Genomic DNA, 113,878 nt, shown 5'->3' on the forward strand with positions numbered 1-113,878 from the left:
CAGACCAATACCACCCTTTTGACGTTCCAAGTGACTCCAAGCGCGCACTAGCCTTGACATGCGATAGCGCACATTGGCCAACTCCACCTGAGTCTTACCCAAATGACTCTTCGCGCGTTGGGCAAAAATATCCAGAATCAACCCCGTGCGATCGATCACATGTTTACCGAGATGCCGCTCAAGATTACGTTGCTGGGTTGGGGAAATCGCGTGATTGACGATCGCGAGTTCAGCATCGTGCTCCTTCATGGCCCGCAGCAATTCATTGGCCTTACCGGAACGGATGAATAAGGATGGATCCACACTGCCGCGGCGACCAATCACCGAGGCACTTGGAATGGAGCCCGCACTCTCTGCCAAGAGTGCAAGCTCAGCCATGCTTTCTGGGAAATCGTCTTTGCCGGTATCAATCCCAACCAATACCGCGCGGACCTCCTCGACTCCGGTGTTATGCAGCTGGAGCGTCCTCATCGTCTGCCCTAAAGCTCACAGCTCGGGCGGGTACCACGGTCGATATCGCATGCTTGTAGACCATTTGCGTGACAGTATTGCGCAACAGAATCACGTATTGATCAAATGACTCAACGTTACCTTGCAACTTAATTCCGTTTACCAAGTAGATGGATACCGGAATATGCTCTTTACGCAAGGCATTGAGAAAAGGGTCCTGCAGCAACTGGACTTGTTTGGTATTCATACTGCTCCTTAATCGTTATTTAAGTTAGGGAGTCTTGCTTTTGTATACAACACTGATGTTTTCTATAAGGATATTAACCCTAATTAATGGATTTCTGTATTTGTGTGACAAATCCTACTTACGGCGTGGTTTTTCATCCTTGACATAAGGGTTTGCCGCAGTCCGAAACTCAATCCGCAAGGGGGTGCCGCGCAGCTCAAAGATCTCCCGAAAGCGCCCTTCGAGATAGCGTTTGTAGCTATCGGTAATCCCATGCAGTGCACTCCCATGAATAATCACGATTGGGGGGTTCATACCACCCTGATGGGCATAGCGAAGTTTGGGTCGACCCTTGGCCACCCGCTTGGGCTGCTGGTGTGCTACTGCATCGATCATGGCGCGGGTCAGTTTGGGCGTGGAGAGTTTCGCCATCGCAGCTTGATAGGCCTTATCCACATCCTTAAACAGCTCTTTGATCCCAAATCCTTTTTTAGCTGAGATGGGATGCACATTGGCAAAGTCTAGAAAGCGAAGCTTTTGGGCAATCTCAACCCGAGCACGTTCTTTCACGTAGGCATCAATGCCATCCCATTTATTCACAGCTACTACTAATGCGCGCCCTGCTTCCACAATATAGCCAGCAATGTGTGCGTCTTGCTCCGAGATATCCTGTTGGGCATCGAGCATCAAGATCACCACATTGGCATCGTTAATTGCTTGCAGAGTTTTGACCACCGAGAACTTTTCGATCGCTTCAAACACCTTGCCACGCCGGCGCAGCCCTGCCGTATCAATTAAGACATAGGATTTGCCATTGCGCTCAAACTCGACTTCAATGGCATCGCGCGTGGTGCCGGGTAGATCAAAAGCAATCACCCGATCTTCGCCAAGCAAAGTATTAATGAAGGTGGACTTGCCGACATTGGGTCGACCGACCACCGCAATCTTCATGGGTCGCGTGCCATCGGCAACGGCAGCATCATCGGGCTCAGGTTCGGGGATCTGCAGCTGATCAAGAGCCTCTTCAATTAAAGCCCGCACTCCATCGCCGTGCGCAGAGGAAATGGGCTCGGGTTGACCAAGACCCAGTTCATGAAAATCAGCGGTGACCACGCTAGCTGACATACCCTCGGTCTTATTCACTGCCAAGATCACCGGGCGTCCGGTCTTGCGCAAGAAATCCGCAATCACGCGATCCTGCGGTGCAAGTCCGAGTCGGCCATCGACTAAAAAGATCACCAGATCCGATTCAGCGACCGCTTGCTTGGTTTGCTTGGCCATCTGGGCCATGATGCCGGTCTTGGCAACGGGCTCAAAGCCGCCCGTATCAATGCAAATAAATTCACGATCCCCCACTCGACCGTTGCCATAGTGGCGATCGCGCGTGAGTCCAGGAAAATCCGCCACCAAGGCATCACGGGATTTGGTTAAGCGATTGAATAAGGTGGATTTGCCGACATTGGGTCGGCCCACGATGGCAATAACGGGTTTCATGAGTAATGGGTCTTAACGCGGGCGATACGCCGCAATCTTGCCACCTTGAGAAGCAATGATGATCACGCCCCCGGCTGCAATCGGTGCTGCTGTGACCGGTGAGCTGTCGTGACGAATACGCGAGACCATCTGACCACTATTTTGATTCAGAAGATGCACATAGCCTTGTTTATCACCCATCATCACCACGCGTCCAATCGCCAGTGGCTCACCAACATCACGCCAGGTTAACTGGGTGTTCTCCCAAACTTGCACACCATCGCTTGCACGGTAGGCATACACATGGGATTTTTCATTGGCAGCAAACACAAACTCGGTACTTTGGGTGGTACCGGTATAGCTTGAGAAGTCCTTCGACCACACTAAATTACCGCTACGCAGTTCTGCGCAACCGATCTTGCCCTGATACGAGACTACGCAAAGACGCCCTTCTTCTAAGCTGGGTCGACTGGTAACATCATTTAAGCGCTCAATCTCAGAGAAGCCCTTGGGGAAGGAGACGGCCGATTCCCAGATGAGACCGCCGTTGGAGAGCGCAAGTGCTCCAAAGCGACCGCCCCCAAATCCAGTCACCACTGCATCATTACCCACCAGGAGCATGCCGTAGCCGACACGCAACGACAAAGGAGTCTGTTGTCGCTGATAGATCCAACGCCGCTTACCCGTCGTTGCATCCAGACCAATAAAGCGATGGTCCAGGGTACGTATCACTACCACCCCCGCCCCCACAATCGGATCGGAGAGCACCTCGCTACCAATCGGGGTCTTCCAAATATTTTTGCCCGACTCATCGTAACCGTAGGCATTGCCTTCCGCGCTCACCACAACCGTGGTCTTACCATCCGATCCCGGACCAATCGAGAGTTTCTCAGGAACACTAACTTCCCACACCACGCGTCCATTCTGAATATTTAATTTACTAAGGGTGCCACGCGCAGATGCCGCAAATACATGATCGCCAGCAACCACGGGGCGGAAGTTCGCGGGTATCGAACTGCCTACATTGGTTGACCAAACCTCAGCAAGCTCGACTTGATTACTAACATTGACGAGCTCAGCGGGTTTGCGAACTTTAGACGAGCCAGAACAAGCAATCAATGCAAGTGAAAGTGATGCAATGAGTCCCCAGCGCAAAACTTGCACTACATACCCCCTACGGCATCAATCTTCACTTTCAACAAACCACGTGCGTCCTCTGGAAAGGCTTTATCACTTTGCATCGCCTTCATCGCCTTGAGGTACTCGGTGCGGGCCTCCGGAATCTTCTTTTGCACCAAATACCAATCGCCACGGCGCTCAATCCATAAAGGCTCAAATCCTTTGACGGCTTTTTCTTTGAGGAGTTGATCGGCCTCTTTCAGGCTGGCTTCCGTTCCTTGATCAATCAGAAGTCCTAAGAGACGCAATTGGGCCAGCGCCCGAAACGAATCATCACTCGCTTTATTGGCGGTCCACTTCAAATACGCTTGTGCTTTCGCAGCGTCATTGCTATCCATCGCAATCTTGGCAGCCACGAGGTTGCCCATGGCAGCATAGGTGGTACCGCCGTATTTCTTTTGCAGATCATCGGCGGCGAGATAGGTTTTATCTTTCTCGTTCTTCGTGACTGCATTAATCAGGGTCTCGTACAACTTACCCGCATCGGCTGCTTGGCTGCGCTGATACCAGCCCCAAAGATTGAAAGCGGCATAGGCGAGCAATGCCACGGTAATAACACCGATGATGTAATTGCCATAGCGGGCCCAAAACGATTTGAGGTTCGCTAGGTTCTCTTGTTCTTCGAGGTCAAGTGCCATTCCAATACTGCTTTCTTCAATTGTTCAAACGCTTATTTTATGCTTTATGGCTAAGAATCCACTAAAGCATCCACCACGGCCACCAATAAGCCAGAGAGTGGCACGGCATGTTGCTCACCGGTGCCGCGCAGATTTTTTAACTGCGCCTCATCACGGGCAAGCTCATCAGGACCAATAATCAGAGCCAATTGCGCACCGCTGGCATCCGCTTTCTTCATTTGAGATTTAAAGCTTGCACTCTGCCCATCGGGTGGGCAATGCAAAATCACATCAATTCCGGCACTACGCAGCGCCTCTGCGGCAATCATGGCTTGCACCAGAGTTTCGCCGCCTTGATGCAAGACATACACATCGCATACGGGTTCACTAGCGGGAGTACTTTCCGAGATCGCCATCAGATCGAGTACGCGCTCCATACCCATCGCCCAACCGCAGGCTGGGGCACTTTTACCACCCATCCGCTCCATCAAGGGGTCGTAGCGACCACCGCCGGCGATCGTACCCTGGGCACCCAATGCCTCGGTGGTCCACTCAAACACGGTCAGGTTGTAATAGTCTAAGCCGCGCACCAGTCGTGGGTTGATCTTAAATGGAATGTTGTTAGCCTTTAGGAGCGTTTGTACTGCTTCAAAGTGAGCTAAGGACTCTGAACCCAAAAACTCCAAGAGTTTGGGGGCGCCCTCAATGAGAGCCTGCATTGCTGGATTCTTCGAATCCAAAATCCGCAGTGGATTGGTTTGTAAACGTCGCTGCGAGTCCTCATCCAATTGTGCGTGGTGTTGCGTAAAGTAATCAACGAGTGCTTGGCGATGCGCAGCGCGTTCGGGCGCCTCGCCCAGGGAATTGAGCTCCAAACGCACGCCTTGCAAACCCAGTTCATCCCACAGGCGTTGGCCCATCAAGATGATCTCGGCATCAATGTCTGGTCCTGCAAATCCCAGTGCCTCAATCCCAAATTGATGAAACTGGCGATAGCGTCCACGCTGTGGGCGCTCATGCCGAAACATGGGTCCTGTGTACCAAAGCCGTTTGGGGCCGTCATAAATTAGATTGTGTTCAATCGTAGCGCGCACGACTGCTGCGGTTCCCTCGGGGCGCAGTGTGAGTTGCTCTCCATTGAGTCGATCTTCAAAGGAGTACATCTCCTTCTCGACAATATCAGTCACCTCACCGATACCGCGTTGGAATAGTGCGGTGGATTCCACAATGGGTGTCCGAATCTGTTCATAGCCGTAGGCTCGAGTCAGATCCGCTAAGGTGCGCTCGAGATAAGACCAAGCTGCTGCATCCTTAGGCAGCAGATCGTTCATGCCGCGGATGGCATTAATTTTTTGCATGGTAATTGGCTTTAACGTACTCGTCGACGATTAGTTGAAATTCTTCGGCGATCCCCTCACCGCGTAAAGTTTTAACCTTCACACCATCGACAAACACTGGGGCTGCGGGGCTCTCACCAGTGCCTGGTAGAGAGATACCGATATTGGCATGCTTACTCTCGCCTGGGCCATTGACGATACAACCCATCACTGCCACGTTCATATTCTCCACGCCTGGATGGGTTTTCTTCCACACTGGCATTTGTTGACGTAGATACGATTGAATCTTGGCTGCCAGTTCTTGGAAGGTGGTGCTCGTAGTGCGACCGCATCCAGGACAAGCAATTACCATCGGCGTGAAATTGCGCAATCCCATGGTTTGCAAGATCTCTTGCCCGACAATCACCTCATTCTCACGCGGCGCACCAGGATCAGGTGTTAAGGAGATACGAATGGTGTCACCAATTCCTTCTTGTAAGAGCACTGCAAGTGCTGCAGTGGATGCCACGATACCTTTGCTACCCATGCCAGCTTCGGTGAGCCCGAGATGCAAGGAGTAATCGCAACGTCTAGCGAGATCGCGATAGACTGCAATTAAATCTTGTACACCACTCACTTTGCACGAGAGCGTAATCTGATCAGGGTTCATGCCGAGCTCAACCGCTTTACTGGCCGATTGAAGTGCCGACTGAATCAAGGCTTCAATCATCACCTCTTGAGAGGTTTTGGGAGTGGGCAGCTTTGCGTTCTCATCCATGATCTGCGCGAGCAACTCTTGATCAAGACTGCCCCAGTTCACACCAATGCGGATTGGTTTGTCGTAATGGCAAGCCGCCTCGATCATTTGCGCAAATTGTGGGTCGCGCTTGGCGCCCTTGCCCACATTACCGGGATTAATACGGTACTTCGATAAGGTCTTGGCACAATCGGGATACTCTTTGAGTAAGGTGTGGCCGTTGTAATGAAAGTCGCCAATCAATGGCACCTTCACATCCATCTTATCGAGTTGCTCGCGAATATAGGGCACTTGTGCAGCGGCTTCTGGGGTGTTCACGGTAATGCGCACCAGTTCCGATCCGGCACGTGCCAACTCCTTTACCTGAATGGCAGTTGCAATCGCATCCTCGGTATCGGTATTGGTCATTGATTGCACTCGCACCGGAGCATCTCCACCAACTGTGACGCGGTTATCGCCCCACGCCACCACCGACTGGCGCGATAGACGGCGCGGTAATGGTCCGAGAGGTAATGGTGGCAAACAGCCTGGCTCGATCTTATTCATCATGGCATCCAATTGCGTTCATTATCGTCCCTGAAACTGAATCACCTGCTCATTGAGTGCTTGCATACGCTCAGCACGGCGGGTTCGATCAATCACATCGCCTGCCAACTGACCGCAGGCAGCTGCGATATCGTCACCGCGGGTCTTACGTACCGTGGTCACCAGATCAGCGTCTTGCAAAATTTGGGCAAACTGTTTGACGCGCTCTGCGGGTGAACGCTTGAGGCCCGAGGCTGGAAATGGATTAAAGGGAATGAGATTTAATTTGCAACGCAAGCCCTTTAAGAGTTTGATTAACTCTTTGGCATGCTGGTCTTGATCGTTTACATCATCGAGCATGCAGTACTCAAAGGTAATGAAGTCGCGCGGTGCAAATGGTAAGTAGCGATCGCACGCGGCAATCAGTTCTTTTAAGGGGTATTTTTGATTCAGTGGCACGAGCTCATCGCGCAGAGCGTCGTTCGGTGCGTGCAAGGATACAGCGAGAGCCACTGGGCAATCCTGGGCCAAGCGATCCATCATGGGCACCACACCCGAGGTTGAGACAGTCACGCGACGGCGCGAGAGTCCATAGGCGTGATCGTCGAGCATCAAACGCAATGCCACGAGCACCGCATCGTAGTTGAGCAAAGGCTCGCCCATGCCCATCATCACCACATTCGTAATCACACGACCCTGTGCTTGCTCCGCACAATCCTCATCCAGCCTGCGAATCGCAAGCGGATCCTCGCGCAAATGATGCTCGGCAAACCAGAGTTGTCCAATAATCTCGGCCGGGGTCAGATTACGAGCAAAGCCTTGGTGACCAGTGGAACAAAATCGGCAATTGACTGCACAACCCGCTTGGGAGGAAATACACAATGTGCCGCGATCATCCTCGGGGATGTACACCATCTCAACGGCATTACCAGCCCCCACATCCAGTAACCACTTGCGGGTACCGTCACCAGCCTTCATATCCCCAATGACTGGCAGACTAATGACTTCTGCTTCTTCTGCGAGTTGATGACGAAAGGATTTAGCCAGATCGGTCATCAGCGCCACGTCACTGACGCCACGCTGATGAACCCACTGCAAGAGTTGCTTCGCCCGAAAGGGCTTCTCATTTAGTCCCGCAACGTACTCTGCCATCTTGGCAGCATCAAAATTGAGTAAGTTCGTGCGGCTTGAATTCAATGGTGAATTAACGTGCGTAGATGTTCATGCCGGGAAAGAAAAAGGCGACTTCCACTGCAGCGGTCTCTGGTGCATCCGAACCATGCACGGCATTAGCATCAATGCTATCTGCAAAGTCAGCGCGGATTGTGCCCTTGTCGGCTTTCTTGGGATCGGTCGCACCCATCAGCTCACGATTTTTGGCAATCGCGTTCTCACCCTCAAGTACCTGAATCATGACCGGACCCGAGATCATGAAGCTCACGAGGTCTTTGAAGAAAGGACGCTCTTTATGCACGGCATAGAACTGCTCAGCTTCATTTTTTGAGAGGTGCGCCATTTTGGCGGCGACGATCTTCAAACCAGCCTGCTCAAAACGAGCATAGATTTGGCCAATCACGTTCTTCGCGACTGCGTCAGGTTTGATGATGGATAAGGTGCGCTGAATTGCCATGCAAAAACTCCAGTGAGGTTGTGTGAAACGGTTTTTCGGTTTTATTGAATCATTTGTCAGCAATACTCGGTATTGCGATGCGAAATTATACGTTGTTTTTAGGGTTTTATCCCCGATTCCGACCCCTAAGCCATTGAATTTCTTAGGTATATCACCAAAAGACCCTAATGCCAGCGACCTTCCTGTCACAAAGGTCTTGATTTTTATATGTTTTGTCTATACTTGGTGACTATCAAGTCCATGTTGGACTTACTTTAAGGAGCTACTCAATGAGTGATCTCAATTCGTATGGTTTTGGTCGTGGTGCTGCGGTTGCAACTGCCCAATCCCGTAACCGTGTCCTAAGAAACACCTACGCCCTCTTGGCACTCTCCATGGTGCCTACCGTAATTGGTGCGTGGCTGGGTGTGGCCATGGGCTTTACCTTCTTTGAAGGTAGTCCATTTATGGGCGCAATTTTGTTCTTGGCCGTTGCCTTTGGTTTCTTCTGGGCAATTGAGAAGAACAAAGACACCGGTATGGGCGTCGTGCTCTTGCTGGCGTTTACCTTCTTTATGGGTGTGATGCTCTCGCGCTTGATTGGCATGACCCTGGGTAGCTACAGCAATGGTGCTGCTCTCATCATGGGCGCCTTTGGTGGCACAGCTGCAATCTTCACCGTGATGGCGTCGATTGCCACGGTCTCCAAGAAAGACTTCTCGGGCATGGGCAAGTTCCTGTTCGTAGGCGTCATTCTGTTGATCTTGGCTTCCTTGGCCAACATCTGGTTGCAGATCCCTGCCCTGATGCTCACCTTGATGGTTGTAGCGATTGCCATCTTCTCCGCGTTCATCCTGGTGGATGTGCAGCGTGTGGTTAATGGTGGTGAGACCAACTACATCATTGCAACTTTAGGCATCTACCTAAGCATTTACAACATTTTCTCCAACCTCTTGGCTCTTCTGGGCATCTTTGGTGGAGACCGCGACTAATAGCAACATCGTCACGCGGTAATTTAGGGCGCTTCGGCGCCCTTTTTATTTCTTGCTCTTCAAATAATCCAATACCCAAGTAGGATCACTATCACTTGGGAAGATTGGGTAATGTACTGCCTCAATATGCCCATCATTGGTAATCAGGGTCACGCGTTTGAGTAAGGTTATCCCTGCCGCCACAAAGGTTGGCAAGTTGAGCGCCTGCTGGAACTGATACTGCTCATCACTGAGCACCTGAAATGGCAAATGCAAACGGGTAGCCATCTCGCGTTGGTAATCCGTACTCTGCACACTGAGGCCATACACATTGGCATTTAAGGCTTGGAGTTCTTGATAGTGATCACGATAAGCACAGCTTTGGGGTGTGCAGCCACGCGCGCCTGGGATTTGATCCCACCCTTCGGGCAATGACACATTAGGCTGCCCGGTCATGGGGTAGCAATAAATGACTGTGCGCCCGGGTAGTTGTGAGAGGTTCACCATCGATCCATCGGTTGCTAATAAAGCAACATTCGGCAAAGCCATGCCGACCAAATGATTGCACGCCCCATCGTCTTTGGGAACGGGTAAATCAGTCGGTAGTTGGTTGAGGTTGGTCATGGGGAATCTAATCGATGAACCCCATCAGAATACCTAACTTTTATCCCAGTCGATCAAACACCGCAATCGATTCAATGTGCGAGGTGTGAGGGAACATATTGATGATCCCTGCTTTACTCAGGGTGTAATTTAGTTCGTGCGTCAGAATCGCTGCATCACGTGCCAGTGTTTTGGGATTGCATGACACATAGACAATGCGTTTCGGTAGCGCTGTTGTTGGTAAATCCTGCATCGCCTTGCAAATCTCCATAGCACCCTCTCGCGGTGGGTCAATCAGCCATTTATCGGCCCTGCCCCAGACATTGAGATCAGTGGCCGTGATCTCAAAGAGGTTACTCTGACTAAATTGGGTTTTGTGTTCGAGTTGGTTATGCCGAGCATTTTGCAAGGCACGCTGAGTTAGGGTCTTACTACCCTCAATGCCAAGCACTTCCATGGCTAGGGTTGCAATGGGCAGTGTGAAGTTCCCAATGCCACAGAAGAGATCAATCACACGATCACTTACTTGAATATCTAATAGAGAAATGGCCTTACTGATGAGGACTTGATTGACTGCGTGATTGACTTGGGTGAAGTCCGTCGGCAGAAACGGCAATGTCACCCCAAACTCTGGCAAGGTGTAACTCAGCGACTGCTCGCTGGGGTAAAACGGTTTGGCGCTCTCAGGCCCTTGGGGCTGTAACCAAATACCAACTTGATGATGTTTGGCAAATGACTCCAGATTCTTGAGATCGGCGGGGGTCAGCGGCAACAAGTGACGAATCACTAAGGCAATTTGAGTGACGCCCGGTTGGTTTATATCTTCTCCAACAGCAAACTCGATTTGCGGTACGCGATCCCGGATACTCAGTGAGCCCACCAGTTCCCGCATCGGTACCAAGAGATCGGAGATGCGTTTGGGGATGACTTCGCAGGTCAGCATATCCGCCACATAACTACTGTTGTGTTCATGAAAACCCACCAAGATTGTGCCCTTCTTGATCGAGCGATCGATCACACTTAAACGTCCTCGATGGCGATAGTGCCAAGCGGATCCTGCAATCGGTCGTAAGATCTCTTGAGGCTTAATCCGTCCGATGTGCCACAAATCATCCTCTAAGACCCGTTGCTTGATTGCAATCTGCGCAGCAAAATCCAGATGCTGCATGCTACATCCTCCGCAGGTCCCAAAATAGGTGCAGCGAGGTGTGGTGCGATAGACCGCGGGTTTAATCAGTTCGTGGAGTTTGGCTTTGGCAAAACGCGCTTTCTCCCGCGTGATAGTGTAGGTCACGCGCTCGGTCGGCAACGCTCCCCGAATAAAGAGTACTTTACCGCCCTCTTCATTCGATTGCCGCGCAACGCCTTGTGCATCGAGATCCAAAGAGTCAATCGTGACGATCGGAGATGCTTTTGGCATCGGTGCTTCCGTACTCATTCTGAACGTGATGGATGCTAGTGACTAAAGCCGGCTAAGTACTCGGGCCAGGGTGCTTTACCCTGCTTGGCATCCTGCTCGAGTTGCTGCTTCACATAAGCGAGTTCTTCGTCGTACTCATCAGCAGTAAAGCCGCCACGCATTTGTTGAAAGCGGCAGTAGACCAAATAGGTGTTCACCACATCGGTCTCGCAATACTGTCGGATTTGTTCAATCTCTCCGCGTTGATAGGCAGGCCATACTTGCGAGCCATCCATCCCCAGTTTTCCAGGAAAGCCACACAGCTTCGCTAGCGCATCGAGCGGTGCGTTGGCACGGGCATTGTGTTTGGCTAGAATATCCATGAGATCAATGTGACGCATGTGATAGCGGTTAATGTAGTTGTTCCACTTAAAGTCTTTACTATCGCTATCCATGCTCTCACCCATCTCCCAATAGCGCGGTGCGGCCACTTGGTTTAACAGCGCCCGGTAGTGCAAGACCGGTAGATCAAAGCCGCTTCCATTCCACGACACCAACTGGGGGGTGTATTTTTCAATGAGTTCATAAAAAGCTTGTACGAGAGTTTTCTCATCATCGGCTGCGGTTCCGAGACTACCAACCTTAAATTGCGGTAAGCCCTCTTTGGTGGTTCTGCGGATCACGCACGAGATCGCAATGATCTTTTGCAGGTAAAGGGGTAAAAATTCATGGCCAGTTTGGGCAGCACGCTCATCCATCGCGGCCTTTGCGACCTCAGCATCGCTCATCGAGTCTGGATAGGCATTGAGTACCCGAAGACCCGCAACATCCGGAACGGTCTCAATATCAAATACCAGTACGCTGGGGATCGATTTAGCCAAACGGGTGATTACAGTTATTGCAAATATTGCATTGGGTTAACGGGCTTACCGTTCATACGCACCTCAAAGTGCAACTTCACCATATTGGCATCGGAGTCGCCCATCTCAGCAATCCGTTGACCTTTGCGCACGTTCTCACCCTCTTTCACTAAAAGAGTGCGGTTATGGGCATAGGCCGTGAGATAGGTGTTGTCATGCTTGACGATGACCAGGTTGCCATACCCTCGCAGACTGTTACCGGCATAGACGACTTTGCCATCGGCTGCCGCTTGAATGGGCTCACCCATCTTGCCGGCAATATCAATACCCTTGTTCTTGGCCTCATTGAACTCCTCGACCACTTTGCCCTTTGCAGGCCATGAGAGCTTAATGGGTGGATCAATTGCATTCGCTTTGGGCTCAGCAACTACTACCTCTTTCTCTTCCGCTTTCTTAGCAGCCACTTTGCTATCAGCAGGCGCTTTACTATCAGCGGGTTTGATCGGCTCAATCGGCTTGCTTGTTACCCGAGCCGTGCTTGGCGGTGGCTTCACCCGCAAGACCTGATCAACCTCAATCAAATTAGGGTCGGTGATGTTGTTCCAAGAGGCAATATCGCGATAAGACTGCCCGTTATCGAGCGCAATCCGAATCAAGGTATCGCCGCGTTTGACCCGATAGAACCCCGGAGGAACTGGCTCTTGAGCAGGTGCGCTGGCTACCGGTGCGCTGCGATCCGTAATGGTGGCTGGCTTGGTTCTGGGTGGTGTTGAGCATGCTGCAAGCCCAAAAGCGATAACCGCTACGAGAGCGGTCTGGCCGAAGCGAATCGCGTATCGGGATTGTGGGCTGGCATGCAATGGGCTCATATCACCCCTGATTGTAAGGGCACAAAAAAGACCTCATCAAGTGCGGTCCTTTGATAGCGGTGGGAACTCACCCGCTCAATGAGTAAGAGCTGTTGCTCGGTCTCGCTTTTAGAGACCGGCGCAATTAAGCGCCCCCCAATCGCCAGTTGATCCAATAAAGGGTCGGGCACCCCCAACCCCGCCGCTGCCAGGATGATTCCGTCAAAAGGTGCTGCTTGCGCTAGCCCGCGGATTCCGTCGCCATAGATGAGGCGCAAATTGGCGATACGAAAGGGTCGTAATTTGGTGCGAGCCAGATCATGCAAAGCACGAACTCGCTCAATCGAGTAGACCTCTTGCGCCAACAAACTCAGCACCGCTGCTTGGTAGCCACATCCTGTACCAATCTCTAGCACCTTCCCCAAGGGTTGTTTGTTCTTGTGCAAGAGCTCAATCATGCGTGCCACCACCGAGGGCTTCGAGATGGTTTGCTGATGACCAATCGGTAATGCCGAGTCTTCATAGGCTTGCGCGTGCAATCCAGCATCCACAAATGAGTGGCGCGGTACGGTGGCTATGGCTTGTAAGACCTGTGGGTTCTTCACCCCGGCCTCATGCACCTTGCGTGCGAGGTCTTGGCGATGCCCGGCAAAGCGCTCGGCCGCTTTCATCCGCGGTCCCAGCCAGAAGCACGCATACTCGCTTGGCGCGCATGGTGCGTGAGATCGAGTTGCATCGGCGTAATTGAGATACATCCTTCATTGATCGCATGAAAATCCGTCCCGGGGGAGATATCACGCGCTTCGCCTGCGGGACCAATCCAATAAATGTTCTCACCACGAGGATTTTGTTGCACGATCACGGGTTGCGAGTGATGACGTGTTCCTAAGCGCGTCACCCGCCAGCGTTTGAGTTGCTCATAATGGCCATTGGGAATATTGACGTTTAGTAAGGTGGCGATGCCATCGACCCGCTCCATCGGCTCTTGCAGAGCCTGGGTCACGATGTCACGCGCTGCCTTTGCAGCATCCTCAATTTGAGCCCAACCACGGTCCACTTGTGAGAACGCAATGCCTGGCACCCCAAACATCACACCTTCAATCGCAGCGGCAACGGTACCTGAGTACAGGACATCTTCGCCCATATTCTCGCCTTGATTAATTCCTGAGACCACCAAATCAGGTTTACTCTCCAAAAATCCGGTCATGGCCATGTGCACACAGTCGGTGGGCGTGCCATTTACAAATAGAAATCCATCGCGCTCACCACCGGCGACCCGATGAATACTCAAGGGTCGTGAGAGCGTGAGCGAGTTCGATGCGCCACTGTGGTTTTGCTCCGGTGCCACAATCGTTAACTTGCCTAAGGGGCGTAGTGCATTAACCAAAGCGAGTAAGCCAGGAGCTAAATAGCCATCGTCATTACTCACTAAGATGTGTGGGACTTTACTCATAGATGCTTTCGTTGATTGTTTTAGCTGATGGAGCGGCGATCGAGTAAGGCGCGTGCTAAGGTGCCAGCATCCACATACTCCAACTCGCCACCCACCGGAATGCCGCGGGCAATGCGGGTTGCTTTGATGCCTTTGATCTTTAAGACCTCGCCAATGTAATGCGCGGTGGCCTCACCCTCGCTCGTGAAGTTGGTAGCCAGCACCACTTCACGTACGGGTCCACCAAACTCTGGTTTCTCGATCCGATCGAGGAGGCGATCAAAATGAATCTCATTGGGGCCCATACCATCCAGTGGTGAGATACGCCCCATCAGAACGAAGTACTGACCCTTAAAGCTCATGGTTTGCTCAACCATCACTTGGTCTGCCGGGGTCTCCACCACGCACAATAAGGCGGGGTCGCGACGTGAATCGCTGCAGGTCATACAAAGCTCGAGTTCAGTAAAGGTATTGCAACGCTGACAATGGCCGATGGACTCGACTGCCTCACCCAATGACTGAGCTAAGACAGCCGCGCCATTACGATCATGTTGCAGCAGATAATACGCCATGCGTTGCGCTGATTTGGGGCCAACGCCAGGCAAGACCCGCAGAGCCTCCACCAAACGACTAAGTGCGTCTTGAGGCTCGTTTGGCGCTTTGGTCCGGCTCATCCGACTTTAGAACGGTAACTTAAATCCGGGAGGCATGGGCATACCAGCGGTCGCTCCCGACATGAGCGCTTGGCTAGCTGCTTCAGCCTGCTTGAATGCATCGGTATACGCAGTGACCACCAGATCTTCGAGCATCTCGCGATCATCCATTGCTGCCGGATCAATTTGCACCCGCTTCATCTCATACTTGCCAGTAATCGTGACCTTCACCATGCCGCCAGCGGCTTGGCCCGTGAGCTCCAAGGCATTGAGCTCCTCTTGGGCGCGCTTCATCTTCTCTTGCATTTGCTGGGCTTGCTTCATTAAACCCGCAATTTGACCTTTCATCATGGTGTGCTTCTCCGCTATTGAAATTAATTAATGGGACGAACTGAGCCCGAGACCACTTTGGCTCCGAACTCACGCTCCAGCTCTTTTAGGAATGGGTCTTCAGCAATTTGCTCTTCGGCATTGAGTTTATTCTCTTCGTAAATTTGGGCATCTACTTTAGCAATCGTGTGATTAGCCTTACCCTCACCCAATTGCAGCTTCACAGGTTTACCGTACTGCGCCCGGAGGGTCTCCCCAAAACGGGCTAACGCATCATCAGTCGCCAGTTGGGGCATCGCAGTCGTCAGAGTAATAAAGAGTGTCGTTGGGGTGTCGCGCCACTCCACCAGTTCGGTTTGGTGAGCGAGTTGTTGCAAGAGTCCTCGCAATGGCAAATTACGTACCATCGCATGCCAATCGGGTTTGATCTCACTATTGAGGTTCGGCGTATGGGTTGCGGTTTCGGGTGCAGTATTTGTAACAGTACTCGCAACAGTCTTTGCAACCGGCTTTGCTTCTACTGACTTGTTTGCGGGAGCGGTTGATTTAGGAGTAGCTTGCGTAGCAGGCTTTGGTATGCTGTTCGCTGTTACTGAAGTACTACCACTGCCACCGGGTTTGAAGGCTAACATTCGTAGAAGCGCCATCGCAAATCCAGCTTGCTCGTCGGGAGCCAATGACAAATCGGCCCGGCTGGTAATAGCGATCTGATAAAAGAGTTGGGTCTCTTCGGGAGTAAACGCTTTAGCAAGCCTACGAATCTCATTCGCTTCTGGCCAATCCTCCAATACAGAGTCAGGCACGATCTGGGCTGTGGCTATTTTGTGTAAGAGACTGGCTAGATCTTGCAGTGCTAAAGAGAAGGACATGCTGCGCAAGCCCATCTCTTCCGTGATGTCGTTTAGAGTTTTGCCGTCTTTATTCTGCAAGGCATCCAAGATCTTGATGAGATAGGTCTCATCAATCGTGCCCAACATGGTGCGGACTGCGGCCTCTGTGACCGGCCCTGCGGCATAGGCAATTGCTTGGTCGGTAAGCGATAGTGCATCGCGCATGGATCCCTGGGCCGCTTTTGCAATCACACGCAAGGCATTCGGTTCAGCAGTCACTGACTCCGAACCCAGAATCTGCTGCAAGTGCTCTACGATCAAAGGGACTGGCATTTGCTTAAGATTGAACTGCAAGCAGCGAGAGAGCACGGTGACCGGTACCTTTTGGGGATCGGTGGTTGCCAAGATGAACTTCACATGCGGCGGTGGCTCTTCCAAGGTCTTGAGCATGGCATTAAAGGCATGCGTGGAGAGCATATGCACCTCGTCGATCATGTAGACCTTAAAGCGAGCACTGCTGGGTGCATAACCGGCTTTCTCTAATAATGAGACCATCTCATCCACACCACGATTACTCGCCGCATCCATCTCAATGTAATCAACAAAGCGTCCAGCATCAATCTCGGTACAGGCTTGGCATTGGCCACAAGGTTCTGAGGTCATTTGCCCTTTGCCATCTACTCCGGTGCAATTGAGGGCTTTAGCCATAATGCGAGAGATGGTGGTCTTACCAACTCCACGGGTACCCGTGAATAACCATGCGTGGTGTAAGCGGCCTTGATCTAAGGCATGGGTTAAGGCTTTCACTACGTGATCCTGACCCACCAGTTCAGTGAAGGTTTTGGGGCGCCATTTACGAGCCAGTGCAAGTGCAGTCATGGGCTCAATTCTAACAAGGCTACAATAAGAATGGACGGGCCTCCTCGCATGGTGGCTTGGCAACCTGGTCAGGTCGGGAACGAAGCAGCCATACCCAAATACTATCAGTGCCGAGGGTCGGGCTCGTCCTTATTTCCTAGTGATGCAAATGAATCGATCGTTTAGCTATTTGCTGAATAATCCTAGAAATACCCCAAGTAAACTTTTGAAGGTCAAATAGGCAATTCCTAGGATTGTGATTGCCATGAGCAAGCGAGAGCCAAACTCAATACGGAATATTTTGGCTCGATTATGAGTAAGTTCGATTAAAAACACCATTTTGAATACGTAACCTTTTGGATTTAATAATCACTAGATTATTTGTATGCATTTGGTTTGTGAAGAAGGTTGGGCCTAAACGTTTGTAATCACAACGGAAGTAGTACGTATGTATTACTTGATTAATTATTGAACTTTTGCAAAGCGCTTAAGGTCTGCATACTCCTCAGGAAATATCTCCCCGATTTCACGGTAGATCACTTTGTTGTTCTTATCCAAAATGATAAGAATTGGTATGCCTTTGACCTTCCCCATTGATTTTTGCAGTTCTGGGGTCATCATGGCTGCCGGGAATGTGTACTTATTGTTTTCCATATATTGCTTGGCAAGCAATGGGTTCTTATCAATGGAGATGGTGATGACATTGAGTGAATTAGGCGGCAGCTCTTTGTAGAGTTTTTCTAAATAAGCATTTTGCTTCTTACAAAATGGGCACCAGGTGGCCCAAACCTGGATTAAGGTGTTCTTGGTGTTGTTAGCCGGTATGACATACGGAGTGCTGTTGAGTGTTTGCAGTTGCCCCAACTCAATGGTTTGGCCAACTGTCAGTGCAAGAACCATGCCCGGGATGAGCATAAGGCACACGAATAGAAGTCTGATGATTTTCATACCCTAATCCTAACTGAAGTGCTTGGGGGCTGGTATTGGTTTCGCGTCATTGACTTACCTTGATCTGGCTCATATAGTGAGCCTTTTATGGCCCATGCTGTTGCCTATTTTGTTATGGGAGATTGCTTATGAGCGATATGGAGCGCTTGCACAAGATTAAGTACATGATCCAGAGTCGGGGCTGCGTGCCGATTGAGGATTTCTTAAGTGGCTTAGAAATCTCGCGCGCAACCTTCAAACGCGATCTTGACTATCTGCGTGATCGTATGAACGCACCAATTGTCTACGACCGCGCCATGGGCGGTTATCGCTTTGATAAGCCCAATGCCGGCGATAAGTTTGAGTTACCCGGCTTGTGGTTCTCAGAAAAAGAGGCGACTGCCCTCGTTCTCATGCAACACCTCTTATCCAATCTAGATACCAATGGCTTACTAAGCCCTCATATTGCGCCCCTCATGAACATCATTGATGGTATCTTGGGTCAGTCTGAGATCTCTGCAAAAGAGTTACGAAAACGCATTAAGGTCTTTGGTGTTTCAGCCCGCAAGAATGTGCTCGAGAACTTTGAAGAAGTCGGTATCTCACTCCTAAAACGCCAGCGCTTACACCTGTCCTATTACTCCAAGGGTAAGGATGAATCAACCGAGCGTGATGTATCACCGCAGCGCTTAATTTTCTATCGAGATAACTGGTACCTCGATGCGTATTGCCATCTCCGCAAAGGCCTGCGTAGTTTTGCCATGGATGGCATTCAAACAGCGCATGTTTTGGATGAAAAAGCCATTGATGTCTCTGAAAAAGAATTACAAGAGAACTTTGCTGAGAGTTATGGCATCTTCTCTGGCAAAGCTACACAACGCGCCAAATTACGCTTTACCCCTGAGAAAGCCCGCTGGGTTGCTGCAGAGACCTGGCATGGCCAGCAAGTAAGTAGCTTCGATAAGGAAGGCAATTACTTCCTTGAGTTTGATTACAACCAAGATCCGGAACTCATCATGGAGATCATGAAGTATGGGGATAGTGTTGAGGTATTGGCACCTGCCAGTTTACGTAAACGTGTTGCCGAGGAACTTCTAAAGGCCGCCAAGCGCTATCAATCATTGTGATGCGCGCCATCTCACCATACAATGAATTATCCGAACGAGGTGAATATGATCACAGTCATTAAACGAATCATTCTGAGCTGCTTATTATTAAATCTTGGTCTTGCCCATGCCCATCACGGCTGGTCTGAATATGATCAGACCAAGACCGTTAAGCTCACTGGCACGATTACTCAAAGTAGCTATGAGCATCCGCATGGAGTAATTAAACTAAATGCCGATGGTAAGTCGTGGACCATCGTACTTGCTCCACCCTTTCGGATGGAAAACCGGGGCTTGAGCAAGAGTGATATTGCTAACGGTTCGCAAGTCACGGTTGAGGGGTATATCAATCGCAGCCAACCCGATGAGCTGCGCGCTGAGCGCATCACTGCTGGCGCTAAAACCGTTGAATTGCGTTAATGACTAGCCCCATCATGGCCTTAGAGGGCTTATGGCTAGCCCAGGCCATGAAGTACTCGACGTGGCTCTACCCTACGGTTGAGACCATGCACATCTGGGGCATCGGCATGCTCTTTGGAAGTGTGGTCATCATGGATTTACGAGTCTTGGGATTTGGCACCAAACTCAGCATGTCGGATCTATCTCGTTTGGGGATCTCAGTGGCATTCGTCGGGTTTGGCCTAGCGGTTCTCACTGGATCGCTCCTGTTTATTACTCAAGCCTCTGAGCTCATTGGTTCACGCTTATTTATTCTGAAGATGTGCCTTATCTTCTTATTACTCGCCAATGCCATGATTCTGCGCATGCGCACAGTAACAAATGGCATCAGTAAATTACAAGCCCTTCTCTCACTCACCGGTTGGGCGAGTGTCATTGGGATGGGGCGTTGGTTGGCTTATATCTAAAGCTTGCTAGGTCGAGAGCTTCTGACGATTGGCCTCTAGGCGGCGATCCACCAGCGCTACCTGAGCATCAATTGCTGGATGATTCATGCCCTTTGATCTAGCAATGAGTTGCACCAACTTATCAGCGCGCTCAATATAAGGGGCACCATTCTGTAAAGCACGCGCTGCAGATGCAGGCCTTGAGAGTGACTGGGCTGCAGCGGCATACTTCTCAAAGGGGACCAAGTCAGCTGGGTTGGAACCTAATTTGATACACAAATCGACCACAAAGTTATAGACCGATTTGGATTCATCAAGGTTGGCGTGAACAGCATCCTGAGTATTGCGCATGCCATCGGCAGTCACGCAACGGTAATTACCTGCTAACAACATCGCCCACTTCGCTAAGGGCACAAATAAAGAATCATGTACCTTCAATTTAACAGGTAGTTCAATGGGTCCCTCTGGTGTTGCAAAGCGAGCATTGGCTACATCAGTTTCCAACTGGCGCAAGATTTGATTGTACGCATCATTACTAAAGGTGGCGCATTTGAAGTTCGTTGGTAAGGTCACCTGCAGAACATTGGCTGGTTCGCCTGGTGGGCGGATCGCCTGAGGATCGGGGCTATTTAATGTAACGTTGTTTGGATCAAAGGTATCCCACACACGTGCGTCGGTATAAGCAGCCTCTAGCGCCTGGTAATCCAGTCCAGGAATACGCTTCATGTATGGCAATGGCGGCATGTTCATAATCGACATACACGGTATTCCAGAACGACCGATCGCTGCCATCAGCTCACGCACACCGGGTGAGCGATATTGAGGCTCTTGCATACACAGTCCCACCAAATCGTATTGGCTAACATCGACTGTTTCTGCGGGTCCGGCACTCACTGAGCCTGGCAATTGTTGTGAGTTCAATAAAACCGGTTCAGCACGCCCCCGAATGGGTAGGCGAACCTTAAATCCTTCCGCATTGATGAGCTTTGCCTCTTCGGGCAAACACACCAAGTGAATGTGATGACCACCATAGAGTAATTTAGATGCTAAGAGAGAGCCATAAGAGGCTCCTAGTAATAAGATTTTGTAAGGCATAGTTTCTTAGTTAAGAATTGCTTTTAGTCGTGCTTCTTTGAGTCGCGGATCCACTAAATGACCTTTACGGGCACGGTTACCAGCAAAGCCCTTCAATGTTTTAGCGTCAAGCAGTGTATCAGTGGGTTTACCAGCGCGTCCTGACCCGCTGTAACTTATCCCTGCTGAGCCAAAGGTAATTGCGCAACGCAAATGCTCTTTAGCATCCAGCCCCATCAAGATCACACCCTTGCCGCCAGTCGGTAAGCGTTTGAGCTCATCCAGGGGGAACACTAAGAGTCGGCCGTTCTCCGATAAGCAAGCAACCTGGCGCATCCCCTCACTCACCTTCGCAGCACCCAGCGGCGCATCCCCGGGCAACTTCTTATCGAGCCCCACAAAGGATTTACCTGCTTTATTGCGAGTAATCATATCTGCCACATTCGCCAAGAATCCATTGCCACCTTTAGTAGAGATCAATACCAGATCATCGGCGTGACCTGCATAGTAGGCGACCATTTGCGAGCCTGGCGCGAGATTGACGTAACTCGTAAGTGGCGAGCCATCGCCTCGTGCGCCGGGTAATTCACTCACGGCAACCGTATAGACACGACCATCACTACCAAAGCCAAGCATTTGATCGACAGTGCGGCACTCAAAGGTATCGTAGAGCGCATCACCGGCTTTGAATGTGAACTGTTGGGGATCATGCTCATGACCCTGACGGACTCGGACCCAACCCTTTTGGGATACGATCACAGTCACCGGCTCATCAATCACCTTCACTTCAGCCACTGCCCGCTCATCTTCTTTCATGAGGGTGCGACGCGCATCACCAAACTCTTTAGCATCGCTCTCAATTTCTTTGATGATGTGTTTGCGCAATGCCGACTCATTACTGAGTAACTCATCAAGCTCCGCCTTTTGCCCTTTGAGCTCTTTGAGTTCCTGCTCAATCTTGATTCCTTCAAGACGGGCCAGCTGGCGCAAACGAATCTCTAGGATATCTTCAGCTTGACGCTCGGTGAGCTTAAAGGCCTTCATCAAATCGGGTTTTGGCTCATCGCTATTGCGAATCAGCTTAATGACCTTATCAATGTTTAGAAAGACAATCTTGCGCCCTTCCAGAATATGCATCCGGTCTTTGACCTTCCCCAAGCGATGCTGGGTACGACGAGTGACGGTCTGCACGCGAAACTCGATCCACTCGGTGAGGATCTCTTTTAATCCCTTTTGACGGGGTCGGCCGTCATTACCAATCATCACCAAATTAATCGAAGCATTCGACTCGAGTGAGGTATGCGCAAGAAGCAAGGTGATGAACTCATTTGGTTCTACGTTCTTGCTCTTGGGCTCAAACACCAGGCGTACCGGGGACTCACGACTCGACTCATCGCGCACACTATCTAAGACGTTCAGAATGGTTTGCTTGAGATTGTTTTGCTCGGTGGTCAGTGATTTCTTGCCCATCTTCACCTTTGGATTGGTGAGCTCCTCGATCTCTTGCAAGACCCGTTGTGCTGAGGTCGCTGGTGGCAACTCATTGACCACCACCTGCCATTGCCCACGTGCAAGTTCTTCAATGGTCCAGCGTGCGCGCACCTTGACCGAGCCGCGTCCACCCTCATAGATCTGGGCGATCTCACTGGCTGGTGAAATAATTTGCCCACCCCCCGGAAAATCCGGACCAGGGATGTGTTTGAGTAAATCATCCAAACTGGTCTTGGGGGACTTCATGAGCGCTACTGCGGCACTCGCCACCTCGCGCAGATTGTGCGATGGGATCTCGGTCGCCATACCCACGGCAATACCCGAGGCGCCATTGAGCAAGACAAATGGCAGACGTGCTGGGAGTAGTTTTGGTTCTTTAAAGGAGCCGTCGTAGTTGGGCACAAAATCAATCGTGCCCTCATCGATTTCAGCGAGGAGCAGGCTCGCAATCTTAGTCAAGCGTGCTTCCGTGTAGCGCATCGCCGCGGCTCCATCACCATCGCGCGAGCCAAAGTTACCTTGGCCATCGATTAATGGGTAGCGTAAGGAGAAATCCTGTGCCAAGCGCACCAGGGCATCGTAGGCCGATTGATCACCATGGGGATGGAACTTACCCAAGACATCGCCGACCACGCGCGCACTCTTAACTGGCTTCGCATCGGCACGCAAGCCCATCTCGTTCATCGCAAACAAAATACGACGTTGTACTGGCTTTTGCCCATCGGCGACTTCGGGTAATGCCCGCCCTTTGACCACACTAATCGCATAATCAAGGTACGCACGCTCAGCGTAGATGCCTAAGGATAAGAACTCCTCTGGGTTAGCCGTATTTGCTTTGGGCCGCTCTTGAGTAAAGAGATCCCCCTGCTCAGGAGTTGCTTTCTTATTTTTAGTCGCCATGCTGTGTCCTAAATGTCGGCTTCTACTTCATTACCGCGCTCTTCTAACCAATCGCGGCGCGCGCCAGATTCTGCTTTGCCCATCAACATATCCATGGTCTTAATGGTCTCGCTCTCGCTCATCTCGCCCAAGGTCACCGGCAAGAGACGTCGGGTATCAGGATTCAAGGTGGTATCCCACAGTTGCTCAGCACTCATCTCACCTAAGCCCTTAAAGCGCGAGATTTGCCAGGCGCCCTCGCGCACACCGTCTTTGCGCAGCTTATCTTCAATGGCAGTTAGTTCGCCCTCATCGAGTGCGTAGATCTTCTGTGCGGGCTTCTTGCCACGCGCAGGTGCATCAACGCGATACAGTGGTGGTCGCGCAACATACACATGACCGTTCTCGACCAAGCGTGGGAAATGTTTATAAAAGAGTGTGAGCAGCAGCACCTGAATATGCGAGCCATCCACATCGGCATCCGACAGTATGCAAATCTTGCCGTAGCGTAAGTTCCCCAAGTTGGGTTCATCATTAGGCCCGTGGGGATCAACTCCAATCGCTACTGCGATATCGTGTACTTCGTTATTGGCAAAGAGCCGATCGCGCTCGGTCTCCCAAGTATTGAGGACCTTACCCCGCAAAGGCAAAATCGCTTGATATTCTTTATTGCGCCCCATCTTGGCAGAACCACCGGCGGAGTCGCCCTCCACCAAGAAGATCTCATTTAAAAGAATGTCTTCACTCTCGCAATCGGTGAGCTTGCCAGGCAGTACCGCGACACCCGAGGATTTTTTCTTTTCCACCTTTTGACCAGCGCGGGTGCGCGCTTGTGCTTGTTTAATGACGAGCTCTGCAAGTGCTTTGCCGTAATCAACGTGTTGATTGAGCCACAACTCAAGAGCGGACTTCACAAAGCCAGAGACCAAGCGCACGGCATCGCGGGAGTTCAGGCGCTCTTTAATCTGTCCTTGGAACTGGGGATCCAACACTTTGGCAGACAAAATAAATGAGGCCCTGGCAAATACGTCCTCAGGCATGAGCTTCACTCCCTTGGGTTGCAAGGCATGGATCTCAACAAAACTTTTGACCGCATTAAAGAGTCCTTCGCGCAAACCACTCTCATGCGTACCACCCGCTGGGGTTGGGATGAGGTTCACATAACTCTCGCGCACCGGTGCCCCCTCTTCGGTCCAACTCACGACCCAAGCGGCACCCTCACCTTCGGCAAAGGCTTCTTCATCGCCTGCGCCACTGGCGTAATGCTCACCCTCAAATGCAGGAATTACTGGGGCACTATGGCCACCTTGTGCCAAGGCTTCATCGAGGTAACCTTTTAGTCCTTGGGTGTAGAGCCAGGATTGGCTTTGCCCGTTTTTTTCTTGAACCAGCGTGACCTTGACGCCGGGTAAGAGCACTGCCTTGGAGCGCAAGAGGCGCTCGAGATCAGCCATGGGAATGGTGGCACTATCAAAGTATTTTGGATTCGGCCAAACGCGCACTTTGGTGCCATGCGCTTTATCGCCTTTGGTTGCTGCTTTGGATTTAAGTTTCTCGATCACATCGCCATCGGCAAAGGTGATGTTGGAGACCTGTTGCTCACGCCACACGGTCACCTCTAAACGTTTAGCGAGCGCGTTCGTAACCGACACACCCACACCATGTAAGCCTCCTGAGAATGCATAAGCACCGCCACTACCCTTCTCAAACTTGCCACCGGCATGCAATTGGGTAAAGACGATTTCAACGACGGGTTTTTTCTCTTGGGGATGCATACCCACTGGAATGCCGCGGCCATCGTCTTCCACACTCACACTACCGTCGGTGTGTAAGGTCACGACCACTTCTTTACCGTAACCACCGAGTGCTTCGTCTGAGGCGTTATCTAAGACCTCCTGAATGATATGCAGGGGATTATCGGTGCGGGTGTACATACCCGGGCGCTGACGCACTGGCTCCAAGCCCTTTAAGACTTTGATGGAGGATTCGCTGTATTGGGATGGTTTACGGGTTGCCATGCGCAGAAATTGTAGTCATATCCCAAAGGCGTGTGACAAAAGCATGGGAAAATAAGCCTATGGGAGCTTTAAGTCATATTCGCGTATTAGATCTGAGCCGGGTATTAGCGGGTCCGTGGTGTGCTCAAAACTTAGCTGATTTGGGTGCTCAGGTGATTAAAGTGGAGCGCCCGGGCGCAGGTGACGATACCCGCCATTGGGGCCCTCCCTTTGCTAAAGACCCAAATGGTCAGGACACCACCGAGTCAGCGTATTACATCTCGATTAATCGTAATAAGAAATCCATCACGCTCGATATCAGTACCTCTGAGGGTCAAGCGATTGTGCGTGATTTGGTCAAGACCTCCGATGTGGTGATCGAGAACTACAAGGTGGGTCAGCTAGCGAAGTACGGTCTTGACTATCAATCCTTATGTGCGATCAAGCCCAATCTCATTTATTGCTCGATCACTGGCTTTGGTCAAACCGGTCCCTATCAACATCGCCCTGGCTATGACTTTATCTTGCAAGGCATGGGTGGCTTTATGAGCATTACCGGTGAAGCGGATCATTTACCCGGTGGTGGTCCTCAAAAGGCTGGGGTTGCGATCGTGGATTTATTTACAGGGATGTATGCCAGCTCCGCCATCCTTGCGGCGGTGATTCATCGCGATCGCACCGGTGAGGGTCAATACATTGATATGGCTCTCCTCGATACTCAGGTAGCAATGCTTGCAAATATTTCTAGTAATTATTTATGCAGCGGGGTCTCACCGCATCGCTGGGGTAATGCTCACCCCAATGTAGTGCCCTATCAAACCTTTCAGACATCGGATAGCTGGATCATTGTGGCAGTTGGTAACGATAGCCAGTTTCGTAACTTCGTGAAGGTCGGCAATCGCGAGGCTCTTGCTGACGACGTGCGCTTTGCAACAAACCCAGCGCGCATTGAGCACCGCACTGCATTAATCCCACTGTTAGCCGAGATGGTGAAGGAGAAGACCAAGGCGCAGTGGATTTCTTTATTGGAGACGGCAGGTGTGCCTTGCGGGCCCATTAATAATTTGCAAGAGGTGTTTGAGAACGAGCAAGTCATCTCGCGTGGCATTGAGATGCGCGTGCCCCACCCAACCGCCGGCACCATGAAATTGGTTGCGAGTCCGATGCGTCTCTCCAAAACCCCGGTGGAGGTGCGCATGCCACCGCCGCTGTTGGGACAACACACCGATGAGGTCTTACGCGAACTGGGTATGAGTGAAGAGCAAATTAGCGAGTTGCATCAGAAAGGAATTGTGTGACCCAGCGCACGCCCAGCCTATCGATGCTTCAAGTGCTGATCTTTGGCAGTCTGATGGTCACCCTTTCCATGGGTATTCGTCATGGCTTTGGTCTCTTCAATATGCCGATTACCTCGGCTAACGGCTGGGGGCGTGAGACCTTCGCATTAGCGATTGCGCTCCAGAACCTGATTTGGGGATTTGCCCAACCCGTCGCTGGCGCGCTTGCCGATCGCTATGGGCCATTCAAGATCATGATTCTGGGTGGATTCTTGTATGCCGTGGGTCTAATTGGGATGGCACTGACCAATGATCCCTTGTTATTCCATTTGGCGGGCGGTCTATCCATTGGTATTGGTCTAGCGGCGACAACCTACAGTGTGGTGTACGGCATTATTGGTCGCAATGTATCGCCCCAAAAACGCGTATGGGCGATGGGGGTTACTGCAGCGGCAGGCTCCTTCGGTCAGTTTTTGATGATGCCATTAGAGCAAGGCTTGATTAGCAACTTTGGAGCCAACGAAGCACTCATCTATTTAGGACTCATGGCCTCACTCATGATCCCCATTGCATTTTTCTTACGCGAGACCGGTTTTGCGCCCAATCAAGCTGGTGGCCAAACCATCCGACAGGCTCTTAACGAAGCCATTGGTAATCGCAACTTTCGTTTCTTGATGATGGGTTACTTTGTATGCGGCTTTCAGGTAATCTTTATTACGGTTCACCTCGCCCCGTATCTCAAGGATATGTCGGCGATCTATCCCGGTATCAACGGTGCTACCGTTGCTACTACTGCCTTGGCCTTGATTGGTTTATTTAATGTGATTGGCACCTACTACGCTGGGGTCTTGGGCGAGCGCTTTCCTAAACGATTTTTACTCTCGGGTATTTACTTCACCCGCTCACTAGCGATTGCTCTCTTTTTATTGTTGCCCCTCTCGTCGATGAGCACTTATGCGTTTGCTGCTGTGATGGGAGTACTCTGGCTCTCAACCATTCCGCTCACGAATGCGATCGTCGCTCAGATCTTTGGGGTCAAATACCTCACCATGCTCTCGGGGGTGGTGTTCTTCTCCCATCAATTAGGGAGCTTCTGTGGTGCCTACTTCGGTGGCTACCTCTATGATCTCACTGGTTCCTATCAGATCGTGTGGGGCATTGCCATGGCCCTGGGGGTCTTCGCTGGTCTGATTAATTTACCGATCCGTGAAGAGCCCTTGCAGCGCCCGGCAAGCGCATGAGGACGTAGCTATTCTGTGGCGATGACCATCTGCTTTCGGTAGAATGAGTGAATGAGTCAATCGCTATCAATTACTTCAACTCTGACCAGAAAGAAGATCGCTCTCTATGCAGTCGTTGTGTTCCTTTTGATGCTGGTCTTTGCGCTCTACTTCATCCCTGAGGTTGTAATTGGTTTGGCTGAGCAAGCATGGGCCCTGTGTGGCTGGTAATCCCCTCCCGCTGTAGCACAATGGATAGTGCAATCGCCTCCTAAGCGATAGATCCAGGTTCGACTCCTGGCAGGGGGACCAAATTTATTCATGACGCATTGATTGTTAAATTAGGAAAACTACTAATCTTGTTTGATGTGAACGTGTCTTTTATTTGTTACGCTTTTTAATTGATGTACGATGGATTGGTGATGAAGTTATCCACAGCATGTGTGGACAAATCGTTCAAAGTTTTCCTAAGTGCTGATTTTTAAACGAGTGAGCTAGCATGCTCAAAAATTAAGCATGATCAATATAGTTCGCTTACACTTGACTCATGTCAATAATCCCTGTAAGCACACTCGCCGCTCTCGAAGAAATGTTGCAAAACGCGAGTTGTCATTTACCTCATGCGTGCTTGCCCATTGTGTTGGGTGATCGCACCGTCGGTCACCTCGTCCCTGAATTCACCCCTTTCGTGATCGAGAGTTTGCAAAGCGATCCGATTGCCCATCTGAATGTGAGTGGGCGGGGTTTGGTATTTGCAGTAGTTCCTCCTGCCCACCTCAGCGCCAGTTTGCGTGTCTTGGCGATGAGGATGCGTGACGCTGGATTGATACCAGCGTGGCGCAATGAAGAGTTTGCATTCTATGGTGCTGATGGTCATGAGTACTTTCGGGTCGAGCGCGCGGCGTTTCGAAGTCTCGGGGTGCAAAGTCAGGCAGCGCACATCAATGGTATGACTGCCAATGGCCAACTTTGGGTAGGACGGCGCAGCGAGAGTAAGCAGATTGATCCCGGCAAACTCGATAACCTCGCCGCTGGCGGCATTAGCGCCTCCGAGACCGTGGTGAATTGCGCGATACGAGAGCTATGGGAAGAGGCCGGCGTTCCCGAGCCCATCGCGAGCGCCATTACTCCAGCAGGCAAGTTATTAATTAGTCGCCCTAACCCACCCCATGGCATCCACCACGAGAGCCTTTTCATCTTTGATCTTGTCTTACCCTTGCAATTGGTTCCCATCAATCACGATGGCGAGGTGAGTGGCTTTATTCAACTGGATCTCGCGGAGGCTGCCGCCCGCATCCTGGCGGATGAGTTCACGACTGATGCAGCCTTGGTCACTGCCGACTTGATATTGCGCCGCAACCGGATGGCTTGATGAAGCTCAAGGATGGGCTTTGGGGATTCGTGGTTAAATAGGGTCACAAGGATGAAACAGGGGTGCCCCCACTGCGGTGGTGCTGAGAAAGACCCTCGAACCCGATCCAGGTAATGCTGGCGTGGGGAGTTCCATCAGACCGGCACACGGTTTCGTCCACTCTATGAATATTGCGAGGAGATGGACATGAGCGTTAGCACCGAGAATCAAAAGAAGGCGAAACCTGAGATCCCAAGTCTGAAGAGTTTGGAGCGTGACTTTGGACAAAAGTTTGCCTATCCGGCTTCCACCAAAACCTATTTGCAAGGATCGCGGCCTGACGTGAAGGCACCGATTCGGGTGATTGAGCAGTTACCGACCAAAACTGGTGAAACCGAGACTGCCAATCCGCCGATTCCGGTGTATGACACCTCGGGTCCCTACAGCGATCCTGATATCGTCATCAATTTAGAAAAGGGTCTACCCAAATTACGTAGTCAATGGATTGCTGAGCGCGGCGATACCGAGCAATTGGCTGGCCCCTCCTCCGAATACGGAGTGGCTCGTGCGCATGATCCAGCCACAGCGCATTTACGCTTCTCACACATCGCTGCACCTCGGGTTGCCAAGTCCGGTGCGAACGTGAGTCAAATGCATTACGCCCGCAAAGGCATCATTACCCCTGAAATGGAATACGTTGCGCTGCGCGAGTCCATGGGCCTTGAGAAACTTCGCCAAGATCCACGCTATCAACAGATCCTCAAGCAGCACCCTGGCAAATCCTTTGGTGCGAATATTCCGGATGTGATTACTCCGGAGTTTGTACGCTCGGAGATTGCCGCAGGCCGTGCCATTATCCCCGCCAATATTAATCACCCAGAGCTCGAGCCCATGATCATTGGCCGCAACTTCCGTGTGAAGATTAATGGCAATTTGGGTAACTCCGCCGTGACCTCCTCGATTAATGAAGAGGTCGAGAAAATGGTCTGGGCGATCCGTTGGGGTGCCGACACCATCATGGATCTCTCCACCGGTAAGCATATTCATGAAACGCGTGAGTGGATTATTCGGAACTCGCCTGTACCCATTGGTACGGTGCCGATTTATCAAGCACTCGATAAGACCGGCGGTATTGCCGAAGATCTCACCTGGGAAATGTTCCGTGACACCTTGGTGGAGCAAGCCGAGCAAGGCGTGGATTACTTTACGATCCATGCGGGCGTATTGCTGCGTTATGTACCGCTCACTGCCGATCGCATCACCGGCATCGTCTCACGCGGTGGCTCGATCATGGCCAAGTGGTGCTTAGCGCATCACAAAGAGAACTTCCTCTACACCCACTTTGATGAGATCTGCGAGATCATGAAAGCCTATGACGTGTCATTTAGTCTTGGCGATGGTTTGCGTCCAGGTTGCATCGCGGACTCCAATGACGCTGCTCAGTTTGGTGAGTTGCATACCTTAGGTGAACTTACCGCTAAGGCCTGGAAACACGATGTACAAGTGATGATTGAAGGCCCTGGTCACGTTCCAATGCAACGCATTGAAGAGAACATGACCGAAGAACTCAAGCATTGCCTTGAGGCCCCCTTCTACACCCTAGGACCCTTGATTACTGATATTGCTCCTGGCTACGATCACATCACCAGTGGTGTGGGCGCTGCGCAGATTGGTTGGTACGGCACGGCGATGCTGTGCTATGTAACTCCCAAAGAACATTTGGGTCTTCCCGATAAAGAGGACGTGCGCGAGGGCATCATTACCTACAAGATCGCTGCCCATGGCGCTGACCTTGCGAAGGGCTTTCCGGGTGCGCAATTGCGCGATAACGCCCTCTCCAAAGCACGTTTTGAGTTCCGCTGGGAAGATCAGTTCAATCTAGGCTTGGATCCCGAGCGTGCGCGTGAGTACCACGATGCCACCCTACCAGCCGAGGGTGCCAAGATTGCGCACTTCTGTTCAATGTGCGGTCCCAAGTTCTGCTCCATGAAGATCACCCAAGATGTGCGTGATTACGCCGCGAGCCTCAAAGAAGGTGTTGATCCTGCCAAGGGTATGGAAGAGAAATCCATCGAGTTCCGCAAACGCGGCAGTGAGATCTATCAGTAGGTCTTGAAATGAGTATGTCATACGCCATCGTTGGTGCCGGCCTCATGGGTCGGATGATGGCGTATGCCCTCACCAAATCGGGCTCAAAGGTGGAACTGTTTGAGCGCAGTGGCCCCGATGCAGAGCACTCCGCTGCACGGGTTGCCGCTTCGATGTTAGCCCCTCTTGCCGAATCAGCGATTACCGAAGCACCGGTGGTGCGCATGGGGCTGTATGGGCTTGATCGCTGGAAGCAGCTCATTACGGAGTTGAACGCGCAAGTATCGCAACAGACCTACTTTCAGCAAGACGGCACCCTCGTTCTGTGGCATCGTCTTGATGCACCCGAGGCGCAACGCTTTGCTGAACATCTTGAGCGTAATGTGCGCATGAACCCAGCTCTGGCGACACCCTGGCATCTTGATAGCAAGGCACTCACCGAGCTTGAGCCTGCCCTAGCGGAGCGCTTTACCCAAGGTCTCTTTTTGCCTCGCGAGGGCCAGCTCGATAATCGTCAACTCTTAACTGGCTTACTTGAGTTCTTAACGAAAGCACAAGTGCCCATGCATTGGCATCGTGCGATGGAGCCCCATGAGCTGCGTGGACATGGCTTTGACTGGGTGATTGACTGCCGTGGCTTAGGTGCCAAAGCCAGTTGGGCCGATACCCGCAATCCCCTGCGTGGGGTTCGGGGGGAAGTGATTCGGGTGCATGCCCCAGAGGTCAAGCTCAAGCGTCCTACACGCTTGATCCACCCCCGCTATCCCATCTACATTGCACCCAAAGAGAATGATCTCTATGTAATTGGGGCCACTGAAATTGAATCCGATGACCTCTCGCCCGTGAGCGTGCGCTCTTCCATGGAATTACTCTCAGCGGCCTACTCGGTGCACTCCGGCTTTGCCGAGGCACGGATTGTGGAAGCGGCTACGCAATGTCGTCCAACGCTTAAAAATAATTTGCCGGAGATATGCATCCCTGAACCTGGGCTCATGCAAATCAATGGGCTCTATCGCCATGGTTATTTAATTGCGCCAGCAATGATGGATGCAGCAATACAACTTCTACGTGGTGAGAACCAAACGCTTGCCAAGCGCTTTGATTTGAAAATCCAGCAAGCTAGCTTGAGTGGATCCCTCGTATGATGCGCGTGCTCGTCAACCAACAGGTCCATGAGCTTCCCCCTGCGAGCAAGGTTAGCGATCTCTTAACAGTGCTCGATGCCAAGCCACCGTATGCCGTGGCGGTTAATTTGCAGTTCGTTCCCAAATCACAGCATGCGGAGTATGTATTGCATGACAACGACTCCATTGAAATTATTTCACCGGTGACCGGTGGTTAAACTATCCGTATACGCACCATGACCGCTCCTTTACCAACCCACCTCAACGATCCCCTCATTCTGTATGGGGAGTCATTTGCGAGTCGCTTACTATTGGGTACCTCACGCTATCCCTCGCCTCAGGTACTAGAGACCGCCGTGCAACGTGCACGCCCAGCGATGATTACAGCAAGCTTGCGACGTCAAGGCTCCGCTGCAACCGAAGCGCACAGTGGCTTTTGGGAGCTCCTCAAGAAAATGGCAGTACCGGTATTACCGAATACCGCTGGTTGCCACAGCCCACAAGAGGTAATTACCACCGCGCAGATGGCACGCGAGGTGTTTGAGACCAATTGGATTAAGTTAGAACTGATTGGAGATGATTACACCCTGCAACCGGATACCTTGCGCCTGGTGCAAACCGCCGAGCATCTCATCAAAGATGGGTTCAAGGTTCTGCCATATTGCACCGAGGATCTCATTTTGTGTCAGCGCTTAGTCGATGTTGGTTGCCAAGCGGTCATGCCCTGGGCTGCACCGATTGGCACCGGTCAAGGGCCGCTTAATCCTTATGCGATGCGCTTGCTGCGCGAGCGCTTGTCGGTTCCCTTACTTGTCGATGCGGGCTTAGGTCTACCGTCCCATGCCTGTACGGTGATGGAATGGGGCTTTGATGGTGTGCTACTGAATACGGCCGTAGCACTTGCCCAAGATCCTGTTGCGATGGCTCAAGCCTTCGCCAGCGCCGTTCATGCAGGTCGTCAGGCATTTTTATCGGGGGCGATGCAACCCCAGGATTCAGCGCAGGCGAGTACCCCATTGGTAGGCACTCCGTTTTGGCATCACGAATAGGAATCTAGTGTGAGTCATATTCGGGAGATGGCGAAGCAAATTGTGGCAGCGCATTGCCATCATGAGTTGTGCTTACCCTTGCCAACCTTTAGTCCCGATCAACCACCGCCAACCATTAAGACCGAGACCAGCCAAGATCAATACGAACTTGCTGGTACGATTGCGGCGATTGAGATGGGTTTTATTGAGAGCGATGCGCGCGTGTTAGGCAAAGCATGGTCACGTATGATTAAAGACGTAGGTGACTTTAATCCCAAGCTCTGGCCCTCACGCCCAGAGTATTTTGAGATGTTGCCCTACTCGCGCAATTCGAATCCAAGGGCTTTTAAAGAGTGTCCGAAGCGTTTAGGACTCTATGGGGTGTTCCCCGATGCGGATTGGATTAAGCGCATGGTCGATGCTGAGCTCCCTACCGCACAGTTGCGATTTAAATCCGATGATGTAACCCAAATACGTTCACAAATCCGTGAGGCGGTTGCGGCAGTTAAAGGTAGCAAGACCCTCTTGTTTATCAATGACCATTGGGAAGAAGCGATTGCAGCTGGCGCCTATGGAGTGCACTTGGGTCAGGAAGATTTAGTAAGCGCCAATTTGGATGCGATTCGTGAGGCAGGCCTGCGTTTGGGGCTGAGTACCCATGGCTACGCTGAGTTGGTGATTGCGGATCGCTATTGCCCAAGCTACATTGCCATGGGTGCGGTGTTCCCGACCAATCTAAAGAAGATGCCCACCGCACCTCAAGGCTTAGGTCGCTTATATGCCTATGCCAAGCTCATGCAGCACTACCCGCTTGTCGCCATCGGCGGCATTGACGAGGGCAGTATTCATGCGGTGGCACAAAGTGGTGTGGGATCGGTCGCAGTAGTACGCGCGATTGTGGCCAGCGATGATCCCAAAGCGGCGGTCAAGCGCTTACAAGAGCTCATGAAAACCAACTAAGCAAGCTATTGTTGGTCAGGTAGTTGGGTGGGATAGAAGTCGTGCATATGCCACAGCGGCCCGGGACCCTTACCAATTTCTAAACGCTGCCCTGCTTCAATTGCTGCACTCACAAATGATATTGCTTTCGCTACCGAGTGACTGAGATCATGCTTGTCAGCCAAGTAGGTTGCAATAGCACTTGAGAGTGAGCAGCCTGTGCCATGGGTGTTCACCGTCGGTATGCGTGGATGCTTAAACTCTTTATGAAACACGACCGGCACATCGTCTTTGCGATCATGCCAGATTAAATAGTCGACTAGCTCATTGGGCTCACCTTCCAGGTGTCCACCTTTGATCAAGACCGCGCGTGGGCCAAGGGCTAATAGTTCTTCAGCAGCTGTCTTGAATTGATCAACCGCCACAATCGGACGTCCCAATAAGATCGAAGCTTCATGTAAATTGGGGGTGATGATGGTCGCAAGGGGAAAGAGTTCGGTCACCATGGTGCGCGCTGTATCGTCACTACCCAAACTGGCTCCTGAGGTAGCCCGCAAGACCGGATCCAATACGATTTTACGAATACCGTGTTTCTTGAGTGTAGCGGCCACTGTTTTTACAATGGCGGGGCTCGCCAGCATGCCGATCTTGACCACATCCACACCAATATCCGTCACTACTGCATCAATTTGCGCTTCAATCACATCAAGGTCAACATCTTGGATACGGGTCACACCCATCGTGTTTTGTGCAGTAATTGCCGTAATGGCGGTCATTCCAAAGCCACCTAAGGCAGTAATGACCTTCAGATCCGCCTGAATCCCTGCGCCACCACCACTATCAGATCCCGCAATGCTTAATACCTTGGGGATGAAGATGGGGTTGGGTTTAGTGAGTTTCATGAAAAAGAGGTCCTCGGAATCTATTCGTTATAATAGCGTCTATTCCCTGATAGCTCAGTCGGTAGAGCGACGGACTGTTAATCCGCAGGTCCCTGGTTCGAGTCCAGGTCGGGGAGCCAAATTCAGTAAGGCTTACAGCTTAATTGGCTTGTAAGCCTTTTTCTTTACTCTGACTACTTATAAAACTGTTGGTTAGCACTCTCAATCAGTTGATCGACCGTACCACTGGCAACTGCTTTTTTGATCCCCTCAGTAAAGCCCTTTTCTAATTGGGAGTAACACTTCGATTTTTTAGAGAAGGCAATATACATATCTGCTGTTAACACGCTCTTGGGCAAGAAAACCACCTTTGAGTCCAGATTTAACTTCTTAGCCTCTAATTTGCCTGGGTAGCTTCCAATAATTAAATAGTCGGCCTGTTTATTGAGCAACTGAGTAAATGCCTGATCAACGCCATTGGATCGAACAACATTCAAATCAGTTTTGATATAGGCATCAAATTGACTGCCATAACTCTCTCCTTGGTTGGTCACGCCACGATGCCCTTTTAAATCAGACCATTGAGTGAACTTAAAGTTGTCACCCTTACGAATCACGATCGATACTGGATCGAGCATGTAAGGTGGCTCTATGTAATGCATATATTCGGCCCGAGCTGGGTTCTTATAGATGCCAAAGATGATGTCTGCGCGACCATCACGTATGGCTTGTTGCGCCTTCTCCCATGAACCAAAATCCATCGAGGTAACTTTCTCAACCCCAAGACCTTTGGCAATATTGCTGACTAAAGTAACCGATGACCCTTGCAGTTTTCCGTCGGCTGCCCAAGCAACTGGCGGATATGCTGGATGGCCAGTGATAACCAATGCCTTACATTGCTGCGCTTGAGCGATATGAGTTAGGGATAAAGTAATTAGGATTGTTGGTAAATAACGGCGCATCATCAAGAGCCTTTCGTTTAGAAGCTTCATCATACTTGACCTTATTGGGCTGATTTAATACTAACCCCAAGGTAGGCTCCAAAGCCTTTAGCACTGGTTGGTGTTGTGGTCACCATATAGGTTGGTCCCAACTGAAATGAGACGTGATAGTCCAGCAATTTGACCGTTTTGCCACCACTCAAGGTGAGCTGATTAGTAGCATTGCGCGCGGTGTAATTGAAGTTCATTTGACTCGATAAGTTGTAAGTCCACGCATGATCGCTCGTATAGGACAGTGTTGGTTGCACATTCAGAATGTTGGCTGAGCCACCTGATAGGTCATTGCCAATCCCCCAAGAATTAAACATGGTCGCGCCAATGGTCCAATTATCTGGTGCATATAGAGCCCCAGCCGATATACCAACACCCGTTTGCCTTGACCCATTATTGGCATTACTGGCTGGGGTCTGAACGTAGGGACCGATTCCGGCAAACCATCGTTTATCGAGAATGACAGTGAAATAACTTGGGAACTGAATTGGTTGTTGCTGATTAGTGACCTGCTGATTGCTGATATTGCGGTTGTAGGTTAATGTCGGGTTCAGAATCAAATGAATGTTTGATCCAAGATGCAGTGGAATGACTGGAGCAACCATATACTCATCTTGCTTAATATTACTGTTGGCACCTAACTTTTGATTAGCGTTATAGGCGACTAAGACATGCGATTTAGGGTACAGCGGATTTTGCATTTGCTGCCCCGATTTGGCAGTATGGCTCATAGTACTCGTTGGGGATTGGGCCAGTGTCACCCCTGAAAGCAAGGGAATGGTCAAGCAAATGAATTTAATTAAATTAATCAACAGTAGCATGTTATTCGTAGTACGATCAATCAATTGGCTTAATGTACAGCATCCTTCCAACTTAACTACGGAGAATGAAATGATTCGATTACGCATGAGTCAACCTATATTAACAATTAGTACTGTTCTAATGATCTGGGTGAGCCCTGGAATGGCTCAAGATACCAGCAATGAACAACGCATGATTGACCATTGCCGCCAACGCCATCCTGAGATGAGTGTTGACCAGTGTCGCTCGATGTATCAAAACATGAAGAACATGACCCCTGAACAACGAGTTGAGCGTTGTAAGCGCAATCATCCCGAGCTATCCGCCGAGGCCTGCCAGAAAAAATACGGCGGCTCGACCTAGCGCTGCGCCAGGATTTGCCTGGCAATAGTTTCTGCGATGAGCATGACTGGCGCATTGGTGTTACCGGAGGTAATACAGGGCATCGCTGAGGCATCGATGACTCGTAAGCGTGCTACTCCGCGTACCCGACACTCAGAATCCAATACGGTATTTGGATTATCAGTTTGACCTTGGGCGTCGACCTTCCCCATAGCGCAGGTACTCACTGGATGAAAAATCGTTGTTCCTAAATCACGTGCCGCGTGCTCAAGGTCTTGCTCGCTTTGTAATTGAGTACCAGGTAATACCTCTTTGGGGGCGTAAGGCTTTAGGGCATCGCTTCCCATAATTTGGCGTGTGATTCGAAGGCTATCGACTGCCACCTTTAGATCGTCTGGGGTGGATAAATAATTGCACCGGATTTCTGGATGCATCTGGGTATCGGCTGATTTAGCCCTCACCCAGCCGCGTGAGCTGGGTCGCAAATTGCATACACTCGGTGTAATCGCATTAAAGGGATGTAGCGGTTCCCCAAATTTAGGTAAGGAGAGTGGCTGAACATGCCATTCAATATTCGCTGTAGGCTGCGATGGATCGCTTTTGGTAAATGCACCCAAGGTCGATGGTGGCATCGTTAGTGGTCCAGTACGTTTGATGAGATATTCAAGGCCCATTCCCATTCGGGTCAACCAGTTTTTATAGAGTGTATTGACGGTCTTGCAGTTCTCAACCTGATACACCGTGCGGATCTGTAAGTGATCTTGCAAGTTCTCGCCTACGCCCGGAAGGTCTATCCTAGTTTCGACCCCGATGGAATTGAGGTGATGGTGCGCACCGATTCCTGAGACTTGCAATAGTTGGGGGGATCCAATCGAACCGGCTGACAGAATCACTTGGTCCTTGGCATGGGCAGTGACGCGTGATCCGGCGTGTAATAGATCTAGACCACGCACTTCCCAGGCTGCGCCATACCAGGCATTCATCTGTTGTGTTGGATTATTTTGGGTTTGGGGTTGCGTCGGTATTAAATTGAGTTGCAATACCTGTGCTTTAGTCAGAATCGTTAAGTTCTTTCGATGACGAATTGGGTGGAGATACGCATCGGCCATCGACCAACGCACTCCTTTCTTTTGGGTCATCTGAAAATATGCACAACCCTCGTTATCGCCTCGGTTGAACTCCTCGATCGAGGGAATGCCCTGCTCCTGCGCGGCTTTGCGCCAAGCGTCCAAGATTTGCCATTGGACACGGGCTTGCTCAACCCGCATCTCCCCTTGATCTCCGTGCCAGGCATTGGCTCCAGCAAAATAGTTTTCTAGGGATTTATATGTCTCTAGGGTGTGATCCCACCTCCAGATAGGATCGCCGGTTAACTCGGCCCAACGGGCATAGTCACTCGCCTGACCACGCATATAGATCATGGCATTAATCGATGAGGATCCGCCAATCACACGCCCTCTTGCATAATGGATCGAACGTTGATTGAGGCCAGGGTCAGGATTGGTTTTAAAGCACCAGTCAGTTCTGGGGTTGGCAATCGTATAGAGGTAGCCGACAGGAATCTTGATCCAAAACCAATCGTCTTCTCCTCCGGCTTCGAGTAATAAGACTCGATGGTTTGGGTCTGCGGAGAGACGGTTTGCTAAGAGGCAACCCGCACTACCAGCGCCCACAATAATAGTGTCAAACTCAAGCGCTGCTGGGGTGCTCACTTCTGTGTCTCACCAAACTAGAAATTATTTCTTCTGACGGCGCTCTTGAATGGCTTTTAAGACCGCTGGGGTATTGAGCTGCTGATCAACCATATATAAAGCGCCGCCATAATTGGCTTGCAAATCGTAGCCCGAGATGCCCACGGTGTAGAAGGTCACATTCGGATTAAACGAGCGGATCGTACTGCTTGAGCCGGCCGAGAAGTTCGCCTCGACATCAAGGCCTAACTGCTGACCATCAACGGTAGTCAGAATAAATTGTTCGATGGCATCTTGGGTCTTAAAGATAATAATTTGATATTGCTCTTGGTATCCTGCACCGAGGCCCTCACCGGTCTTCATATCACGCATGAATACGGGTTGGTCTTTGTAACGCTTATCGAACAAAACCCCCTCGCCGCGAGCCACCACCACCAAGATGACGTTCACATTCGTGGTATTGAATATGGCATAGCCTGCTGCGCTCTCAATATCTTTACGAACCTTGGGGTCTTGCTTCAATAGAAGATTTAAGCCCGTCTCTGCCATTTTGATGGTTGCTTGGCGCTTTTCCGTAATCTCGGCTGGGGTCAATGGTTTGCCATCTTTGCCCGTCGATTGACATGCGATCAAAAGCAGTGGGCAAAGAAGAGTTAAAAAGATAGCAGTCCAGCGATTGGAAATACGCATTGATGGGTCCTGTTGATAAGAATCGATTAAAACGTCATAAATGACTAAGCCCACATATTTTATAGACCATTCATGAAATGGGATTAATTTCTAGGTAGTATGTTGGGTTGATCAACAGTTATTTCCTTTAAAGAGCCAGCGATGATCATTATTCCTTTTTTATTAATTGGGGCTTTATCCCTCACAAGCGGACATGCTCTGGCTCAAGCCAAACATGGCCATGCGCATGAGCATGGTAAGGGCAAACTTGAGCTCACAATTGAGTCTGGTAGGGCAATTGGCAACATGAAGCTTCCACTGGAGGCGCTCGTTGGGTTTGAGCGCGCCCCCAAGACAGAGGCGGAGACCAATGCCATTAATACTATGAACCAGAAACTGCAGAATCCTGGCGCATTCTTTGTGGCAAATAATGACGCAGAGTGCTCCCCCAAATTAATTAGCAGTACCATCGTGCGCGATCAAGCAGGTAAGCATGCCGATCTGGACTATCAGTTTGACCTGAACTGTGCCAAACTCGGTTCACTCAAACAACTTCGCATTGGCCTCTTTTCGGAATACAAACGTCTCAAAGAGATTCGGGTAGAGTCAGTTGGTCCTTGGGGTCAAAAATCAGCGACCGCCAAACGCGATTCCAGTACGGTTAACTTTTAAGTGAGACGCTCGCCCCACTCCCTCGCGATTGAGGTTAAGCATTTGGAGTTTGCTTGGCCAACTCAGGCGCCACTCTTTACCAATCTATCGTTCTCGGTGGCCCCTGGGAAGAGTCTCTTCATCTCAGGGCCATCGGGGTGTGGCAAAAGTACTTTATTAAATCTGCTCGCCGGGGTGATGCCACCCAAGCGTGGTGAGATTTGGATCCATGGCGAACGTTTACAGGACTTAAGTCGGAGTGCGATAGATCGCTTACGCGGCGAGGAAATGGGTTTTATCTTTCAACAATTTAACTTGATCTCTTACCTTAATGTTGCCGATAACATCTTGTTGCCTACCCATCTGTATCCCAAGCGACGTCAAGCTGCCATTGCGGAGTTTGGTTCCCTAGACTCCGCACTGTCGCATTTAATAGAACGCCTAGGTCTCGCTCCAGCTCTCCTCACCCAACCCGCACATCGGCTCTCGATTGGTCAACAGCAACGCGTTGCAGCGGCACGTGCCTTTATTGGTCGGCCATCGATTGTGATTGCAGATGAACCTACCTCAGCCTTAGATTGGCAGAATCAGACCCAACTCATGGATTTATTTTTGAGTCTTGCGCAAGAGCAACGCACTGCCTTGGTGATGGTCAGTCACGATGAGCGCTTGAGCGAGCAATTTGATGAGCGCATCGGCTTTGCCCAGAAAGTGGCTGCCTAATGGTTTGGTTACGCATTGCACTTTTGAGCGCCTTAGCTCGCAAAGGCGGCTTATTGATTATGGTCTTATCGACCGCTATCTCGGTGGCGATACTGCTTGGGGTCTTTAAGATCCGCGATGACACCAAGACCAGTTTCTCGAATGCCATTAGTGGTGTCGATTTAGTAGTAGGTGCCAAGGGAAGTCCCACCGAACTCATTTTGTATAGCGTCTTTCATATTGGTCGAGCGACCAACACCATTGCCGCCTCTTATGAAAAATCCCTCATGAGTATGAAGCCTGTGGCCTGGGTGGTACCTGTGCAATTGGGCGATAGCTTCCGGGGCTATCCAGTGGTGGGAACGAGCATTGAGTTCTTTACTCATATCAAGGCACAAGGTCGTCATCTGGAATTATCCGAAGGCAAGGTACTGACCGATCCCACACTCTTTGAGGTCGTGCTGGGTGCTAACGTGGCTAAGAACACCCAACTGAAACTAGGTGAACAAATTGCCATTACCCATGGCTCAGGTACCGGCCCCAAGCAAGACCACAGCAACTCGCCCTTTCGGGTGGTGGGCATCCTAAAGCCTAATGGCACCCCCATCGATAACGCGGTGTTCATTTCCACCAATGCCTTTGATGCGCTCCATGACATTGAGGAAGGCGGAATTCAGTTTGCCAAGCTCAATCCGGATTCTCAGGTGAGTGCGTTCTATGTCGGGCTCAAGGATCGCGGCAGCGTGTTCTCAGCACGGCGCCAAATCGACGCCCTGCCCAATGCAGGGCTTATGGGTGTGATGCCCGGGGTTGCCTTAGATGACTTATGGTCCACCATGGAGGTGGCTGAGAACGCGCTCTTAATTATTTCTTTAGGGGTGTTGATCACGACCATCCTAGGAATCACGGCCACCCTATTGGTCTCACTGGAGAACCGACGTCGTGAGTTGGCCATCTTTCGGGCGATTGGAGCCAAGCCCTATCAACTGTTACGCCTTGTACTTTTTGAAGCGCTCTTGATTAGTCTAATTGGTATTGCACTAGGCTGGCTGATGTTACAGATCGCGATCCTCTTATCAGCCGATTACTTCCGCACCTCTTGGGGCGTGGTCACCAGCATTGGGCTTCCAACTACCCATGATCTACTTTCCTTACTCGCCTTGGTGATTGTGGTGCTCCTCTGCGCCTGCATTCCGGCCATCAAAGCCTATAGAATGGCACTCAACGAAGAGTTAAATCCCCCATCCACATGAGACGATCCTTTTTACGCTTATCGAGTGTCAGCTTACTGGGCCTCATGCTAGGGGTGTATCCACTTCGCAGTGAGGCTACGACCTATAAAGAGATCGAGTGGGATGATCTGATGCCTGAGGGCTGGCGTAAGAAAATGATCTTGGAGGTCACTCGCATGCGCCGCTATGGCAGCTTAATGGATGGTGATCCTAAAGCTGATGAGGCTTATGCTCGTTTAAAGAAAGCCTGGGACTCAGCGCCGCCGTCCAAGGTTTATATCGGTAAAGCAATACGTATTCCTGGTTATGTGGTGCCACTTGACGCGGAACGCATGCAAAGTAGCGAATTTTTATTAGTCCCCTACTTTGGTGCCTGCATTCATTCGCCACCACCTCCGGCTAATCAAATTATTTTGGTCAAGCCCCCAAAGGGCTCGAAGGTGCGCACCATGGATGCCATCTGGGTGGAAGGCATTCTGAGCGAGGGTCGAACTTATTCTGAGATTGGCAGTAGCGCCTACGTTCTCAACGCCGACAAGATTACGCCCTATCGTTGATGGATCGACTTACTCGCCTTACAAAACAACATTACCATCACGAGGGCAGCAATCAGTTCAGCGCTGACAAAGCCCAACACATCGGCAGGCGCAATGCCCACAAAGGTATTTGTGAGGCTTCTAGCCACAGCGACCGCAGGATTGGCAAAAAAAGTGGATGAGGTAAACCAGTAACCCGCAGTGACAGTAAGCGCCACCAACATTGGCACCTTATCTTTTGCCGCTTGATCCCCAATCCGAATCACCGAGAGAAGTACCAGCGTTGAAATCAACTCACTAGCCCAAATACCAAGACCAGTTCGCACCTTGGTTGACTCTTGCAAGATTGCTAGACCAAACATCAGATGTGTTACCCATATTCCAGTAATCGCACCACTGAACTGACATGCCCAATAGGCAAGTAGCTTGTTGAGATTGAGATGCCCCAGCTTCCAAAACATCAGGCTCACCACTGGATTAAAGTGTGCGCCGGAGATCGGGCCTAAGAGCACGATTAAGACATAGAGCCCTGCTCCGGTGGCGATGCTATTACCAAGCAAGGCTACAGCTGCATTACCATTCGAGAGGGTCTCACCCATGATGCCGCTACCCGCCACAATCGCAAGCAGCAACGCGGTGCCAAAGAACTCGGCCGCGTAGGACTTCATGAGGCTTTGTGGTGAATATCTTTCAGAGCCATCGAGTCGAGTTTATCGAGCGGCATGCTGGCTAACAAATCAATGCGTTTTTTGAGACCGTTCATCACTTCGATAAATGCAAGACGCTTCTCTACATCTGTACCACTAACTTGCGATGGATCGCGAAATCCCCAGTGTGCGGTAGCAGGATTGCCTGGCCAGACGGGGCATACCTCACCCGCCGCGTTATCGCAGACCGTAATAATGAAATCCATCTTGGGGGCATTGGGTAAACCAAACTCATCCCAGCTCTTACTGCGTAATTTGGATTCGTCATAGCCCATCTCCAACGCTAACTCCTTGGCAAAGGGATTGACTTGGGTGCCGGGGGTTGAGCCTGCAGAATAGCCCACGAAGAGACCACTGGGATGGGTGGAGGCCAGTGCCTCCCCCAGAACAGACCGGGCGGAGTTATGGGTGCACAAGAAGAGTACGTTGTATTTTTTCATGGGCATGCGACTTTTTTCTTCGATTTAGGAGTACTACAGGACTGACCCTGGCAGCAGTTATCCAATAAAAATTCACTGAGATCCTCAATCACATTGGGATTAGGGCGATAGATCAAGTTGCGGCTTTGGCGCTCTACCAATAACAGCTTGGCATTGACTAGCTCTTTCAGATGAAAGCTCAAGGTTGCATTGGGAATGCCTAACTTCTCAATCAATTGACTCGGGGTCAAGCCAATATCTCCGCGTTGCACGATTAGACGGAAGATATTGAGTCGAGTCTCCTGCCCTAAGGCTAAAAGGACTTGGATGGCATCAATATTTTTCATATTTCCAATTATATAGAAATATATGACAGCTTTGTGACATAGGCTGAAAGATTAAATGCTTACCTCGGAATTACTTTTGTGGAATCTAGATGGGTCTTCATAAACTGAGGTGATGTAACCCCCATCGACACATAGATGCTGGTTAGTTCTTCCATACCAATCTCGGCAGGGCTTACCCAGTCAACTGGCACATAGAGCAAGCCCCCTCCAATCGGTACTGGTGCGGTTGGCACGATTACTGCATAGCAGGCCTGATCTTTGACCATTACCGCTTGGGGGGATGAGAGCAAAGCCAGCGCTGACACTCCACCCGCTCCACCAAAATGCACCCATACCGGGCGCATCGTTTTCAACTCCTCATCATCCCGCTTGGCAACCAGACTCACAAAGCTATGAATGGTGTCATAGACCGTTCGTACTACTGGTATCTTCCGAACCAAGCCATTAATGATGGCCGTAAATCCCTTCTGCAAACCCTTCTCAACCAACAGGCCAAGAATGAGCAAGGCTAGGATCACAATCGCCAAGCCAATGACATAACCAACCCACTCGAAACCTGCAATGCCTAAGCCCATCTTTGCCATCACACTGCCGACTGCGCTCGATGGTCCAAGCCAACGAATCACGATCCCCACTACAAAGGCAATCAGCAGAGCCGTTGCTATCAGAGGAAACGCCGCTAAGAGTCCGGCTAGGAATAGGCGAACAAGTTTGGATGAGCTTGGTGACATAAGATCAAATAAGTTCTATTAATGCTTGAGTGTAATTCACACAAGATCAAAGACCAACACCTCCGCCTCTTCACCTTGGCTGATCTCAATCCTTGACTCATCTGCAATCATGGCAGCGTCGCCACCACTTAAGCGCTGACCATTCACCGTCAGGGTGCCTTTGATGAGATGCACATATCCTTTGCGACTTGGGTCCAGTTTGAGGATCGCTGATTGATCACCATTAAAGGTACCGGCATAGAGCTTCGCATCCGCGTTCATGGTGATCGAGTCCTCTGCTCCATCGATGGAGGCTAAGAGGCGTAATTTGCCATCTTTATCTTGGGCTGGAATCGTTTTTTGCTCATAGCCTGGCTTGACTCCCGTAAATTTGGGCTGGATCCAAATTTGCAGAAAGTGTGTCGTTTGATCCTTGGCATAGTTGAACTCACTATGGGTGACGCCCGTACCCGCACTCATACGTTGGATGTCTCCAGGCGGGATGGATTTGACGTTACCCATACTGTCTTTGTGTGCCAACTCGCCTGAGAGAACATAGCTAATGATTTCCATATCCCGATGGCTGTGCTCACCAAAGCCCGTACCAGGATCAATGCGATCCTCATTGATCACCCGCAAATTACCCCAGCCCATAAATTTGGGGTCATAGTAATTGGCAAACGAGAATGAGTGAAAGCTCTTGAGCCAACCATGATTGGCGTAGCCCCGCTCCTGCGATTTACGAATCTGCATCATGGCTTAGGCGTGGAATTGGCTAGCAATTTTTGCAATCCGCTCACCATACAAACGTGCGGTCTCGAGGTCACCGGAGTTAACCTCATCGGCGCTGGCATCCGATGGGGTTTGCATCATCGCGCCCGCAAAAGAGCCGACATAGTTCACATCATCACGTTTTGCAGACTTAGCATTCGACGGCATGAGGCCAGTGCCAACCCAGATACCTGAGTGTTGCATCGCCAAAGTAAAGAAATAATGCAAGGTGGAGTGCTTATCACCATTCATGGTGGCTGAGTTGGTAAAGCCACCAAAGATCTTGTCTTTCCACTGCTGGCTAAACCAGGGCTTTGAGCTTGCATCAGCAAATTTCTTGAACTGCCAACTCACACTGCCCATATAGGTGGGTGAGCCAAAGATGATGGCTTTGGCGTTCTTTAATACCTCCCATTGGGCTTCGGTAATATTGCCATCGGCATCAATAGCGATCAATGTTGCGTTTGCGCCTTTGGCAACGGCCTCGGCTTGCTTTTGGGTATGGCCATAGCCACTGTGGAATACCACTGCAATGTTTGACATGTTCTCTCCTGTTAATTTAGGTTAATTGGGGTTAAATAAACTGACTACGAATTCGGTCTAAGGCTTCGATGGTTTGATTGAGCTCCTTCATGCTGCACTTGGCAAAGCCCTGCTCCAAATACTGCACATGTTCAGGGAAGGCTTTCTTAAAGAGGCGCTCGCCCGCTTTGGTCAATCCAATTCGGTAACTGCGGCCATCCTTCGCATTGGGTATTTTTGTAATCAAGCCCTTTTGCTCTAAGCGCTCAAGCACACCGGTCATCGTGCCCTTCAAAATCAAGGTCTTCTCGCCCAATTCCTTACAGGTCATAGGCGGTTGATTGCCTAATGTAGCAATCACATCAAATTGGGTCATGGTAAGACCCATACCCTTAATGTGCTTGGTCGAGTAAGCCTCAAAGGCTTGGTAGGTACTTGCTAGGCTGCGGATAAAACGAAGGTAACTCATGGTATTTCCAATTAGTCTGTATGCGTACTATTTTAGTACGAGTACAGACTATTTGAATACCACCAGTTTTTCTAGGGAAAATTGGTTGCTTGTGCTGAGGTGTGATGGTTGGCGGTAAACCGCCAACCACCTGGATTTAATCGACCATATTGCGCAAGGCGGCAATACGCTCATCTAATGGAGGATGACTCATGAAAAGACGCTTAAGGCCAGTGCCCATACCACCTGAAATTCCAAAGGCCTCTAATTGCTCAGGCAAATGAGGCTCGTTAATGGACTTTTGCAGGCGTTCCAGCGCCCGAATCATCTTCTGCTTACCTTCTAGATAGGCTGCGCCTGCATCAGCACGGTACTCCCGCTGACGGCTAAACCACATCACGATCGCACTGGCCAAGACACCCAAGACCAACTGCGCAATGATGGTAGTGATCCAGTAAGCAGGACCATGCCCACGCTCGGTCTTAAAGACCGCCCGATCAATAATGTGACCAATCACACGCGACAGGAAGAAGACAAAGGTATTGATCACCCCTTGAATCAGCGCCAAGGTCACCATATCACCATTGGCCACATGGCTTACCTCGTGGGCCAGTACTGCTTCTGCCTCATCGCGGGTCATGCCGCGTAATAAGCCAGTGCTGACCGCCACCAAGGAACTGTCGCGCATCATCCCGGTTGCAAAGGCATTGATATCTGGTGAGTCGTAGATTGCCACCTCGGGCATGCCAATACCTGCTTCCTTGGCTTGCCGAGCTACTGTATTTACGAGCCACTGCTCCTGCTCGTTACGGGGTTGCTCAATCACATAGGCACCGGTGGAGTGCTTGGCCATCGTTTTAGATAGGGCCAGGGAGATAAACGATCCCGTAAAGCCCACCACACCAGCGAGCATCAGTAACGAGGTCAGATCAAGACCAACACCCTGCTCATCCAAGACTTGGCCCAAGCCAAAGATATTGATGATGATCGTGATCACCAACATGATGGCAATGTTGGTAATTAGGAACAGAAAAATACGTTTCATGCGTAATACTCCTTATGACAATAGGGCTACGCTATCAGGAATTTCTTAAATGTGCTGAAAACAAATTGGTTGACTATTTTTAGGGGAATTATCGGTTGTATCACCAAACTAGATAAACAAAGCTCCCGAGCTGGATAAAGTTGATCACTATGCTCAAGCCGTGCAGGATCCCAAATTTCTTCTTCTGCCCTTGATCCGATGCGCGGTTAATGGCGGGTGTAAGAACCCATAGGGAGATAAAGAATAAGGCTGCGCATCCCACTAACAATCCCATGCTAAGCGTGTCGTTCGCCAAGAAGGAGGCAATGATCGAGACCGCTCCTAGGAAAGCGTAGTACTTAGGAAAAAAGTTGCGTACATATTTACTCGCCCACTCTTGAGGCAGCACCTTAAATACCGTCGGTGCCACGGCGATGGTGAAGAACACCATGATGCCGATCATGGCGGAAACGAGATAAAGACTGAGATTAGGATTCATCGATTTATTTGTGTTTGTATTGGGTTGGACAATAAGCACGCTGCACATCAGGGTCGCGCAATTGCCGATGCTTAGTTTGTCGTCCGGTGACTCGCGCGCGCCATAGACGATAGGAGCTCGGCTTTAGGACACTGCGCATAAGTGCCTTGACCTCGGGTTCACTCAACTGAAATTGCGCATGGATTGCCTCAAAGGGAGTGCGGTCTTCCCAGGCCATTTCGACGATACGCGATAGCTCAGATGGATTCAGTGTGTGCATGCATTGGATTAAACACGAATTTACAAAATCAGGTACAGTCGCCGCATGTCCTTGCTCCAAAAACCGTTTCGGGCCCTTGTAATTGGCTCCTCTGGAACCATCGGCTCTGCCTTGGTATCGGCCCTCCAAATGCATTCCAACTGTGCCGAGGTGGTCGGGGTCCATCGTGGATCTGAGCCATCCATCGATTACGCTCACCCGAACTCGATTACTTTGGCAGCAGAGCAATTAGTAGTTCATGCGCCCTTTGATCTGATCATTAACACCATTGGGGTTTTGCATAATCAGAACATCTCTCCCGAAAAGCGCTTGTCAGATCTACGAGCCGCACAACTCCAAGAGCAGTTCTTGGTAAACGCAATTGGGCCAGCGCTGACCATCAGCCAGTTCACGAAGCTCTTAAATCCAGCGGGTGCTATTTATGCCACCCTATCAGCTAAGGTGGGCAGCATCAGCGATAACCGTTTAGGAGGTTGGTATAGCTACCGATCCTCGAAAGCAGCTCTCAATATGTTGATTAAGACTGCGGCGATTGAGCTCAAACGCACCATGCCAAAGGTTGCCTTGATTGCGATCCATCCGGGTACCGTGAACTCTAATTTATCCAAACCGTTTCGGGGCGAAGAAATTGGTCGCGACCCTCAACAAGCCGCCAATGAAATCCTAACCGTTCTATTAAAAGTGAGTGCCGAGAACTCTGGAAGCTTTGTGTCCTACAGTGGCGAAGTGATTCCCTGGTAATTAGAGAATCTGCTTTAGTTGCTCCGCCAGGCGATAGCCACTCAACCAAGCTCCTTCCACGGTGGAGTTCTTTAACCAATCCCCACACAGGCCCACTGCAATCGATGGATCAAGGGCAAACTCTCGTTTATTGGCTGCCTCAAGTTTGGCATAGCGCCATAAATGGCTTTGGTGCAAATCGGGCTCCACCCAAGTCAGCTCCTGAAATGCTTTAATCAAAATGGGCTCGATCTCAAACTGAGTGCGATCTACATGCTCTGATGACCAAGCATGACTCGCTTGTGCAACCCAGGTCTCATATATGGGACGATCGGGCTTGGAGTTATCACGCGCCAACCAGGAAAACAAACTACCCTCCACAAACGCACCATCAAAAGAAAGATTGAGCGGCTCTTTTAAATAGGCCAAGAGAGTCCAACAGGGCAGCATCACCACTTCCTGGCAAATCGCTTTTAAGGATGCTGAGTATTGACCAATCAGGCGTTCAGCCTGCACCGACGGAATCGCTAGTACGAGATACTCAAATGCCCCAGCGAGTTGGCCATGCTCTTTGGTGGTGATTTTCCAGAGATCATTAATCCGATGCAGATCCACTACCGTATGTTGGGTCAGCACATTCAAATTCTGTGCTAAGTGTTTGGCTGGCGAGGTCATCGCCGGAATACCGACATAGCGCGTCGCATCCGAGGGTTTATCGATGGCATTGCCATGATTGAAGCTCACAATCCGACCTGACCATGGTTTGGCAACCTCAGCTTGCACCCACTGAGCAACTTCTCTCTGGAATAGAGGATCGCGCGCCGTGAAGTACTGAGCACCATGATCGGCTTCCCAATCACCAAAGTAGCGATGGCTCATACGACCGCCTACCCCTTTGCTCTTGTCAAAGAGAGTCACTGCAAAGCCATGAGCCTGTAATTCTTGGGCACAGGATAGACCAGCAATCCCCGCACCAATGATGGCAACCCGTTTTTTAATAGTAGTCATTTAACTCAACCAGCGTTTTCGATAAGAACCATCTGCATCATATTGCGCAATCTGTTTGGCGACATTAAACGCTCGACCACCCCTTGGGTCGGTACCATGACCCGCAACATACAACCAGTTACCTTGATTGCTATAAACATCATAGTCAATTAAGCAGGACTCAAACCAGGCTGCCCCTGCCTGCCAATTGCCGTTCATGGCATAGATCCAGTGACTCGCCACAATTTGGCGCATGCGATTCGATAGAAAACCCGTCTCAGCCAGCTCCCGCATACCCGCATCAATGAGATCAACACCGGTAGTACCGGTAGACCACTGATGAAAGCATTCGGGGTCAAAGGTGTTGGGTGCACGTTGACTCAATCCCATAGGTCTAAACAAGCGTTTACCGTATTTAAGCATCAGAAAGCGAAAGTAATCACGCCAGAGCAGCTCAAACCAAAGCCAATAAATGCCATCATTAGCCCCGTATTGTTCTTCATATTGATGAATCCGCCCAGCAATCGTGCGCGCAGAGAGCGATCCGACCGCCAACCAAGGTGAGAACTTACTCGATGCATCAAATTGACTTAAGGCATTACGGGTCTCTTTATAGGTATCAGGTAAGCGTCGCTCGCAATATTGTTCGAGATGCCTTAGAGCATGAGACTCACCACCGTCGACAAAGAGCGTGACCGCACTCTCTTGAATTTGATCCTGGGGTGGCAACCTGGATGGCAGTGGTGGAATCGTTTGAGGGATCGTTACTGGCTCGGCAAACTTGAGGTGACGCTTTTCAACCCACTGTCGAAAGTTAGTGAAGACATCCGGTAGCTCGCCAATATCCATACTCAGGGTTTGAGGATCGAGCATCGTCGATTGCCATTGGGTGTGTATATTTAGTCCTGCTCTTTGCAATTCCAAAACATCGTGCTCTTCTTCCGGCGCGGCGATCACTTCGCAGTAAAGCGCATCAGCACCAATTTCCGTGTAAAGCGTTGGCAAGACATTCTTTGGGTCACCCTCCAGAACGAATAGGGTTGAGCCCTTCTCTTCTAGTGAGTTTCTTAAGTCACGAAGGTTCTGGTGCAGCCATGCAAGGCGTCCTTTACTGATTCGTTCAAATCCCCAAGGTGTTTGCTCTTGCGGGGGGAGTATAAAAATCGGTAAGAGGTTTTGAGAGTTCTGGCAGGCGTTTACAAACTGGGGGTTATCAAGAAGACGTAGGTCTGCTCTAAACCAATAGATTGAACAACCCACGATGAAATGCTTTAAGTTGACTGTAGCTTAGCGCTGGGATCTACCATGCACTGTTTTTGAGCGTTACGCTCGATCACCTTGAGCCACTCGGGCTTGGTTTGATTAGTCAATGAATTAAGCTCACTCAATTGTTGATCATTGGCTAAATTGCGCACAACCCGCGCGACACAGGTACAGTAGTTACTAAAGTCACTGGCCTCGAGGCTTCTGTTCTTGACGTTTTGATGATTACGTAGCTGCTGATTAATACAGCTTTTAGCGATCGGGTCGCTGCTAACCGTAGCTAGACTTGGGCTAGACGTGACAAGCAACAAGCTACTCAAGACAGTGGCGAGGATTGGGATCAATTTCATGGATGGCTTTCAAAAAGATGAATCCAGCATACCAAAATCCACTTTTTTATGCAGAGGGTTCATCGCCCTCACTTTCAACCATACTATTTGGAGCGGATCATTAGAAGTCAAAGCCCAGTTGTGCCTTTGCGGGAGCGGTCTTTGCCCTGGTCCGATGCATCGTTTTGCGAGAGCCGTGCTTTTCTAGTACTGCCTGCTTGGCAATTCTGACTTCAGCCTGCTGGCGGCGCCCATACAGGCGTGACTTGGCTTCTTTGGTAGCAATCACCAAATCCACAATCGGTAGCGGAATCTCAACCCCCACCCGAATGCCAAGTTGCTCTTGCAGAGCTTGGGGCATATTCCAGGGCTCAAAGAGATAGGTATCGGGCACTTTGCGCATCGCTGGTAACCAAGTGCGCACAAACTCTCCAGTAGGATCATGATCCATCGCTTGCTTAATCGGGTTATAGACTCGGGTGGTATTGATACCAGTAGTGCCGGATTGCATTTGCAATTGACTCCAATGAATCCCAGGTTCGTAATCCAAAAACTGGGTAGCTAACCATTCGCCTACAGGTCGCCAATGTAGCCATAGCGGGTAAGCCGCGACCGAGACTAACATCGCGCGCATCCGAAAGTTGAGCCAACCGGTCTCGCGAAGCATCACTACACAAGCATCGACCATCGGCCAACCGGTTTGTGCCGCCTTCAATGCCTCAAAGTGCTCATGATGAAAGTCATTCTCACGCAAACCATCGTAGCCGCGGTGCATATTGCGCCACTCAATCTCAGGCTCACTCTCGAGCTTTTGAATGAAATGGCAGTGCCAATACAGTCGACTCAGAAACGCTCGCAAGCCCGCTTTTTGCCTTGCTGCAATCCCCTCTTCCGTGATTCTGGCGCGGGTGCGACTCACTACCTCCCGCATACTCAGGCAGCCATAGGCAAGATAGGTTGAGATCCTTGAGCATGCCTGAGGAGACGATAAAGGCGAGGAGATACCGCCGCGGTAGTGTTGGCTGCGATTGCTCAAAAAATCATCCAAGGTCTTGAGTGCAAGACTACGCCCGCCTCGTTGACGCTTTGGGGGATCGTACTGAAGATGTACTGGAGGATTGATTACTGACAAAGGTGGTATCGCGGGATTCCAGAATGAAAGTCTTGGGACTGTTTCTGGCGGACTCGCCATATGACGCTCCCAAGCCGACTGCCAGGTATTGCGATTTTTAAGGCGACGCACTACGCCAAACTGCGGATACTCATGCCACGCAATCTGATGATCTGCGCACCAATGCGACACGGATCGATCTCGATCATATGTCCATTGATTACCGATCTCCTCATGCGAATGGATTGCAGCAAAAGGCTGGGATTTCCACAAGCGCTCCAAAACCTCAAGCATCTCTCCCGTAAACACCTCCAAGCCACCACCATGTTTACGGAGTTCTGCATCGAGATCCCTTAGCGACTCGGCAATAAACCCAAAATGCCCTAAAGCCATATCGGGCTGCTGCCAGAGGCTCGGCTCAATCACATAAATACAGCGTATCGGTCCGCGCTTTGCAGCATGCGCTAAGGCGGCATGATCCTCCCAACGCAGATCACGCTTAAACCAAACGAGCTGATAACTCATGACAAATCACTCTTATAGACAGAGTGATAACAATAGCATTGAAGTAAAAATTGTGTTGGTTACCAAACCATCGATACTGGGGTTGATCCTTCAATTATCTCAATGGATTATTGGTTAGATAAACTGCGTTGACGATTGCGGATTCGATTGAGATACAGAGGAATAAAACCAAGAGCAAGACCACCTAAGCCAATGAGATTAGTCAGAAAATCAAAAGTTTGGGCACTGTAGATCGCAATAAAGACCATGAATAATGCTGATAGAAATGGCCAAATGACATAGCCAATTGCATAACTTGGCCCATTGGATAATTGAGAGCGGTAGTACCAAGCACATGCAAAACCCGCAAGACTCATATAGAAACAAATTTGAAATCCAATCGCCATGATGGAGCTTGAGAGGATCGATTTCACGGTCGGCATATACGATGAAGTAAATAACAGCAAAAGTCCTAAAACCCAGATTGCCAGGGTTGCAATCCATGGCGTTTGCCACTCTGGATGAATTTTTGAATAGGACGGATGCATCATGCCATCCCGCGACATCGAGAATAAACTCCGACTAAATTGCAGAATTTGGGTTTCGATTGTTCCAACTGTACTCAAAATCGTGCAAAAGACAGCAAGATAGTTCCATGGTTCCGGAAATAGCTTGCTTGCAACTGCGAATAAGACATTAGTATTGGCACTTGAAATCTCATCATCCGTCAATACAATCAAGACCACTACCATCATGATCGAGAAAAAGAGAATCATGTTGATCACAGACCAAAAGGCACCGGTACTTGCCGCACCAGATGCATGACCCTGACTCGATTTACTCTCCTCACTTAGGTTCATCGTGACATCCCATCCCCAGAAGAAGAAAATTGCGATTAAAGCGCCTGTCGCGAATAGTCCTGGAGAGAATGACAATGGCGAAATCCACTGCAACGTTGGTATGCGCACCGGGGCATCCCAGTATTGAATAAATGCGCCAAAAATAATGGCAATCAAAATAGTTGCCTCAATGATTGTGAAGCTAATTTGTACATAGCTGGAGTGCTTGATTCCCCTAGCCACCAGAAGTGTAATTAGTGTCAGCCAAATCGCTGCAACAGCTGCAATCGCATGGGTATTCTCAACATAGCTTGGCGCAATTAATAACAGTGTGGAGCTAGCGGCAGGAATCGTTGCCGATACCATAAAGCATACCGAAGCCACCAAAAGACCCCAACCAGTAAAAAATCCCCAATTGGGTCCAAATACGTGGCCCACCCATGCATAAGCAGCACCCGCATTAGCAGTAATTTTGCTTAGATTCATGAAGGCTAAGACAATGCCAAACATAATGAGCCCGCAAAATAGCACGCTGCCAACCGAAAGCTCCCCTACCGAAGAAACAATCGCTGCAGTGGTTACCGCCACACTAAATGCGGGGGCAGTTCCTGCAATACCCATAATGATGGATTCAGAACTACCTAGGGTGTTTTTAGATAGTTCGTCGGGTACAGACATGCTCAACTTTCAAGGCTTAATGAAAAGCCAATATTGTAGAGCTGCCCACCAGGGTGCCTCCGTTAGCTGGCTAATTGCACTGAAGAATCAAAAAAGATGGCTAATCACCCAAAAAATTAACGATCAGCCATTGCCTTAATTTCTGCGGCGGTTACATAGCCCTTCTTCTGGGTATCAATGCGCTGGAAGTTGGTTGCCACTCTTGGCATGCCGGCTTTTGCTTCCTCTAAGGTGAGCTTGCCATCCTTATTTTTATCTGCAGCTGCAAAACGTTCATCAATCTCACGATCAGTTCTTGATTCTTGAGCGTATGCCGTACCAACGGCTGCAAGCATAATTAAAGAGAATGCGACTTTCTTCATGAACTCGATCCTTAAGTAATTACTTCAAACTGACTTGCTTGCCATCAATCCAGGTCGAAACTACTTTGATATTACGAATCTCTTCAGGCTTGGTTTTGCGTGGGTTCTTTTCCAGAATTACCAAATCGGCTTGCTTACCAACTTCTAGGCTACCAACCAATTGATCAGCAAAGATCTGGTAGGCAGCGTCAATAGTGATTGCTCGAATTGCATCATCAACTGAAATAGCTTGATCAGGACCCAATGCTTTACTCGGTGGTAATTGCCACATACGGGTAACCGATTCAGTAATGTAGTTCAGTGGTCCCACATTGGAGACTGGGGTATCACTATGCAAGGTGAACTTGCCGCCAGCCCGCTTGATCTCACCGGCCGGGTCAATGCGTTTGGCTCGATCTGCACCAATAAGCTGGTTATAAAAAGCCGAACCCCAATAATCCACATGACCAATGGTGAAGCTTGGAATCACCCCAAGTTTCACGGTTTGCTTGACCTGTTCAGGATGGTTCACCGTAAAGTGCTCGATGCGTAAGCGTCGATCTTGTGGCTTAGAGTTACCAGAGAGCAGTTTGGTATAGCTTTTGAGCGTTTGATCGATTGCTTTATCACCATTGGAATGGGTTGAGATTTGCCAACCTTGATCAAAGTAAGACTTCATCGATTGGTAGATTTCGTCATCCTTAAAGTTCAGTGCCCCACTCCAAGAACTTCCCTTCGGATAGGTATAGGGCTCGCGCAGCGCGGCGGTTAAACCTTGGGTTGAGCCATCCGAGATGTATTTGATACCGATAAAGCGCAAACGATCATCACCATCATTCGGCTTAATGGTTTTGTATCCAGGTGGCATTGCCTCACTAAACAAATAACCCCGGACTCGAATCGGTGACAGATTCTTGGCAAAAAGACCTTTATAAATGGCGATTTCTTGATCAACCCCAAAATTACCGCCCACACTCATCTCCGAGGCGGTGGTCACGCCAACCGAAGCCATCTTGCGCATCGTTGCCAAGATTGCCGCTGTCAACTCGGCCTCCGAAGGGTTAGGCATTTTGGCCATGAATGGCAAGTACGATGGTGGCTCAACTAACTTACCAGTCAGCTTGCCATTAGCATCTTTTACATAAATACCGCCACCCTTCGGGTTTGGGGTTTTATCCGTAATGCCAGCAAGTTCAAAGGCCTTGCGGTTTACGTAGCCAATATGACCAGATTGATTGACGATAAAGATGGGTACATCTTTGGAGACCTTGTCGAGATCATCTGCGGTGAGCTCGGCCATGAATGGAGAAGTTCGCGATGGATCGACACCAAAACCAAATAGCCAACCACCCTTGGGCACATTTTTCAGATGCGCCTTCATTTTGGCGATTAAGGTCTCTTTGGTGTCATATGGTAAGTTGAAATTACTGAGATTTAGTCCCAAGCCCTCAAAGACCGAGGTCACAATGATGTGCACATGAGGCTCCACAAACCCTGGCATCAAGGTCTGACCCTTGAGATCAACCATCCGAGTTGTCTTCGATTGCCAGTCCTTTGTAACTGCATCTTTGTTACCTACAGCCACGATCTTGCCACCCTGAACGGCCAAGGCTTGAACTTCTTCATTTTTCTGATTGACGGTCACAATCGGGCCGCCATAAAAAATGGTGTCAGCATTGCCTTTCGCAAAGGATAACGAGGCAAAGCTTATTAGAGCAATGGTGAGTATTTTTCGAAATAAGGTCATTGATTCTTTCTAGTATGATTTTTCTGAAATAATTTCACGGTGAAATTAGCGATGTTTTTATCATAATGTAAAATTATTTAAAGTAGTAATATCACTTATTTGCTATAAAACTAAGCGCTTTCAGAGTCCGACCAAACTACGCTTTGGTTTCGCCCTCTCTGCTTAGCCTGATACATTGCTAAATCAGCTTGCTGAAAATATTTATCCACTAAGGCTGGATGAACTAAATCAAACTCGTTTTCTGGTTTAAAAATAGCAATTCCGCAACTAATCGTAATTCGAATTGACTCATTATTAATGTGCGCAAGATCAGAATTCTCAATCTGAATTCGTAGGCGCTCTGCAATCATTAGCGCAGCATCCTCATGCGTATTTGGCAAAATTGCTAAGAACTCCTCTCCACCAACTCGCCCAAAAATATCAACATCTCGCAATTCTTGTTGGCAAGACATGGCCAAATTTTTTAACACTACATTTCCCACCAAATGTCCGTAGCGATCATTCACAAACTTGAAGTGGTCAATATCAATCATGATAAGCGCCAGAGGTTGGCGATTACGAAAACTTCGATTGATTTCTTGCTCAAAGCGTTCAAACGTTTCCTGGCGACGAAGTGCACCCGTCATTGCATCAACCTTTGCATCTTGCTCGAAAATACTACTTTGGATTTCAATACTAGAAAAAGCCTGAGTGAGATAATGCATCCCAAGCATAAATAATCCGGAAGTAATTAAAGCAATCAAGGCATCTAGTTGATTTGGATCACTGTCCCAAATAGTGTTAATTAGTAAATTAATTTGACGTAATGCAATTGCAAGAAAGCCCAGCATTAAAAATAAACAAGGTAATCGATATACACCCGCACGACGAAACAGCTGAAATGAGAAATAGAATGCACTAATCTGAAATAACAGAGAAGTGGCATATAAACTAGCGGCGATGAGATCAGTCATTAGTCATGATCATTAATTGACGAAATGCTGAATCAGCCAAAACGGTACAGGCTGCGTTGACAACCTGAGGGTCTAGACCAATTCCCGCATCTGCTTTGATTTGCTCAAGGGCCCGATCTAAGCCCAAACCCGGACGATATGGTCGATGAGAGGATATCGCCTCAATCGTGTCAGCAACAGCTAATATTTTCGCCTCCGGGATAATTGAGTCTCCAGATAATTTATTAGGGTAGCCACTTCCGTTAAGGCGCTCATGGTGCTGATAAACCGCTTGTGCAATTGGCCATGTAAATGGAATATCTTTGAGTATGTCGTATCCGGTCTTTGGATGCTCTTTGATTAAAGTCATCTCTATTTCTGTGAGCATTGAGGGCTTTGTTAAAATTTCAGCAGGCGTAGCAATCTTCCCGATATCATGAACTAGTGCAGCAAGATATAAGCCTCTAATTTTTTTCTCGCTCCAACCTAATTTTTGTGCGATTGCTCTAGATAAGACTGCGACCTTTTTCTGATGTCCTGCCGTATAGGGGTCTCGCCATTCCATTGTTTTTGAGATTGCCTCAATGGTTGCATTTAAGGAATCAACTAATTGAGTATTTAATTGTTCGCGCTTGGTGATTTCTTCATCAAGCATGCGTTGCTTTTCAATGGCTGCTAGCCCAAAGCCGATTTCCTTAGCCAAACTCTCAAATAATTGAACCTCAATCTCACCAAACACATTTGGCAGATTGGCATAGACCGTAAGCGCACCAATTGCTTGGGGTTCATGATCTTTAATTGGAACAGCAATCACTGAGCGAATGCCATATAGTTTAGAGCGCTCTCGCCAAGGTAAAAAGCGAGGGTCATTCTCAGAATCCGCAACCAAAACAGGCAAACTGGTTTGAATACAAAGACCGGTGGGTCCCTGTCCTGCTGATGTGTCAGCAGTCCATTTAACATCAATACCCTTGGCATAGTCTGCTGCTACTCCATGCGCACCAATAACCTGAACAGTTTTTAGATCGTCTTGCATAGCCAGACCAACCCAAGCCAGTATATAAGGTGGTTGATTAACGATTGCATTACAAACACCTTCGATGAGCTCATCCCGGTTGTTCGAGCGCACTAAAGCAGAGGATGCCTTCGCGTGCGCAAGTAGCGCCCAGTTTTGCTTCTGCAGATCATTAAGACTTTCCAACGCTTGACTACCTATTCATTGGATTAAAGGTCAATGATACGCCGAAAACTACTAGTTTCGATGGATAAGTCAATCAAAATCGCCATACATGCGTAATTAAGTCAGGCTCTGGTATACAGATCCAAAGCAGCCTGTTAACCTGAATTCATGGCTTATCAAACAATCAAAGCCAAATACGTGATCTGCCTCATGGCGGCACTTGCCTGGATGGTAATCTCGATTTGGTTATCACTACCGTGGTACCAAGATCTTTCTCAGGTTATTGGCTGGCCACTCGCTATTTTCTTTATCTCATTTATTGCCATTATTCCGGGCTATATGAATGCGTTTGTGGTTAGCTCCTTGCTGCTTGATAAGCGCCCACCTATCTTACAGGAACAGCACTACCCTCCCATTACGATTTTGATTGCAGCCTATAACGAGGCTTCTGACATTGCAACGACACTGAATAGTATTTTTCAAGAGGACTATCCCAATGCGGTCCATGTCATTGTGATTAATGATGGCTCCCGAGATGATACGGCTACTATCGTGAGTCGGTTTATGCCCGATCATCCCCAGCTCCAGTTGATTGATTTACAAAAAAATGGGGGGAAAGCCAATGCGCTCAATCGTGGGCTAAAGGAATGCACGACAGATATTGTGATCACAATTGATGCAGACTCCTACTTATTAAAAGATGCATTGCGTCACCTCGTGGGACGCTACTTGTCGGATCCTAGCAACACTCGCGCAGTTGCTGGCGAAATCTTGATTCGGAATTCACGGGAGAACTGGATTACTAAAGCACAGGAATGGGATTACTTTTTAGGGATCGCTTCGATAAAGCGGGTTCAGTCACTATTTCAGGGAACCTTAGTCGCACAGGGCGCTTTTTCACTCTATGACCGCAAGACTGTTGAGACCCTTGGGGGCTGGCCAAATAAGGTGGGTGAAGATATTGTGCTGACCTGGAAAATACTGCTAGCGGGCTATCGAGTAGGTCACGCTGAGAATGCCTGCGCATTCACAACCTGCCCAAATACGTTAATGAAATTTGTAAATCAACGTCGACGCTGGTCGCGAGGTTTGATTGAGTCCTTTAAAGAAAATTGGCCCATTCTTTTTAAGGCTCAAAAAAGCACCCTTTACATTTGGTGGAACACCCTCTTCCCAATCATTGATGTTGCCTACACCTTTGGCTTTATTCCCGGACTAATCCTTGCTGGCTTCGGTATTTACTGGATCGTGGGCCCAATGACCATTGCCCTAATTCCCATGGCATTTCTACTCAATATTGTGATGTATAACCGTAGTAAAGCCATGTTTGTTCAAGAAAATCTTCATATCCGAAAAAACTATCTTGGTTTCATTTTCTATGTTTTGGCCTATGGCATGGTGTTGCAACCGGCCTGTGTTTGGGGATATGTCAGCGAGATTTTTAATCTTCGTAAGCACTGGGGCACCAAATGATCAGACTGCTTGGCGGATTCATCCTATTGCTCCTAACAACGCAGGTTGGCGCTCAAGATGCAACTCTCAAGCCAAAACATGCCATATCAATTCCAGAAGTGTATGTATCGTCCGATAGTGAGGGCTTTTTAACTCATAAGTACAAAGCTAGCATCTATCCTCTATATCAGAATGCCGATAACTACACTGGACTGCAATACCAACACAATTACTTTAGTCAAAGTAATTGGAACTCCACCGCTGAGCAATATACGTTAGTAACCAAGAAAATTAATCCACGCAACGGCCTCGGTTATAACCTTAATCTTGGCTACAACTTGGAGGGCGGCTATAAATTGCTGACGACTGACAGTAATTACTCCACCATGCTGACTGACACTACGCGGGCAGAGATCATGGTGTTTCGGGATCGGGTAGAAACCCAAAACTCTCTGATTAATGGTATTTACTACACCATGGGCGGAATTAGCATTGAACAGCAAGTCATGGAGCGGCTAAGCATTGTATTGTTCGGGGGCAATCTCTACTTCTCAGACACCAATACCCGCCCCACCCTGCGTGCCAGAATTATTTACGATCTGATTCCTGATTATGGCATTACGGCCCAGTTGCGCTACCGCCAGTATCGCGATACCAATACCAATGTCGCGAACAACTACTTCAACCCAGATAGTTATAACGAATCCATGGTGGCCTTGGGGATGCGTCAGCGTATCCAAGGCTGGATGATCAATGGCACTGCTGGTGTAGGGCAGCAAAGCATTGATCAAGGCCCCAGTACAACTACACAACTCTATGAGTTAGCGCTCACGAGCCCTGTCAATGCGAATGATGTATTCTTACGAACAAAAGCAGGATATGGCAAATCAGCGGGCTTTTTGGGCCCCAATTATTTTTACCGCTACTTTATGGCTGAACTGATTTTCCCTTTTTAGGAATGGTAGCGAGACAATGAACGACGATATTGAAAAAATCTATGCCAAATTAGTGGCACATGAGACTGAGATCATTAACCTGCGCAAAGGCTACATGATCGTTAATGAGCGCTATACCAAAGCACTTGCCTCTCTGAAAGAACTAACCAGCAGTGCTGCTGAAGCTGCCAAGAAAGCTTGCTTAGCAGCCGAACATGCCAAAGGCGCGACCGAGCGCTGTGCCAATGCCGCTAGAGAGGCAGCCAGTCAATCGGTCATTGCTGCGGCTGAAGCGGCGGCCGAGGCTGCCAAGTTCTCAGCGGAGGCGGCTATTCAAGCAGCCGCTGCAGCATCCTCGGCAGCAGCAGCGGCGGCTGCTGCAGTTGCCCATCAAGCAGAGGCTTCATCGCTTCAGGCATCGGCTGAGGCAGCATCGGCAACAAAGCGTGCAGCTGAAGCGGCAGCTGAAGCAGTCAAGCTGGCTAACTTGGCATCTGACTCTGCAAAATCCCTTCGCCCCTCAAGCAATTCTTAGGTACATTTTTTGATTACCTCAGGCCCAAAAGGCCTTAATTTGAGCAGCCTCTCTCTTGGACCGCTCATAGCCAGCTCGCAGAGCGGGTTGAATTTGACGGGGGTCTGTTAGATTAATGCCATCCGGCGCTCCCGCCACAATCCATTTCACTTTGGTGCCAACACTCTCAATATCTTTGATATTTTGTGCCATCGGATGCGGAATCTTTGTCAGAATGGGGCCTGTTACACCATCGGTAAGAGTAATCACTAGAGCACGTTTTGATCCGGCCACTACATCAACATGGGCTGGATTGGAGCACATTCCACCGTCCATACCGTAACGCTGGCCAAGTAAAGTGGGTCCCACGATTCCGGGGAGCGAGCTACTCGCTGCAACAGCATGAGCCAATGCAATCTTATTCTTTCTAGCACTGGCTTGACCAACAATTAGCCGTTCACCGGTATAGCAATCAATCGATGATGTGAACATTTTGGGTGTTGGCCAATCGGTCTTACTATCCCCGGTGAGTAATGCCGCTAGGGCTTCAACTCGCGAACTATTCAAACGGTTATCGGCTGCCAGTGCAGCTCGTCCAATCACTTGCCTTGTTTCACTGCTGCCATCGGTTGCACTCATATTGATTTCCATCGCTCTGAGTTGGCTCGCATTAGGGTTAGTCGTTGGTGCAAGTTTGGCAAAGATCTTGGGAAACTCGCCAAAGAAATCCATTTCCCCTCGTAGGCGACCAAAGTGCCCCGATAGGAGAGATGAACCCATATACGATCCTGCTGAGGTTCCCACCACCATCTGCGGCAGACCTGCCATATCAAGGCCAGCTTCCATTAAGCCGTGAAAGAATCCGCAATACCAGGCAATGTAATACTCCCCACCGCCACCCAATACCATCGTACGGTCCAGGCCCTTAGCTAAGGCAGAAACCTTTGGTGTCGTAGCAATTGGAATTGATAAACCATCGTTACCAAAGATCTTCTCTGAGATCTGCTCAGCTTTTTGAGTCAAGCCCTTGGGTACGGTTTGTTGAGCATGGGCTGGAGTTAGGCAGGAAGTACCTGCGATTGCAGAGGCAGCCAAGGCAGAGGTTTTCAGAAAGGTTCGACGTTGCATAGTAAAAGTAATCGATCAGTGGGTTTAAAGATTGAATTCATCAAGACAATAATACCAATCCAAGAGATCGCACACCATCAATACTAAAAGCGCAGAAATTCAAAAGAAAAAACCCTCGTCATTACCAATGAAGATCTACGAGCAAGGAGTATCGATTAGTTAACTTTTGGGACAACCCTTGGCTAATGACTTACCCGCGACCCGCTCTTTGATTCATTGCAAGTAATACTGTTGTGATATTGGATGGGATATAAAATAATTTTGCTCACCCAGTTGCTGCATTCTTCCAACATTACCACCGAGCTTCCACATTTAACTTGATAGAGCTTGTGGATTGGTGGGGGCCGTGATAACAGTAGAGCCAAAATAAATTTTGACTCGCGATACAAGTCTTACTCCAGTATGCTGGCCTTTGAAAATGTTTCTATCTAGGCAAAGGTATTCCTAGGAGCTTTCTTCGCAAGATTCATGAGAGTTTGCTGTAGTTGAAGTTAAGTGTATCTGCCTTTGAATGCTTACACTTATTATTGAATACTTTATTAATTACCTTCACACTCTTATTGATGATTGCGGACACCACCTAAACCCTGACAGTCAGTAACCGTGGTGACATAGCCCTCTTTCATTCACCCTTTAATCAAAGGGATGATGTATTTAGAAAACTATGAAATAGTTGGGATATTGGCCTTATATACGTGGTTTTGCAGTGAGATAGGAACTGGCTGACTCTCAGATGCTGGAATCATAACCTCAATGTATGAGGCGCCATCATATGAATTAGCCTTATCGATGGCAGAGTCCAATTCAGCGACGGTGGATACCTTGGCACAAAACCAATTGCTGCATCCCATTGCCCCAGGAATCTGTGCATAATTCCATTTCGCTAAATCATCGTATTGCCATCCGGTTTCGCTCACCACAATCTCTACACCATACAGAGCATTATTCAGAACAAAAATAATCGGTTTAATGCCATAACGCCCCATTGTGCCAATTTCATTAGCGGTAAGCTGGTGCGAACCATCACCAGTCACGATAATCGTGCGTCCGTTTTTATTGGCCATACAAATACCTTCAGCTGCCGGGGTTGCCCAACCAATCGAACCCCATAATGCTTGCGTCTGGAAACCAACTCCTTCGGGCAAGAGCATCGGGGACATATAGAGCATGCATGTGCCAGTTTCAGCAACCAACACATCACCGGAGCGCAACATATTTTGTAAGCGTGGATAGAAATTAGCAGAACATATCGCGTCGCTTGGGGTGCCCACCATTGGGAACTTTACAAGTTTTTCTGCCGTTCGGACCGTTTGAACTGAATTAATGCGCGCCGTTAATCTCTGAAGCACATCCGCCAGCGCTACACCAGTAAATATAGTCCCTCCAAGTTTTACAAAATGATCACCCAGCACAATCGTTTTCTCCGGGTCAAGCTGATTGGTCCAATTTCCCGTATTAATGTCCTCGGGAATCAAGCCACCAATATCAAACACTAAGTCAGCGCCCTCAACCACCGCTTTTAAGTCTTTGGGAGTGGAGCTTACTCCGCAATAGATACCAAGATAATTGGGATGAGATTCTGAAATGATCCCTTTACCCATTGGCGGGGTTGCATAAGCCATCTGCGACTTATTTAAAAACTCAATAAATTGATCTTGCAAGCCATAACTGGCTACTAAATTTGATGGCAATGCAACGATCTGCTTCGCAGCATTTACCTTATGCATGATGAAATTTAATGCCGCATCCAGGCTTGCGGGGTCGCTCTTGGTACGACCTACTGAAGCTAATGGTGAACCCTTTACAGGATTACCAATAATTGGCATAAGAGCCAAATCCATGGGGACAATTATGTAAGCAGGCTCGCTCTGGCGTAAGGCCTCCCGAATCACGCGCTCCATTTCATCGATAACATTATCGGGCGTGAGATTGGTTGATACACAGCACGCCGATGCGGAAATGGCTTGAAAGTTATTAAAGATTCCATCACCTAAGGTGTGGTGAGTAACCAAACCTTGTCGCTGAATCTGCGTACTCGGAGAACCAACTAAGAAGAATACTGGTAAGCGTTGTGACTTAGCGCCCATGACGCCATTAATGGCGCTTAACTCCCCAACTCCATAGGTGGTCGACAGAATAGAAGCGCCATAGATACGTGCATAACCATCAGCAGCATATGCAGCATTCAACTCGTTGGCACATGCAATCCATTGCAGGCGGCCACATTTCTCAATAGCATCATCAAAAGGAAACGCATAGTCTCCAGGTACCCCAAAAACTCGATCAATACCTAAATCCGCCAGACGATTAACAACATACTCAACTACGGTTTGGGTTTTAGAGACCATGATCAGTCCTTAATTTCTTTAAATCATTATTTTGCAGAACACGCATTAGCCAAGGGCTTACCGGCAATCCGATCTTTGACCCAAGAAACATAAAAGGGTTTTGAAGATCCCGGGGTTGTGAAATGAGACTGCTCACCAGGCAATTGCATTCTACCTACATTACCGCCTAATTTACATACCTGATCTTGATAGAGCTTGTGCATCATCGGCGGAACTGCAGTGTCTTTATTACCAAAGTAGATTTGTACAGGGGCAACAGGCTTTGCTGCTGGTACTCCGCCTTTCACCATTGCCTCAGTCCAAGCTAACGTATTAGTCGGTTTTTGCTTGAGTAGGTTTCGATAATTAGAGCTATAAAGAAAGTTAAAGGTATCCGCTGCGACATGCATACACTTATTACTATAAATCTCATTGGCAACTTTAGCGCCCTCTTCTGTAAAGACATCGGTTAGCTTGAGATTGGGAAAGGCTGCCTGAGTTCCCCAATAGTACATCGTGGCATGGGTAAAGTTAAAAACGCTATCCGTAAACATCTTTTGGGAGTCTTGAAAGTACTTATCCGCACTAGCCTGGTCCAATTTACCTGCGGGAGCAAGAATTGAAATATCCTGAGGAGCTAAAGCAACGAATCCAACCACATCTAAATTATCAAATACCGTTCCGGTTTGCTTAACGTAATCAGCCATACCCGCAGCGGCAATCACTGCGCCACCACCTTGTGACCAACCATAGAAAACAGTCTTCTTGTTGGCGCCCAATTCTTTGATCGAACCTGCGGCACGGGCGGCGTTAATAGTATCCATACCATTCGTAGCTGCAACACTATATTGATGTCTACCACCACCACCAAGCCCTTGGTAGTCAGTTGCAACAATGATGTAACCCTCATTGATAAACTCTTCAACAGCTGGGATTCCGTAATCGGTCCATGAATTTCCACCAAGCAAGAAATACTCATTTAATGGCACCGCAGGATTAATAATTTGGGATGGTCCGCAGTTTTGAGCGGCCCCAGTGGTGCCATGTGCCCATGACAGAATAGGTCGCCCACCTGCTGGCGCTGGGGCGACAGGTGCAACGATCAAACCGGTTGAAATCGTTTTGCGCCCTGCAATATCCGATGAAATATAGGCGATCTTCCACGCTTGCGCACCTTTTACTGGGGTTGCTATTTTTTCCTGCTTAATCACTTGACCCAATTTACCTTCGGGCGCCATTTTCATGACATCGGCATAAAAAGGTGGCACCGGAGGACTAGCATACGCAGCAGAAAAACTAACATTCAATAAAGAAGCAGTTGCCAAGGCAAAGAAAAGTTTTTTCACGAGAAATCCTTTACAAAAATTAATCTACTGCAAGTAGTTGAGGAAATTACTTCAAAATAATCAGTGTCACCGTTGCTCTAGCACCCCAACCGGATGGACCGCCTGGGGTATTACTGACGTAATACATGGGGCCTGCACCGAAAGAGAATGGTAGACCGCCGATGACCGCTACTTTCGATACTCCAGCGTAGAGTGGATTAGAAGTGCGGCGGGTGTCGTAGTTGTAAAGCGCCTCCATATTGGTAGAGAAGGTCCAAGCATCTTTGGTGGTGTAGGCTACAAAGGGTTGGCCATATAAATTGTTTTGAGTACCGAAGGTGGGGTTGCCGCCCACCTCCCAGGATTGGTAGCCAAGTAAGCCATAAGTCCAAGGACCTTTGCGATTAAGCACTACCCCAGTAACACCCAATCCAGTCTGTTGCGAACCAAACTTGCCGCTATTACCAGAAGGTGAAATAGCATAAGGACCAACGCCCCAAATCCAAGAGGAATTGGTATTGGGCGCATAGAAAGATTCCACAGTAACACTGGCAATTCCAGAACCAGAAAATGGCGAACCACTGGGCCCCTGCACGCTCACTTCACGAACGCCGGCCACGATCGGGCGCACAATGAAGGTATCTCCACCGCCTAAGTCAAACGGCAAAACAGGTTGAAATAACAAACTTTGTTCAGAGCCGGCTTGATTGACGCCGACTCCACGACTGTACTCATACTGTGTTTGTACCGAGATCATATTTGCGATCGGGTTTGCCAATTTCTTGGCAATCGCTACCGTATCAATACCACCTGTTGGTACTGCGGGAGCACTCGGCGTGGCCTGCTGTGCAATTACAGCACTAGATATTGCACTCATCACGAGTGCCGCGCCAACGATTCTTGTGATTGTCATAGAAAAGTTCTAGGAATCAGAATTTAAAGGTGATTGCAAGCTGTGGACCTTGCATCGTAGTCTTTTGTAAGACGCCGCCGGCTTTCATGTCGTAGTACAAAGCACGATAGCTCAATGAGGCATCAATTAACTTACCAAAGGATTTACCCACACCCACCATCGCTTGCCAAGTAATATTGGTTGTACCGCCGCCGCTACCGATATCGCCATAGAACGGGACATACCAACTCGAATCAGCGATGCGGTAACGCCCTTTGGCACCAATAATCGGGTCAACCGTCGATGTCGTCTTCGAAATCGTCTCTTTTTCGGAGGTGCCAACTAGATTGCCACTTAATGTCGCAGTGACATCAATGGCACGAACGCCCAATAAAGCATCCACATAGGCATCTTTAGAGTTGACTAAGGTGTATGTGGCAGCCCCAGTCAAGATGGTTTGCTGCAAGGTTATTTTGTCAGCCACCGTAGCAGTGCCCCCCGCCACTGGAATAGAGCCTGAGTTTTGAAGAGTGGCTGATACTAGATCACCCATAATTCCCCACCTGCCATAGTGCGCTTCGGCAGCAATCATGCCGCCAGACTTTAGATTACTTAGAACATTACTCGAGTTGAAGTCTGCTGATCGGGCTAGACCATTATCAAAACCCATCGTACCTTTGATTCCTGGCGCCCATAGATAAGGGGTTACCTCAAAGCGCCATTGATCAGCAACGGCGGGAATCGGATTCTCGGTATTTGCAGATGCTGTACCGAACCCCAGGAGACAGAGGGTTGCCAACATCGCATGTAAGGGGTGACGAAAAAGGTTGAAAGAGGTTGATTTCATAAAGATCATGTTTTTTAATGATGGATTAAAAATGTAAATTATATTAGACAAAAAAATAGTCAAATCATTTTTTACTAGTCATATCAAGCGGTCCAATAACAAAGGTTATCGATATGTGCCAATGGTGTATTTCCACAGTAATCTCCGAACATCTCACCTCGGGTATTTCGGGTGATCGTCGCCGATTCTTAAAGTACTCTAGTGCCCTACTTGCCTCAAGCGCTGCAGCCTATGCTGCGCCCTCGGTCCCCCAGGGTAACCAACCCATCGAGGTCATTTTTCGCAATGGTCCCATTTATCCGATCGCTGGTGACAATAAACGGGTTGAGGCGCTGGCTATTGGTGGCGGCAAAATTCTGAGCTTGGGATCGGTTTCGGATGTAATGCGCACTGCAAGTGCGTCTACTTCGGTTGTGGACCTTCAGGGCCGCACCTTAGTGCCAGGCTTGATTGATCCCCATAATCATACGGTTCTGAGTAGTCTCTTTGATTTATTACTAATTAATGCTGGTTTTGCCCAATACAAAACCAAAGCCGATGTCGCTGCCATGATCAAATCCAGAGTGGCTAGCACCCCCGCTGGTCAATGGCTCGTGTTTGGTTTCTACGATAACTTGCTCCAAGGTGGCGATTGGTCGCTCACAGAACTTGATGCTATCTCTAAAACCCATCCCATCTACATCATCTATGTCAACGGTCACGTAGGCGCAGCCAATAGCTTAGCTTTCTCCAAAGCTGGAGTAACCGAAAGTATCGGGCCACTCCCAGGCGGTGGCTTTTTTGGTCGAGGTAGTAATGGCAAGCTCAATGGCATGATTTATAACCAGCCTGCCCTCATGAAAGTGCTGGATCATGCGATTGCCAAACCAACTCCTGAGATTTTAGAAAAAGCAGTGATCGCATATGCCAATAAGGCTGCGGCGGCTGGCTTTACAGCCTTACATGAGCCGGGGACTGTGAAGCCCGAGTGGATTGAGGGTCTAGCCAAACTATCCAATGTCTTACCGATTCGCCTAAGTGCGAGCTTTAGTAGCGTCGATGTCGAGCACAGCAAGGCGTTTGCTAGCTTAGGTCCCTCTCACAAAGCCCGCGTGATTCCGAATAGTCGATTCTCGCTCTATGGCATGAAAGTCTGGTCCGATGGATCGAATCAAGCCGAGACGGCATGGCAAACCAAGCCTTATCTCAATACCAACCGGCGAGGAACTGGGGGTTATAAATCCGAGCAAATGGTCGAGATTTGTAAGAATGCCAAAGCAGCTGGTTGGACTATGCTGGCACACTGCCAAGGCGATGCGGCTGTCCAGCAATATCTAGATGCCTTAGAAACTGTCTATGGCGCCAACCCATCGACCGGTCTAATTCGTGTCGAGCACGCTACGATGGCAAGGCAAGATCAAATTGATCGAATGAAGCGCCTCGGTTATGAACCCAGTTTTATGACCGACTTCATTTACCTGTACGGCAATGCCTACCGTGATCAGATTTTTGGTAATCCTAGAGCTGGTTTTATGGTGCCCTTTGGAGCGGCCGCCAAGGCAAAGCTGAACTACACCGTACACTCCGATAACCCAGCGGCTGGTATGCCACTTAATCCCATGCGGCATGTGGAGATTCAGCTGATGCGCCGTTGTATTGTCGATAACTCTGTGATCGGCGCTGATCAACGAGTCGATATCCAACATGCAATGCGTGCGATTAGCATGCATGCGGCACGACAAATTGGTTTAGGAGATTCCTTAGGCACACTAGAGGTAGGCAAAGATGCTGACCTCACTCTCCTCGATGGTGACCCATTCACCACTAGCCCAGATAAAGTCGGTGCCATTAAAGCCTCACAAACCTGGGTGGCTGGCAAGAAGATGTATGGGTAAAAAAAGCTTTGACCCGCTGTCACCATTAATATTTATTTTGATATCAACTTTATTGAATCCATCATGAAATTCATTAAATCCCTCCTCGCTATTTCACTTCTAATGCCCTTCGCTATTTGTGCGAAGGAAATTAAAGTAGCCGCTGTAGAGTTTGCAGCTAAGTCGCCTGGCTTTGAAGCAAATTTACCTGGTATTGTGGATGCATTAACTGTGGCCGCTAAAAATGGTGCCAAGTTGATGGTTCTACCTGAAGGTGCTACAACTGGCTTTTTGTATCAAGATACCAAGGCACTAATGCCATACGCTGATACCGTTCCAGGCAAAACAACAGAAGCCATCTCAAAAGTTACCAAACAGTTTAATGCCTATGTTGTAGTCGGTATGTATGAAAAGAACCCCATTACCAATAAGATCTACAACGCCGCGGTTCTCATTGGACCGAATGGCTATATTGGAAAGTACCACAAGAATAATTTAGCGACTGGCGAGGGCATGGTTGCCTCACCAGGCAATCTCGGCTTTCCAGTATTTAAAACGGATATTGGCAAGATTGGTCTAGTGATTTGCTTTGACGATACCAATATTCAAAATCTTTTATTACCAGTATTGCGTGGTGCTGATATCGTGGCGCAACCGATTGGCTCAAACAAAATACCCAGTATCTTTACTGCCAGCTATACCAATCACTCAACCATGGCTAATATTTCAACAGCAGTGAGTTGGATGGGAACCAATGTAATTTCAACAAATTCTACGCGCTCAGAAGGTCTTCCGGGCATGGCTTTTGTAACCTTCGATGGATCCTCATCAATTTGGGATAACACTGGTAAACGCTTGATTTCAGCGCCATTATCGACAGTAGCCAATCCGACCAAGCCTCAAACCGTATATGCAACGCTGAACCTCAGCAAGCAAAGTGAACAAAAAAACTATTGGCTAAAGCATCGTCGTCCAGAACTTTATCAAGATCTCAATAATTACCGCTATCCCGATGATGGCAACGCGACCTATCAATCACGCCAAGTTGCAGCTGTCCTCGTTCAGTATGAACCAAAAACAGGTGATGTCGATGCTAACTTTAAAAAGGTTGAGCAACTTTTAAAACAACGCACTGGGGTATTTAATCTCACCGTTCTCCCTTTTAATTCATTTTTAGGGCCTGTTACCCTTAACAAAAATACGGTCGCTCAATATGCGGAGGAGCTCAATGGTAAGAGCTATCAACTCGCCGCTGGCTTAGCCAAGAAGTATCAAACCTATGTCCTATTCTCGATGCCCGAAAAAAGGGGTAATCAGTACTTTCAGACTGCTATTTTATTTAATGGGAGCGGTAAACAAGTTGGCATCTACCGCAAGTCTCATCTAAACGATTCAGAAAAGGTATGGGCAAGTGCTGGAAATGAACTACCAGTTTTCTCTACTCCTAATTTTGGCAATGTCGCTGTGATGCTTAATGATGAAGTTCGCATTCCAGAGATCACCCAAATGTACGGTATTTATCGTGCTGACTTAATTTTGGTACCTACCAGTTATAACCAAAAGGAATATGGCTCAGTGGTTGATATCCCTAAGGGCGTTGTTCAGGATGCGAGTAATCGCGGAATGTCTATGTGGTACAACATTGCCAAATATGCGCAAGCGTATACCTTAGTTTCTAACTTCATTCGCGGCGATCAACGAGCAGTTGGTCAAAGTGCGGTCTACTCATCTGCTCCGGAAGTTGGATATTACCCACCCAATATTGCTCCAGACCAAGAGATGGCCCATCTTGTGAACTTTACAACCCATGTGAACAAAACAGTCTTTATGGACCAAGAGCGCTTGATTGCTAGTCGTCGCTGGGATCAAGCGGTTCCATTAACGCTAGATATGAATAGCGCGTGTTTCAAAGAGTGGCAAACAAATTCGACCAACAAAGAAGTTTGCCCAACAGTTGATATGAGCAGATAAGGATGTAATCAGTTGGCGCTTATGATCTACTCTAGAATACTTTCGTAGCGCGTTACAAGATTAAATAAATACAATTCGATACGGAATAGAGAGACATGGCACCCTGGAAAGCGGCACGCGTCGGTGATCACATTGATCAAATTGATACCCCTGCTTTAGTTCTGGATCTTGATGCGTTTGAGCGCAATATGAAGCGCTTACAAGATGCAGTCTCGAGTGCTGGGGTGCGCTTACGCCCTCACGCCAAGAGTCATAAGTGCCCGGAAATTGCCTTACGTCAGATTCAGTTGGGTGCAGTGGGTATCTGCTGCCAGAAAGTCAGTGAGGCAGCAGTCTTTGTCGATGCTGGCGTATCGGATATCTTAATTACCAATCAAGTGGTGGGCGAGAAAAAAGTGGCGCATGCGCTTGACTTGGCTGCGCGTGCACGAATTGGTGTGCTCGTTGACCACGAAGATCAAATTAGTGCTTTTGCACGTGCTAGCGCAGAGCGTCAAGTATCGATTGATGTCTATCTTGAGATTGATGTGGGTATGGGTCGCTGCGGTGTAGTATCAATTGAGCGTGCGGTCGCAATGGCTCAACAAATTAATGATACGCCCTACTTAAACTTTATGGGCCTGCAGTGTTATCACGGTAGCGCCCAGCACTACCGGCTACCTGAGGAGCGCCAACAAGCGATTGCGACGGTCTGTGCCAAGGCAGCCGCTGCCAAAGCAGCGATTGAAGGAGCGGGGATTCGGGTGGAACGTATCTCGGGCGCAGGTACCGGCTCGGTCATGCTCGAGAGTCACTCCAAGCTATTTAATGAAGTACAAGCGGGTTCTTACATCTTGATGGACCGTGATTACGCAACCAATCAACGCGATCCCAGCGATCTGCCCTTTGAGCATGCCTTATTTGTGAAGACTGCTGTTCTCAGTCATCCAAGCGCTAATCGCGCAGTAGTCGATGCCGGCTTGAAAGCGTCGAGTGTGGACTCAGGGATGCCAGTGGTTTGGCAACGTACCGATGCCAAATATTTGAAGGCCTCCGATGAGCATGGGGTTCTGGAGCTCACGCCCGATTGCACCCTCAAGCTTGGCGACTATGTGATGCTTGTTCCTGGGCACTGTGACCCTACCGTTAATCTCTACGATGAGTTAATTGCGATTCGCGGAGATCGAGTCGAAGCGATCTGGCCTGTAGCGGCGCGCGGCGCATTGTTATAAAGCAATCAATAAAATTACTTAATTAAGAAATACCGAGTCATTAAAGACTAAGGGCGAACGTACAAATCTTGACCATTCTTGATAGTCTTTACAACCTGAATATCTTTAATTTCCATTGGCTTCACTTTTAAGGGATTCCGATCGAGAACAACCAAATCCGCTAACTTACCCGTTGTAATACTGCCCTTTGAGGCCTCTTCTTTGTATTGATATGCCGCAACCGATGTGAAACCACGGAGAGCAAAATAGGGATCGATGCCTTGCTCAGGCCCTAAGATTGTCCCAGAGTAGGTAACTCGATTAACTGAGGTCCAAATGGTAAATAAGGCGCTAGGACCAGACGATGGGGTGTCATTATGAATACCAAACTGCATACCCTTTGCTCGGGCTGAGTTGAGGGGAACCATTGAGCGAGCCCTCTCCTCTCCTAAAATTTTTCGGTATACATCGCCATACATCCAAATGTGGTTTGGCATAAATTGAGGAAGAATCTTATTGGCTTTGTACTGATCCAATTGATCATCACGAATAAAAAAGGAGTGGGCAATGGCGGTACGACGGTCTTCTGTAATGCCTGTCTCTCGAATTGCTTTTGATATTGCCAAAAGGGTCATATCAATTCCAGCGTCACCATTCGAATACCCGAAATACTGAATATTCTTTTGATACGCAAGCTTTGCATAACGATCCACAACGTCTTGCGACACAATCGCCATCCCCCGCCATCCTTTTGGCACGCCAACGGTATCAGCATAGGGTTTTGAGAAATAAGCAAGGCGCAATTGAGGAGCACCATCCGTGGATACTAAAATCCCGGCGACTTTGAAGCCCCCATCACCCTTGGTATAGATACCAAATGGGTAACTTTTATTACTTGCTAGCAATTGATCAACTACATCATAGGTTGGTAAAGCAATCAAATCTAAGCGAATCAAATTACGGTCTACTGCTTGGCGCATGTTACGAATATCGTCTACGGTCGTCTCATAACTTTGTGCTGTGGTGAATCCATTTGAGGCATAAATCATTTCGGCCTTACGATAGGTCTCCAAAATTAAATCCTCAGAATACTTACCAAATACCTTAGCAGTTGCCTCTACATTGGGAATGCCAATTAACTCCCCCGTGAGTTTTCCGGTCTTTGGATCAACGGGAATCATTCCTTGTGTAACTTTTGTGGCTTTGGTAATGCCTAACTTTTTGAGGCCTGCCGAATTAACTATCCCCGTCAATGTGGAAATATTGTTAATAAATACCGGTTGATTTGGAAATACTTTATCCAACTGCGTAATCGTTAAAGGGCCATCGGTTAGAAAAGCATCTGCGTACTCGGCACCAATAATCCAACCATTGAATGGTCGAGCCTCTGCTTTTAAGCGATCGATTAACTGCTTTGTGGTGCTGGGTGGATTTTTTGAAAAATAGCCCAGGTTAACGGCCAAAGTATTTTGAGCGATCAAGGTAAAGTGCCCCCAGGCATCGATAAAGCCCGGCATCAATGTTTGACCTTTTAAATCATGCAAGACTGGATTGGTACCCGCCGCATTTAGTGCATCTCGCAAGTTACCAACGTATGCGATTGTCTTACCCCTCACTACAACTGCCTCAACATACTGTGGTTGCTCACCCTCCATCGTCAAGATGTCGCCATTGAAATAGACGCTGGCGGTATTAGCAAATACGTTGGTCGCGATTAAAAGGATGTAAATACTAAAACATCGCTTGAGGATTTTCATTTGTCAATCGCTTTGATGGATTAAATACTTGTCAATGACAAATGATAAACAGTTATGAGACCAAACTCCTAAACGATTTTGATGACCAGATCAGGAAACCCATCCAACATACAGCGCACAATATCCCCCCGAACAACGGGGCCGACATTCTCTGGGGTTCCGGAGTAAATGATGTCCCCCGGAAAGAGCTCATTGGCTTCCGATAGTTTCATGATTTGTTCCGCAACCGACCAAATCATCTGATTTAAGTTTGCCTTTTGGCGTATCTCACCATTCACTGATAAAGAGATGGCACCGCTCTTCTGATGACCAATTTTGCTCACCGGAAATATCGGCCCAATCGGCGCCGAATGATCAAATGACTTGCCAATTTCCCAAGGCTTCTTTTGATCGCCCATAAAGCGCTGCAAGTCCCGGCGGGTCATATCCAAGCCAAGTGCATATCCATACACATGGTCGAGGGCTTTATCAAGAGAAATGTTCTTGCCGCCCGTTTTTAAAGCAGCAACTAATTCCACCTCATAGTGATAGTTCTTGGTTAAAGTTGGGTATGGATGATCAACCACTTTGTTGGGGGCAACATACTGGATAGCATCGGTCGGTTTTTGAAAAAAGAATGGTGGCTCTCGGGTTGGATCAGAACCCATCTCACGCGCGTGGGCCGCATAATTTCGGCCAATACAGTAAATGCGACGAACCGGAAATTGCTCCGCACTATTGGCAATCGGTATATAAATCGGTTCCACCTGAAACGGCGTCTTCGGCTTTGCCGCCTCTGCAGGTGAAGTAGCTCCGAGCGCCAAGATGGAGGCTGACCCAAGGCCGAGCTTCATCCATTGACGACGATTTTGATGGGTGAATGGTTTGGACATTGGTTAAGCTCCCATTGAATTGACCACCAGCTAATTGTGCGTCGTGTTCATCAGTCTCTAAAAACAAACCACAAAGGGGAAGACCCATGAAGAGGACTCGGCTAGGGACCTAGCGAGTGCGTTAACTCTTTGAGCGCTTCGAGCCTGCCATCAGAATAAGCTCTTCCAGCTTTGCAAAATATTTTTTGGACTTTGGGGTGAGCTCTAAGAATTTCTTACGGCTATCATCCCCAATTGCATAAACAATGAGTTCTTTTTCAACCAAACTGTTTAGACGTCTACTCAGGGTAGCAGGCGAGCCAATTTGATTGGCGAAGATAACATCGGAAACCAGGTATGGCTTACCCGCAAACGAAGCTTCCGCAATGGAGTCGAGCAGCTTTTTCTCAAGGTCATCTAATTTGGGGAAAGCAGGGCCCTGCTCAAGCGTCTCCATAAGCTTGTTGAATCGAAAATACGCATTTTGCAGAGCGGTTCTTTTTTGTGCCATAAAACCAAAATGTCTCTTTAATAATGATTCGATACTATCATAGAATATTGTAATAATTGTTATGAATGGTTGCAATGGGGAATGCCATCAAAAACGGGTTGATTGTTTGCGGTATCGCAGCGATTTGGGTCGCCCTTGAAGCCCTAGATCAGGGCTATTTGGGATTTCCAGAAATTGCCCAATACTCATATTTCATTTATTGGTTAGCAGGCTTAAGACTGGTGGCCATCATCTTATTTGGCTGGCTTGGCTTCTTTGGCTTATTTTTCGGTTATGCCGTGGGTGGTATTTTTCTTCGGGGGAGTTCCGAGGCAGACGCCCTGATACTGGGTTTTCTGTTATCCATTGCGCCGATGATTGCCTATCGATTTTGGCAAAGTGCCTTTGATAAAGATGATGATTTTGATGATGTCAATTTCGTGCAACTGTGTTACATCGTTTTCCTGCATTCATTCATCTCGGCGCTGTTCAAAAATGTGTACTGGTTCTTCGTTGATCACGAGTTTGGGATTGATCACGTCACCATGATTTTTGCAGCCAATGTATTGGGATCTTTTGTCTTTTTATACCTTTTGCTTTTCTGCAATCGCCTCTTTAAGAAGATTAAAAAGCGCTTATCCGCAAAAACGATTTAGTCTGACCGTTCGCTACCGCCGCTGCCGACTCAGCCGGCATAAAAAGTGGGCTACCGCGGAGGTAGCCCACTCCACCAAGGACAAACTGTAATGCAATTAATTCACCGCCATGTGCAATCATGGGGTGTAGCTAGTTTTCCATAAATTATTCCCCGTAGATAGAGGGAAAACCCCAACTTTATTAATAATATTTATTAATATTTTCTATTTAAAATGAGGACTCCTTAACCTGATAGGAGAAGTGTATGTCCACAGCAACCGCGCCTGTAGAACGCAAGCGCCCGATGACCAAGGAAGAGCGAAAAGTTATTCTCGCCTCATCCGCGGGAACTATTTTCGAGTGGTATGACTTTTATTTATACGGCTCTCTAGCAGCCATCATCGGTGCACAATTCTTTTCTTCCTTTCCAGAGGCAACGCGTAATGTATTTGCTTTACTCGCTTTTGCTGCTGGATTCTTGGTTCGCCCCTTCGGCGCACTAGTGTTTGGTCGTTTAGGCGATCTTGTGGGTCGCAAATACACCTTCCTAATCACAATCCTGATCATGGGTATTTCGACCTTTGTAGTTGGCCTATTACCCAGCTATGAAACAATTGGTTGGCTGGCCCCAGTTACCTTAATCGCACTTCGTATGCTGCAAGGTCTAGCACTCGGCGGTGAATATGGTGGTGCAGTTGTTTATGTTGCTGAACATGCGCCCAATGGACGTCGTGGCTACTTCACATCATGGATTCAGACAACCGCAACCCTTGGGCTCCTTCTCTCCTTAATGGTGATTTTGGGTGTCCGCACATATGTGGGCGAAGATGCGTTTAAAGCATGGGGATGGCGTATTCCATTTCTACTCTCCATTTTCCTCTTAGGTATATCGATTTGGATTCGTTTACAAATGGAAGAATCGCCAGCCTTTAAGAAAATGAAAGAGGAAGGCACGCAATCCAAAGCGCCAATTTCTGAGGCGTTTGGTAACTGGAAGAACGGTAAATTTGCAGTGATTGCGCTGCTTGGTCTCGTTGCTGGCCAAGCTGTGGTTTGGTATACCGGCCAGTTTTATGCCCTCTTCTATCTGCAAACCATTTTGCGGGTTGATATGTTCAGTGCCAACGTTTTGATTGCTTGGGCCTTGATTTTTGGTACCGGAGGATTTGTGGTATTTGGATCACTTTCCGACCGAATCGGGCGTAAGAAAATCATTTTGGCTGGCTGCTTAATTGCTGCCGTGACCTATTTCCCAGTATTTAAGTCACTCACTGCGCTCGCCAATCCTGCGCTGAGCTCGGCACAGCAAAACACCAAGGTAATTGTTATCGCTGATAAAAATGATTGCTCGTTTCAGTTCAACCCAACCGGAACTGCAAAATTTGCAAATTCATGCGACGTTACCAAGGCTCTTTTAGCACGCAGCTCCGTCAACTATTCGGTTGAATATGCGCCCGATGCGATCCCAGCAAGGGTCAAGATTGGCGATACAGAAATCACAAGCTATGAAGCCAAAAAGTTAACAGGTGATGATGTAAAAGCTGTTCCAGCAGCGTTTAACAAGGCTGTGAATGATGCATTAGCGGAAGCAGGTTACCCCGTTCCCGGAAAACCAACGCCAGGAATTATCAAATTGAATGGCTTTTTTGATATTTTCACAGCACAGGCTTTCCCCATCGTTCTTATCTTGACCTATTTAGTCATCTTGGTAACGATGGTTTATGGGCCAATCGCGGCAGCTCTAGTTGAACTATTCCCAACACGCATTCGCTACACCGGCATGTCCCTGCCCTATCACATTGGCAATGGCTGGTTTGGTGGATTAATGCCAGCAACCGCATTTGCCATGATTGCCCAATCCGGAGATCCCTACTATGGATTGTGGTACCCCATCGTGATTGCTGTGGGAACCTTTGTAATCGGTATGATTTTTGTACCCGAGAACTATAAGAAGGATATTTTTGCAGAGCAGAACAACAGATAAATCTCGGTCAACCGAGTGATTTGTTGCACAAATGGCCCTTCGGGGCCATTTGTATTCGAAGTCAAACATTCATAGAAATTATTAATAATAAGTGTTTACCCTCTATCCAGATTGGGTGTAGAGAACTATACTGAATACGTTTAGTCAAGTACATGCTGACTAAAGCAAGTGCATGCAGTATGTCTCCGTTTAAACGCCACCCTCAGGGTGGCTTTTTTTATGAGTCTTAAGCCGTTCAAGTAAGTGAGCCTTGAAACTCACGGCCAATGGCGATAATTTTTTTCCTTTTAAGCTAACAATGTGCCAGTGGGATAGCAATGGAAAATCCCGCACCTTGAGGACTGTAATGTCCCGGTTGATACGATCCCCCAGGGAATGCATCGATAATGCAGCAATGCCAAGATTGGCAGCAACTGAGTTGCGAACCGCCTCATTCGTTCCCAGTTCCAATCGTATCGTGGGGTTGAAGTGCCTCTTCCGAAAATACGCATCAACCGTCATCCGCGTTCCCGAGCCCCGCTCCCGCATTACAAACTTCTCATGCTTGAGATCTTTTAGTTCGAGATTTTTCTTGTTTGCTAAGGGATGATTCTTGGGTGCGATGATCGCGATTGGGTTGGACATAAAAATTTCATCCTCGATCTCTAAATGTAATGGTGGCATCGACATAATGTAAAGATCATCCTGATTATTTTCTAGACGTTGGACTACCCCATCGCGATTAAGCACCTCGAAGGCGATCTCAATATCGGGATGCGATTTACAAAAATCACCCAACATCTGGGGAATGAAGTACTTCGCCGTACTAACTGCGGCTACTTTCAAACGCCCCTTGATAAGCCCTTTCATGAGCGCCATCTCCTGCTCAAAGCTTTGCCATTCATCAAACATGGCCCGCGCCGATTTGGTCAAACGCTCCCCGGCGTAGGTCAGGTGAACTTTTCGGGAGATGACTTCAAATAAGGGTTCGCCAATTTGCTCACTGAGTTCTTTCAGTTGCATGGACGCCGTGGGCTGGGTGACATGACTCCGCTTGGCTGCGCCGCTGACACTCCCCGTCTCCGCCAAGGCAAGAAATAAGCGGAGTTGTCGGAAACTTACATGCATAGATTTTTATCTATATATAAACACATAAATATCGATTTTACTTTATATATGGTGTCTCCTATGATGGGTCAACTTTTAGGAGAATGCATGCAAAACTTACTCGATCCTGCCATCTTATTTTTCGTCTTCGGCTGCTTTGCCGGATTAATCCGCTCAAATCTGGAAATCCCCCGCTCCATTGCCAAATTCTTATCGCTTTATTTATTGATGGCCCTGGGTCTTAAAGGGGGTTTTGCCCTAGCAAAAACAGGGCTCAACCCTGAAATTGCATTGAGTCTCATGATTGCGTTGACAATGGCATTTCTGGTTCCAATCCTCGGCTATTGGTTCTTAAAAGACCGGATTGCGAAGTTTGATGCTGCTGCGGTTGCCGCATCCTACGGCTCGGTCAGCGCGGTAACGTTTGTGACAGCTATCCAGTTTATGGAGCAAAGCCAACTCAATCCAAACGGCTACATGGCCATTGCGCTCGTCATCATGGAGTCTCCTGCGATCATTATGGCGGTCTTATTGGCCAATTTGCTGCGGCATGAATCCCAATCCTCAACTCTTAGCAAGGGTCCCTCACTCAAGAATATATTGCACGAGTCATTTACCGATGGCACCCACCTCCTATTGCTAGGGTCTATGGCTGTCGGTTATTTGAGCGGCGAAGCAGGAAAAACAGTCATGCAACCATTCTCTGGGGATCTGTTTAAAGGAATGCTAGCCTTTTTCTTACTTGATATGGGTCTCATGGTTGCGAAGAACTTTAAAGAGGCAAAGAGCAACTCGATCACATTGATCGCCTACGCATCAGCAAGCCCAGTAATACATGCTTCTCTAGCCCTGGGACTATGTCTTCTATTTGGAATCCCATTAGCCGATACGATTCTTCTGATGGTGTTATCCGCAAGTGCCTCCTACATTGTGGTCCCTGCAGTACTGCGTTATGCTATTCCGGAGGCAAATCCCTCCATTTACTTTGGTCTATCTATAGGGATTACCTTCCCAATCAATATTCTGATTGGTATCCCGCTCTATACATGGATGGCGCAAGCGCTGATTGGAACTTAATGACAGAGGGATCGTTCGCTCTAGATGAAATAGTGTTGTCTCACAGAGATCAAATTGAAACACTTTTGATGAAGCGAACTATCTGGAACTCAAACTTCGAAGATTATTTATGGCACAACAATGAGTAAATATTCCAAATTAATGACGTATCAATTCCATATAATTAGGGATTATGCGTTTCTGGTTTACTCTTGCTCTTCTTTTTGCTGTTGGTTTTCCAGTAAACGCTCAACGAGCAGGCTCTGGCGCTGATCAAATCGCTAGTTTTGCAGGTGATCTTGAGTGGTTACCCACTGAAGGGACGCTCTTTGGTTTGCCCTTTAATGTCCATGGGCAAACCACTTATATCAACCAGCGCTACAACAACTTTACCGCTTCCTACTCCGGCGAAAACAGCCTCAATGCTCGTCGCTCGATGAGCTATACCTGGTCGGGTACTCTCTTTTTGGGTTTAAGACTTGGAAGTAACACCGATTTTTACTTTAATCCTGAAGTGGTATCCGGCGTACCCTTCTCCGATCTTTCTGGATTGGGAGGATTCACGAATGGCGAGGCAACAAAAGCCGCGGGCATGCCAGCAAAACTTTATTCCGCCAGAGCATTTGTTCGTCACACCATCAATCAAGCGGGCATGAGTGAAGTGCTTCAAGACGATGCCAATCAAATTACCCAAACGGTGAGTAATAACCGAGTGGTGATTACTGGAGGTCAATTTTCCACCTTGGACATTTTTGACGATAGTCGGTACGCCAAAGATCCTCGTATTCAGTTCATGAACTGGTCGAATATGACTTATCTCGCCTATGATTATGCCGCGGATGCCAGAGGCTATAGCTGGGGTTTAGCCGGTGAGTGGTATCGCGAGAACTGGGTGTTTCGAGCAGCCCGTATGTTGGCTCCAAAAACCCCCAATGGACGCGATCTCAATTGGCAGATCTTTGATAGTTATGGCGATCAAATTGAGATTGAGCGACGTTATCAGATCGACTCACTGCCTGGCAAAGTGAGTGTGCTTGCCTATCGTAATGAAATGGTTCTAGCCCGCTTTCAAGACGCTACCAATTATCTTCAGCAAACTGGTCAACAAGGCATCCAAGCGATTAATTTTGTACGGAACAATAAGCAAATCAAAACCGGGGTGGGGATTCATGGGGAACAAGCGCTCACTCATGATTTGGGAGTCTATGCCCGCCTCTTTAAATCCGATGGCCAAACCGAGACCATGTCATTTACTGAGGCCGATCAGTCAATCTCGATTGGCATGGGTCTGAATGGCAATCGCTGGCAACGGCCAAAAGATACCGTTGGGATTTCAGTGATGCAAAATGGCTTATCCAATCAACGCAAGGGTTACTTACAAGCCGGTGGCATCTCCTACTTCATCGGAGATTATGCGAGTCCCACGCAAACGATTTCCTATAGCCCAGAACGCATTGGTGAGGTCTATTACAACGCTAACGTGATTAAAAACGTGTTGGCAGGGCTTAATTTTCAACACATCATTAATCCAGCGTACAACTCCGCTCGGGGACCAGTTAATATCCTGTCGTTTCGGATTCATGCGGAGTTTTGAAATGGATTTTGCTGCTCCATTTGTATATAGAGCGGCTATCTACAGCTTAGAAGAGCTGGCTAATCTGCGAAATACAATGCTCAAGAATGGCTACAGTATCCTGATTTGACCGTCCACTAAAACACTGGTGATCATGGCATCAGGTGGAGCCCCGAGTCAGATTCGCGGTATCCGCAGGTGTTTGTCGAGAAAACCAACATTCTTTGAACTTTTGCTTACACAGGCATTTGCGCATCAAATACGGAGTAAGAATTAACCATAAAAATTATAAGGAATTGAAACTTCGAAGAACTTTGTTAAAAAAATTAAGCTACATTCTTAATTGCATTAAATAGCAACATCTTTTCATGCACTTCCACTTTGGACCACCCAACTAGGTGGTCTTTTTTTATCCAAGCCCTTAGATTTTGTATGGATACTTTTGCTCTGGCTGTGGTGGGATTGAAATTCGGTCATCATTCTTAAAAATAAATTAATCTATGAGTAATCCAACTACCATTCAGTTAATTGCCACTACGCTATTTGGTATTGCGGTATTACATACCTTTTTAGCTTTTTATTTTGAAAGGCTCGCCCATCGTTCTCGCCATCACTCAGGCTTATTTCATCTCTTGGGTGAGGTTGAGGCTGTATTTGGTTTTTGGGCGATGGTACTGGTTGTTTTCATGGCTTTTATTCATGGCAGTACTAAGCCGGCCATCACTTACCTAGAGTCTCGCAACTATACCGAGCCATTGTTTGTCTTTGCCATTATGGTGATTGCGGCCAGCAAACCGATTTTGTTCGTTGCCAAAACCATTGTTCTCGCAATTTCAAAACTTCTTGAAAAGTCGCTCAGGCTACCGGCAGCTACTGCCAACTATTTTGTGACCCTGAGCGCCGTTCCCATCTTGGGCTCCTTTATCACGGAGCCGGCTGCGATGACCTTGGCAGCCTTTCTCCTGCGCGATACCATCTTCTCAAAAACGAATTCAGCGAAATTAATGTACCTCACGATTGGGGTCTTATTTGTCAACATTTCAATTGGTGGAGCTTTAACAAGTTTTGCTGCTCCTCCCATTTTGATGGTTACTTCTGCTTGGAATTGGGATACGGCGTATGTATTTCAGACCTTCGGAATCAAAGCAACCATTGCGGTTTTAGTCAATGCCCTACTAATTACACTGATTGTTCACAAGGACCTACCAAAGGCCGCCTCAGCCCATCAAGAGGATCGCATGCCCTTATGGGTGGCCTGCACTCACCTACTATTTCTTTTAGCGGTGGTTGTTTTTGCCCACCATCCGGTCGTCTTCATGGGCTTTTTGCTCTTTTTCTTGGGATATACCCACGCTTACAGTGCCTATCAATCCCGACTGATTCTCAAAGAGGCGCTCATGGTGGCATTTTTCTTAGCTGGTCTTGTGGTGCTTGGCGGACTCCAACAATGGTGGCTACAACCGCTATTAAGTGGCATGAGTAATACGGCTGTGTTTTATGGAGCAACCGCACTTACAGCGATTACTGATAATGCCGCTTTGACGTATTTAGGATCTTTGGTAGAGGGAACGACCGAAGAGTTTCGTTATGCTTTGGTAGCCGGCGCCCTTGCGGGTGGCGGCTTAACAGTGATCGCAAATGCCCCGAATCCAGCAGGTTTAGCGATCCTCAAAGATTACTTTCCACAAAAGGCGGTATCCGCTCTTAAATTACTGCTAGCCGCTCTTCCACCAACTGTTATCGCGATACTTGCTTTTCAAGTTCTTTAAGTGGTCTGCCCAGCAGAAAACCGAGAAATTAAAGCGTTGGTTTTAAATACATTTGGCAACACGATCGTTATAGACAGCCCTCCAATAGGAGATTGATTTAGGCTTACTTTGCCTCCATAGAGCTCTGCGAGCTCACTCACAATAGAAAGACCCAATCCGGAACCCGGGGTAATCTCATCGAGTTTTATTCCCCTTTTAAGTGCTGAATCATATTTAGCAGGATCCAAACCAACCCCATCATCCTCAATGCAGATTTCAACAAAATTTACTCTATTTGAGATCTTAATATTGACGATTGATTTAGCCCATTTACAAGCGTTATCCAATACATTACCAATCATTTCCTGTAAATCATGGGCTTCACCATTAAAGATTGGGGCTGGCTCATTGCAGGTAATCTTTATTTGTAAGCTCTTATCACTATGCAGTTTATCCATCACCCGAACAACCGATTGAATTGTTTCTAAAACTGGTGTTCGAGTTGTTACTATCCGATTAAGCGCTATAGATTTTGCCTTTGCTAGACTCCAGTCAACCTGCTCTTTAGCCGATTGTGACTGCTGAAGAACCAATTCCTTAAAAGCCTCTTTAGATAGATTGTTGTCATTGACAGCGTTTTGAATCACAGCTAGCGGCGTTTTAATAGCATGCGCCAAATTACCAGCTTGCGCTCTTGCTCGAGCAATGATCTGTTGATTTTGCTCCAAAACAGTATTAAAGTCCTTCACCAAAATATTGAACTCGGTAGGATACTCACCCTCAATCATTGAGCTTTTGCCACTCTTTAATCGAATCATTGCTTTTTTTAATGCTTCAAGAGGCTGTAATCCAATCGTAATTTGCATGATTAATATCATGAGGAGCGTAAGCGCAAGAATGAATAAGTAACGTCTAATTTCACTTGAAAATAATGTAATTTCAGCGTCAAGCGGTGAGCGATCGACAGCTACTGTTAGCGTAAATGGAGTTGACTGAGCATCCTCCAAGGAAACGGTTTTGGAGTAAGCCAGTAATGAATGCTGACCAATGCTACTAATTTCGTAAAAAAGAGGTTGATCAGACTGATTTTTGGAGCCGCGGATGGCGAGTGTTTGGTCCCAAAGGGAACGCGAGCGTAACACGGTCCCATCTGATGCATTGATCTGCCAATAGAGTCCAGATAGGGGCTTAGCCCATCTGGGCTCTCCCACTGGCGATACTAACTGGGGCTGCTGAGACCACAAATCAATCGAGACAAGACTCGCTAACTGATTAAATTGATTCTTTATATTGAGTTCAAACTGCTTTGTGGCATATTGGGTAAATAACTCCGTAATGACCCGATTAGCAACAAATAATGCGGTAAGGATTGCTAAGATTGAGGTGGCTACGATCCGAAATCGCAGGGACTTAAGCATGATCGTTGAGTCGATACCCAAGGCCACGGACTGTCTCGATCAAACCTTCGGGTAGTTTTTTTCGCAAACGGGCGATAAAGACCTCAATCGTATTGGAGTCCTTGTCTTCATCATAGGCGTAAAGATGTTCACTCAGGGTTGTTTTATCAATCACTTTATTGGGGTGATGCATTAGGTAACTTAGCAAGCGCAACTCATAACTCGTTAAATTGATGGTATTGCCGTCAAGACTCACTCGATTACTAGCAAGATCTAAAGTCAATCCTTGGATACTAATTACTGAAGAAGAGTGACCGGTTGAGCGACGAATGACGCTTCGCACCCTTGCTAAAAGCTCCTCCATATGAAATGGCTTCGTGATGTAGTCATCCGCTCCAGAATCAATCCCAGCTACTTTCTCGCTCCAGTTATCCCGTGCAGTCAAAATAATGACTGGAAATGTTTTCTGAGCAGCTCGCCATCCCTTTAAGACCGAAATCCCATCAAGCTTGGGAAGGCCTAAGTCCAAAATAGCGGCATCAATCGCTTCTTCTTTTCCAAAATGAAGTGCATCCTGCCCATTACTGGCTGTATCGACCACATAACCTTGCTCTTGGAGCGCTAGTTTTAATTGCTCACATAGAGTTGGTTCATCCTCAACCACGAGTAAACGCATCAATTGGCCTTTTAGTTTTTCTTGGTCTTTTGCTTTAAAACCTGACCGGTTTTAGCGTCTACTTCTAACTTCACAATCGAACCTGCCGAAGTCAATTGCTTGATTTCGTAAACCCAGCCACCCTTCTCCTGATCAAGCTCCACTTCGAGTACTTGACCGGGATGGTCTTTGGAAACCTTTTGTAAGATTTCTTGGAGGGGAAGGATCTGACCAGATTGAACGGCTTTTCTAGCTCGCTCATGATCTGAATCGGCAAAGCTAGTCATCGGCATCAAAATCAGCGCTGATACCAGAATAAATTGTTGGACTTTTAACATATGGAAATTGTAGATCGACAAGATGAACCGAATCTGAACAAGATCTTCAGGCTAGGTCTAGGAACACTATTGAATACTAGGGTCCGAACAATAAAGGACTCAAATGAAACACTCCATCAGCCTCATCTTGATTATTGGCATTGGCATGGTAAATGCCGCCGTTGCCGGTGATACCAGCCCCAGTGCTCAGCTGAAATACTGGACAGATATAGCAGGTGCGGCGGCAAACCCGGTTACTGGAAAGCTTTTTTTTACCCAAACGCATGGCAAAGAATGGTCTTGTGCCTCATGCCATGGCAATCCACCTCTTAACACCGGCAAACATGCAAGTACGAATAAAGCCATTCCATCCTTAGCGCCTAGCAGTAATCCAGAAGCATTTACGGAAACCACAAAGATTGAAAAGTGGTTTCGACGCAATTGCAATGATGTACTTAGTAGGGAATGCACTCCTTTAGAGAAAGCCAATGTGCTGGCTTATTTGATTTCGTTAACCAAATAAAGGGGTGAGTTATATGGCTCCAAAAAATAAACACTATCAGGGGATGAACATGAAAGAGTTTTTTGGACTAATTTTATTGACCTTGGTTCTACTGGCTGCGATTGCTTTGACTAGCAAGCATGCCAATGCCGGAAGCAAGGATATTCAGCCAGCAAAACCGCTTCCTGCATATCAAACTAAATGTGGCTCGTGCCACTTAGCCTACCCTCCCGCATTCTTACCAAAATCCTCATGGGAGCAAATGATGTCCACTCTTTCCAAACACTATGGGACGGATGCCTCAATCGAGGCTAAATCCAACCATCAAATCAATCAGTGGCTATCCCAGTATGGAGGCAGCTATAAGCGAGTCAAAGAATCGCCACCTGAAAATCGTATCACTAAATCGGCATGGTTTGAACGTAAACACCGCAAAGTGAAATCCAATGACTTTACGAAGCCATCCGTGAAAAGCCCTGCCAATTGTGCAGCCTGCCATCAGCGGGCTGAGCAAGGTCAATTTGACGATGATGATGTTCGGATCCCAGACTAAGGCCATTCGATGAAAATACTCAAGCAAATTCTTCACCTAGCAGGGGCCATCACTTTTATTGGGGCATACCTTACCGCCGATAGTGAATCTTGGCGTTTGATTCATGTGTATCTGGGTTATGGTTTTGGGGTTATTTTTACACTTCGTCTCATTATTGGCTTGGTTCCAAAAACATCGATGGCACTTCAAACAATTTGGATGCGTGCGAATCTATTTAAAACGATTGTGCAAGATCTCAAGGATCTAAAACTTGAGCGTCTTTTCAAATGGCAAATTTGGTATGGCTCCGGTATGGGAATTTTGGTATTTCTAATGTACTTTTTATCCATCCCGCTCGTTTTATTTGGAATCGTGACTTATGAGGAATTTGGTGGGAAATGGTTCATTAAATTTGCTGAAAATACCCACGAATTTATTGGTGAGTTTTATCTTTCGATTGTTTTGATTCACTTGGTACTTGTTTTTGGAAAATATCTTTTGTTAAAAACAAAAAATCAATTCCTAACGCATGCTAATTAAATAGGCTGCCTTTTTAGGGTTAATCTATCAGGAAACTGGTGTGGGTTAGGTCAACAAAATTTAAGGCAAGGGCCTGAAGTTTGTCGTTTAAAACGACACTTCAGGCATTCTCATTCGGTTTTATTGTCAGATATTAATTTTTTGGCTTTTCAAACACCCCCAATATGGACGTCCCCCACGGAAACGATAAGTGGTGACCCAATGGCGTTTCTGCATAAAACACAGCTTTAAGGGCATTATTAATAATGGGATGAGGCGTCTTGTACTCTTCTTTATAGAGTTTTGCCATTTGCTCCACATTAAGCTCTTTGGGGCGGGTTTTACGGGATAGCCAGTAGAGCGGACTGAGGAAGAACATGAAGTAGCGGGCATCTTTGAGGATTAGTTCACTATTCTTTGCCAGCTCCTGATACTTTCGTTTGTCATAGCGACGCACGTGCTTTACGAACTCATCGTTGTACGACCAAAAAAAGTCAAGCGCTGGGGTCGCCACAAATAGCTTACCGCCCGGCTTTAGGGCCTTTGCCGCTTGTTTTATCACAGTGACATCATCCGGACAATGCTCAATTACATCCAATAAGTAAGCCGTATCCCACTGCTCCTGCATTTGTAAATCCATGAGATCAACGTGATATAGGTCAATATCCTCATCTAGTACCCCTTTGGCATTGAGGAGTGCTACCCGGGAGGAATCCGCCAGCGCCAAATCAGTTAATCGATTAGGGATTGTTTGAGTAAGGTATTGCACCCAGCCGCCACATCCCCCACCCAAATCAATGGCTGAGAATTTTTCGGATACTTGGTGTCGTTTTAATGACTCTAATAAAAAACGATGGCGCCCTAGATACCAAAAATGCTTGGATTGCATTTCAAATAAATGAGCAAACTGATCTTCAACAAATTCATCATTACGGTGCGTGACTGGTTTTTGTGGCACATAAATACCATCGCTATCTTGGTAATACATAAACATCCCCATACCGATTTCGTAGCCAATTGGCTACAGAACTTGGTTTCGTGAGAAACCGCCCAGAATGGAGGCGAACAACCCGCTAAGGGTTTAATGCAATGAAATGTACTTTTTAGGGATTGCCACCATCCATTGGCTTACCTAACGCGGCAAGCACTTAAATGAAGTGGCGATGGGGTGGCGCTAAAGCCGGGGGTGGAAACTTGGGGTTAAGAAATGAAAACGGGACCAATAAGGTCTTGGCAAACGAAACGCGCCGAATAAAGGGTCGATCTTTTAAGACTAAAAGGACGACTGCAACAAAAGCAACCACAAAAGTGGTGTCGAGAAAATGCTTACGCGCATCTGGAACAGTCACTGCATATGAATCCGGGGTTGGCTCAGGACTGCCATCATCTAAGAGTCGCGCACTATCAAAAGAACTCAAACCCGACATATGAAATCCTGAATCGTTATCTCCAGCGATATGCGCATGTAAGAACGGAGACATGCACTTGAGGAAGATTCCCAAGAACAAAAAAACTACCAGAGATGAACGGGTGAATTTAAAACGCATGATTGGATTCTAAGGGCAACTTGAATATTTTGATAACCATCATCAATGCTGGGCCTTTATCGCATGCAATCCAAGGATCAGTTTTATGGGGGACTAATTCGTTTGTTACAATTGTGACGTCACTAGGGAGTAGCCGCCCTTCTTTACAGAAGATGGCTTACATCAACATACTTGGGCTTTTAGCTTATGGTGTAAGCGGTTTAGATACTTGGCAAGACTTTTGACTACAAACACTTACTTAGGCTGTGGGTGTCTTGTAGTCATGTGTTTATGTCACAGCCTAGAGGACGTTCACATGGATTCACTCTTAATTTCCACTGGCGTGGTGGCGCTTGCCGAAATGGGCGATAAAACCCAGCTTTTGGCTTTTATCTTAGCCGCTCGCTTTAAAAAACCTGTTCCTATTATTTTGGGGATTTTGGCCGCTACCACTATTAATCATGGATTAGCCGGTGCGTTGGGCGCTTGGATTACCTCCATGGTGAACCCCGATGTGTTGCGGTGGATTTTAGGCGCCTCCTTTATTGGCATGGCGATTTGGACTCTAAAGCCAGACAAAATTGAGGAGGAGGAAACTCAGATTGCGAAACATCTTGGGGTCTTTGGCGCCACCTTTATCACCTTCTTTTTGGCAGAAATGGGCGACAAAACTCAATTGGCAACCATCGCACTTGCGGCTCACTATGCTGCTCCATTAGCAGTTGTGGTTGGCACAACCTTGGGCATGATGATTGCCGATGTGCCTGCGGTGTTTGTCGGCAATAAATTTGCCGCCAAGATCCCAATGAAATTAGTTCACTCAATTGCTGCTGGAATATTTGCCGTAATGGGTGTCTTAACGCTTTTTGGTATCGATAAGCTCTTTTAATTAGGCGAGCAGCAACGTTTTGATATTTTTGAGCTTGGTCCCAAGAAATTTGACATAATAAAAAAACGTAATTGGAAAAATTAGAACGCCAAATCAACGCTCTAGATACCAAAAAGGCCTCTAGTGAAATCTAGGGGCTTTTTCTTTGGCTGCGGTAAATGTGGAAGCTATATAGAACTTTGTGGGGTCGTTGTATGTCAAGATGGAAGGCCCTGGGTGGTCGTGGTGGACTATGGGCGACTTGAGAGACTACAAGTGTCGTGTTTCCGGACACCTTGGCATATAAACATTCAACGCTATTTCAGCCCCTTATCTGATAGCCATTTTTCAATCTGATATGGCATTGAAGTAAAAATACTTGATGTATCAAAGGATTTATAGAGCTTACCCGCTAGATCTGTTTGAAGTGCTTTAAGGGTTTCATCCTTTAAAAGCAAAACATCCTTCCCCATACCCAACATATAGCCAACTTCTAAAGAGACATTTGGATTAAATTCATCCTCCAAAACCCTCTCGTAGACAGCCACCCCAAAATCACAACCATGCATATAAGTCTTAATATTTGGAAACACATCATCCATGTACTGCTTATCATCCGCCCTCAATGCTGTAATTCCATAGGTAGAAAGAGTGTCTTTAATACATTTAGAAATATCAGCATGAATTTTAGTTTCACCAAACTTCATAATAATGAAAGCTGTTTTTTTACCAATCGGAAAATCCCCTCTAAACTTTTCTAGGCCAGAAGCAATTTCTGGGGCAGACACAACCTCATTTGAAATAGTTTTATCCGACTTTTGCTGCGACTGCAAAACTGTATTTACATACTCCTTAACAATTCTCTGAATTTGCTCCTCAAGACCCTCCAAAGAAACGTTTAATGGACATGAAAATGCCCATATCGGATCCCCAACATCAAGACGTATTTGATATGTAAGACTCTGCAATTCAATGCGACCATAACTAGTCAAATCTCTATAATTAATGGTATTGGCGCCAAATGACTCAGCAAAGATAAAGTGCCAGCTACTAATGTCTTTAGCAACAAATAAAAAAGTTGATTGCTGGACCTTCAGCTGCGACGCTGGCACCTGAAGCTCCAGAGCATATTTTCTTACCTTCTCAGAGAAACTTTTAATAATTCCATTGGGCATGCCTCTTTCAGATTCAGGCAAATCTCCTCCGATATTTGCCATTCCACCAGAACTCAAGAATTGAATTACAGACATTTAACCTCCCATTTTTTCTGATATTACGCCTTTTATTGACAGTTGAATATTGGTTGCATAGCTAATCAATATCAGTTACACTACTTCCATGTTTGAACAATGCCTCTATTTCAATACCACTAGCCTAGCTCGCCAGCTAGAGCGGGAATGGGCTGGCGCATTTAGGCCTTTTGGCCTTACTCCCTCACAAGCCTTCATGCTCAGAGTAATACTAGATAAGTCCCCGCTTCTACAAAGCGAACTAGCCTCAGAAATGAATATCAGCCGCCCTACTGCCACTAGAGGATTGGATGGCCTAGAGAGATTGGGTTTGATTAAGCGCCTAGCTTCTGAGAAGGATGGCCGTGAACAAGAAATTCACCCCACTAAGAAGGCTGTCGAGATCAAAGATGCTATTAATGCCGCCAGTGGAGCCGTGACAAAGCGCCTCAAGAAAGTATTAGGCACAAACCATTTTGAAGAGGTTGTTGGACAACTTCGGGGCATTAGCTCTGCCCTGAAGTAACTGGGACTCTTTTGTTTCCCTAATAGTTGCATAGCTAACTTATTTTATTAATCAACAAAGGAGAATTACATGCCAATCTTGAACGTTAAAGTCAGCGGACGAAAGAATAACAAAACCACTAAAGCAATTAATGGGCTATTGCTTGATTTAACCCACCATATTCTGGGTAAGAAAAAAGAAGTGACTGCCATCGCTATTGAATATGTGGAGCCGGATTGCTGGTTTGTTGGCGGCAAGCTACTGAGCGAACAGGGCAAGAATAGCTTTTATTTTGACATCAAAATTACGGATGAGACCAATACCAAGGACGAGAAAGCTCAATACATCAAAGAAGCATTTGAAGGCTTTGAGCGAATCCTAGGTAATCTTCATGAAGAGAGCTATATCTATGTACAAGATGTGAGAGCCGCAAGCTATGGATATGGAGGAAAGACCCAGGAATACAGATATCACCGATAAGCAAGTGCCGTGTTTTTGGCTATTTTGGTCACAAAGCTTTGGCCTATTGTTTAAAGAGCACTTTCCTGACATTATTATAAAAAATGTAAGAAACTAATATGGTCACCAAAAAAACTACGCCCTTCACTAAAACTGGCACTAACAAAATACCGAGCAAAAAGCCGGGGGTTTATGACATCAAAAATAAAGAGGGAGATTTGCAATACATCGGCATGGCAAAAAAGGGTCGCATGCAAGAACGGGTTAAAGAGCATTTGCCAACAAGTACAAAAGATCCAGTAAAAAGTGGGAGTAAGGTAGAGATTACAACTACAAAAACTAAAGAAGCTGCATTAAAAAAGGAAAGGCTACTTATAAAATCAAAGAGGCCCCCACAAAATAAAATATGAAAGTAAATGGCTACCCTTTCTCATAATCTCGCCTTATTGAAATGCCCACATTGCTCGATTGCAAATCCAAATCTATTTTTATTGAATAACTTCAACACCAATAATCACAATCAAACAAATCCAAGATTTTGGGGGATTTACTCCTGTAAGAGTTGTGGCGGTATAGTATCGGCTGCGGCTAAAAGCCTTAATTCAGAAATCTCTGAATACTATCCGAAAAATACTGAAATCGACGCCACTCTTCCAGACAAACCTAAATCCTTACTTCAGCAAGCACAAGATACATTACATGCGCCTGCCGGGTCTGTGATGTTATCCGGTAGTGCTGTTGATGCAATGCTCAAACTAAAAGGATACACAGAAGGAAGCTTGTATAGCCGTATAGAAAAGGCGTGTAAAGACCATTTGATAACCGAGGAAATGGCACAGTGGGCACATGACATTCGACTTGATGCCAACGACCAAAGGCACGCTGATGAGATGGCTCTATTACCAACAGAAGCGGATGCCAAAAGAGTTTTGGATTTTGCTAAAGCGCTGGCAGAGTTTGCATTCATCTTACCCAGTCGAGTTAAGAGAGGGTTGGGACAAAAGGTATAAATTAATTGGTAAATTTATTCCAAAAATACATATTGATTTGCAGACTAAGTCCAAGGATATCGTTATTTGTCGGGTTTCCCGACATCTTCCACTAGATGCCTGTAGTCACGAGGATCCCACCCGGTATCACCGCCCCACCCTCATGATCCGCTAGGGCTGACAATCTAGATCACAATCGCTTCAATCAACCCAGTAACGATTGCCAAGATCTGGCCTGCCCAGCAGGAGTCGAACCTGCGACCTACGGCTTAGAAGGGTTCTCAAATCTGCTTTAGACAATGTTCAACAATGACATACAGTGGGTAGGATTGAGGTGTTCATCAAAACAGGGGTCTTCGTGGGGTTGGGTGGGGTCCCATGTCGGGTTAGTGGTGTCAGCAGGTGTTTGTCGGGAAAACCGACAAATTTGTTTCAAAAAAAATACCAACCCGAGGGTTGGAATTTTCATTTCTGGTGGGCCCACCAGGACTTGAACCTGGGACCAAAGGATTATGAGAGCAGATAACCATAACAGACCTCTTTGATATCAAGAGGTTACGTCGCCTAAGGATCGGTGTGTGGTGTTATGTGTAGTAATAATAACTTTGCTAAAAGGAGATTAATCTTATTTGCAGGCCGAGCAAGATTTCTATCAAAAGTAGAAAGCACAAAGAAAATGTCTTCAACCAGCTATAAAGCGCAATACAAAATAAGTAATGCCTACTCATCATGGATGACTGCAGGCACATATGGAAACTTCAATGACGCACTAGCCCTAAGAAAAAAAGACTGGCGCTATTGTGGTGAGGATTGAAGATGGCGCTAAGATGGTAATTTATTCATCCTGAATAAATTACTCTCCCATGAACCCGAACTCCATATAATCATTCCAGCTATCTACCGTCTTAAAACCTAGATCAAAAAAGTGGTGTCTCAGTAAACATATCTAGCCGTAATGACTTGATTTTTCAATTTAATAATTGCAATTACCTTAGTACCCTTTTCTATATTAAATTTTCCTCTTATCTCAAAATTTTCCCTATTTGCAGCAAGCTCATATTCTTGCTTGCTTGCTCCATTTAGTAATGTCAGCTTTGCGTTTCCCCCATTAATGTCAATAGGCTTTCCATGATCTCGCACATAAATTTGCACTAAATCATTTTTTGCGACAAGCTCAACATCAATATCCTTGACTACAAATATTTTTCCTCCAAATAGAGGGGCATGATCATGCCTCCCGTCAGCATTTGCAATAGATGTAGTCGATAGAAAAATAACGAACGTTAATATAAGTGATCGAATTTTCATTTTTAATATCCCTCTTGTGCATTTGTAATTAATAATGATTTTTCAGCGTCTTTCTTTCCATAGAGCCAAAACATAGCCGGCGTTAAAAAGGTATCTAATAAGGTTGAGCTAATAAGCCCAGAGAAAATTACAACCGCCACAGGATGCAATATCTCCGTTCCCGGCCGTTCCGCCTCAAAAAGCAAAGGCGCTAAAGCGAATGCTGTAACTAACGCTGTCATCAAAACTGGTGACAATCTCTCAATTGAACCTCTTACTATCATTGACTTACTAAATGCCTCACCCTCTAGCCTCATCAGATTTAGGTAGTGGCTTATTTTTAAGATTCCATTTCGCACCGAGATACCAGCTAGCGTGATAAATCCGATGAGGGCGGCAATTGACAGTGGCTGACCAGATAGCCATAAACCAATGACTGCGCCAATCATTGCCAATGGGATGTTGGACATAATCATGAGAGAAAAAAGGGTTGATTTGTACTTTGTATAGAGTACAGCAAACATCATTAGCAATGAGCCAATTGATAAAAATCCAATCAACTTAGAGGCCATTTCTTGAGCGACAAATTGTCCTCCTAACGTAACGAAATAACCTTCGGGCATACGGAAATTATCGACTACAACCCTAATATCTTTTACTACGTCAGATAACGCCCTATTTGATGTATTTGCAGAAATGACAATTCGCCTTTTCCCATCATCCCTGCTAATTTGATTGGGACCATCGCTATCCTCCAAGGAAGCAATCTTTGAAAGCGGTATTCTTCCGAGTGGAGTATCAATTAAAACATCAGACAACCCATCAAGCGTTCGAGAAGTCTCTGGCAATTTCAGCACAAGCCCAAAACGTTTACTTCCCTCGATGATTTGAGAAAGGCGCTCCCCTTCTACTATTGACTGCAATACCTCCATGACTTGAGATGTGGAGACTCCATATTGCGATGCAAGGTCATAATTAATTCGTACTTTAATTTGCGGAGCTAATACTTGCTTTTCAATCTCTAAGTCTACGAGACCTGAAACTCCAGATAATTTTGAGCGTAATAAATCTGCTTGACTGCGCAAAATATCCAAGTCATCACCAAAAATCTTGATGGCAATTTGTGAACGCACTCCTGATAGCATGTGGTCGATTCTGTGTGAGATAGGTTGCCCTATCGCAATCGCAGCAGGTAAGTTCACCAATCTCTTTCGAATGTCATCTTGAATATCAGCCATCGATCTTGTTAATTCTTTTGCAGGCTTAAGTCCCACATCAAGCTCACTAACATGTACGCCTTCCGCGTGCTCATCAAGCTCAGCGCGACCACTCCTTCTGCCAACATAGGTCACCTCAGGGATTTGACGAATAAGTACTTCAGCTTGCCGCGCAATCGCTGAAGATTCGGTTAAGGCAACCCCCGGATTGAGTCTCAAACCTACCAATAATGTCCCTTCATTAAACGGAGGCAAAAAAGCAGTTGGCATTACAAAAATGCTGAGCCCAGAAACGAGAACCAAGGAAGCGGCGTAAACAATATATCTTTTTGGCGCCACCAAAAATCGATTGAGCATTATTTGGTAATGCGATTTAAGCCAAACTAGGATTTTGGTATCTCCATGGCTAGCCTGTTTCATGGCTGGCAATAGGTAATAACTCAATACTGGCGTAACCGTTACCGACACGATCAAAGAGGCCAGCGTAGAAACTATAAACGCTATCCCAAGAGGGGTAAACAATTTACCTTCAATTCCCGAAAGTGCAAATAAGGGAATAAAAACCAATACTATGATGGCAGTTGCGTAGATAATCCCGGTTCTCACTTCAAGTGATGCCATCCGCACTACCTCAATAACGCTGACACGCTCACCTTCTGGCTTATCGGCATTGATTTTCAGTCTGCGAATGATATTTTCAACATCAACAACCGCATCATCCACTAGTCCACCAATAGCAATAGCAAGACCTCCTAAGGTCATAGTGTTAATGGAAAGACCAAAGTATTTAAAAACTAACGCAGTGATTAATATCGATATTGGAATTGCAGTCAATGAAATAAAAACTGGCCTGAATGTACCCAAAAACAGATACAAAATAATTGCTACAAAGATTGAAGCACCAATCAGTTTTCCCTCAAGTGTATTGATAGATGCCTCTATAAATGTAGCCTGCCTAAACGTCATTCTGGGCGCATTCATCCCTTCAGGAAGGCCTTGCTTTAATTGATTCAGTGCATTTTCAATTTTTAAACTCAAATCGATTGTGTCGGCCAATGGTTGCTTTTGAATTCCCAAGATAACTGCGGGACCCCCTTCATAACCAGCGTCACCTCGCTTAACTGCTGGCGCAAATGTAACCTCAGCTATTTGCTTTAGCAAAATTTGCTGACCACCCTTTGTTGTGACTGCCAAGTTTCTCAAATCATCCAAGCTAGAAGTTCTGCCAATGTTACGAATCAGGTATTCCTTGTTATTAACCTCAATGAAGCCCCCAGAAGTATTCGATGAATGCCCCCTAAGAACCCCCTCCAGCTGCGATACCGTCACCCCTAGCTCGGACATTCGCCGCGTATTAGGCTGGACTTGAAATTGACGGACCTGACCTCCGATTGGAATAACCTGAGCAACTCCAGGAATCGCCATTAATCGAGGTCTTAAAACCCAGTCTGCATACTCGCGAACTTGCATTGGAGAAATCTTAGCCTCATCAATTGGTATTGCAATTTGCATAATTTCGCCCATGATGGAGCTGATCGGTCCCATTCGCGGTACAACCCTATCGGGTAACGTGTTTTCCATTGTGCTTAAACGCTCACTCACCATTTGACGGGCTCGATATATATCCGTGCTCCAATTAAAGGTGATGTAGATAAAAGAGAGTCCAGCGCTCGAAATTGATCTCACTGACTCGACACCCGGAAGACCATTCATTACCGTTTCCAATGGAAATGTAATTAATTGCTCAACCTCCTCAGAGGCCATTCCACCAGCTTCAGTCATTACAGTTACGGTTGGCTTATTGAGGTCTGGAAAAACATCTACCGGCATGCTCTGGAGCGCAAATGCTCCGTATGCCATGATGATTAATCCAATCAAGATGACAATCAGACGATTTTTCAAGCTAAAGTTTAATAGCCAGGTAAACATAGTAGCCCTTAGCGAATTTGATTAATTAAGGAAGCTGCGCTACTTACAACCCTATCTTGCGCAGACAATCCTGAAGTGACAACGACATACTTTCCATCGAGCGGCTCATATAAGACTACTTTTGGCTCAAACTCTTCTGGCGACTTCTTAATCCAGACAATGTTTTGATTAGCACCATTTTTAACAATTGCCGAGAATGGAATTTTGAAGCCTTTATATTTGGTCTCAGTACTAACAAACACTCTAAGCGGTTGACCAATAGGAATTCCTAGCAAATCATCATTTTTCCCAGAAAATGTAATGGGAAGTGCGAGCTCTCTCATAGATTGACCTCCGCCCAAATACTGAAGTTCAATAGTTTTTCCAGAATATTCAATGAATCCACCAGATATATTTTTGAGCATAGTGCCGTCATAAGCTAATGCCTCAACCAATAATCGACTTGGATTTACTACCTCGAAAATTAATTGCCTTGCCTCGACCACCTGCCCAGAAACAATGCCCATCGTCGAGATAATCCCCGAAACAGGCGCTCTCAATTCTTCATTGGCAACCGCGGCCTGAGCCTCCTCAATCGTTTTGCGAGGTACGGTATCACTTAACTCCCGCAATCGTTTTAAACGGCTTTCAGCTAAAGAACGGGTACCGCTAGGGCCAGCCTCTGGCGTTACGTAAGCAAGCACATCACCTTTCGTCACACTTTGCCCGGGCAATGGAAATCCTTTAGGTCCTGGTGTGATTCTTCCGGCAACAATCGCTTGAACCTTGCCGCCATAGTTTGGATCCATCATGACCTTGCCTGCCAAATCGAGTGTTTTAGGAAAATCGCCCTCTTGAGTCAATTCAGTCTCAACCTTCAACTGCCTTTGCGCTAACTTGGGTATAAAAAGATTGCCATTGGCTTGCCTTTTGGGAGTGTCAACACTCAGTGCAGCAGTTGAATTCTTTTCATCCCCATGATCAGATCCTGCGTATGACAAACTGAAAAAAAATAGTACGGCCGCAATCAAAATAGGTTTAAATAATGTAATAAAGATAATCATTTGCGATCCTTAATTTGCATAAGTATTTTTTGTATTTTCGGGATGATTTGTCCGCGTTTAGAGTAAAAGCGCCAGGAAATCGCAAGCAGAACCAATACACCGATCGCCAACTTAGCAACCAACCACCAGCTAAATTTTGTAGAGTTGGTGTGTTGATTGACAAACGTAGTTGCAATAATGTCGCTTACATCACCATCAATAATGGTGATAGTTACAGGCACGAGATCACCCTTTAAGTTTTTAGCAAGAGGGCCCTCATAGACATTGCCAGGAGCTTCTTTGAGCTCAATTTTTTGGCCGTCTAGGTCAATATTGACTTGTGCAGCTTTCACAGGTTTGTTGGTTAAAAAATGATCTATGTAGAGTCGAATCAGCTTTTCATCGAAAACACCAACAACCTCATACATATCAGATTCTGCATAAAAACGGGGCAATGCTACCCCAACGGAATTAACTGCTTGACCAGCATCATGATCATGGCCCGGACCAGCAATAACTAAGTTTACAGACGCAGCTGACAGAAAAAGAACTGCGGAAAGTAGAATGAGTTTGCGTTTTAAATAATTCATCGATAAATCCTTATTCCGGTAACAGCCCAAGGGCTTGGCGTAAATTTGAAATGGCCACTGCGTAATTAATTTTTGCAACAGCAGCTTGTCGGCTTGCATCCGATGCCTCTAACTCAATACGCAATCTTGTAGGTAAATCCGTCTCACCAAATCGAAACGACTTTTCAAAAAAAGATCGTGTTTCATTAGCCAATACGGCTCTTTTTTCAGATGAGTCGGCTTTTAGTCGAGCAGTCTTTACCAGCAAAACACTTGACTCAATATTCGAGAGAGTCCTCTCCCTTTCAAGCGCCAACTGCGACTCAGCTTCTACCATTTCAGCAGTTGTTGTTGCTAATTTATTTTGATAGCGAGAATCCGAACCAAACGGAATGCGTATTCCTAGAGTAATGGATTGTTGAAATGGAACACCATAAACATCCCGCCCTCTTGTTGTCAGAAGTTGCAATTCCGGTGTTGATCGCGTTTGCGCTTTAGCTAGTGAAACTGCTTTCTTAGCTACCTCAAGCTGATCAAGTAATGCTGCTACTACTGGTAAATTGAAATCTAGACTCGATAAATTATCCGGAACCTTTGGGATTGGCTCAGCAAGCTGATTTAATAATCCGGTCTTGATAGATTTTTCCACCATACCAACACCCAACAATGAGCGAACCTTTTGCTCTGCATTGATAAAGTTGGCTTGAGCTTCAGCTAGACTTGCTTCTGCATTGGCTAATGCGCCATTAGCTTGATGCAAATCTGCACGCGATAAGTCTCCAGCCCTAAATCTTTTTTCTACATCAAAACTTAGTGCCTTTGCGTTTTGAAATCTACCATTAGCCAAATCTAACTCTACGCTAGATCGTTTATATGACCAGTAAGCATCGCGAACTTCAGCGGCCACTTTCAGTTGAATTAGAAGATACTGAGAAAGCAATCTCTTATATTCAGCATCCGCTAACCCGATAGAATTGGCGCGCTCACCCCACAACCAAAGCGGGATGCCCAGACCCGCAATGGTCTCGCTTGCACCTTGATTGCTATTCGCTCTATCAGTTTTTTGAGCGATCTCAATAGATGCAGGGCTAGCCAAGAAGCTACTTGCAATCTTTTGCTTCGCTAATGCAGCATCCACTCTGAATTGATACGATTTTGACTCAGGCTGACGCTCCCAAGCTATTTCATACAGGGACTTTAATTCGCGCTTATTCAGCTTTGCATCATCGGCATAGGCAAATATTGACCAGAATATCGATGGAATGCAAAGCATCCAAACAGAAAAATTTCGCCACAACGGCATTTTCTCTCGAAACATAACAACTCCATTTGATTTAACAATTGAGAGTTGACGAGAATTTTTTAGTTGAGTTTAGGGATGGTTCTCGCCAACTTAAGCGAGAGGAATCCAATTAGGCTTATATGGCGGAGGGATACTAAGATCGGGGAAATGCAGATCGATAGCTATTACAAAGTGAAGCTTATTTAGATAAAGATAACTTACGCTGGATTCGTTGAAAAAGGACGAGTGGGTTAAATGACATGTTCCGCAATCAGAATCATTAGCTAAATTTGACCCGACCTTTTCTGTGGGCACTTTATGGTCATGCTCATGGTGCCCCGGGTGAGAAATGGTGGACTGCTCATGAAGGCAATAGCTCGCAACTACTGCAAACGACGTTTGCAGCCCAATAAAAAACACAGCAGCGAGAATTATTAATCTTTTCACAGTCTTATTTTTACACACTTCTTTAATTCGTGCACACCTTCCAAAATACATAAAAATAGGCTGATAATTGGCTTTATTGGATTAGGCGGACCAACGGACAATTCATCTGCTGATCCGAATATTTCTTAATATGATACTAGGCAATCATTTCACGATAAGTACAAGAGCCTAGCCTCCCACTATTTACTTTTTGGGCTGATCCATCCATATATAATTTTGTTGCATCATTTGATTCATCATATTTTGTTGCATGCCCATGTATTGTTCCATCATGTATTGGCGTTGCTTTAACTGCTCTGGAGTTAACTTGGAGTAATACGGACTCATTCCATTCCAATCCATCATCGGACCCATCATGTGGCCGCCCATCTTGCCCCCATTGCCACCACAACACCCCATCATTCCCGAGTTCCACATGCCTTGCATCATATTCATATTGCCTTGCATTGTGTTCCAGTGATTCTGTATGAGCTTTTGTCTTTCTTGAGGATCTTTAGTGGCACGAATCTTATCCATCTGCTCTTGCATCTTTTTAAAGTTCTCCTGGATTTGAGCCGCCTGCTTGTCAAACTCTGCAACATCAACATTTTTTTGTTGGGTCTGCGTAGTCCTAGTACCCGTTCCTGCTGATTGCGCTAAAACGGGCGTACTCAATAAAACACCTAAACTTAAACCAGCAATCCATCCTAGCTTTTTCATCATAGCGCTCCTTCTGTTGAATGCTTAATTTTCAAAAACAATCATGTCTGCATATTCCATTGAGATCTTATTTTTGGCGTCTGTCAATCTCGCAAGTTGATAAAAATCACAATTAGCTTGATTTTTTCGATAAATTGATCTGGGATTGCCAGGATTGAGCATGTCCACTAACCCTTAACCGTTGCTTAAAACACTCTAATTACGCAATAGCCGCAATCCGTTAGCCACTACCAACAAGCTAGCCCCCATGTCAGCAAAAACTGCCATCCACATAGTTGCCTGTCCTGTAAAAGTCAGCGCAAAAAATATCGCCTTAATGCCAAGCGCCAAGGTAATGTTTTGATACAAAATATTGGCCGTTGTTTGGGATAACCTAACAAAGCTAGGTATCTTTCTTAAATCATCATCCATTAATGCCACATCTGCTGCCTCAATAGCTGTATCAGTTCCTGCGCTTCCCATGGCAAATCCAATACTTGCCTTTGCTAAAGCTGGCGCATCATTAATGCCGTCACCAACCATGCCAACCTTGCCATCAGGATTTTTGTTTAGTATTTCATCAATGATTTTAAGTTTGTCTTCAGGTAATAAATTGCCCTTAATTACGTCAACACCCACTTCCTGGCCAATAGCCTCTGCCGTATAGACATTATCACCAGTAAGCATCATCGTTCTGATGCTCAAATGATGAAGGTCTTTAATGGCTTGCTTGCTGGTATCCCTCACTGTATCAGCGACTGCTATCAATGCTAATACTTGTGATGAGTTAGTAAGCATCACTACGGTTTTGCCTTGTTGCTCTAACGGAAGTAGTTGAGCTTCAATTTCAGGCGAGCATAAGCCTAGCTCCTCAATCAGGCGGTGATTGCCCAGTTGATAAGTAACCCCTTCAAGAGTGCCTCGAACTCCTCTGCCCAAGATGGCCTCAAACTTATCCACTTCAATTAATGAAAGATTGTTTTCCGCAGCACTATCGGTAATCGCTAAAGATACGGGATGGTCTGAACGGGCCGCTAAGCTGGCAGCAACTTGATGCGTATGCTTGGCCTCACCGCCCAAAATAATTAAATCGGTTTGCTTAGGTTTGCCATAGGTAATCGTTCCTGTCTTATCCAGTGCCAAAACTTTCATATGGCGTCCCATCTCAAGAAAGACGCCGCCCTTTACTAAGATGCCTTTACGTGCGGCAGCAGCCAATCCACTAACAATCGTCACTGGCGTGGAAATGACCAAAGCACATGGGCAAGCAATGACTAACATCACTAACGCTTTATAAATCCAGTCATGCCACGACATACCTAGAGCCAACGGAGGAATGACAGCCACCAATACCGCAATTAAGAAAACAGTTGGCGTATAAATCTTCGCAAACTGATCAACAAATCTCTGTGTTGGGGCACGACTGCCCTGAGCCGCCTCTACCGCATGAATAATTCGGGCAAGCGTAGAGCCTGTTGAGGTTGCTGTCACCTTAAACTGAAAAGAACCTGTTTGATTAATGGTTCCCGCAAAAACAGTATCGCCTTGCACCTTATCAATTGGCAAACTCTCACCCGTTATAGGCGCTTGATTGACTGTTGAATTCCCGCTTATGAGTACGCCATCTAACGCGATACGCTCCCCTGGGCGAACTTGAACGATTGAGCCTAAAGTAATGGATTTGACTGGAGTTGGCAACCAACTGCCATCAGCTTGAAGCACGGTAGCTATCTCTGGCGTTAAATCTAATAAACCACTAATCGCATTACGAGCACGGTCAAGGGACTTAGCCTCAATTACTTCAGCCATTGAAAATAAGAACATCACCATAGCGGCTTCAGGCCAACTACCAATTGCCATCCCACCGGTCACCGCAACCGACATAAGGGCATTGATATTTAGATTGCCATTCTTTAGGGCAATCCAACCCTTTTTATACGTTGTTAGGCCACCACTAGCAATAGAGAATATAACCAAGGCAATCACAAGATACTGACTACTAAGTTGGTTTACCTCAAATGGGAAGAACTCAATTAACTCAGCCAAAGCAGCCGTCACACCAGCGATAGCTAGTGGCCACCAATTTGTTTTGGCTGGCTGTTGATGTCTTGAGCTTTTAGTGGGCGAACCCTCTTCAAGAACCGCTTTCATGCCAACACTCACTAAAGCAGATTGAATTGTCTCAAGCGAATCTAAGTTATGACTTACCGAAAGTTTTCGTTGAATCAAGTTGAAATCTAACCCCGCAATGCCTTCAACCGTAGCTAGCCTCTTTCGGATTAACGCCTCCTCCGTTGGGCAATCCATATTCTCAATATGAAAGACGGCTTTATTCCCACCAACAGATGATGTAGATGGTTGCGGTGTGGCAGGCGAAGAACAGCCGCAAGAAGACTGGCACTGACTCATTTCAATAACCTAACTATTTTTAACATTTGTCTATTAAAAAGCCTATAGTAGCTATAGAGTCAAGAAATTAAAATAGTTAAATAAATGCCATTGAGGTGAACCCAATGAAAATCGGTGAATTAGCCAAAGTTACAGATACTCAAGTAGAAACCATTCGTTTTTATGAACAGGAGGGTTTATTGCCTAAACCCGCTAGAACTGAAGGCAATTTTCGGATTTATGGCCAACAGCACTTACAGCGCCTCACGTTTATTCGACATTGCCGCTCATTGGACATGGCTTTAAATGAAATTAGGCAACTACTTCGTTTTAAGGACTTGCCCAATGAAAACTGCGGCTCTGTTAATAATTTTCTTGATTCCCATATAGAAACCGTAACCAACCGCATAAAAGATTTACGACAACTTGAAAAACAATTAAGAGAGCTAAGGGAGCTATGCCACGCTAATCAAGACTCGGCTCATTGCGGAATTCTGAACGAATTGTCGCAACCTGTGAAATCACTATGAGACAATTTCTCGCCTCATAGTTAGATTATTTCTTATTAAAGAAAAGGTGCTTGACTAAGGCGGCTATTGCCGATAAGGTCGGCGTTATGACTGAAGGTAAAGTAGTTCAATGGGATACCCCTTATGAGCTTTATCACAAGCCCGCCAATCGCTATGTAGCAGACTTTATAGGTCGCGGAGTATTTATTAAAGGTGTTGTGCAGACCAACAACAAAGTCAAAATTGAGTTAGGTGAACTCGAGCTAGACAAAGATTATTCAAAGGATGTTGGTAAAGAAATTGATGTGCTATTGCGTGCGGATGATATTCAACATGATGATCACAGCCCCATGCAGGCTGAAGTTGTCCGTAAAGTCTTCAGAGGTGCAGACTTTTTATACACGCTAAGGCTTGCTTCAGGCGTTGAAGTGCTTGCCTTTGTCCCCAGTCATCATGATCATGCCGCGGCGTGAATGGGCTGGTCGGCTATTGTCAGTAACCAAAACTGACTGAGAAACTTTGAAAATTTGATGGGCAATTGCTGACCCAATATCACCACAACCCTCGATAACAATTAGTGCCATATCAATAAATGATTACATTTGATTAAATCATTATCGAACAAATCAATCAGTATTTTTAACAGATAGTTATTCTTGATTGGAGTATTGAGGTTGACTACATTAAATTAAGGATTAGTTAGTAATAGTCCGGTTTACATATCTCCATTCACGCCACCATCAAGGTGGCTTTTTTGGGACTTTCAAACCTGCCTAGCAGTATCCTAAGCTTCTGATTTTAATCTTTAATTAGATGCTATATTCAAACTAGCCTGTGCTCGCCGAATCTGCTGCCTGGCTCGTTCCGCTTTTACTGCTTGTTGGGCTTGCTTGACTCGCGCTTGCATATTTTTAATGCGTTGTTGATCAGGTGTCAGCGGACGCTGAGGTTTAATTTCCGCAATCCGCATCAGTGCCCCACCTGCTGCGGAACTTGCAATACATTCGCAGCACCAAATTGCGCTTGCAGAATTTTTGTAGCCTCCAAGCTGGTCTTAGCCATGACCATGGTTTGCACCACCATCCCCGAAGCTCGTACTAGGCATTGAAACTGTTTCATATGAGTATTTAGCGCTGACTAAGAAAACCGTCCTGATAAAGGACGCTGGTTAGCGTCGAAAGCCACTACGCAGACTTTGGCTGGCTAATTCAATCTGAGAATCCAACTCCCCTGCCTCAACAGCGGTTTTGATGACCTCCAAGGTTTTGATGAGATCGGCGGCACTGGCGACCTCAATGCTGCTCATGCCTTTGGCCAGTTCCAAGGTATAGCTACCATAGCGAATGGCGATGCAGACTTTTCCAGCCTCACTTTGAAACCACCAGGGTTTAATCCTTTTGGGCACTTCCACCTGTTTCTTCACACCGGATTCGGGATCTCGAACGCTTCTAAATTTATGGATCACAAACGGAGTGCCATCGATCTGGCTTTTGGCCAACTGGATCTGCTCCCAGAGTTTGGCTGCCAACTTGTTCCTGCGAACTACGATCACCGGCATATGGCGGGGCTTTTTGTCTGCTACTAGTTTTAATTCACTTATTACAGTCATCATGTTCTCCTCTTTTAAGGTACTTGCAATAAGTGTGTGATCGATTGATGTTTTGGACGACCTCTTTTTGGTCGATGGGCTGATTTGGCTCATTTTGGATGGGAAAAATACGGTTTTTATTAGCAAGAGATAAATATTTACGAGTCGCAAAGTGAGTTGCTATATGAGTTGCAATGAGAGGCGTATGTGAAATGGTTGCTAGATGCGGCAGTTGGGTGCAATTGGGGACAAATGAGTAGTTCTGAACTCAATACCCGCATCCAGTGCAACAGCAACCAGTTCTTGGATCTGCCTCTCTTGGTAACTCAGGCAACACTGCGACTTCTTTCAAACATAAAGGAGATTAAAAATGAAAGAAATTACCGCTCGCTTATGGGATAACCCCAAATTTGGAACCACCTATGGCAAAGGCCAATATCGCCGAGCCATCTACAACGGCACTTTGGAGGTGAGCCAACCCCGCAGTAAATATTTAGTAGATTTTGAGGAGATCGAGACCTGGTTTCACACAGCCAAAGCGCCAGTGCATGTGGGCATGACACAACGCTTGGATGAATTGCCCGTCAATGAATCCGGTGTGCTCATGAGCTGGATCTATCGCTATGAACTATCCAATAAGATTCCGGTACGCGGCTATGCGGCCTTGGATCTCAATCACCACCGCTTGATTATCGAGATCGAAGATACCGATACCCAAATCCATGAATCGTGGAACTTGGCTGTGCGCTCATGCATAGCGAGAACCCCCGGAAAACCCACTCCCACGCTGATCGCTACCAACGCTACGTTGCTAGATTCGCCTCAAAATCCCTCTACAAACGGTGCTTTTACCGGAGTGAATGCGCGAGCACTTGAGGAACTAACGCACCGCGTACAAAGCTGATTTGAAGCATTACTGCACAAATGCCCAAAATCGTCGTCTTTTCGCCACGAAAAACGGGGTTTTGGGCTAAATACTGATAGAGAAATACAGGTTAAGAAAAGTAGAGGATTCTTAATCTGTAATGCTAAGTCATTGATTCTTGGAAGGACTTTTTTGTCGGGCGATTTGGCTATTAGCGACAAATTCCGGTCGACCTTTTATTGATAAGAAAACATACTGTAAACACACTTTTTATTTATGAAAGGACTACCAAAATGGCACAAGCCAAAACCCTAACCAGCCAAGAACTCGAGCAAGTATTTGCGTATGTAGATAAGAATCGATACGCGGAACGCAATCGCGCAATTCTAGCCATGAGCTTTTACGCAGGACTGCGTGTGGCCGAGATCGCCAGCCTTCGTATGGGCGATGTCTTAAATCTCGATGGCACGATCAAGAGCGAAATCCGCCTAAGTGCAGCGCAGACCAAGGGCAAACATCCGAGAACCGTGTTTGTATCGCAGCGCTTACGGGCTGAACTGGAACGCTACATTACTACACGCCATGTCAAGAACGCTGATGTGCCCTTCTTCCATACTGAGAATCGCTTGGGATTTACCCCAAATGGTCTTTGTGTCTGGTTCTTTCAGCTGTACAAGAATGCCGGGATCAGTGGCGGCAGCAGTCATTCAGGAAGAAAATTCTTCATCACCACTTTGGCCAACAAAGGCATTGGTGTACGAATCTTGGCCAGCTTGGCAGGTCATAAGAATATTTCGGTTACTCAGCGATACATTGATGTCAACGATGAGCAGAAGCGGAACGCCGTTGAGTTAATTTAATTTCTTCTTTCTGCCTTTGACCAATTTAGATGGGTCTATGAATTTCATGTAATTGTCTCCATTTCTTTCAGCATCACGCATTGTAGAAAAGAGGTTTTTGTAAAAATTTACATAGAATTTATTTAAAAATCGGTAATCAAAAGCTAAGCCAGTATCAATTTTATCTAAGCTGGGAAAATTGCCCCTAGCCGCATTCTCAGCAATCCAATACGCTTCCTTCAAAGTCTTGCTGGTTAAGATATTGAGATAAATTTTATTATCTTCTGAATCAGGAGTTTGCTCCAGATCCTCTTGTGAAAAGTTTTTAAATTTTTTGCTCAAATTGCAGAATAAAGCTAATGTCCAATTCTGCTCTTTTTTTACCTTATTCAAAAAGAACTCAGCTTTAGCTGTAACAATGTAATGTCTGAGATGCAACGAATGAGCGGTAATTTTATTATTCAGCAATCTTACACCATCAAATTCAACTTTATCATGTTGAACTTTTATGCGATCCACTAACTCGGTAAATTGCTTTATTAACTCATCCTTGCTAAGTCTAGTATCGATAGTAAATGCTAAATTTGTGCCGCCAGCCCTTTCAAAAATTTTGCAACCAACGTCGTTCCACCAAAAAATGTAATTAGAATCAAATACATTTCCAAATTTTTTAAAATTTTCCAATACCAAATCAAAGTCTTTTGGTGTTGCTTCAGAATTAATTTCTAGCCCTTTTATTAATTTTTTATAAGCCAATTGATAACTAGGGCTAATTTGCAAAAATTTATAGAAGAAATCATGCCTAAAGGTGCCATATTGGCCAATTTCTTTCCAGCCCTCACCAAAAGGTTGTAGTTTTTTCATAATTTTGCTTATACAAATTGGCTACATATCCATTTTATATAAGTGCATTCATTGAATGTTAAGAGCCAAATTACACCATCAACTACACCGCTCTTTAACAACTTGTTTACTTCATGACTGTTTGTCGGGTTTCCCGACTTTGGTGGTTTCTTGGTTTTAAAGAAACCGTTTTTTCTTATTGATTAAGGAGGATCCTATGGATCAAACCCTGGAAGTACCTAAAGTGGCCACCGATACCACTCCCAAACTGTCGGTACGAGTTGGTGATAAGACCAAGCATGAAATCAAGACTGCTTTTGACGGTCTGATTTCTGAACGCAAAAGCTGGGAGCAAAACGAGTACGCTCGTAGCAACCAGAAGCTATATGAGATTTTCCAAAAATGCTACGCCCTCTATTTGGAGATGAAAGGCGTAACCGCGGAGAAGCTCGCACTCAAGCGAGCATTTAACGCCTATTGCACGGATAACGGGGTCACATACAAAGACTCGACGCATTTGATGGTCAAAATCTGCCGCGTGGTATTTGGCAGTAATGATCGTCGCAGGATATCTGCTTATGCAACGGCTCTACGAATTGCGGACGAACAGCTGGTTCCATCGTCTGGAATTCCAGAGTACTTTCGCAATGCCGGTGGCTTTGAAGAGGTTCGACGCACAAAGAGCCCCAACGGCCTCACTCTTGAAGCCAAAAAGACTCAAGGTTTGGCATTAATGAGTGCTCCCAGCCTGGGCATGCTTCACAACGACAGCTTGAATGCGGTGTTTGATGAGGCGGCCTATGAGGGTGCGGTGCTATTGATGTCAACCCGTGAGCCCGATGGTAGCTTTCAGATCAAGTATGTGTTGCAAAACGGTAGCCTCATTACCAACGCTTTGGTGCATTTGGTCACGCTCGATAAAGAGCAACAAGCCAAGCGCAAAGCTGAGCAAGAGGCTGCTAATGATGCAAGTGTGCGGGATCAGGCAGTTCAACAGGCAGTCAATGCCTAATTAACCGCGGTGTAACTGTAGGTCATGGAGTAAGCAAGTTAGCCATACAAAGGAGAAAACTATGGCACTTGTAATACCAAAACCGGTCAAGCCGGATGATTTTGTCCTCCAAAAGGTCACTCGTGATCGCTTGGAGTACCTGATCGATGGCACTATTAACTTTCCAGCCAATGGGGTCTGCGGAATCATTCTGTATGGCCTTTATGGGACTGGCAAAACGACCATGGCTGAACTACTGCCAGGATGGCTGGAAACCGCAAAAATCACTGATTTTCTTCAGTCAGGAACCGCTGGTCAAATTGTAGATACCACCCAACCCTACTATCAATACCTGGCTTGTGCGCAAGGGCAAAACGGTACACAGATGATCACTCAAATCCAATCCAGTGCATCGTTTGTAAGTTTGAACACTAGCAATTTGCACTATGTGATCTTGGATGAGTTTGATCTTTTGACTACTGCTGCCATTGCTTCGCTTAAGTCCATCATGAATCGCAAGGATGTGGTGTTTATTTTTACCACCAACAATCTCGACAAGATTGACAAGGGAGTTTTAAACCGCTCAATTTTGCTAGATCTCAATGCAGCACCAACACCTGATTGGGTTGCCAAGATTAACAGTATCTATCAAAGCAACGGGTTAAGCATTCCTGCCAGCTCGGCTATTGCTGGAATTGTTGCAGCTGGAAAAGGATCGGCTAGAACCATCTTTACCGATCTTGATATAGCTGAATCCAAGCGAAACAAGACGGCCCCTCAACCTGAATCGACGAATATCAATTGAAAGGATTTTTTATGTCAAAGAAAATAAAAAACAATGTGGTTTGGGTTGATTTCAAATCCAAGCGTGCGTATGACCTGAGCCGATTAGGTCATCCTGAAGTATCCAAACAACCGGTACCTTATCTTTGCAAGCCACGGAATGCTATCCAAGCTAGGAAAGATGGGGCTCAAGAAATTCCGCGAAAGGAAATCCATTATGAGTGATATTTATATTGGCGTATATGTGCACCCAAATAAGATGCAGAAAGTTCTTGGTAGATGGCCTTGGCGCTTAAATAACGATTTAAGCGCTCGTCTACGGCATATTGGCTATTCACAAAAAATACCAAAATCAAGAAAGCGTCAGCTTATGAAATTTTATCTTGTGACAAAAGATGAATTTGAGCAATTTACCAACCCATCATCACGTACTTTTTATAAACTCAAGCACGATGTAGATATTGACCCTAAACTAGCTATCGAAAAACAGGTGATGAAAAAAGTTATAGATGATGCAAATAAGAATTATGAAAAAGAATTGGATGCGGAATTAAAAAAAACAGTGAGTTTTGTTTAAGCCAACCGCTCAGCACAAATCAAAGGAGTCAACTTTGAGTAATGCTTTTCCAGCATCATGACCGAAGTACCCATCTGCCTAGCCACGGTGTGGATATCCACACCAGTGGCCAAGGCTTGGGTGGCATAGGTATGGCGTAGGCTATATAAGGTGCGGATTTGATTGGTCTGGGGATCACGCAATAACTCAGCATCCTCTAACAAGCGTCGAAATACCCCATGCAGGCTGTAAGGCTGATCTCCCGCAGGGAACACAAACACTTTACGATCCAAGCCTGCCGCAATCAGTTGATCTAGGGATTGGTAAGGCAATTGTTGCCAACGCATGAGCCTTTCCAGCGTCGCAATTAAGGACGCTCTGGCAATCAAGTGGCGTGGACCCGTTTTACCCGATACCCAGATTTTCAAGTATTGTTCCGCCCCTGCTCGGTGCCATTGGATGTCCTTCCAGCGGATGGGCATGGATTCGGTACCCTGTCGGATGCCGGTATACAGCAAGAACTCCACATAACAGCGACATAATCTGGCCATGTCATGAAAGCGTTGGGTTCGTCCGGCTCGTCGTTGAACTTCCCACCTGGGCATAAAGGCCAACAGGTGATCTACTTCCTCGGCACTGAAACTGGGTCTAGATTGAGATCGATCCCCTGCCACATTCAAGGTCACAGGTTTGGCAAAGCGGTTGAGTAAGCCGTTGTTACTGGCTCGCGCCATAATCCGATTAAAGGTCGTGGCGTGATGGCGCTGTGTGCTGAATCGAGGCACACGTCCCATTTGGGCGATTCGCCACGAATCAAATTCATCCACTTGGCTTTGCTGGATATTGGCCACAGGCAAGCTACCAAAGAATGGAATCAGATAGTGCTCAAGCACATAGACATGATCCCGAACGCTTTGGCGATTCTTTGCAGTGGTCAACTGATTCCGCAAAGATTCCAGTTCTTCCGTGGCCAACCATGCAAAAGTTCTTGTTCTGCAAGCCTCTTCACTGGCATAGCGTTCATGGATACGGTGATGCAGCTCAATGGCTCGGGTACTGGCTTCAGCCACTTGATCACTGGCAGTGGTACCAGAAAACCATGAGCCGTTGTCCAGTCGAAAACGGCATTGCCATTGAGCACTATTAGCTCTTTTATATAAGACGATGGCACCATCAAGGAGCGAGATAGTTCGAGATTGGGTGGTAGCAGCTTGATTGAATAGATATTGAAGATTGTTCACGGGCAGCGTCCTCGAAATAGACGCTCGTTAGCTTAACTTCAGATTTGAGTTTCAGCGACCGGGCTTTTTGTCGGGAAAACCGACATTCAGAAAATATTGATTCTTATGCCTTGAATATCACATCAGTATGCCTCGCCCCTCCTACCATAAATCAAATTCATCAAATCACATGGGTTTCTCAAAAACTCCCAATATGGACGTCCCCCACGGAAACGAAAGTTGGTGACCTAATGGAGTTTCTGCATAAAACACAGCTTTAAGGGCATTATTAATAATGGGATGAGGCGTCTTGTACTCTTCTTTATAGAGTTTTGCCATTTGCTCCACATTAAGCTCTTTGGGGCGGGTTTTGCGCGATAGCCAGTACAGCGGACTGAGGAAGAACATAAAGTAGCGGGTATCTTTGAGGATTAACCCACTATTCTTTGCGAGTTCCTGATACTTTCGTTTGTCATAGCGACGCACGTGCTTTACAAACTCATCGTTGTACGACCAAAAGAAGTCAAGCGCTGGGGTCGCCACAAATAGCTTGCCACCAGGCTTTAGTGCTTTAGCCGCTTCCCGCATCACAGTGACATCATCTGGGCAATGCTCAATTACATCCAATAAGTAAGC

General features: G+C 47.3%; 118 protein-coding genes, 2 tRNA genes, 1 other RNA gene, 1 pseudogene and 2 riboswitches (2 of these 124 only partly in view). Of the genes and pseudogenes, 49 read left to right on the forward strand and 73 right to left on the reverse strand.

From position 1 onward, the window contains the following. From hflX to ndk, 9 genes are all read right to left on the reverse strand, one after another. Nucleotides 1-471: the 5' end (the start) of a GTPase HflX gene (hflX, locus tag QUE60_RS05115; protein ID WP_286224872.1), read on the reverse strand. 786 nt of this gene lie to the left of the window's left edge; the window shows 471 of its 1,257 coding nt (coding positions 1-471); the start codon lies at nt 469-471; its stop codon lies beyond the left edge, outside the window. Continuing rightward, complete coding sequence (hfq, locus tag QUE60_RS05120) at nt 449-697, reverse strand: RNA chaperone Hfq (RefSeq protein WP_108508513.1); 249 nt, start codon at nt 695-697, stop codon at nt 449-451. Before hfq ends, hflX begins: the two co-directional genes overlap by 23 nt. Before the next feature lie 114 nt (nt 698-811). Continuing rightward, entirely contained in the window at nt 812-2,170 is a 1,359-nt protein-coding gene (der, locus tag QUE60_RS05125) for a ribosome biogenesis GTPase Der (RefSeq protein WP_286224873.1), read from the reverse strand. A 12-nt stretch (nt 2,171-2,182) separates the two neighbouring features. Further along, nucleotides 2,183-3,313, reverse strand: coding sequence for an outer membrane protein assembly factor BamB (bamB, locus tag QUE60_RS05130; protein ID WP_286226278.1), 1,131 nt, complete (start codon nt 3,311-3,313; stop codon nt 2,183-2,185). Continuing rightward, on the reverse strand, nt 3,313-3,966 hold the full coding sequence (locus tag QUE60_RS05135; protein ID WP_286226279.1) for a YfgM family protein: 654 nt from the start codon (nt 3,964-3,966) through the stop codon (nt 3,313-3,315). Before QUE60_RS05135 ends, bamB begins: the two co-directional genes overlap by 1 nt. A gap of 50 nt (nt 3,967-4,016) precedes the next feature. Then, nucleotides 4,017-5,303 carry a histidine--tRNA ligase gene (hisS, locus tag QUE60_RS05140; protein WP_286226280.1) on the reverse strand — a complete coding sequence of 429 codons (1,287 nt, stop codon included), beginning with the start codon at nt 5,301-5,303 and terminating at the stop codon, nt 4,017-4,019. Next, the gene (ispG, locus tag QUE60_RS05145; RefSeq protein WP_458574782.1) at nt 5,290-6,567 is read right to left on the reverse strand and encodes a flavodoxin-dependent (E)-4-hydroxy-3-methylbut-2-enyl-diphosphate synthase; all 1,278 of its coding nucleotides are present in this window, start codon (nt 6,565-6,567) and stop codon (nt 5,290-5,292) included. Before ispG ends, hisS begins: the two co-directional genes overlap by 14 nt. Before the next feature lie 18 nt (nt 6,568-6,585). Continuing rightward, nucleotides 6,586-7,740 (reverse strand): 23S rRNA (adenine(2503)-C(2))-methyltransferase RlmN, encoded by a 1,155-nt coding sequence (gene rlmN / locus QUE60_RS05150; protein WP_286226281.1) that lies wholly within the window; start codon nt 7,738-7,740, stop codon nt 6,586-6,588. A gap of 7 nt (nt 7,741-7,747) precedes the next feature. After that, nucleotides 7,748-8,173 (reverse strand): nucleoside-diphosphate kinase, encoded by a 426-nt coding sequence (ndk, locus tag QUE60_RS05155; RefSeq protein ID WP_108508520.1) that lies wholly within the window; start codon nt 8,171-8,173, stop codon nt 7,748-7,750. Nucleotides 8,174-8,442: 269 nt separating this feature from the next. Between ndk and QUE60_RS05160 the strand changes: the two genes are divergently transcribed. Further along, nucleotides 8,443-9,144: a Bax inhibitor-1/YccA family protein gene (locus QUE60_RS05160; protein WP_286223063.1), complete on the forward strand. Its 702-nt coding sequence runs from the start codon at nt 8,443-8,445 to the stop codon at nt 9,142-9,144. Nucleotides 9,145-9,189: 45 nt separating this feature from the next. Here the strand turns inward: QUE60_RS05160 and QUE60_RS05165 are convergent, their stop codons facing one another. From QUE60_RS05165 to dnaX, 9 genes and pseudogenes are all read right to left on the reverse strand, one after another. After that, on the reverse strand, nt 9,190-9,747 hold the full coding sequence (locus tag QUE60_RS05165) for a peroxiredoxin (RefSeq protein WP_286226282.1): 558 nt from the start codon (nt 9,745-9,747) through the stop codon (nt 9,190-9,192). Between the two features lie 40 nt (nt 9,748-9,787). After that, nucleotides 9,788-11,146: a 23S rRNA (uracil(1939)-C(5))-methyltransferase RlmD gene (gene rlmD, locus QUE60_RS05170; protein ID WP_353506029.1), complete on the reverse strand. Its 1,359-nt coding sequence runs from the start codon at nt 11,144-11,146 to the stop codon at nt 9,788-9,790. A 35-nt stretch (nt 11,147-11,181) separates the two neighbouring features. Continuing rightward, nucleotides 11,182-11,994, reverse strand: a complete 813-nt coding sequence (locus QUE60_RS05175; protein ID WP_286227490.1) for a 3'-5' exonuclease — start codon at nt 11,992-11,994, stop codon at nt 11,182-11,184. Nucleotides 11,995-12,020: 26 nt separating this feature from the next. Beyond that, on the reverse strand, nt 12,021-12,854 hold the full coding sequence (locus QUE60_RS05180; protein WP_286226284.1) for a peptidoglycan DD-metalloendopeptidase family protein: 834 nt from the start codon (nt 12,852-12,854) through the stop codon (nt 12,021-12,023). After that, nucleotides 12,851-13,474, reverse strand: a pseudogene (locus QUE60_RS05185) (protein-L-isoaspartate(D-aspartate) O-methyltransferase); the annotation flags it as partial. The pseudogene QUE60_RS05185 and the gene QUE60_RS05180, both read right to left, overlap by 4 nt. 26 nt (nt 13,475-13,500) lie before the next feature. Further along, on the reverse strand, nt 13,501-14,286 hold the full coding sequence (gene surE / locus QUE60_RS05190; protein ID WP_286223070.1) for a 5'/3'-nucleotidase SurE: 786 nt from the start codon (nt 14,284-14,286) through the stop codon (nt 13,501-13,503). 20 nt (nt 14,287-14,306) lie between these two features. Then, nucleotides 14,307-14,939 carry a recombination mediator RecR gene (gene recR, locus QUE60_RS05195; protein ID WP_286226285.1) on the reverse strand — a complete coding sequence of 211 codons (633 nt, stop codon included), beginning with the start codon at nt 14,937-14,939 and terminating at the stop codon, nt 14,307-14,309. Between the two features lie 6 nt (nt 14,940-14,945). Next, complete coding sequence (locus QUE60_RS05200) at nt 14,946-15,269, reverse strand: YbaB/EbfC family nucleoid-associated protein (RefSeq protein ID WP_286223072.1); 324 nt, start codon at nt 15,267-15,269, stop codon at nt 14,946-14,948. 23 nt (nt 15,270-15,292) lie between these two features. Further along, on the reverse strand, nt 15,293-16,957 hold the full coding sequence (dnaX, locus tag QUE60_RS05205; RefSeq protein WP_286226286.1) for a DNA polymerase III subunit gamma/tau: 1,665 nt from the start codon (nt 16,955-16,957) through the stop codon (nt 15,293-15,295). Nucleotides 16,958-16,990: 33 nt separating this feature from the next. Between dnaX and ffs the strand changes: the two genes are divergently transcribed. Further along, an RNA gene (ffs, locus tag QUE60_RS05210) (signal recognition particle sRNA small type) lies at nt 16,991-17,088 on the forward strand. Between the two features lie 313 nt (nt 17,089-17,401). On the opposite strand, the gene QUE60_RS05215 is transcribed toward ffs, so the two are convergent. Continuing rightward, entirely contained in the window at nt 17,402-17,884 is a 483-nt protein-coding gene (locus tag QUE60_RS05215; protein WP_286226287.1) for a TlpA family protein disulfide reductase, read from the reverse strand. A gap of 128 nt (nt 17,885-18,012) precedes the next feature. Here QUE60_RS05215 and QUE60_RS05220 point away from each other — a divergent pair, with 128 nt between their 5' ends. Genes QUE60_RS05220 through QUE60_RS05230 form a run of 3 tightly spaced genes read left to right on the forward strand, consistent with a single transcriptional unit; the run spans nt 18,013 to nt 19,835 of the window. Continuing rightward, entirely contained in the window at nt 18,013-18,990 is a 978-nt protein-coding gene (locus QUE60_RS05220) for a helix-turn-helix transcriptional regulator (protein ID WP_286226288.1), read from the forward strand. A gap of 45 nt (nt 18,991-19,035) precedes the next feature. Next, entirely contained in the window at nt 19,036-19,389 is a 354-nt protein-coding gene (locus QUE60_RS05225) for a DUF6152 family protein (protein WP_286226289.1), read from the forward strand. Then, nucleotides 19,389-19,835 carry a hypothetical protein gene (locus QUE60_RS05230; RefSeq protein ID WP_286226290.1) on the forward strand — a complete coding sequence of 149 codons (447 nt, stop codon included), beginning with the start codon at nt 19,389-19,391 and terminating at the stop codon, nt 19,833-19,835. The genes QUE60_RS05225 and QUE60_RS05230 overlap by 1 nt, the downstream gene beginning before the upstream one ends. A 6-nt stretch (nt 19,836-19,841) precedes the next feature. Here the strand turns inward: QUE60_RS05230 and QUE60_RS05235 are convergent, their stop codons facing one another. From QUE60_RS05235 to QUE60_RS05245, 3 genes are read right to left on the reverse strand one after another with little or no spacing between them, the layout of a single operon-like run. After that, nucleotides 19,842-20,909 (reverse strand): Rossmann-fold NAD(P)-binding domain-containing protein, encoded by a 1,068-nt coding sequence (locus tag QUE60_RS05235; RefSeq protein WP_286226291.1) that lies wholly within the window; start codon nt 20,907-20,909, stop codon nt 19,842-19,844. A 6-nt stretch (nt 20,910-20,915) separates the two neighbouring features. Next, nucleotides 20,916-23,279 carry a DNA topoisomerase IV subunit A gene (gene parC, locus QUE60_RS05240; protein ID WP_286226292.1) on the reverse strand — a complete coding sequence of 788 codons (2,364 nt, stop codon included), beginning with the start codon at nt 23,277-23,279 and terminating at the stop codon, nt 20,916-20,918. Nucleotides 23,280-23,287: 8 nt separating this feature from the next. Beyond that, complete coding sequence (locus tag QUE60_RS05245) at nt 23,288-25,276, reverse strand: DNA topoisomerase IV subunit B (RefSeq protein ID WP_286226293.1); 1,989 nt, start codon at nt 25,274-25,276, stop codon at nt 23,288-23,290. Between the two features lie 59 nt (nt 25,277-25,335). Between QUE60_RS05245 and QUE60_RS05250 the strand changes: the two genes are divergently transcribed. The 10 genes from QUE60_RS05250 to QUE60_RS05295 all read left to right on the forward strand — a co-directional run bounded on the left by QUE60_RS05250 (nt 25,336) and on the right by QUE60_RS05295 (nt 34,303). After that, complete coding sequence (locus tag QUE60_RS05250) at nt 25,336-26,553, forward strand: CaiB/BaiF CoA transferase family protein (RefSeq protein WP_286226294.1); 1,218 nt, start codon at nt 25,336-25,338, stop codon at nt 26,551-26,553. Continuing rightward, the gene (locus QUE60_RS05255) at nt 26,550-27,773 is read left to right on the forward strand and encodes an MFS transporter (RefSeq protein ID WP_458574783.1); all 1,224 of its coding nucleotides are present in this window, start codon (nt 26,550-26,552) and stop codon (nt 27,771-27,773) included. Before QUE60_RS05250 ends, QUE60_RS05255 begins: the two co-directional genes overlap by 4 nt. Before the next feature lie 51 nt (nt 27,774-27,824). Further along, nucleotides 27,825-27,983, forward strand: a complete 159-nt coding sequence (locus QUE60_RS05260) for a hypothetical protein (RefSeq protein WP_286226295.1) — start codon at nt 27,825-27,827, stop codon at nt 27,981-27,983. 6 nt (nt 27,984-27,989) lie between these two features. After that, nucleotides 27,990-28,064, forward strand: a tRNA-Arg gene (locus QUE60_RS05265). 235 nt (nt 28,065-28,299) lie between these two features. Then, entirely contained in the window at nt 28,300-29,124 is an 825-nt protein-coding gene (locus tag QUE60_RS05270) for an NUDIX hydrolase (protein ID WP_286226296.1), read from the forward strand. A gap of 48 nt (nt 29,125-29,172) precedes the next feature. Beyond that, nucleotides 29,173-29,269: riboswitch (TPP riboswitch) on the forward strand. Between the two features lie 41 nt (nt 29,270-29,310). Next, nucleotides 29,311-31,212: a phosphomethylpyrimidine synthase ThiC gene (gene thiC / locus QUE60_RS05275; RefSeq protein ID WP_286226297.1), complete on the forward strand. Its 1,902-nt coding sequence runs from the start codon at nt 29,311-29,313 to the stop codon at nt 31,210-31,212. 8 nt (nt 31,213-31,220) lie between these two features. Next, nucleotides 31,221-32,336, forward strand: coding sequence for an FAD-dependent oxidoreductase (locus QUE60_RS05280; RefSeq protein WP_286226298.1), 1,116 nt, complete (start codon nt 31,221-31,223; stop codon nt 32,334-32,336). After that, complete coding sequence (gene thiS, locus QUE60_RS05285; RefSeq protein WP_458574784.1) at nt 32,333-32,533, forward strand: sulfur carrier protein ThiS; 201 nt, start codon at nt 32,333-32,335, stop codon at nt 32,531-32,533. Before QUE60_RS05280 ends, thiS begins: the two co-directional genes overlap by 4 nt. An 18-nt stretch (nt 32,534-32,551) precedes the next feature. Continuing rightward, nucleotides 32,552-33,364 (forward strand): thiazole synthase, encoded by an 813-nt coding sequence (locus tag QUE60_RS05290; protein ID WP_286226299.1) that lies wholly within the window; start codon nt 32,552-32,554, stop codon nt 33,362-33,364. A gap of 9 nt (nt 33,365-33,373) precedes the next feature. Next, nucleotides 33,374-34,303, forward strand: coding sequence for a thiamine phosphate synthase (locus tag QUE60_RS05295; RefSeq protein ID WP_286226300.1), 930 nt, complete (start codon nt 33,374-33,376; stop codon nt 34,301-34,303). A gap of 5 nt (nt 34,304-34,308) precedes the next feature. Here QUE60_RS05295 and thiD read toward each other — a convergent pair whose 3' ends face one another. Continuing rightward, nucleotides 34,309-35,184, reverse strand: a complete 876-nt coding sequence (thiD, locus tag QUE60_RS05300; protein ID WP_286226301.1) for a bifunctional hydroxymethylpyrimidine kinase/phosphomethylpyrimidine kinase — start codon at nt 35,182-35,184, stop codon at nt 34,309-34,311. Nucleotides 35,185-35,227: 43 nt separating this feature from the next. On the opposite strand from thiD, the gene QUE60_RS05305 reads away from it, so the two are divergent. Continuing rightward, nucleotides 35,228-35,303: transfer RNA gene (locus tag QUE60_RS05305), tRNA-Asn, on the forward strand. Nucleotides 35,304-35,357: 54 nt separating this feature from the next. Here QUE60_RS05305 and QUE60_RS05310 read toward each other — a convergent pair. After that, nucleotides 35,358-36,158, reverse strand: a complete 801-nt coding sequence (locus QUE60_RS05310) for a substrate-binding periplasmic protein (RefSeq protein ID WP_286226302.1) — start codon at nt 36,156-36,158, stop codon at nt 35,358-35,360. 8 nt (nt 36,159-36,166) lie between these two features. Continuing rightward, the gene (locus QUE60_RS05315) at nt 36,167-36,886 is read right to left on the reverse strand and encodes a hypothetical protein (RefSeq protein ID WP_286226303.1); all 720 of its coding nucleotides are present in this window, start codon (nt 36,884-36,886) and stop codon (nt 36,167-36,169) included. Nucleotides 36,887-37,046: 160 nt separating this feature from the next. Between QUE60_RS05315 and QUE60_RS05320 the strand changes: the two genes are divergently transcribed. Further along, nucleotides 37,047-37,319 carry a hypothetical protein gene (locus tag QUE60_RS05320; RefSeq protein WP_286223105.1) on the forward strand — a complete coding sequence of 91 codons (273 nt, stop codon included), beginning with the start codon at nt 37,047-37,049 and terminating at the stop codon, nt 37,317-37,319. On the opposite strand, the gene QUE60_RS05325 is transcribed toward QUE60_RS05320, so the two are convergent. Next, nucleotides 37,316-39,010: a GMC family oxidoreductase gene (locus QUE60_RS05325; RefSeq protein WP_286226304.1), complete on the reverse strand. Its 1,695-nt coding sequence runs from the start codon at nt 39,008-39,010 to the stop codon at nt 37,316-37,318. The genes QUE60_RS05320 and QUE60_RS05325 overlap by 4 nt on opposite strands. 24 nt (nt 39,011-39,034) lie before the next feature. Next, entirely contained in the window at nt 39,035-39,679 is a 645-nt protein-coding gene (locus tag QUE60_RS05330; protein WP_286226305.1) for a lipid-binding SYLF domain-containing protein, read from the reverse strand. Between the two features lie 141 nt (nt 39,680-39,820). Between QUE60_RS05330 and QUE60_RS05335 the strand changes: the two genes are divergently transcribed. The 4 genes from QUE60_RS05335 to QUE60_RS05350 are packed head-to-tail and all read left to right on the forward strand — an operon-like array spanning nt 39,821 to nt 42,800. Beyond that, nucleotides 39,821-40,330, forward strand: a complete 510-nt coding sequence (locus QUE60_RS05335; protein WP_286223108.1) for a ZrgA family zinc uptake protein — start codon at nt 39,821-39,823, stop codon at nt 40,328-40,330. Continuing rightward, nucleotides 40,331-41,032 (forward strand): ABC transporter ATP-binding protein, encoded by a 702-nt coding sequence (locus tag QUE60_RS05340; protein ID WP_286226306.1) that lies wholly within the window; start codon nt 40,331-40,333, stop codon nt 41,030-41,032. Further along, nucleotides 41,032-42,264, forward strand: coding sequence for an ABC transporter permease (locus QUE60_RS05345; RefSeq protein WP_286226307.1), 1,233 nt, complete (start codon nt 41,032-41,034; stop codon nt 42,262-42,264). The genes QUE60_RS05340 and QUE60_RS05345 overlap by 1 nt, the downstream gene beginning before the upstream one ends. Next, nucleotides 42,261-42,800 carry a DUF3299 domain-containing protein gene (locus QUE60_RS05350; protein ID WP_286226308.1) on the forward strand — a complete coding sequence of 180 codons (540 nt, stop codon included), beginning with the start codon at nt 42,261-42,263 and terminating at the stop codon, nt 42,798-42,800. The genes QUE60_RS05345 and QUE60_RS05350 overlap by 4 nt, the downstream gene beginning before the upstream one ends. Here the strand turns inward: QUE60_RS05350 and QUE60_RS05355 are convergent. The 10 genes from QUE60_RS05355 to QUE60_RS05400 all read right to left on the reverse strand — a co-directional run bounded on the left by QUE60_RS05355 (nt 42,791) and on the right by QUE60_RS05400 (nt 48,485). Then, nucleotides 42,791-43,447 (reverse strand): aquaporin, encoded by a 657-nt coding sequence (locus tag QUE60_RS05355; RefSeq protein WP_286226309.1) that lies wholly within the window; start codon nt 43,445-43,447, stop codon nt 42,791-42,793. The two genes, QUE60_RS05350 and QUE60_RS05355, sit on opposite strands and share 10 nt — an antisense overlap. Beyond that, complete coding sequence (locus tag QUE60_RS05360; protein WP_286226310.1) at nt 43,444-43,932, reverse strand: arsenate reductase ArsC; 489 nt, start codon at nt 43,930-43,932, stop codon at nt 43,444-43,446. The genes QUE60_RS05355 and QUE60_RS05360 overlap by 4 nt, the downstream gene beginning before the upstream one ends. Then, on the reverse strand, nt 43,923-44,252 hold the full coding sequence (locus QUE60_RS05365; RefSeq protein ID WP_286223114.1) for an ArsR/SmtB family transcription factor: 330 nt from the start codon (nt 44,250-44,252) through the stop codon (nt 43,923-43,925). The genes QUE60_RS05360 and QUE60_RS05365 overlap by 10 nt, the downstream gene beginning before the upstream one ends. 59 nt (nt 44,253-44,311) lie before the next feature. Further along, nucleotides 44,312-44,983 (reverse strand): DUF502 domain-containing protein, encoded by a 672-nt coding sequence (locus QUE60_RS05370; protein ID WP_286226311.1) that lies wholly within the window; start codon nt 44,981-44,983, stop codon nt 44,312-44,314. Between the two features lie 36 nt (nt 44,984-45,019). Beyond that, a complete protein-coding gene (locus QUE60_RS05375) occupies nt 45,020-45,718 on the reverse strand; it encodes a pirin family protein (RefSeq protein WP_286226312.1) in 699 nt (232 codons plus the stop codon). Between the two features lie 3 nt (nt 45,719-45,721). Next, entirely contained in the window at nt 45,722-46,276 is a 555-nt protein-coding gene (locus QUE60_RS05380; RefSeq protein WP_286226313.1) for a flavodoxin family protein, read from the reverse strand. A 31-nt stretch (nt 46,277-46,307) separates the two neighbouring features. After that, nucleotides 46,308-46,724: a MarR family winged helix-turn-helix transcriptional regulator gene (locus tag QUE60_RS05385; protein WP_286226315.1), complete on the reverse strand. Its 417-nt coding sequence runs from the start codon at nt 46,722-46,724 to the stop codon at nt 46,308-46,310. Nucleotides 46,725-46,860: 136 nt separating this feature from the next. After that, entirely contained in the window at nt 46,861-47,748 is an 888-nt protein-coding gene (gene htpX, locus QUE60_RS05390; protein WP_286226316.1) for a protease HtpX, read from the reverse strand. Between the two features lie 100 nt (nt 47,749-47,848). After that, nucleotides 47,849-48,226 carry a DUF4149 domain-containing protein gene (locus tag QUE60_RS05395; RefSeq protein WP_286226317.1) on the reverse strand — a complete coding sequence of 126 codons (378 nt, stop codon included), beginning with the start codon at nt 48,224-48,226 and terminating at the stop codon, nt 47,849-47,851. 4 nt (nt 48,227-48,230) lie between these two features. Next, the gene (locus QUE60_RS05400) at nt 48,231-48,485 is read right to left on the reverse strand and encodes a TIGR03643 family protein (protein WP_286223121.1); all 255 of its coding nucleotides are present in this window, start codon (nt 48,483-48,485) and stop codon (nt 48,231-48,233) included. 45 nt (nt 48,486-48,530) lie between these two features. Between QUE60_RS05400 and QUE60_RS05405 the strand changes: the two genes are divergently transcribed. Further along, a complete protein-coding gene (locus QUE60_RS05405; RefSeq protein ID WP_286226318.1) occupies nt 48,531-49,226 on the forward strand; it encodes an SDR family NAD(P)-dependent oxidoreductase in 696 nt (231 codons plus the stop codon). Here QUE60_RS05405 and QUE60_RS05410 read toward each other — a convergent pair whose 3' ends face one another. The 9 genes from QUE60_RS05410 to QUE60_RS05450 form a co-directional block, all read right to left on the reverse strand. Continuing rightward, on the reverse strand, nt 49,227-50,213 hold the full coding sequence (locus QUE60_RS05410) for an NAD(P)/FAD-dependent oxidoreductase (RefSeq protein WP_286226319.1): 987 nt from the start codon (nt 50,211-50,213) through the stop codon (nt 49,227-49,229). It lies immediately after the preceding gene. Then, nucleotides 50,214-51,452, reverse strand: coding sequence for a DASH family cryptochrome (locus tag QUE60_RS05415; RefSeq protein ID WP_286226320.1), 1,239 nt, complete (start codon nt 51,450-51,452; stop codon nt 50,214-50,216). A gap of 11 nt (nt 51,453-51,463) precedes the next feature. Then, nucleotides 51,464-51,805, reverse strand: a complete 342-nt coding sequence (locus QUE60_RS05420) for a hypothetical protein (protein ID WP_286226321.1) — start codon at nt 51,803-51,805, stop codon at nt 51,464-51,466. Between the two features lie 100 nt (nt 51,806-51,905). Further along, nucleotides 51,906-53,420, reverse strand: a complete 1,515-nt coding sequence (locus QUE60_RS05425; protein WP_286226322.1) for an FAD-binding domain-containing protein — start codon at nt 53,418-53,420, stop codon at nt 51,906-51,908. A 107-nt stretch (nt 53,421-53,527) separates the two neighbouring features. Then, entirely contained in the window at nt 53,528-54,916 is a 1,389-nt protein-coding gene (locus tag QUE60_RS05430; protein ID WP_286226323.1) for an APC family permease, read from the reverse strand. A gap of 116 nt (nt 54,917-55,032) precedes the next feature. Beyond that, entirely contained in the window at nt 55,033-55,278 is a 246-nt protein-coding gene (locus QUE60_RS05435) for an EF-hand domain-containing protein (protein WP_286226324.1), read from the reverse strand. 19 nt (nt 55,279-55,297) lie between these two features. After that, entirely contained in the window at nt 55,298-57,004 is a 1,707-nt protein-coding gene (locus QUE60_RS05440) for an amidohydrolase (RefSeq protein WP_286226325.1), read from the reverse strand. Nucleotides 57,005-57,114: 110 nt separating this feature from the next. Continuing rightward, entirely contained in the window at nt 57,115-57,957 is an 843-nt protein-coding gene (locus QUE60_RS05445; protein WP_286226326.1) for a GGDEF domain-containing protein, read from the reverse strand. Further along, a complete protein-coding gene (locus QUE60_RS05450; RefSeq protein WP_286226327.1) occupies nt 57,950-59,137 on the reverse strand; it encodes an HD domain-containing phosphohydrolase in 1,188 nt (395 codons plus the stop codon). The genes QUE60_RS05445 and QUE60_RS05450 overlap by 8 nt, the downstream gene beginning before the upstream one ends. Before the next feature lie 147 nt (nt 59,138-59,284). On the opposite strand from QUE60_RS05450, the gene QUE60_RS05455 reads away from it, so the two are divergent. The 3 genes from QUE60_RS05455 to QUE60_RS05465 are packed head-to-tail and all read left to right on the forward strand — an operon-like array spanning nt 59,285 to nt 62,038. Then, complete coding sequence (locus tag QUE60_RS05455; protein ID WP_286226328.1) at nt 59,285-60,589, forward strand: glycosyltransferase family 2 protein; 1,305 nt, start codon at nt 59,285-59,287, stop codon at nt 60,587-60,589. Further along, nucleotides 60,586-61,524 (forward strand): hypothetical protein, encoded by a 939-nt coding sequence (locus QUE60_RS05460; RefSeq protein ID WP_286224928.1) that lies wholly within the window; start codon nt 60,586-60,588, stop codon nt 61,522-61,524. The genes QUE60_RS05455 and QUE60_RS05460 overlap by 4 nt, the downstream gene beginning before the upstream one ends. A 16-nt stretch (nt 61,525-61,540) precedes the next feature. Continuing rightward, a complete protein-coding gene (locus QUE60_RS05465; protein WP_286226329.1) occupies nt 61,541-62,038 on the forward strand; it encodes a hypothetical protein in 498 nt (165 codons plus the stop codon). Nucleotides 62,039-62,056: 18 nt separating this feature from the next. Here QUE60_RS05465 and QUE60_RS05470 read toward each other — a convergent pair whose 3' ends face one another. The 5 genes from QUE60_RS05470 to QUE60_RS05490 form a co-directional block, all read right to left on the reverse strand. Further along, entirely contained in the window at nt 62,057-63,145 is a 1,089-nt protein-coding gene (locus QUE60_RS05470; protein WP_286226330.1) for a patatin-like phospholipase family protein, read from the reverse strand. 662 nt (nt 63,146-63,807) lie between these two features. After that, nucleotides 63,808-65,493, reverse strand: a complete 1,686-nt coding sequence (locus QUE60_RS05475) for an alpha-keto acid decarboxylase family protein (protein ID WP_286226331.1) — start codon at nt 65,491-65,493, stop codon at nt 63,808-63,810. A 26-nt stretch (nt 65,494-65,519) separates the two neighbouring features. Beyond that, complete coding sequence (locus tag QUE60_RS05480) at nt 65,520-66,818, reverse strand: lipase family protein (RefSeq protein WP_286226332.1); 1,299 nt, start codon at nt 66,816-66,818, stop codon at nt 65,520-65,522. Nucleotides 66,819-66,864: 46 nt separating this feature from the next. Next, a complete protein-coding gene (locus QUE60_RS05485) occupies nt 66,865-67,710 on the reverse strand; it encodes a hypothetical protein (RefSeq protein WP_286226333.1) in 846 nt (281 codons plus the stop codon). A 16-nt stretch (nt 67,711-67,726) separates the two neighbouring features. Continuing rightward, nucleotides 67,727-68,536 carry a hypothetical protein gene (locus tag QUE60_RS05490; protein ID WP_286226334.1) on the reverse strand — a complete coding sequence of 270 codons (810 nt, stop codon included), beginning with the start codon at nt 68,534-68,536 and terminating at the stop codon, nt 67,727-67,729. A 113-nt stretch (nt 68,537-68,649) separates the two neighbouring features. Between QUE60_RS05490 and QUE60_RS05495 the strand changes: the two genes are divergently transcribed. From QUE60_RS05495 to QUE60_RS05505, 3 genes are all read left to right on the forward strand, one after another. Next, the gene (locus QUE60_RS05495) at nt 68,650-70,410 is read left to right on the forward strand and encodes an amidohydrolase (protein ID WP_286226335.1); all 1,761 of its coding nucleotides are present in this window, start codon (nt 68,650-68,652) and stop codon (nt 70,408-70,410) included. Between the two features lie 63 nt (nt 70,411-70,473). Next, nucleotides 70,474-72,360 (forward strand): carbon-nitrogen hydrolase family protein, encoded by a 1,887-nt coding sequence (locus QUE60_RS05500; RefSeq protein ID WP_286226336.1) that lies wholly within the window; start codon nt 70,474-70,476, stop codon nt 72,358-72,360. A 95-nt stretch (nt 72,361-72,455) separates the two neighbouring features. Beyond that, on the forward strand, nt 72,456-73,571 hold the full coding sequence (locus QUE60_RS05505; RefSeq protein WP_286226337.1) for a DSD1 family PLP-dependent enzyme: 1,116 nt from the start codon (nt 72,456-72,458) through the stop codon (nt 73,569-73,571). A gap of 47 nt (nt 73,572-73,618) precedes the next feature. Here QUE60_RS05505 and QUE60_RS05510 read toward each other — a convergent pair whose 3' ends face one another. The 3 genes from QUE60_RS05510 to QUE60_RS05520 form a co-directional block, all read right to left on the reverse strand. Then, nucleotides 73,619-75,307 carry an amidohydrolase gene (locus tag QUE60_RS05510; protein ID WP_286226338.1) on the reverse strand — a complete coding sequence of 563 codons (1,689 nt, stop codon included), beginning with the start codon at nt 75,305-75,307 and terminating at the stop codon, nt 73,619-73,621. A gap of 68 nt (nt 75,308-75,375) precedes the next feature. Then, entirely contained in the window at nt 75,376-76,140 is a 765-nt protein-coding gene (locus QUE60_RS05515; RefSeq protein ID WP_458574805.1) for a fumarylacetoacetate hydrolase family protein, read from the reverse strand. 160 nt (nt 76,141-76,300) lie between these two features. Further along, on the reverse strand, nt 76,301-76,744 hold the full coding sequence (locus tag QUE60_RS05520) for a helix-turn-helix domain-containing protein (protein WP_286226340.1): 444 nt from the start codon (nt 76,742-76,744) through the stop codon (nt 76,301-76,303). Between QUE60_RS05520 and QUE60_RS05525 the strand changes: the two genes are divergently transcribed. Further along, nucleotides 76,744-77,304 (forward strand): hypothetical protein, encoded by a 561-nt coding sequence (locus QUE60_RS05525; protein WP_286226341.1) that lies wholly within the window; start codon nt 76,744-76,746, stop codon nt 77,302-77,304. The two genes, QUE60_RS05520 and QUE60_RS05525, sit on opposite strands and share 1 nt — an antisense overlap. Nucleotides 77,305-77,549: 245 nt before the next feature. Beyond that, the gene (locus QUE60_RS05530; protein WP_286226342.1) at nt 77,550-79,268 is read left to right on the forward strand and encodes an MFS transporter; all 1,719 of its coding nucleotides are present in this window, start codon (nt 77,550-77,552) and stop codon (nt 79,266-79,268) included. A gap of 189 nt (nt 79,269-79,457) precedes the next feature. On the opposite strand, the gene QUE60_RS05535 is transcribed toward QUE60_RS05530, so the two are convergent. After that, nucleotides 79,458-80,375, reverse strand: coding sequence for a LysR family transcriptional regulator (locus tag QUE60_RS05535; RefSeq protein WP_286226343.1), 918 nt, complete (start codon nt 80,373-80,375; stop codon nt 79,458-79,460). Between the two features lie 87 nt (nt 80,376-80,462). On the opposite strand from QUE60_RS05535, the gene QUE60_RS05540 reads away from it, so the two are divergent. From QUE60_RS05540 to QUE60_RS05550, 3 genes are all read left to right on the forward strand, one after another. Beyond that, nucleotides 80,463-81,431, forward strand: coding sequence for a sodium-dependent bicarbonate transport family permease (locus QUE60_RS05540; protein WP_286226344.1), 969 nt, complete (start codon nt 80,463-80,465; stop codon nt 81,429-81,431). Nucleotides 81,432-81,603: 172 nt separating this feature from the next. Continuing rightward, nucleotides 81,604-83,004 carry a carbohydrate porin gene (locus tag QUE60_RS05545; protein ID WP_286226345.1) on the forward strand — a complete coding sequence of 467 codons (1,401 nt, stop codon included), beginning with the start codon at nt 81,604-81,606 and terminating at the stop codon, nt 83,002-83,004. 479 nt (nt 83,005-83,483) lie between these two features. Further along, nucleotides 83,484-84,752, forward strand: a complete 1,269-nt coding sequence (locus tag QUE60_RS05550; RefSeq protein ID WP_286226346.1) for a putative Na+/H+ antiporter — start codon at nt 83,484-83,486, stop codon at nt 84,750-84,752. Here the strand turns inward: QUE60_RS05550 and QUE60_RS05555 are convergent. From QUE60_RS05555 to QUE60_RS05565, 3 genes are read right to left on the reverse strand one after another with little or no spacing between them, the layout of a single operon-like run. After that, a complete protein-coding gene (locus tag QUE60_RS05555; RefSeq protein ID WP_286226347.1) occupies nt 84,749-86,149 on the reverse strand; it encodes an ATP-binding protein in 1,401 nt (466 codons plus the stop codon). The two genes, QUE60_RS05550 and QUE60_RS05555, sit on opposite strands and share 4 nt — an antisense overlap. Then, nucleotides 86,142-86,804, reverse strand: a complete 663-nt coding sequence (locus QUE60_RS05560; protein WP_286226348.1) for a response regulator transcription factor — start codon at nt 86,802-86,804, stop codon at nt 86,142-86,144. The genes QUE60_RS05555 and QUE60_RS05560 overlap by 8 nt, the downstream gene beginning before the upstream one ends. 11 nt (nt 86,805-86,815) lie before the next feature. Further along, a complete protein-coding gene (locus tag QUE60_RS05565) occupies nt 86,816-87,121 on the reverse strand; it encodes a PepSY domain-containing protein (RefSeq protein WP_286226349.1) in 306 nt (101 codons plus the stop codon). Between the two features lie 103 nt (nt 87,122-87,224). On the opposite strand from QUE60_RS05565, the gene QUE60_RS05570 reads away from it, so the two are divergent. Genes QUE60_RS05570 through QUE60_RS05580 form a run of 3 tightly spaced genes read left to right on the forward strand, consistent with a single transcriptional unit; the run spans nt 87,225 to nt 88,674 of the window. Further along, the gene (locus QUE60_RS05570) at nt 87,225-87,623 is read left to right on the forward strand and encodes a DUF1924 domain-containing protein (protein ID WP_286226350.1); all 399 of its coding nucleotides are present in this window, start codon (nt 87,225-87,227) and stop codon (nt 87,621-87,623) included. Between the two features lie 13 nt (nt 87,624-87,636). Beyond that, nucleotides 87,637-88,155: a cytochrome C gene (locus QUE60_RS05575; RefSeq protein ID WP_286226351.1), complete on the forward strand. Its 519-nt coding sequence runs from the start codon at nt 87,637-87,639 to the stop codon at nt 88,153-88,155. A gap of 9 nt (nt 88,156-88,164) precedes the next feature. Then, the gene (locus QUE60_RS05580) at nt 88,165-88,674 is read left to right on the forward strand and encodes a cytochrome b/b6 domain-containing protein (RefSeq protein WP_286226352.1); all 510 of its coding nucleotides are present in this window, start codon (nt 88,165-88,167) and stop codon (nt 88,672-88,674) included. Nucleotides 88,675-88,807: 133 nt separating this feature from the next. Here the strand turns inward: QUE60_RS05580 and QUE60_RS05585 are convergent, their stop codons facing one another. After that, nucleotides 88,808-89,653: a class I SAM-dependent methyltransferase gene (locus QUE60_RS05585; RefSeq protein WP_286226353.1), complete on the reverse strand. Its 846-nt coding sequence runs from the start codon at nt 89,651-89,653 to the stop codon at nt 88,808-88,810. Between the two features lie 148 nt (nt 89,654-89,801). Then, nucleotides 89,802-90,200: a hypothetical protein gene (locus QUE60_RS05590; RefSeq protein ID WP_286226354.1), complete on the reverse strand. Its 399-nt coding sequence runs from the start codon at nt 90,198-90,200 to the stop codon at nt 89,802-89,804. 107 nt (nt 90,201-90,307) lie between these two features. Continuing rightward, nucleotides 90,308-90,485, forward strand: a riboswitch (yybP-ykoY riboswitch). A gap of 10 nt (nt 90,486-90,495) precedes the next feature. Here QUE60_RS05590 and QUE60_RS05595 point away from each other — a divergent pair. Next, the gene (locus QUE60_RS05595; protein ID WP_286226355.1) at nt 90,496-91,068 is read left to right on the forward strand and encodes a TMEM165/GDT1 family protein; all 573 of its coding nucleotides are present in this window, start codon (nt 90,496-90,498) and stop codon (nt 91,066-91,068) included. A gap of 296 nt (nt 91,069-91,364) precedes the next feature. Here QUE60_RS05595 and QUE60_RS05600 read toward each other — a convergent pair whose 3' ends face one another. Continuing rightward, on the reverse strand, nt 91,365-92,297 hold the full coding sequence (locus tag QUE60_RS05600; RefSeq protein ID WP_286226356.1) for a hypothetical protein: 933 nt from the start codon (nt 92,295-92,297) through the stop codon (nt 91,365-91,367). A gap of 88 nt (nt 92,298-92,385) precedes the next feature. On the opposite strand from QUE60_RS05600, the gene QUE60_RS05605 reads away from it, so the two are divergent. The 5 genes from QUE60_RS05605 to QUE60_RS05625 all read left to right on the forward strand — a co-directional run bounded on the left by QUE60_RS05605 (nt 92,386) and on the right by QUE60_RS05625 (nt 95,043). Continuing rightward, a complete protein-coding gene (locus QUE60_RS05605) occupies nt 92,386-92,802 on the forward strand; it encodes a MarR family winged helix-turn-helix transcriptional regulator (RefSeq protein WP_286226357.1) in 417 nt (138 codons plus the stop codon). A gap of 69 nt (nt 92,803-92,871) precedes the next feature. Then, nucleotides 92,872-93,261: a tautomerase family protein gene (locus tag QUE60_RS05610; protein ID WP_286226358.1), complete on the forward strand. Its 390-nt coding sequence runs from the start codon at nt 92,872-92,874 to the stop codon at nt 93,259-93,261. 98 nt (nt 93,262-93,359) lie between these two features. Beyond that, complete coding sequence (locus QUE60_RS05615; RefSeq protein WP_286226359.1) at nt 93,360-93,650, forward strand: GIY-YIG nuclease family protein; 291 nt, start codon at nt 93,360-93,362, stop codon at nt 93,648-93,650. A 6-nt stretch (nt 93,651-93,656) separates the two neighbouring features. Beyond that, nucleotides 93,657-94,250: a DUF4145 domain-containing protein gene (locus tag QUE60_RS05620; RefSeq protein ID WP_286226360.1), complete on the forward strand. Its 594-nt coding sequence runs from the start codon at nt 93,657-93,659 to the stop codon at nt 94,248-94,250. 655 nt (nt 94,251-94,905) lie between these two features. Next, nucleotides 94,906-95,043 carry a hypothetical protein gene (locus QUE60_RS05625; RefSeq protein WP_286226361.1) on the forward strand — a complete coding sequence of 46 codons (138 nt, stop codon included), beginning with the start codon at nt 94,906-94,908 and terminating at the stop codon, nt 95,041-95,043. 119 nt (nt 95,044-95,162) lie between these two features. On the opposite strand, the gene QUE60_RS05630 is transcribed toward QUE60_RS05625, so the two are convergent. The 7 genes from QUE60_RS05630 to QUE60_RS05660 all read right to left on the reverse strand — a co-directional run bounded on the left by QUE60_RS05630 (nt 95,163) and on the right by QUE60_RS05660 (nt 105,069). After that, nucleotides 95,163-95,537, reverse strand: a complete 375-nt coding sequence (locus QUE60_RS05630) for a hypothetical protein (RefSeq protein ID WP_068324035.1) — start codon at nt 95,535-95,537, stop codon at nt 95,163-95,165. A 2-nt stretch (nt 95,538-95,539) separates the two neighbouring features. After that, on the reverse strand, nt 95,540-98,662 hold the full coding sequence (locus tag QUE60_RS05635; protein ID WP_286226362.1) for an efflux RND transporter permease subunit: 3,123 nt from the start codon (nt 98,660-98,662) through the stop codon (nt 95,540-95,542). A gap of 8 nt (nt 98,663-98,670) precedes the next feature. Further along, nucleotides 98,671-99,705, reverse strand: coding sequence for an efflux RND transporter periplasmic adaptor subunit (locus QUE60_RS05640; protein ID WP_286226363.1), 1,035 nt, complete (start codon nt 99,703-99,705; stop codon nt 98,671-98,673). After that, entirely contained in the window at nt 99,702-100,373 is a 672-nt protein-coding gene (locus QUE60_RS05645; RefSeq protein WP_286227520.1) for a hypothetical protein, read from the reverse strand. Before QUE60_RS05645 ends, QUE60_RS05640 begins: the two co-directional genes overlap by 4 nt. Further along, nucleotides 100,285-101,571 carry a TolC family protein gene (locus tag QUE60_RS05650; RefSeq protein WP_286226364.1) on the reverse strand — a complete coding sequence of 429 codons (1,287 nt, stop codon included), beginning with the start codon at nt 101,569-101,571 and terminating at the stop codon, nt 100,285-100,287. The genes QUE60_RS05645 and QUE60_RS05650 overlap by 89 nt, the downstream gene beginning before the upstream one ends. 594 nt (nt 101,572-102,165) lie before the next feature. Next, on the reverse strand, nt 102,166-102,681 hold the full coding sequence (locus QUE60_RS05655; protein WP_286227493.1) for a hypothetical protein: 516 nt from the start codon (nt 102,679-102,681) through the stop codon (nt 102,166-102,168). 195 nt (nt 102,682-102,876) lie between these two features. Continuing rightward, nucleotides 102,877-105,069, reverse strand: coding sequence for a heavy metal translocating P-type ATPase (locus QUE60_RS05660; protein ID WP_286226365.1), 2,193 nt, complete (start codon nt 105,067-105,069; stop codon nt 102,877-102,879). 104 nt (nt 105,070-105,173) lie between these two features. Here QUE60_RS05660 and cadR point away from each other — a divergent pair, with 104 nt between their 5' ends. Then, entirely contained in the window at nt 105,174-105,578 is a 405-nt protein-coding gene (gene cadR / locus QUE60_RS05665; protein ID WP_286226366.1) for a Cd(II)/Pb(II)-responsive transcriptional regulator, read from the forward strand. A 50-nt stretch (nt 105,579-105,628) separates the two neighbouring features. Next, the gene (locus tag QUE60_RS05670; protein WP_286226367.1) at nt 105,629-106,030 is read left to right on the forward strand and encodes a TOBE domain-containing protein; all 402 of its coding nucleotides are present in this window, start codon (nt 105,629-105,631) and stop codon (nt 106,028-106,030) included. 496 nt (nt 106,031-106,526) lie between these two features. Here QUE60_RS05670 and QUE60_RS05675 read toward each other — a convergent pair whose 3' ends face one another. Both QUE60_RS05675 and QUE60_RS05680 read right to left on the reverse strand, forming a co-directional pair. After that, entirely contained in the window at nt 106,527-106,676 is a 150-nt protein-coding gene (locus QUE60_RS05675; protein WP_286226368.1) for a hypothetical protein, read from the reverse strand. A 49-nt stretch (nt 106,677-106,725) separates the two neighbouring features. Further along, entirely contained in the window at nt 106,726-107,169 is a 444-nt protein-coding gene (locus QUE60_RS05680; protein WP_353506030.1) for a DUF6641 family protein, read from the reverse strand. 346 nt (nt 107,170-107,515) lie between these two features. Here QUE60_RS05680 and QUE60_RS05685 point away from each other — a divergent pair, with 346 nt between their 5' ends. Together QUE60_RS05685 and QUE60_RS05690 are read left to right on the forward strand one after the other, a co-directional pair. Beyond that, nucleotides 107,516-108,049 carry a hypothetical protein gene (locus QUE60_RS05685; protein WP_286226369.1) on the forward strand — a complete coding sequence of 178 codons (534 nt, stop codon included), beginning with the start codon at nt 107,516-107,518 and terminating at the stop codon, nt 108,047-108,049. 254 nt (nt 108,050-108,303) lie between these two features. Further along, a complete protein-coding gene (locus QUE60_RS05690; protein ID WP_286226370.1) occupies nt 108,304-108,870 on the forward strand; it encodes a tyrosine-type recombinase/integrase in 567 nt (188 codons plus the stop codon). On the opposite strand, the gene QUE60_RS05695 is transcribed toward QUE60_RS05690, so the two are convergent. Further along, the gene (locus tag QUE60_RS05695; protein WP_286226371.1) at nt 108,862-109,713 is read right to left on the reverse strand and encodes a hypothetical protein; all 852 of its coding nucleotides are present in this window, start codon (nt 109,711-109,713) and stop codon (nt 108,862-108,864) included. The genes QUE60_RS05690 and QUE60_RS05695 overlap by 9 nt on opposite strands. 196 nt (nt 109,714-109,909) lie before the next feature. On the opposite strand from QUE60_RS05695, the gene QUE60_RS05700 reads away from it, so the two are divergent. The 3 genes from QUE60_RS05700 (at nt 109,910) to QUE60_RS05710 (ending at nt 112,043) form a co-directional block, all read left to right on the forward strand. Continuing rightward, nucleotides 109,910-110,704: a hypothetical protein gene (locus QUE60_RS05700; RefSeq protein WP_286226372.1), complete on the forward strand. Its 795-nt coding sequence runs from the start codon at nt 109,910-109,912 to the stop codon at nt 110,702-110,704. 61 nt (nt 110,705-110,765) lie between these two features. Next, complete coding sequence (locus QUE60_RS05705) at nt 110,766-111,488, forward strand: AAA family ATPase (RefSeq protein WP_286226373.1); 723 nt, start codon at nt 110,766-110,768, stop codon at nt 111,486-111,488. A gap of 195 nt (nt 111,489-111,683) precedes the next feature. After that, nucleotides 111,684-112,043: a hypothetical protein gene (locus QUE60_RS05710; protein WP_286226374.1), complete on the forward strand. Its 360-nt coding sequence runs from the start codon at nt 111,684-111,686 to the stop codon at nt 112,041-112,043. On the opposite strand, the gene QUE60_RS05715 is transcribed toward QUE60_RS05710, so the two are convergent. Continuing rightward, complete coding sequence (locus tag QUE60_RS05715; RefSeq protein WP_286226375.1) at nt 112,040-113,263, reverse strand: tyrosine-type recombinase/integrase; 1,224 nt, start codon at nt 113,261-113,263, stop codon at nt 112,040-112,042. The genes QUE60_RS05710 and QUE60_RS05715 overlap by 4 nt on opposite strands. A 165-nt stretch (nt 113,264-113,428) precedes the next feature. Continuing rightward, nucleotides 113,429-113,878, reverse strand: the 3' portion of a protein-coding gene (locus tag QUE60_RS05720) for a class I SAM-dependent methyltransferase (RefSeq protein WP_286226376.1). It continues 387 nt past the right edge of the window; the window shows 450 of its 837 coding nt (coding positions 388-837); its start codon lies beyond the right edge, outside the window; it ends in the stop codon at nt 113,429-113,431.

The sequence above is a fragment of the Polynucleobacter sp. HIN11 genome, assembly GCF_030297675.1.
In the GTDB taxonomy this organism is placed as follows: Bacteria; Pseudomonadota; Gammaproteobacteria; order Burkholderiales; family Burkholderiaceae; genus Polynucleobacter.

What these genes read in the sequence shown, in the direction of transcription:
- hfq (WP_108508513.1), bottom strand. Translation starts at nt 697, where the DNA reads ATGAATACCAAACAAGTCCAGTTGCTGCAGGACCCTTTTCTCAATGCC.
- der (WP_286224873.1), bottom strand. Translation starts at nt 2,170, where the DNA reads ATGAAACCCGTTATTGCCATCGTGGGCCGACCCAATGTCGGCAAATCC.
- QUE60_RS05135 (WP_286226279.1), bottom strand. Translation starts at nt 3,966, where the DNA reads ATGGCACTTGACCTCGAAGAACAAGAGAACCTAGCGAACCTCAAATCG.
- hisS (WP_286226280.1), bottom strand. Translation starts at nt 5,303, where the DNA reads ATGCAAAAAATTAATGCCATCCGCGGCATGAACGATCTGCTGCCTAAG.
- ispG (WP_458574782.1), bottom strand. Translation starts at nt 6,567, where the DNA reads ATGATGAATAAGATCGAGCCAGGCTGTTTGCCACCATTACCTCTCGGA.
- ndk (WP_108508520.1), bottom strand. Translation starts at nt 8,173, where the DNA reads ATGGCAATTCAGCGCACCTTATCCATCATCAAACCTGACGCAGTCGCG.
- QUE60_RS05160 (WP_286223063.1), top strand. Translation starts at nt 8,443, where the DNA reads ATGAGTGATCTCAATTCGTATGGTTTTGGTCGTGGTGCTGCGGTTGCA.
- QUE60_RS05165 (WP_286226282.1), bottom strand. Translation starts at nt 9,747, where the DNA reads ATGACCAACCTCAACCAACTACCGACTGATTTACCCGTTCCCAAAGAC.
- rlmD (WP_353506029.1), bottom strand. Translation starts at nt 11,146, where the DNA reads ATGCCAAAAGCATCTCCGATCGTCACGATTGACTCTTTGGATCTCGAT.
- QUE60_RS05180 (WP_286226284.1), bottom strand. Translation starts at nt 12,854, where the DNA reads ATGAGCCCATTGCATGCCAGCCCACAATCCCGATACGCGATTCGCTTC.
- surE (WP_286223070.1), bottom strand. Translation starts at nt 14,286, where the DNA reads ATGAGTAAAGTCCCACACATCTTAGTGAGTAATGACGATGGCTATTTA.
- recR (WP_286226285.1), bottom strand. Translation starts at nt 14,939, where the DNA reads ATGAGCCGGACCAAAGCGCCAAACGAGCCTCAAGACGCACTTAGTCGT.
- QUE60_RS05200 (WP_286223072.1), bottom strand. Translation starts at nt 15,269, where the DNA reads ATGATGAAAGGTCAAATTGCGGGTTTAATGAAGCAAGCCCAGCAAATG.
- dnaX (WP_286226286.1), bottom strand. Translation starts at nt 16,957, where the DNA reads ATGACTGCACTTGCACTGGCTCGTAAATGGCGCCCCAAAACCTTCACT.
- QUE60_RS05215 (WP_286226287.1), bottom strand. Translation starts at nt 17,884, where the DNA reads ATGAAAATCATCAGACTTCTATTCGTGTGCCTTATGCTCATCCCGGGC.
- QUE60_RS05220 (WP_286226288.1), top strand. Translation starts at nt 18,013, where the DNA reads ATGAGCGATATGGAGCGCTTGCACAAGATTAAGTACATGATCCAGAGT.
- QUE60_RS05225 (WP_286226289.1), top strand. Translation starts at nt 19,036, where the DNA reads ATGATCACAGTCATTAAACGAATCATTCTGAGCTGCTTATTATTAAAT.
- QUE60_RS05230 (WP_286226290.1), top strand. Translation starts at nt 19,389, where the DNA reads ATGACTAGCCCCATCATGGCCTTAGAGGGCTTATGGCTAGCCCAGGCC.
- QUE60_RS05235 (WP_286226291.1), bottom strand. Translation starts at nt 20,909, where the DNA reads ATGCCTTACAAAATCTTATTACTAGGAGCCTCTTATGGCTCTCTCTTA.
- parC (WP_286226292.1), bottom strand. Translation starts at nt 23,279, where the DNA reads ATGGCGACTAAAAATAAGAAAGCAACTCCTGAGCAGGGGGATCTCTTT.
- QUE60_RS05245 (WP_286226293.1), bottom strand. Translation starts at nt 25,276, where the DNA reads ATGGCAACCCGTAAACCATCCCAATACAGCGAATCCTCCATCAAAGTC.
- QUE60_RS05250 (WP_286226294.1), top strand. Translation starts at nt 25,336, where the DNA reads ATGGGAGCTTTAAGTCATATTCGCGTATTAGATCTGAGCCGGGTATTA.
- QUE60_RS05260 (WP_286226295.1), top strand. Translation starts at nt 27,825, where the DNA reads ATGAGTCAATCGCTATCAATTACTTCAACTCTGACCAGAAAGAAGATC.
- QUE60_RS05270 (WP_286226296.1), top strand. Translation starts at nt 28,300, where the DNA reads ATGTCAATAATCCCTGTAAGCACACTCGCCGCTCTCGAAGAAATGTTG.
- thiC (WP_286226297.1), top strand. Translation starts at nt 29,311, where the DNA reads ATGAGCGTTAGCACCGAGAATCAAAAGAAGGCGAAACCTGAGATCCCA.
- QUE60_RS05280 (WP_286226298.1), top strand. Translation starts at nt 31,221, where the DNA reads ATGAGTATGTCATACGCCATCGTTGGTGCCGGCCTCATGGGTCGGATG.
- thiS (WP_458574784.1), top strand. Translation starts at nt 32,333, where the DNA reads ATGATGCGCGTGCTCGTCAACCAACAGGTCCATGAGCTTCCCCCTGCG.
- QUE60_RS05290 (WP_286226299.1), top strand. Translation starts at nt 32,552, where the DNA reads ATGACCGCTCCTTTACCAACCCACCTCAACGATCCCCTCATTCTGTAT.
- thiD (WP_286226301.1), bottom strand. Translation starts at nt 35,184, where the DNA reads ATGAAACTCACTAAACCCAACCCCATCTTCATCCCCAAGGTATTAAGC.
- QUE60_RS05310 (WP_286226302.1), bottom strand. Translation starts at nt 36,158, where the DNA reads ATGATGAAGCTTCTAAACGAAAGGCTCTTGATGATGCGCCGTTATTTA.
- QUE60_RS05315 (WP_286226303.1), bottom strand. Translation starts at nt 36,886, where the DNA reads ATGAGCCATACTGCCAAATCGGGGCAGCAAATGCAAAATCCGCTGTAC.
- QUE60_RS05320 (WP_286223105.1), top strand. Translation starts at nt 37,047, where the DNA reads ATGATTCGATTACGCATGAGTCAACCTATATTAACAATTAGTACTGTT.
- QUE60_RS05330 (WP_286226305.1), bottom strand. Translation starts at nt 39,679, where the DNA reads ATGCGTATTTCCAATCGCTGGACTGCTATCTTTTTAACTCTTCTTTGC.
- QUE60_RS05335 (WP_286223108.1), top strand. Translation starts at nt 39,821, where the DNA reads ATGATCATTATTCCTTTTTTATTAATTGGGGCTTTATCCCTCACAAGC.
- QUE60_RS05345 (WP_286226307.1), top strand. Translation starts at nt 41,032, where the DNA reads ATGGTTTGGTTACGCATTGCACTTTTGAGCGCCTTAGCTCGCAAAGGC.
- QUE60_RS05350 (WP_286226308.1), top strand. Translation starts at nt 42,261, where the DNA reads ATGAGACGATCCTTTTTACGCTTATCGAGTGTCAGCTTACTGGGCCTC.
- QUE60_RS05355 (WP_286226309.1), bottom strand. Translation starts at nt 43,447, where the DNA reads ATGAAGTCCTACGCGGCCGAGTTCTTTGGCACCGCGTTGCTGCTTGCG.
- QUE60_RS05360 (WP_286226310.1), bottom strand. Translation starts at nt 43,932, where the DNA reads ATGCCCATGAAAAAATACAACGTACTCTTCTTGTGCACCCATAACTCC.
- QUE60_RS05365 (WP_286223114.1), bottom strand. Translation starts at nt 44,252, where the DNA reads ATGAAAAATATTGATGCCATCCAAGTCCTTTTAGCCTTAGGGCAGGAG.
- QUE60_RS05370 (WP_286226311.1), bottom strand. Translation starts at nt 44,983, where the DNA reads ATGTCACCAAGCTCATCCAAACTTGTTCGCCTATTCCTAGCCGGACTC.
- QUE60_RS05375 (WP_286226312.1), bottom strand. Translation starts at nt 45,718, where the DNA reads ATGATGCAGATTCGTAAATCGCAGGAGCGGGGCTACGCCAATCATGGT.
- QUE60_RS05380 (WP_286226313.1), bottom strand. Translation starts at nt 46,276, where the DNA reads ATGTCAAACATTGCAGTGGTATTCCACAGTGGCTATGGCCATACCCAA.
- QUE60_RS05385 (WP_286226315.1), bottom strand. Translation starts at nt 46,724, where the DNA reads ATGAGTTACCTTCGTTTTATCCGCAGCCTAGCAAGTACCTACCAAGCC.
- htpX (WP_286226316.1), bottom strand. Translation starts at nt 47,748, where the DNA reads ATGAAACGTATTTTTCTGTTCCTAATTACCAACATTGCCATCATGTTG.
- QUE60_RS05395 (WP_286226317.1), bottom strand. Translation starts at nt 48,226, where the DNA reads ATGAATCCTAATCTCAGTCTTTATCTCGTTTCCGCCATGATCGGCATC.
- QUE60_RS05400 (WP_286223121.1), bottom strand. Translation starts at nt 48,485, where the DNA reads ATGCACACACTGAATCCATCTGAGCTATCGCGTATCGTCGAAATGGCC.
- QUE60_RS05405 (WP_286226318.1), top strand. Translation starts at nt 48,531, where the DNA reads ATGTCCTTGCTCCAAAAACCGTTTCGGGCCCTTGTAATTGGCTCCTCT.
- QUE60_RS05410 (WP_286226319.1), bottom strand. Translation starts at nt 50,213, where the DNA reads ATGACTACTATTAAAAAACGGGTTGCCATCATTGGTGCGGGGATTGCT.
- QUE60_RS05420 (WP_286226321.1), bottom strand. Translation starts at nt 51,805, where the DNA reads ATGAAATTGATCCCAATCCTCGCCACTGTCTTGAGTAGCTTGTTGCTT.
- QUE60_RS05425 (WP_286226322.1), bottom strand. Translation starts at nt 53,420, where the DNA reads ATGAGTTATCAGCTCGTTTGGTTTAAGCGTGATCTGCGTTGGGAGGAT.
- QUE60_RS05430 (WP_286226323.1), bottom strand. Translation starts at nt 54,916, where the DNA reads ATGTCTGTACCCGACGAACTATCTAAAAACACCCTAGGTAGTTCTGAA.
- QUE60_RS05435 (WP_286226324.1), bottom strand. Translation starts at nt 55,278, where the DNA reads ATGAAGAAAGTCGCATTCTCTTTAATTATGCTTGCAGCCGTTGGTACG.
- QUE60_RS05440 (WP_286226325.1), bottom strand. Translation starts at nt 57,004, where the DNA reads ATGACCTTATTTCGAAAAATACTCACCATTGCTCTAATAAGCTTTGCC.
- QUE60_RS05445 (WP_286226326.1), bottom strand. Translation starts at nt 57,957, where the DNA reads ATGACTGATCTCATCGCCGCTAGTTTATATGCCACTTCTCTGTTATTT.
- QUE60_RS05455 (WP_286226328.1), top strand. Translation starts at nt 59,285, where the DNA reads ATGGCTTATCAAACAATCAAAGCCAAATACGTGATCTGCCTCATGGCG.
- QUE60_RS05460 (WP_286224928.1), top strand. Translation starts at nt 60,586, where the DNA reads ATGATCAGACTGCTTGGCGGATTCATCCTATTGCTCCTAACAACGCAG.
- QUE60_RS05465 (WP_286226329.1), top strand. Translation starts at nt 61,541, where the DNA reads ATGAACGACGATATTGAAAAAATCTATGCCAAATTAGTGGCACATGAG.
- QUE60_RS05470 (WP_286226330.1), bottom strand. Translation starts at nt 63,145, where the DNA reads ATGCAACGTCGAACCTTTCTGAAAACCTCTGCCTTGGCTGCCTCTGCA.
- QUE60_RS05475 (WP_286226331.1), bottom strand. Translation starts at nt 65,493, where the DNA reads ATGGTCTCTAAAACCCAAACCGTAGTTGAGTATGTTGTTAATCGTCTG.
- QUE60_RS05485 (WP_286226333.1), bottom strand. Translation starts at nt 67,710, where the DNA reads ATGACAATCACAAGAATCGTTGGCGCGGCACTCGTGATGAGTGCAATA.
- QUE60_RS05490 (WP_286226334.1), bottom strand. Translation starts at nt 68,536, where the DNA reads ATGAAATCAACCTCTTTCAACCTTTTTCGTCACCCCTTACATGCGATG.
- QUE60_RS05495 (WP_286226335.1), top strand. Translation starts at nt 68,650, where the DNA reads ATGTGCCAATGGTGTATTTCCACAGTAATCTCCGAACATCTCACCTCG.
- QUE60_RS05500 (WP_286226336.1), top strand. Translation starts at nt 70,474, where the DNA reads ATGAAATTCATTAAATCCCTCCTCGCTATTTCACTTCTAATGCCCTTC.
- QUE60_RS05505 (WP_286226337.1), top strand. Translation starts at nt 72,456, where the DNA reads ATGGCACCCTGGAAAGCGGCACGCGTCGGTGATCACATTGATCAAATT.
- QUE60_RS05510 (WP_286226338.1), bottom strand. Translation starts at nt 75,307, where the DNA reads ATGAAAATCCTCAAGCGATGTTTTAGTATTTACATCCTTTTAATCGCG.
- QUE60_RS05515 (WP_458574805.1), bottom strand. Translation starts at nt 76,140, where the DNA reads ATGAAGCTCGGCCTTGGGTCAGCCTCCATCTTGGCGCTCGGAGCTACT.
- QUE60_RS05525 (WP_286226341.1), top strand. Translation starts at nt 76,744, where the DNA reads ATGGGGAATGCCATCAAAAACGGGTTGATTGTTTGCGGTATCGCAGCG.
- QUE60_RS05530 (WP_286226342.1), top strand. Translation starts at nt 77,550, where the DNA reads ATGTCCACAGCAACCGCGCCTGTAGAACGCAAGCGCCCGATGACCAAG.
- QUE60_RS05535 (WP_286226343.1), bottom strand. Translation starts at nt 80,375, where the DNA reads ATGCATGTAAGTTTCCGACAACTCCGCTTATTTCTTGCCTTGGCGGAG.
- QUE60_RS05540 (WP_286226344.1), top strand. Translation starts at nt 80,463, where the DNA reads ATGCAAAACTTACTCGATCCTGCCATCTTATTTTTCGTCTTCGGCTGC.
- QUE60_RS05545 (WP_286226345.1), top strand. Translation starts at nt 81,604, where the DNA reads ATGCGTTTCTGGTTTACTCTTGCTCTTCTTTTTGCTGTTGGTTTTCCA.
- QUE60_RS05550 (WP_286226346.1), top strand. Translation starts at nt 83,484, where the DNA reads ATGAGTAATCCAACTACCATTCAGTTAATTGCCACTACGCTATTTGGT.
- QUE60_RS05555 (WP_286226347.1), bottom strand. Translation starts at nt 86,149, where the DNA reads ATGCTTAAGTCCCTGCGATTTCGGATCGTAGCCACCTCAATCTTAGCA.
- QUE60_RS05560 (WP_286226348.1), bottom strand. Translation starts at nt 86,804, where the DNA reads ATGCGTTTACTCGTGGTTGAGGATGAACCAACTCTATGTGAGCAATTA.
- QUE60_RS05565 (WP_286226349.1), bottom strand. Translation starts at nt 87,121, where the DNA reads ATGTTAAAAGTCCAACAATTTATTCTGGTATCAGCGCTGATTTTGATG.
- QUE60_RS05570 (WP_286226350.1), top strand. Translation starts at nt 87,225, where the DNA reads ATGAAACACTCCATCAGCCTCATCTTGATTATTGGCATTGGCATGGTA.
- QUE60_RS05575 (WP_286226351.1), top strand. Translation starts at nt 87,637, where the DNA reads ATGGCTCCAAAAAATAAACACTATCAGGGGATGAACATGAAAGAGTTT.
- QUE60_RS05580 (WP_286226352.1), top strand. Translation starts at nt 88,165, where the DNA reads ATGAAAATACTCAAGCAAATTCTTCACCTAGCAGGGGCCATCACTTTT.
- QUE60_RS05585 (WP_286226353.1), bottom strand. Translation starts at nt 89,653, where the DNA reads ATGGGGATGTTTATGTATTACCAAGATAGCGATGGTATTTATGTGCCA.
- QUE60_RS05590 (WP_286226354.1), bottom strand. Translation starts at nt 90,200, where the DNA reads ATGCGTTTTAAATTCACCCGTTCATCTCTGGTAGTTTTTTTGTTCTTG.
- QUE60_RS05595 (WP_286226355.1), top strand. Translation starts at nt 90,496, where the DNA reads ATGGATTCACTCTTAATTTCCACTGGCGTGGTGGCGCTTGCCGAAATG.
- QUE60_RS05600 (WP_286226356.1), bottom strand. Translation starts at nt 92,297, where the DNA reads ATGTCTGTAATTCAATTCTTGAGTTCTGGTGGAATGGCAAATATCGGA.
- QUE60_RS05605 (WP_286226357.1), top strand. Translation starts at nt 92,386, where the DNA reads ATGTTTGAACAATGCCTCTATTTCAATACCACTAGCCTAGCTCGCCAG.
- QUE60_RS05610 (WP_286226358.1), top strand. Translation starts at nt 92,872, where the DNA reads ATGCCAATCTTGAACGTTAAAGTCAGCGGACGAAAGAATAACAAAACC.
- QUE60_RS05615 (WP_286226359.1), top strand. Translation starts at nt 93,360, where the DNA reads ATGGTCACCAAAAAAACTACGCCCTTCACTAAAACTGGCACTAACAAA.
- QUE60_RS05620 (WP_286226360.1), top strand. Translation starts at nt 93,657, where the DNA reads ATGGCTACCCTTTCTCATAATCTCGCCTTATTGAAATGCCCACATTGC.
- QUE60_RS05625 (WP_286226361.1), top strand. Translation starts at nt 94,906, where the DNA reads ATGTCTTCAACCAGCTATAAAGCGCAATACAAAATAAGTAATGCCTAC.
- QUE60_RS05630 (WP_068324035.1), bottom strand. Translation starts at nt 95,537, where the DNA reads ATGAAAATTCGATCACTTATATTAACGTTCGTTATTTTTCTATCGACT.
- QUE60_RS05635 (WP_286226362.1), bottom strand. Translation starts at nt 98,662, where the DNA reads ATGTTTACCTGGCTATTAAACTTTAGCTTGAAAAATCGTCTGATTGTC.
- QUE60_RS05640 (WP_286226363.1), bottom strand. Translation starts at nt 99,705, where the DNA reads ATGATTATCTTTATTACATTATTTAAACCTATTTTGATTGCGGCCGTA.
- QUE60_RS05645 (WP_286227520.1), bottom strand. Translation starts at nt 100,373, where the DNA reads ATGCAAGCCGACAAGCTGCTGTTGCAAAAATTAATTACGCAGTGGCCA.
- QUE60_RS05650 (WP_286226364.1), bottom strand. Translation starts at nt 101,571, where the DNA reads ATGTTTCGAGAGAAAATGCCGTTGTGGCGAAATTTTTCTGTTTGGATG.
- QUE60_RS05655 (WP_286227493.1), bottom strand. Translation starts at nt 102,681, where the DNA reads ATGAAAAAGCTAGGATGGATTGCTGGTTTAAGTTTAGGTGTTTTATTG.
- QUE60_RS05660 (WP_286226365.1), bottom strand. Translation starts at nt 105,069, where the DNA reads ATGAGTCAGTGCCAGTCTTCTTGCGGCTGTTCTTCGCCTGCCACACCG.
- cadR (WP_286226366.1), top strand. Translation starts at nt 105,174, where the DNA reads ATGAAAATCGGTGAATTAGCCAAAGTTACAGATACTCAAGTAGAAACC.
- QUE60_RS05675 (WP_286226368.1), bottom strand. Translation starts at nt 106,676, where the DNA reads ATGAAACAGTTTCAATGCCTAGTACGAGCTTCGGGGATGGTGGTGCAA.
- QUE60_RS05680 (WP_353506030.1), bottom strand. Translation starts at nt 107,169, where the DNA reads ATGATGACTGTAATAAGTGAATTAAAACTAGTAGCAGACAAAAAGCCC.
- QUE60_RS05685 (WP_286226369.1), top strand. Translation starts at nt 107,516, where the DNA reads ATGAAAGAAATTACCGCTCGCTTATGGGATAACCCCAAATTTGGAACC.
- QUE60_RS05690 (WP_286226370.1), top strand. Translation starts at nt 108,304, where the DNA reads ATGGCACAAGCCAAAACCCTAACCAGCCAAGAACTCGAGCAAGTATTT.
- QUE60_RS05695 (WP_286226371.1), bottom strand. Translation starts at nt 109,713, where the DNA reads ATGAAAAAACTACAACCTTTTGGTGAGGGCTGGAAAGAAATTGGCCAA.
- QUE60_RS05700 (WP_286226372.1), top strand. Translation starts at nt 109,910, where the DNA reads ATGGATCAAACCCTGGAAGTACCTAAAGTGGCCACCGATACCACTCCC.
- QUE60_RS05705 (WP_286226373.1), top strand. Translation starts at nt 110,766, where the DNA reads ATGGCACTTGTAATACCAAAACCGGTCAAGCCGGATGATTTTGTCCTC.
- QUE60_RS05710 (WP_286226374.1), top strand. Translation starts at nt 111,684, where the DNA reads ATGAGTGATATTTATATTGGCGTATATGTGCACCCAAATAAGATGCAG.